Source organism: uncultured Brachyspira sp. (genome assembly GCF_944388875.1).
GTDB lineage: Bacteria > Spirochaetota > Brachyspiria > Brachyspirales > Brachyspiraceae > Brachyspira.
Window position 1 is genome coordinate 1 of record NZ_CALXKQ010000004.1, and the last position, 115343, is coordinate 115343.

Genomic DNA, 115343 nt, shown 5'->3' on the forward strand with positions numbered 1-115343 from the left:
TCTAATTAATTTTTCTGTTTAATAAAAAAAGCAAGCCCGCCCAAGTTATTATTAGATTTAAAATTCATTAACGCACGGTAAACAAAATTTTTTAATATAATAAAATTTGAATAGCATATAGATTTATATTTTTAATTTTACTCTGCGTGCGGTGAATAAAGACTCAAATTTAAAAATGCTTGGGTGGGTAGTGCTGTAACTGTTTGAAGCCAAAAAAATAATAATATAAAGATTACCAATGATATTAAAAACCTAAAGGGTGGGAAAATGTAAGTAAATTTTAAAAATTAATTACATACCCCGCCCTTATAAATTTACTGCTTTTATAAAAAAAGCATTCTAATTAATTTTTCTGTTTAATAAAAAAAGCAAGCCCGCCCAAGTTATTATTAGATTTAAAATTCATTAACGCACGGTAAACAAAATTTTTTAATATAATAAAATTTGAATAGCATATAGATTTATATTTTTAATTTTACTCTGCGTGCGGTGAATAAAGACTCAAATTTAAAAATGCTTGGGTGGGTAGTGCTGTAACTGTTTGAAGCCAAAAAAATAATAATATAAAGATTACCAATGATATTAAAAACCTAAAGGGTGGGAAAATGTAAGTAAATTTTAAAAATTAATTACATACCCCGCCCTTATAAATTTACTGCTTTTATAAAAAAAGCATTCTAATTAATTTTTCTGTTTAATAAAAAAAGCAAGCCCGCCCAAGTTATTATTAGATTTAAAATTCATTAACGCACGGTAAACAAAATTTTTTAATATAATAAAATTTGAATAGCATATAGATTTACATTTTTAATTTTATTCTGCGTGCGGTATTTCACAAAACTTGAAATTATCTATTTATTTTATAAAATAAAAATACTTTATAAAATATAAGGAAATAAAAAATGAAATTCGCTTATTTAATAATGGATAAAATTTTTGACAGTAAAAAAGATAGAGCTTTTATACATAATGGGGTTTCTCAAATTATAGGTGTATCAGATATTGAAGAAGCCTGTAAAATTGCAAAACAGCTGCAAAATGAAGGCATTAACTGTATAGAATTATGCGGAGGATTTAGAGAAGAAGGAGCGAGAAAAATAATAGAGGCTACAGAAAATAAAATAGCAGTTGGTTTCGTCATACATTTAGAAGAACAAAATGATATTTATGCTAAATTATTCGGTAAATAAAAATTTAAGAATTAGATTTATACATAAAACCAGCAACTATAACTATAATACCTATAAGCATAGTAAAAGGTGCCAAAAATCCCATAAATCCCTCAGGATGCTGTCCTACCATTGCTATAAATAGGAAACTTAAGGCAAATATTATAAGCCCTATTATTAATATAATTAAATTCTGTTTTGAAAGTTTATCGTGATTATTTACCATAGTTTATTATACAAAAAAAGTTCATAGCTTAATAGCCATAAACCTTATATCTCTCCATTTTAGTTTTTGCTCGGGGCCGGAATCGAACCGGCACGGTCACAAGGACCAGCAGATTTTAAATCTGCTATGTCTACCAATTCCATCACCCGAGCTGGTAGTTGCTGTATATGTTATCATAAACATTAAAAAAGTCAAGTATTTATAATAAAATATTTGTTTAGTAGTATGAGTTTTTAGACACTTTTTAATAAAATTAAAGACCTTTTCAAAAATGTTAAGTAAATATTTTCTAACGTAATTTTTATAATTTAGACTATATTTATAAATTTTTATTTTAACTCCCACCCTCTAAGATTTATTAATCTTATTTTTATATTAATAAATTTTATTTATATTTAAAATTCCAATTTATATTATTAGCACCCGCCCAAGTTTTATTTAAATTTGGAATATTATATAACGCACGCAAAATAAAATTAAAAATACATATTTTATTTGCAATTCTAATTTTACTATATTATAAAATTTTATTCTTCGTGCGGTAAGTTGATTATAAATTTAAACATCACTTGGGAGGGAGTGCTTTTTTTAATTAAGCCAAAAAGTTAATATAAACTTTATTTTCAGAAAAAATAAAAAAGCATAAAGGGCGGGGTATGTAATTAATTTTTTAAAACTTAAATTAAATTTGCCCACCCTATAGGCTTTCAATCTCATTTATCATTTATAATGTATTTTTATTTATAAAAAATTTACTATTATTTTAGCTGCCCGCCCAAGTTTTATTTAAATTTGGAATATTATATAACGCACGCAAAATAAAATTAAAAATATGTATTTTGTTTGCAATTCTAATTTTTATATATTATTATAATTTAGTTTACCGTGCGTTAAATATATTATCAATATAATTTGCACTTGTTTATTGCTATAATACATTAGCAGCAAGCTCAGCAAGTTTTGAACGCTCTCCTTTTTCAAGCGTAACAGTACCGCTTAATACTTCCGCTTTTGTTCTATCTATTAAATAAGTAAGCCCATTGTTCCTCTCATCCAAATACGGAGTATCTATCTGATGAATGTCGCCTGTAAAAACTATTTTTGTACCCTCACCTGCTCTAGTTATAATAGTTTTTATTTCATGCGGAGTTAGGTTCTGAGCTTCATCTACTATAAAATATATTTTGTTCAAACTTCTTCCTCTAATGTATGCCAAAGGAGAGATGACTATCTTTTCATTTTCAAGCATTTTTTTAATGTTTTTACTTTCATCGCTGTCATCAGAATGTACATGCTGTATAACTGAAAGATTATCAAATAAAGGCTGCATATAAGGGTCTAATTTGCTGTTAATATCCCCCGGAAGAAAACCCAAATCCTTATTAGAAAGAGCTACTACAGGACGAGCTAAAAGTATTTGCCTGTACTCTCTTCTCTTTGCCAAAGCAGCAGCAAGTGCTAGAAGCGTTTTACCAGTACCTGCCTTACCCATTATAGTAACTAAAGGTATATCATTGTCAAGTAAAACGTCCAAAGCCATAGCCTGCTCTTCATTTCTAGGCTTTATACCATAAGCATCTATATTAGTGTCAACATGAACTATTGTTTTTGTATCATCCTTATATTTACCTATTACTGCCTCATCTTCTTCTTTCACTCTATAGCAGAAATATGTATTAGGATATACAGAATGCTCTCCTTTTACAGCTATCTCTTTATTTTCATTAAGCTCTTTTATATAAATACTAGCATTATCCCCTGATATGCTTTCTATACCTGTAAAAAGTGATGATAATTTTTCTATTTTGTCAGTATTATAATCCTGAGTATCAATACCTAAACTTCTTGCCTTCATCCTCATATTAATATCTTTTGTTATAAGAATTACTCTATGACTCTCACATTTAATATTATAGGCACATGACAGTATCTTATGATCTGGAATATTACCTGAAAATATTTTTTTAAACTCTTCTCGCTCTTCATTATTAACATCAACAAATACTTTACTTTTATTATCAAGTAAAGCACCTTTTTTAAATATATCTTTAACTCCTTCAGTTTTTTCATTTTTTTCTACTATCACATCAAGTTCTCTTATGAACTCTCTTGCATTAAAATTGATTGTATCGCTTCCTTTTTTGAATTTATCAACTTCTTCCAAAACTGTAATAGGTATAACTATATTTGTTTCCTCAAAAGAAAATATTGATTTAAAGTCATGCAGTATTACATTGGTATCAAATACGAATACTTTTTTATTAGGTATGAAATTTTCTGTCATTTAAAATCCTTTTATTGATTTTTAAAGCATAATTCTTTAATGCTATATAATAAGTATTATACAAAAGAATAAAAAATGCAAATACTATAAAGCCTATTTTTTTGTTTTAATCTATTCAAACTTGACAATATAAGCAAATGTAGTATTATTTTTTGTGATAAATCCGCTTAAGGAGAACATATTTATGGATAAAAAATTCAAAGAACAATTTGATAAAGTTAAACACTTGCTTGTGCCTATTTTCGATTTGGATACAGCATTTAGAAATAAAGAGTTTAATAATATAAAATTAGATGTTCTTGAAATAGGTGAAGTTAATCTTACAAGCGGAAAAATAATAGCATGCGATCCTTTAGCTTATTTATATGAAGATGAAATATGTCCTTTCATTCAAACTGTAAAGCCTAATAAATATAATGTGTCGCTCCTTATTATAGAAGATGAAGAAAGAATTGCTATGGCAAAAATTTCTTTCACGAATAGAGAGCCTAAAAGATATGAGCTTGCTGTAACTGGAGAAGAAGATTTATCAGAAGTAGAAGAAAATGAGTTTTTTGGATATCCTGTAGATGCAGGTATGGGATGCGTATGTGATGAAGATGCTGCTAAAAAATATATTATTTATGAAAAAGAATTAGAAAAAGACAATGAAGATTTTGATAACAGATACGATGATTTATTTGCAGATTTACTAGAAGAGAATGCAAAGAAATATCCTAAATATCAGTCTGAATATGGAGATTGGCTTAATTGGAATATTCCAAATTCCGATTCAAATATAGTATTATTTTCAAGCGGATACGGAGATGGTTATTATCCTTCATATTTTGCATACGATGAAAATAATGATATATGTGCATTTTATACCATATTCATAGATTTGAATGATGATGAGGAATGATTATAAAGTTATAATCAAAGTTCCTGCTGTAATCATTATAATACCTATTATAACTTTTAGAGTTAAAGCTTCTTTTAAGAATATTGCAGCCATTATTATTGTAAATACTAAAGAAAGTTTATCTATTACCGCAACTTTATTAACCTCTCCTATCTGCAATGCTTTAAAATAAAACAGCCATGACAATCCAGTTGCTATACCAGAAAGTATTATAAATATAAGTGTTTTTCTATCAATGTTTTTCAATGATTCTATTGTATTAATAGAATTAACTGAATTAATATAAAAAACTACAATCCAAGACATGATTAGAATTACTATTGTTCTTATTGCTGTTGCTAAATTTGAATTGATATTTGAAAGCCCTATTTTTACAAGTATTGCAGTCATTGCGGCAAATATAGAAGATAAAAAAGCATATAACATATTTTAATCCTTTAATATAGTGAGATTTATATTATACAAAATACTTAAAAAAATTAAAATTATAATATTTTTCTTGATTTTTTAATGAAAATATTATAGCCTATTATATAGTTAAGAAAAGGAGTAATCCTTATGAATAAAAAGATTCCAATAATAATTGCTGCAGCTGCTGTTATCACTGTATCAAGTGCATTAATTGTATTTAAAAGAAAAAATAAAAAGATTCTTCATCTTAAAAGTTATGACGGCAGGTTTGTCATAGAGTTTCCTGATGAATGGAAAGCTTCTAAAGAACAAAATGAATTAAATGAAAATTCAAATCTAGAGGCTGTTAATAATAAAAAAGGAATATGCTTTATAATGTTTTCAAAACATAAAAATGAATTAAATAATATAAATTTGTATGAATATAATAAAACTATTTTTAATAGTATAAAAGAAGAAAATATCATATCAAGCAGAAAAATAAATATTAATAATAAAACTATGTATGCAACAGAATTTAATTCTTATTATGAGAATATGCTTATACATTATATTCTATATACATTAGAAACAGAGAATTATTTTCATCAGGTAATGGCTGCACTTATAAATAATAATTTAAAAATTAAAAAAGATAAAGTACAGTTTAATACAATAAATAATATTTTATCAACATTGAAAGAGATTTAAGAATTTAATGAGAAAAAATACTTTAATAATAATATTTCTGCTTTTATCGGTATCTATAATATACGGAGAGCAAAAAATATTTATATCCGCCAAATTAAAAGGAAATGATTTACGCAAAGAAATAATTAAATGGGTGAAAAATAAAGCTGGGAACAATAAATTTAACAGCTATGATAATGGACTTGTATATTTATTTTATGTATCAAATAACATTATAGATAATAATTCATTATGTTTTGATATAAACTTTCATATAGAATACGATAAATTTATAGTTGATTTTTCAAATATAAAATTATTAAATAATGAAACAGGCGATGCAGAAAAATTAAAATTCAGTATTTGGTCTACTCTTACAAACAGCGGATGGTTTAGAGAATATAATGATACTATAACTATGCTGGTAGAAGAGTTAGAAAATATTATAAAATTATAATAAGTGATGAGAATATATGCAAGAGTTAATTTTATTTCCAAATAATAAAGCTAAAAATAATTACTTAAAAGACAGATATAATTATTATACATTAGATATAAGCAATTATAAAACCCTTCATCAATTTTATAAAATACATTTTGATAATTTTCAATCAAATTATAATAGAGAAAATGGAAAAAAATATGCCGAGCCTTCAATAGCCGTTATAAATATGCATACAGCATTAAATGAATATGTGAAACAGAATAAAAAGTCTTTAATATCAAAACAGAATATTACTTATGAACTTGCTGATACTTTATACAAAACTATGGAAGAAATTGCATTTGCTGAGCTTATATCAGAAAATAAAAAATTATGCTGTGAATACAACAATTTAAAAGAAATAAAAGAAATAATAGATATATACAAAAATATAAATGATGAAAATAATTTGCTGGATCAGTTTGACACTTTTGAACTGTTTTTAAAAGCTATAGAAAATAAAGAAATAGACTCTCTTAATGATTACAGTAAAATAATAATATACAATTTTGAAAAGATACCTCCTATACATTCAGTTTTTCTTGATAGTATAATAAATCATTATAATATAAGCGTAGAAGTTATTATGCCTTATGATATGAGCAGGCATTTTAAGCATTATAAAATGTTTTTTCGTTCAATAGATAATTTAAAAGTAAATAAAATATCAAATTTTTCAAATGCTTTGATAGAAAAGAAGAGCTTAAATAATTACAAAAATAATATTAAATTCATATCAGGCTTCGGAGCAAAACAGGAGGCTGATACTGTTATTGATGAGGTAATTAAATTAATAAATAACGGTACACCTTTATACGATATAGGCATAATTTTTTCGAATATACAAAAATACAATGAAATAATTTCTAATAAATTAAAAGAATGCGGCATTAAGTTTAATGAAAGAAGAGCCAGCTTTTTATGGAAAGTTCCTATTATACCAGTATTAACTTCTATATTTTTAATATTAGACAGTTATGACGGTGAAATAGATGTGGACATTTTAATAAAAATATTATCATCATCATATATTCAAAATATAAAAGGAATAAATCCATATAATATAAGAGATTTAATATATGCTTCTAATTCTGAAGAAATATTTTCAAAGATGTCTTTATGTGAGTTTAAAATGAAGATATCAAAAAAATTCTCTTCTAATAAAGAAGCGGCAGATTCTATAATAGAGTTTCTAAATCTTTTAAATAAATTGGTATCAAAAAAAACTTATAAAGAAATAGGACTTGCTTATATTAATATATTAAAATTTCTGAATATTGATTCTATATTTATAGAAGATGAAAATGATTCTGAAAGATTTAATATATTCTACAAATCAAAGGATGATTACTGCTATAGAGATAATCAGGCATTATCATTATTTATAGATTTTGTATTGAGAACAGCATGTACTAACAATAAAGAGAATATAAGCCATTTGGATTTTTACACAGCTTTAAATGTTCTTCTTAGAGATAAATCGCTTATGCTTTCTGATAATAGAGAAACTTCCGTAACTGTAAGCAATATGTATGATGCCAGAGGACTTAGATTTAAGCATTTATTTATACTTGGAATGAATAATGATTTTTTAGTTAAAAGACCTAATACATTTTTTATAAGCAGTAAATTAAGAGAGTCTGTAAACAAAAAATACGGAAAATATATTTTTAATACTCAGCAATTATTATCAGACGGATCTTATGCTTTATTTTTGAATATAATATCATCATGCTTTGAAAACACTAATATTTATTTTTCATTTAGATTTAAAGATGAGGATGGAAACCCTGAACTTCCTTTTTATTATATAGAAGATTTATATGATGAACTTTATAATGAGGATTTCAAATTCGAAACTCTTAAGAAAAACGGACTTATTTATAGAAAAGATTATATACCTAGAGGAGAAAATATACATACAGATAAAGAAAATATTATGAGTGTATTCTTCTATAATGAAGCGGAGTATGACATTGATAATTTAGAGGATATAGTAAGAACTGTAGAACATAAAGCAAATAAAAACGGATATAATAATTTTGAAGATAAGCATGAAGAGATAAAGAAGTTTTTTAATAATATTTTTAAAGATAGTGTTTCTGTAACAACTTTGCAGTCTGTAATGGAATGCCCTGCTAAATTCTTTTATTCATATTTATTTGAAAAAGATTCTGTAGTATCCAATGTTCAGGGTATAAGCTATATGGAAAAAGGAATCACATATCATAAAATTTTTCAGAATTTCTATGAGAAAGTAAAAGAAAAAAATAATTCATTAGACTGTTCTCTTAAGGAAAGCGAGTTTAATAATTATAATAATATAGCAAGAGAGGCTATAGAAACTGAGATAGAAAGACTTAATACATTATATTCCAAAAAGGATTTAAATGATAAGTATTTTATAGAATATAAATTGGATCAGAGTGTAATAAGAGAAGAGGCTTTAAATGTTATGAATTCTTTTATAAAAAAAGAGATAAAAGAAAACATAATTAAAGATGAAAATATGGGATATCATTATATACCTTACAGCTTTGAAGAGAGTATAGGAGGTATAAAAGATGATAATTCAATTATATATTCAAAAGGAAACTTTACAATTAAAATAAAGGGAAGAATAGACAGGATAGATTTCAGTTATGAGGATAAAAACTTCAAAATTAAGAACGGTATTAGAATAGTAGATTATAAATCAAGCTATAAATCAGAAAATAGAAAGAAAATAGAAGATGATACGGAGAAAAGAATATATATAATAAATACATATTTTCAGCCTATATTATACTTAAAATATATACTCTCTAAATATATAAAGGATGATATAGAAAACAAAATAAAAAACTGCGAGGTTGTATTTACTGTGTATAAAGAAAAGGATGTTATTAATGAAGATACTGATATAAATAAAGTATATAATGATAGGGATATGCTCCTTTCTATATGCGGATATATTGACAATGGATATAATTTAAATAATTATTTTGATGAAGTTTTTGATGAAATATTAAACGGAAAACTAGTTTACAAGCCAAGCGATAATGCATGCTTACATTGTTTTAATAGTCAATATTGTGATTTTTATAACGGAATTACTGCAGAAGAAAATTTATATTAATTAGATATTTTCATTCTACTTAAAGATTCATATATTGTATAATCTTTGACTTTTTGATTTAAAATTATATACTATATAGTATATAAAAATAAAAACTAAAAAAGGAGTATAAAATATGAAAGGATTTGCTATGAAAAAAATTGGCGAAACAGGATGGGTTGAAAAAGAGATACCTGCCTGCGGACCTCTTGATGCTATCGTAAAGCCTTTAGCAGTAGCAATATGTACTTCTGACATACATACTATTGCAGGTGCAATAGGAGAAAGAAAAGACATGATTTTAGGTCATGAAGTATGTGCGGAAGTTCATGAAGTTGGAGCTTTAGTTAAAGACTTCAAGAAAGGCGACAGAGTATTAGTTACTGCTATAACTCCAGATTGGAGTACAGTTGAAGCTCAGGCTGGATATTCTATGCATTCTGGCGGTATGCTTAATGGCTGGAAGTTCTCCAATGTAAAAGACGGTGTATTTTCTGAATATTTCCATGTAAATGATGCCGACGGTAACCTTGCTTTGCTTCCTGAAGGCATGGATCCTATAGATGCTTGTATGATTTCTGATATGGTTCCTACTGGTTTTCATGGTGCTGAATTGGCTGATATACAATATGGGGACACTGTACTTGTTATAGGTATAGGACCTGTTGGACTTATGGGAGTTGCTGGTGCTTCTTTAAGAGGTGCTTCAAGAATTATTGCTGTAGGTACTAGACCTAAATGTGTGGAGGTTGCTAAAATTTATGGAGCTAATGAATTCATAAGCTATAAGAACGGACCTATAGATGAACAAGTATTGAAAATGACTAATGGAAAAGGCGTAGACAAAGTTATTATAGCAGGCGGCGGAGTTGAAACTTTCTCTGAAGCTGTTAAATCTTTAAAAGCTGGTGGAAAGATAGGTAATGTTAACTATTTAGGTTCTGGAGATAATGTATTAATACCTAGACTTGAATGGGGTGTTGGTATGGGTCATAAAGCTATATTTGGCGGACTTATGCCTGGCGGAAGATTAAGAGCAGAAAAATTAGGTTCTTTGGTTGCTTCTGGAAGATTGAATGTTAGACATTTAATTACTCATGTATATGAGGGATGGGATCAGCTTCCTGAGGCTGTTAGAATTATGGGTGAAAAACCTGCTGATTTGATTAAACCTGTAGTAAGAATTCAAAAATAATAATTATACATTTTGATTAGATGCCGACGTATAAAGTACGCCGGCATTTATTTTATAATATATATTTTGGAGTTTTGTATTTATGAAGTCATTGATTAGTCCTGAGAATTATTGGGGGCTGTGGGCGATAGTTGTGGGATTTGCAGCTTTAAGTATAGTATTAGAACAAAAATATAAATGGGCTTCTGTTTTATCTGGTGCTATAATAGCATTGATATGTGCCATGTTTTTAAGCAATTTGAATATAATTCCTATAAGTTCTCCTGTATATGATATTGTATGGGGATATGCAATACCCTTAGCAATACCTTTATTATTGATGAAATGTGATATTCGAAAGATTGCAAAAGAAAGCGGACGAATATTGATTATATTTTTAATAGGCTCATTTGCTACAGCAGCAGGCAGTATAACAGCTTATTTTCTTTTGAGAAATAATATTCCAGAACTTGAAGGAATAGCAGCAATGATAACAGGTACTTATATAGGAGGAACTATTAATTTTGTTGCATTATCCAGTGCTTTTAATGTATCAGGAAAAATGGTTTCATCGGCTACTGTTGCTGATAATCTTTTAATGGCTTTATATTTCTTTGTACTTATTTCAATACCGTCTGTTAAATTTTTTAGAAAACATTATGCACATCCTTATATTGATAAAATAGAAATGAATAAAATGAGTGATACGGAAAATGCATCAAAAAATTATTGGAAGCCTAAAGAAATATCATTAAAGGACATAGCATTATCAATGTCTTATGCATTCATAATAGCTGCTCTTGCAAATATAATATCACCTATATTTGCTAAAATAATACCTAAAACCAATTTTATATTTCAAATGCTGAATGGGTTATTAGGAAATCAGTATTTAATTATAACAACTATATCCATAATATCTACTGCATTATTTCCTAATGTATTTTCAAAGATAGGAGGTGCTGAAGAGATAGGTACTTTTTTAATTTATTTATTTTTCTTTGTAATAGGGGCTCCTGCTTCTTTAATAGAAATAATAAAAAACTCTCCTTTGCTTTTAGTTTTCTGTGCTTTGGTAGTTATGGTAAATATGATTGTATCTTTTATATTTGGAAAAGTGTTAAAATTTAATTTGGAAGAGATTATATTAGCCTCTAATGCCAATATCGGAGGTCCTACAACGGCGGCGGCTATGGCGGTATCTAAAGGATGGTTTGAACTTGTAGGTCCTATAATGCTTGTTGGAACTTTAGGGTATGTGCTTGGAACTTATTCTGGAGTATTCGTAGGAAATTTATTAATTAAATTATAGTTTATTACCGCTAATAAAAATTATTTGTAAAGTAAACTTTCCAGATGCAAATAATTTTTATATAAACTATCTAGTATAAAAAAGCTGGCAGCAATAAATTGTTACCAGCCCTCGTTTATTTCCATTATTAATAAAAATTGTTCACTTATAATCCTCCAGCAAATAAATTTGCTGGAAGCTCACAATTTTTATAATTTCTCTCTAGCATTCAAAACTATTATTTCATAACATTATAGAATGCTTTTTTATTATTGTTGCTATCGATAAACTCGTATAAAAAAGCTGGAAACAATAAATTGTTACCAGCTCTCGTTTATCGATTTAAAACTAAAATTATTTAATATCATTATTTCATAACATTATAAAATGCTTTTTTACCTAAGTAAATAGCTCTGCTGCCTAGTTCTTCTTCAATTCTTAATAATTGATTGTATTTTGCAATTCTATCACTTCTTGAAGCAGAACCTGTTTTAATCTGACCTGCATTAGTAGCTACTACTATATCAGCAATAGTAGAATCTTCTGTTTCACCAGAACGGTGAGAAACTACAGCAGTATAATTATGAGTTTTAGCAAGTTCTATAGAGTCTAAAGTTTCTGTTAAAGTACCAATTTGATTAACTTTAATCAAAATAGAGTTAGCAACACCTTTGTCTAAACCCATTTGAAGTCTTTTTACATTAGTAACAAATAAGTCATCACCTACTAATTGAACTTTACCGCCTAATTTTTCTGTTAATATTTTCCAACCATCCCAATCATCTTCAGCAACACCGTCTTCTATTGATATAATAGGATATTTACTGTATAAATCAGCATAGAAATCAACCATTTCAGCAGGAGTTAATTCTCTTTTATCTGATTTTTTAAATACATACATCTTTTTATCTTTATCATAAAACTCGCTTGAAGCAGGGTCCATAGCTATCATTACATCTTCGCCAGGTTTGTATCCTGCTTTTTCTATAGCCTGCATAATTACTTGAAGAGGCTCTTCATTATCTTTAAGTGTAGGTGCAAATCCGCCCTCATCACCAACAGTAGTGCTTAATCCTCTCTCATGAAGTATATTTTTTAAGTTATGGAATACTTCAGCTACATAGCGTAAGCCTTCTTTGAAAGTAGGAGCACCAACCGGCATTACCATATATTCTTGGAAGTCTATTGGAGCTGATGAGTGAGCACCGCCGTTTAAGATATTAGCCATAGGTACTGGCAAAGTTTTAGCATTAGTGCCTCCAATGTATCTGTATAAAGGCATACCTAACTCTTCAGCAGCTGCTTTTGCTACAGCAAGTGATACGCCAAGTATAGCATTAGCACCCAATTTACCTTTGTTTTCTGTTCCGTCAAGTTCTATCATAGTTCTGTCTATTTCAACTTGATCCAAAGCGTCCATATCAATAAGTTCATTGCAAATAATTTCATTAACGTTTTCTACAGCCTTTTGAACACCTTTACCCATATATCTTGATTTATCACCATCTCTTAATTCTACTGCTTCATGTTCTCCTGTAGAAGCTCCTGATGGCACAGCAGCTCTTCCCATAACTCCGCTGTCTAAGTAAACATCTACTTCTACTGTAGGGTTTCCTCTTGAATCTAATATTTCTCTAGCTACTATATTATCTATTAAAGACATATTAAAACTCCTTATAAATTCTTGTTGCATATATAATATAACATAACTTATAAATTTCAAGTGAAAAAAATGTACATTTAAAATTAATATGATTATTTTAGTATTGACTCTATATAAAAGACATAATAAATTATTCTATTTTTTTAGATATAATATATTCAGGTCTCTTTTTTACTTCATTAAATAGGTTAGACAGATATTCACTTATTACAGAAAGTGAAATTAATTGAGCTCCTCCCATAAAAAGTATAATAATAATAGTTGAAGCCCAGCCTTTAACTAAGACACTTGGATTAAAAAAATGTAAATAAAAAACTCTTAAAGAAAACATAACAGCAATAAATATTGATATTATTCCTAAATATAATGATATTTTTAAAGGCTTCACTGAAAATGATAATATACCTGTCATAGCTAATTTAACCATCTTTTTTAATGTATATTTTGTTTCTCCTGCTATTCTTGCATCTCTTTTATATTCAAAAGGTTTTTGCTCAAAACCTGTCCAACTAATCAATCCTCTTATATATTTGGGACTTTCGGAAAATTGTTTATATGCATCTATCACTTTTTTATCTATTAATCTGAAATCTCCTGTATCTACTGGAAATTTAATTTCAGATAATAGATTTATAATACGGTAAAATAATGCTGCTGTTACTTTTTTAAACAAATTTTCACCTTCTCTTGATATTCTCTTACCATATATTATTGGAGTTTTTGTTTTCTCATATAACTTTATCATATCTGGTATTATTTCAGGAGGGTCTTGTAAATCAGCATCTATGATTACTGCTAAATCAGAGCTACAATTATGTATTCCGCAGCTCACAGCTGCCTGATGTCCGAAATTTCTTGAAAAAGAATACAATTTTACTCTATTATCTTTTTTTGATAAATCTTCTATTATATTTTCTGTTTTATCTTTACTGCCATCATTTATAAAAATAAATGATATGTCATAATTATATACCAATTTAGATACAGCATTTAATCTTTCATATAAAGTTATTAATACTTCTTCTTCATTATAACATGGTATAATAAAACTTAGTTCTTTCATTTTAATTTATGCCTCAAATTTTATTTTATTAGCTGCTGATATAATAATAGAAGCTAACCCAATAATAGTCATTGGTATTACAGCAAATATATATCTATATCCGCTATGAGGTGAATATAAAATAGTAATAAAAATAGTTGATATGCTTGAAGATGATATTGATAAAACTAAAATATTTAAATTTACAGAACCCTTCTTCTTTATTAAAAATATTATTGATAAAATAAAACATATTAATGATATTATAAAAAAATATACAGGCTTTATAAATAAAATATCAAAAATATTTTTTTCAAGAAATATTAAAAATTGTTTTTCTTGTTCAGTATATTTAACTGCAAGTTCATTTTTAGGTATAAACTCTGCTATTTTAGAACCATATAGATTATTATTATCAGAATCACTTCTTATTCTTTCTATACCAGGAAAAAACAATAATCCCTTTGCAAATATTAATTTATGATATATATATTCTTTAGGATATTTAAATACAATTTTTAACCAATATAATTTAAAATTATCTAAATCAGGTTCTAATAGATTATATCTGTTATCAGAATTCCAAATTAAATTATCTATAGTGTAATGAGAAAAACTAGATTTTATAGTTTCGAAATTTACTTTTTCACCGTATGCTGATTCAGGCAAAAGATCTTTATCTATTAAATAGCTTATGGATAGTATATCATGCAATGGTATATGCCATGTCATTCCTTTGTTTCTTCCTTCTGGTATTAAAGAAGGATATGCCTTATACACAAATACTAAAAATATACAAATACATATAAAAGATTTTATAAAATTAAATATATATTGTTTAGATAAAAAATTATAATTGCACTTTAACAAATATACATGCACCCAATAAATTAAAAATGGTGTTAATGTAACTATTGCTGTATGCGACCATAGGAAAGCAAATATAAATAGAAAACTTGTAATTAATAAAAATAAATTTGGAGATCTATATGAACCCAATTCCATAAATAGTATTATATTTAAATAAACCCAAATAAACATACTATAAGTATAATCTTTATGTAAATCTGGCAAGAACCACCATATATTTGAAAGAAATGTTAAAAAAATTAATAGAATAGAAAATAAACTTTTAGTTGTATTATAAACTGACATTATTAAAAATAATAAACCAATATACCATAATATTAAATTAATGAGGAAAAAATACCATACATGATTTCCAAATACTATATTTAAAATCCTAAAGAAAACAGATATGAAAACAGGAAAAATATGTGAAAAGTTTATTATTCCCAAAGATTGAGGAAGTATATTTGAAGAGAAATCTCCAAAAATATAATTGCCAGGAAAAAATAGATTAAATCTAAATATTATTTCTATAATAGAAAAAACTAAACATGTAATAATTAATATTATATATTTTATATCTTTTTCTTTAAATAAAGAAAAAGTATTTTTTAATGCATAATTAAAATATTTTTTTAATGTGATTTTATTATCTAAAGAATATAAAATTAAAATAATTTTCTTTACGTTATGAAATACTTTAGCAAAATATAATATAGGAATAATAATAAAGATAATAATGAAAATTGATATTATATTGCTTTTTATTTTTAAAATATAATCAACATTATCTATCTTATCAAACTCTATTTTTTCAGAAGAAATTAAATTACCAAAAGGACTTCCTTTATAAATATTAATTTCTTCAATAAAATCATTGTCTTTCAAAACTTTATTTGTGTCTATATAAACATTATAAATATCGCTATGCCTAAATACTTTATCATAATACTGAACTTTAAATCCATAGCTGTAATTAGTTATACTTTCATTTGTAAATATATAGTTTTTAATACCTTCTTCATCTAAGTTCCCATCTGCATTTATGAACTGATCTTTTATATACGATAAATTATTCAATTCTAAAGTTCTATTTATATGAGAAATATCAAATTTGAATTCACTTAAATATCCAATTCTTGCTTTTCTGCCAAGTATAGAAAGTGCTATAATAGATACAGCAGATATTATTATTAAAGATAAATATATTTTAAATAAAAATTTATTATTTTTCATAAACTGCTCCATAAAATAAAGAGCTGTTTATAAAATAATTTTTTGCAATGAGTATAAATTTATTTAAATGAGTATAAATTTCTTTAGAAGAGTAAAACTTGAGGTTTGTTTGTTTGTTTGTTTGTTTGTTTGTTTGTTTGTTTGTTTGTTTGCATATAATTTCCGATATTATATTTACGGTTAGTAGTATACCATAATTATCAAAAACAGTCAATAAATAATAATAAAAATCTATTAAAGCACTTTATATTTTAACAAAGTTTATACAATCATAAAAATCAGTTATTATTTTTGTAATGAATATATTATTTGAATTGTATGTTAACACTATTTTACTATTTTACAAATTGCCAATAAACTAGACCCAAATGGTAAATTAATTTTATTTAATAAATATTTTTCTATATGAAATATTTTATATAAAAAATAATTAGTTAATCTTGAATTCCCATATTCAAATTTTTTTCTATTAAAAACTTTATCTGCTATCCTTACCAAAGCAAATAATGGAAATAAAAAACAATTCATATATGATAATTTTTGTATTTCTAATCCGTTATCTTCTAAAACCTTTCTTAATCTTTTAGAATTATATCTTCTATAATGACCATAAAATATATCAGAATTACTAAATAACCATTGATATGCCGGAACTGTAATTATAATAGTAGCATTCTCTTTTATCAATCTTTTTACCTCTTGTAAAAATCTATTTTCATCTTCTATATGTTCCATAACATCTAAAAAAGTAACTATATCAAAACTATTATCTTTAAAATTATTATCAAAAATATCTATATTTAAAATATTATTAAATAGTTTTTTTGGATAACTAAATTTTTCTATACCAACAGCGTTTTTAATATATTGAGAACTATCTTTTAATAAATGTCCATTACCGCATCCAATATCTAGTAAACTGCAATTATTATGATCGCTAATATTTTTTATTATATATCTATAACAATTTCCCTTCTAACTCTAAACCACCATAGATTATCTTCTAAATCGTCTATATCATTATATGCTTTATCTTCCATAGCATACCCCAAAGAAATATAGTGATAATAAATATTTAGAATAGTATAATATTGTACTTGGCATAATTTATTTTCCTTTATTTTATTATAGAACAAAAATTAAATTATTTCAATTATTTGGTTTTTAAATCATAATAACCAAATACTACTCTTATTAATTGCACCATTATTTGTATGTTTCCAAAGAAATTTATTTTTGTAGGGATCTTTCCATTTTTAGGATACACTCTTGTTTGAGGTATTTCTATAACTTTATATCCCAATTTTGGTATAATATTTGCTAAATACCATTGTGATTCCCAACTTGTAAATATATCTCTAAAAATAGCTATTCTATCATCATCTATTATCTTCATTGAAAAACCTCTAAATGCTGACATTGTTTCAGTGTATTTAAAGCCTGAAGATAAAGATAATAATGGATTAGATATTAACTTTATTGCTAAGATTCTTGATAATGGTGTATTTTTATGATATCCTCCTTTCATAAATCTTGAACCTTGTACAAAGTCATAACCTTTTTCTAACATCTCTACAAATTCCATAGTTTGTTCCACACTATCTTTATTGTTTCCGTCTACTGTAACTATTCCTTTATATTTTTCATCAGATACTTTAGAAAATCCTGCTTTATAGGCATTAGCCTGACCTTTCATTCTAATTGTAAGTACTGCTCTTACACCTATATCTTTTAAAAAATCATCTTCTATAGAACCATCTGTACTTCCTGCATCTAGTAAAAATATATCTATTTTTTTTGGTATATCTTTATTTTTTAAACGATTAAGCTCTATTTTTATTCGTTCACCTTCATTCCATGTAGGTATTAAAAGACAATATTCATTTATTTTCTTAAAATATTCTTTATATTCATAATGAGGTATTTGTCTTTCCATTTTTAAAGCCCTTTGGATAATCTATCATTAATTAATATAAATCCTGTGTTGAAATCTTCATTTTTTATAAAATTAAATTTCATACCAGAACTATCCATATTTAGTTTATATACAAAATACTTTTGATTGTTTATATAAAAATCATAATCTGTAAATTGTACTCTATTATCTGTATATAATTTTTTATACTCAATATCTGATATAAAGTAAAAATCATAATCCAATCTTAAATAAATTTTATTAACATTATCTTTAAGAGCTAATATTAACCCTCCATTTATATTATTATCTATATTTGAAATAATACTTTTAGAATCCTTACTAATTTTTGAATTATTGCAAGCTATAATTGTATCATTTAGTGAATTATTAGTAACTTCTATTTGTGCCAAAAGCTGCCTAACTTGTTTCACATTTCTAGACCAGTAAACTGCATAATTCCAAGATTCATCTGAATTATAATTTTTAAAAAACAAATTAACAAATCTAATACCATTATCTTTTCCGTATGAGAATGTTTTCCACATATCTATATCATATACATAGTCTGAATTTACAGGAGTATAATATTGTGAGTGTATATTAGTTATCAAGATTTTTATTGATATAATAAATAGAATTATAAATAATATATATTTTAATATTTTTATATTAGGCAAAATATTAAATATATATCTTATCAATAGAAATATAGAAAAAATAAACAAAGAAACAGTAATAAGTCTGTCAGCCCCTCCATTTCTTAATGCTATAATAAAAACCAATGAAAATATAATTAATATTATATTAAGCATAAAATTAATTGTAACTATATTTTTAAATAATACTTTCTTATTTTTTATAATATATGTAAACAAAAATGAAGATAATATTATTATCAAAATTACTCCAAATAATGCCTTCTTAGTATAAGACGAATATATACTGCTTCCGCCAACAAATGCCATAATTGATCCGCCTGCATAAGAAAATATATATGTTGTTAATAAAGAATTAAATGCCATTGGTAATAATAATGAGAATAAAATAGTAAGAAAACATGACAAAACATACAAAATAAAATTATTTAATAAAATTTTTTCAATGCCATTAGTTCTTATAATATTATGCTTTACCATAAAAGTAATTACAGATAAAATAATAAAAAATACAGGTGTTATAATTTGGCTGTAAATAAGTAAATTTTTACTAATAACATTAATAAAAGCAGAAGATAACAGCATATCATTTTTAATTGCTATAGGAATAAATATATTGATTAATATTACAAAAATTGTTATAAATATTAATATATTTGAAATATTACCTATATTTTTATCTTCATTATAATAAAAATATTTATCTAAATTAAGCAGTATATAAATTATAAAAATACCTATAATCCATCCAGCTATCATAATTTTTGAAAGTACAGCAGCACCTACAAAAATACCAGATAAAATTAATAAAAGTTTATGTTTATTATCACATAAATTATCGGTGTTAGATGAAGATATGACAAAATAAAGAGATATAGATGCTAATAGTAAGCCTATACCCTCATACCTTATTACTGTGTTTAGACCATTACCAGCATCAAAAACAAATTTAGACATTGATAAAATAATTAATAATGATAAGCTAAAAATAAATATAACAAATCTATTTTTTACAATATTTTGAATTTGCATTACTCTAATAATATTTATATACATTATTGTAATGAATAAAAAAAATGATGATCTGCATATCATTAAAATATATTCTGTAAATTCAACAAATGATAAATATGGATTTAGACTGTTTTCTAATTCTGTTATATTAGATGCTGATATTATTTTAAAAATATTCCCTATTGGAATAAATATATATTTATATAATACTAACGGAATCATATTAGGATGTAAAAGATGCTCTGGAAATAAATTACTAGAAACTAATAATATATCTTTTGCATATATTTGAGATGAATCCCAAGCTCTATAGTATGGAGCAGATGAATAAATAGATTCATAAAATATAAATATGAATGGAAAAAAAATTAAAAATGCAGCTATATATATATTATTAGACCCTAAATCTTTTACTGTATTAAATTTATGTACCTTAATATGCTTATCAAAAAAGTTATTAAAAAATTCAATAATATAATTCATTATTGGGAATATAAGTTTTATTATAAGCGGAAGTAATATATACAATATTAGAATAGAATATAATATTATTAATAGTATAATAATAGATGCTTTTAATTTTAAAGTGTATTTAACATTATCTATCTTATCAGACTCTATTTTTTCAGAAGAAATTAAATTACCGAAAGGATTTCCTTTATAAATATTAATTTCTTCAATAAAATCATTGTCTTTCAAAACTTTATTTGTGTCTATATAAACATTATAAATATCGCTATGCCTAAATACTTTATCATAATACTGAACTTTAAATCCATAGCTGTAATTAGTTATACTTTCATTTGTAAATATATAGTTTTTAATGCCTTCTTCATCTAATATTCTATCTTTAGTAAAGAGTTCTTTTATATATGATAAATTATTTAATTCTAAAGTTCTATTTATATGAGAAATATCAAATTTGAATTCACTTAAATATCCTATTCTAGGCTTGTTTCCAAGTACAGAAAATAATATAGCAGCAGAAGATATTATTATTAATAATGGTATATATATTTTGAAGAATAGTTTATTGTTTTTCATAAACTATATCCAAAAATAAATAAGTAGATATTTGAAAATAAGATTTTTCTGCAACGAAGATAAATTTATTTAGAAGAATAAAATTAATGTTTGTTTGTTTGTTTGTTTGTTTGTTTGTTTGTTTGTTTGTTTGTTTGTTTGTTTGTTTTCATATAATTTCCAATATTATATTTACGCCTAACAGTATACCATAATTATCAAAAACAGTCAAATAGATAATAATAACAAAATCTATTAAAAGCCCTTTATATTTTGACAAAGTTTTATTTGCATGTATAATATTGAGCATGAATACAATTATAAAAATTTTTCTAATAATATCTATACTTTTTATGAATGGATGTTTAAACTTTTTCACAAACTCTTCCAGCAATAATAATAATGATGGAATCGATAAAAAGTATATAGGAACTTATATTGGAACAATAACAACAATAGAAAATAATAATATTCAGTCCCAAAACCAAGCAACAGTAATAGTAGGAAGCGGCGGATTTGTTCAAATTAGGGTATCAGGTTCAACTATGAATATTATGATTAATATATATAAAGAAGATATAATAAAGATATCGGATAATGTATATAAAGCATCGGCTACTTCAAGCGGTTATATATATAACTTCACTTTTTCATTTAATAATAATTTGATGAATCTCTATTTTACAAGAAATGATAATACAGTAAGCGATGGTAATTTGCAAAAATAATATTAATTATACTTTATATCCTCTGATTTATTTTTATAGAAATACACCATTAATGCTGCAGTAATTGTAAGAAACATACCTATTATTGAATATATATCTATTATTTCATTTAGAATAAATACGCTTAATAAATATGAAAATATTACGCCCATATAATTATAAATACTTATTCTTGAAACAGGAGCTTTTTTGTATGCTATTGTCAAAAAGAACTGACCAAGACCTGCAAATATTCCTATAAGCAAAAGCATAATTACTTGATAAAAATTAGGTGCAATAAAACTGCCTATAAAAAACAGTGAGAAAACGGTTGAAAACAGAGAAAAATAAAATATTATCAAAGCATTGCTTTCCTTTCCTTTTAAAAAACCTATAACAGCATAGGCAATACCAGCGAAAATAGCCGATGCTAATGCTACCAAAGCAGGCAATATATCAGAGTTCATACTCGGCTTTATAACTAGAATAGAACCAAATATTGCTATAAGCAATGCTATACATTGTATTTTTGATATCTTCTCTTTAATAATAATAAAAGCAAAAAAACTAGACCAAAATGGAGAAGTTCTTTGAAGTATTGAAGCATCAGCAAGAAGCATATTATTAGTTGCATAAAAATATGAAACTACCCCTAAATAACCAAAAAATGCCCTGCAAAATAATGCAAAGATATTATTTTTATTAGGAAATAATTTCTCTTTATTTTTTATAATTACTAATGTGCTTATAATCAATGTTACAAAATTACGGGCAAAAACCTGCTCCATAATAGGTATATTTTCACCTGATATTTTAACAATCATCTGCATAATACTAAAAGCCAAAGCAGAAAATATTATATATAATGAGGCTATTTTTATATTATTCATAAATTAAGAATTATATTACATAAAGAATATTATTTTATAAATACTTTTCTATCTCAGAAAATGCAACTCCAGCCTTCTCTTGTATATAAATATCAACTATTGAATTTGTAAAACTTGAAGGTGCAGGATTAATTTCAATAATTTTAGCCCTAGAATTCTTAGCTATATGCGGAATCTGAGCAGCAGGCATAACTTCTCCTCCAGTTCCTATAATAATGAACAAATCACTTTTCTGAGCATCTTCTATGGAGTTATTGAAATCAACAGCAGGCAGCTGCTCCCCAAAGAAAACGAAAGCAGGCTTTAAAGTAGCCGAACATTTTTCACATGAAGGAGGATCCATAGCTAGTATTTCTTTATCTATTTTGTATCTAGTTTTGCATTTCATACATACTGCATATTTAGCAGTACCATGAAGTTCATAAACTATTTTACTTCCAGCCTCTTGATGAAGATTATCAATATTCTGAGTAATAACGGAACGCATTATACCCATTTTTTCTAAATTAGCTAATACTATATGAGCTTTATTAGGCTTAACATCCGTAATAGGATCATAAAAAACCTTTTTAAGAGAATGCCAAGACTCCTTCTGATGCTTGACAAAATAAGAAATTTCGGCAAACTGACTTCCATGCTTCTCCCAAAGACCATCAGGACCTCTAAATGGAGGAACACCGCTTTCTACACTTATACCTGCTCCTGTAAAGGCAACAGCATATTTTGAATCTTTAATTGTTTGTGCTATTAATTTATAATCTGTCATAATATTTTATTATATAAAAAAAATTATTTTTTTCCAGTGTATATTAATATTTATTTAAATAATGATGTATAAATTATCAGACAGCATTATTAATGTTCTAATATTGTATATAATTTCGCATTTTATTATAATATTTTTTGTTGACACATTACTTTATCATGTTATAATATAACCATATATTTTTATTATTAAAATCAAAAAAAGATGTTGAGGATATATTATGATTAGCAGAACACAAATTATGCGTTTATTAAAATACAAAAACGCTTTAAGACGCATGAAAAGTTTCGGATTTATAAAAGCCTATTCTAATAATTTAGGAGATGCAATAGGTATTACTTCAGTTCAAGTAAGGAAAGATTTTTCACTATTTAATATCTCTGGAAATAAAAAAGGCGGATACAATATAGATGATTTACTAGAACAAATTGACAGCATATTAGGAAAACAAATATCACATAATATAATATTAATAGGCTATGGTAAAATAGGAAAAGCATTAGTTAATTATAGAGGATTTGAAAGCGAATCTATAAAAATTATTGCCGCATTTGATCATAATCCTGATAAGATAGATAGAAATGCACCTACTCCTATACTTCCTATAGAAGAATTAAAAGATTTTATAATAAATAACAAAATAGAAATAGCCATATTAACAGTACCTGACTTAGAAGCTCAGAGAATGTTTGATGTTATATGTAATGCAGGTATAAAAGGCGTTCTTAATTTTGCTCCTATTAAACTATTAGAAAGACCTGACTGCATAATTAATGATGTTAATATTGCAGATGAAATCGAATCTTTATTTTACTTTATCAATGATGTAAAAGAAACATCTTCTTCTTCTGCTAAAAAACATAAAGATAAAAGCGAAAAATAATATTAAAAAATAAAAAGAGATACTTCTTATAAGTATCTCTTTTTTGTATGTATATAAAATGCATTATTTATTATAAGTTAAGCTAGCCCTTGTCAATAAATCTATTACTTCAGCATTTCCATTTTCCATAGCATACATCAAAGCAGTTTTTCTAAACTTATCCAAAGTATTAAGATGAGCTCCGGCATTAACTAAATACTCTACAGACATATAATCTCCATTTTCAGCAGCAAACATTAAAGCTGTTTTACCATCATTATCTGCAATATTTAAATCAGCTTTAGCATTAATCAAAGCATTAATAGACTCACTTTTTCCAGAAACAGCAGCCCATATTAAAGCAGTTCTTCCATCTCTCATTTTAAAGTTAATACTAGCTTTTCCTATTAAGAGCGAAGATACAACATCAGTTAATCCCAATGTAGAAGCTAAAGCCAAAGGAGTAATATTTCCATAAGGACCATAAGATGCTGCTATATTGGCATCAGCACCATGCTCTAATAATATTTTAGCAACCTCATTATTTCCCTTAGCTATAGCATAAAATAAAGCATTAGCACCATACTCATTTATATAATTAACCTCACTTCCTCTGTCTAAAAGCAGTCTTACTATTAAATCATGGTTATTATAGGAAGCAACCATTAAAGGAGTCATATTATAATTAACTCCGTCATCATTTCCGCTTCTGTATGTACCGCTTAATTTTAAATCGGCATTAGCATTAACTATCATCTCTGCTATACTGTAATATCCCTTTCCTGCAGCCTGCAAAAGAGCTGTTGTACCATTATTCAATTTTATATTAGGGTTAGCATTCTTTGCAAGCAAATAAGATACTATATCAACATATCCTGCATCAGCAGCATAAGTTAAAGCTGTTTTTCCATGCACGCATGTAAGGTTAACATTGGCATTTTGGGATAACAAAAGAAGTACTATATCCTTATATCCCTTTGAAGCAGCTATTATTAAAGCATTATGCCCCTGATTATCTCCATAATCTATAAAATTGGAAATAGAGCCTTGAGATATTAATCTTTTTATGCCGTTGGTATCTCCTGTATTGGCATAGTCTAATAATTGATCCAATCTCCCTGTATTAACATTGGCTGTCTGAGCAAAAACTGTAAAAAATGTATTTAAAAATATTAAAATAAAAACTAAATAACGCATATCTAATTCTTCCTTAAAGTATAGAATTTTAGCTGTTATAAAATTTCGGAAATATATATATTAATTTTTAATAACTTTACAATTTATTTTCATTTATAACAGCATTAAAAATTGTTAATATAATACCTATAAAGTTCTCTTTTGGTAGAATACAAACTCACACCTTTTATAGGACTTATTTTTAAAGTAATTGTAGATATTTTAATTTTTTTTCTATTATTATTATCAGATATACTATAGAATTTATCTTTATTATCTTTATATAAATAACGCTCTTTCAAAGAATTTATTATATCAATAGTTATACCCTTATCATTTATACCGTTATTATAATACCGACTAACTTCATCACTATACTCCAAACTATAATCAATGTTATTATTATTTAATATCTTAAAAAAATTATTTTCTGTAAAACGGCTTGTAAATATTATAGATTTTAAATATTTATAATTATCTTCATTATTTATGATATCAGCCAATATATTATTATATTCTAATATTATTAAATCAGTATCCCTAGCACTTTCAATATTCTTTCTTTTGCATTTTGAAAATACATCTGCTATGCCTATTTGTTTATCTTCAAAAAGTTTTTTCTTTTTAATTTTGTTAGTGAGAAAATCTTTATTATCTTTTTTATAATCAATATCAAAACTATCAGCTATTATTTTCCAAAACTCGCTTCTTTTACTTGAATAATACCAAGCATTTTCTTTTTCCAAATCAGATAATCTTTCAAACTTTTCTATATTAGAAAAATTAGGCACAGGAAAAGTACCAAGTATTAAAACTTTCATTTTCTTTGGAAAGAAATTAATATCATCAAATACATGTTCTTCTATTTTATCCATCATTTATTTTTTTATTATCCATAAAATTAGGCAGCTTATTATTATTATAAATCCTAAAATACATGTAAGTATTCTAACTCCCATTTCTCCAAACATACTGTATACAGAAGCCATAAAATTAGAGCTATTGGGATTTAAAAGCCAATTCCATTTAAAAACAGCGGCTAAAATAAATAAAAGTCCTGCCAATGTTCCGAAAAGATAAGGAAATTTATTCATATTAATAAAACCAATAATTATAAATATTATAAAATCACCAAGACATCTGCAGTCCGAATCCTATATAAATGTCATTGATAGTAGGATAATTGCCTATTATATTCTTGTCTAAACTTTTAGGAAGCCTCAAAGCTAATAATAAATAAGGCTCTCCTGTAACTACATTCTGATACCCTGATACTGGAATGCTTGCATTAAATCCAGCCTTTAAAGCAGCAGAATGCATATAGTCATTGCAGTAATAAGCATATCTGTATGAGAGAGATGCAAAGAAATTATCAAAATATATATGGCTTAAATTAAACTGCGAATCCAAATATCCCAAAAGCTCAAAATCACCTGCCAAAAAATAATTACTTTCATATCTTTTATTTTTTACATAAGAATAAAACTCTTCTGGAGCTTGAACATATCTGCTTCCGAATATAGTTGAAGCTCCGTCAAATGTGGCTATGCTGTCAAAAGCATAAGAACCATAAAAACTAGCTCTGATAGGAACATATCTAGTTTGAAACTTAGCACTGAAATCAATAGCAAATTTATTGTATTTAATAGAATAAGTAGGATAAACTGTAATATCAATTAAATCATCTCTATACGGCTTATCAGTTCTTACTCTAAATAATAGTGATGCCCTAAGAGAAGCATTGAATGTCCATGAAGAATATTTCCAAGTAAATGCACTTGAGGTATTAGTCTGAGGATTAACAAACTCTGAAAATAAAGCCCCTGATACAGTAGGCTCTAATAAAAAACTAAGTTTGTCGCTTTCTGTATTAATAAGAAACTGCATTGCTATATATGTATTAAGCCTCCAATAGTTGTAAGTAGAATACACAACATCGCTTTTGAATCCGAAGTATAAAGGATAAAGCAGATTATATGATGTAAGAGTTAATTCTGTCTGCAGAAAATTGGAAGGTATATCGTATCCAAGCCAAATCTGAGCTATATTATCCATAGAAGGAGAAGCTATAACAGAAAGTATTCCAAGTCCATTAACTATAAATGGAAATGTATCATTTACCTGAGGCAAAGGCACCCACATAGCCCAAGGCTTAATATATTTAAAAGGATTATAATTGCCTAGCTCCATTTCTGGAGTAAAATCATATTCATTTATAGTTTTAGCCGTATATGTAAAATTTTTATTTTCAGACTCTGCATCTCTGTACTTCATAAGCCTGTCATATTCAGAGAATCTGCCTTTATAATAAATATCATTGCCTGCATATACTGGATTAAATACTCCGCCTGAAAAATCTTTAGTATAGAGCTTCATTGTATTGTTATTTAAATCTATTTCTCCAAGTTTATAGAATCTGTCATTATCATTATAAGAAAAAAGAAGTTTATTATTTGAATATCTTAAATACCTTACATAATTTAAAGTGCTGTCTTTGGTATCAATATACTTTAAAGATTTTGTATTATAATTAAATATTGCTATATGCTTAATTCCGCTTTCTGTAACTATCAATGCTATATTATCATCATCAATAACTGTAGGAAAGCTGTATCCAAAATTATCATTTGCAGGAAGTAAAATTTCTTTTTTATTGTTTTCATCTATATAAATTAAAACAGAATTATGCAAATCTTTAGATATACCTATAATACCGTTCTTGAAATATCTTGCATACTGCATATCAAACCATTTTCTTTTGGTTCTTGTTTTTTTATTCATATCATATTCTTTAACTATATATTTATAAAGCCCCGCATTATACATATAAGAAACTATTAATGCATTTCTTCCGTCCTTTGATATATCCAAACTCTCAGAGCTTCTGTCTATTAAAAACTCTAATTTCAAATCTTTTTTATTATTTTCATTGTTTCTTTTGTCTTTATAAGAATATAATGCTCCAATATCTCCGTCTATATAATAAACAGTATCTTCATAAGAATAAACATCATTAATAAAAGTTTCTTTATCATTCAGTATCAGGCTTTCACTTGGGTTAACATTTTCAAGTGCCAATGAATTTTGAAAATCAGACCATGCTTCTATAAACTTTATTCCGTAAACATCTTTAAAAGCTCCGTAAACTCCAGAATTATAAACAAGAAAAGAAAAATAGAATCTAGTCTGCATCTTTTTCCAAAACTCATTATACTTTTCCATTCCAAATCTATTTTGCAAATATTGTGAAAACAATCCTCCGTATTCATAATAAACATTTCCATAAGGGCTTTTAGTCCAAATATAAGAAGTCTGAATAGGTGTTCTAAAATTTCCTTCAAATATATCCTGTCTTAATCTCTGTCTTACCAGAGGATCATTAGCTCTTCCAAATCCTGTAAAACTTTCCATACTCACAGGTGCCCCCTCTATCATAAAAGGCATAGCATTAATATGCACAAAAGAAGCCCAGTTTCCCATTACTTTAGTTGCCGTACCTGTATTTTCAGAAGCCATAGATAATAAATGTGTAAGTTCATGTATGAATACGCTTTCAAAATTATTGCTGAAGCTTGTAAAATTTTCATCTAAATTGGTGTCATAAAGTATAAGGCTTGAATAAGGTATTATCATTGCCGCAGAATTAAACAAATTAAAATCAGGGGTTATAGTTATTGGTATTTTGCCTCTTACTGTGCTGTTTAATATTTTGGAATATTTTTCGTATATTTTATCAGCTGATTTTGCAAGGTTTTCTGCTGTTCTTCTTGATTCTATTGGAAAAATTATTTCAAACTTTTCTGTTTGTATAGTATACAATTTTCTAAATGGTTTAAAAGTCTGCGTATAGACATTCGCATAAAGTATAAATATAATTGCTAAAAATAAACAAAGTTTTCTCATATATAAATAATTGCTGTTAGTATATTATAATTTAACTTTTTTGCAATATAAATCAAAAATCAGAAAATTAAAAAATGATGGCTTTTAACTTTTAAAAGTAAAAAGAAAATATAATACATGAATAAAAATAATTACATACCCCACCCTTATAGATTTACTGCTTTTATAATAATTGCATTTTAATTAATTTTTATATCTAATTAAAAAAGCACACCCGCCCAAGTTTTTATTAGATTTTGAATTTTGATTAACGCACGGTGAATAAAATTTTATATATAATAAAATTTGAACTTCAAATAAATTTATATTTTTAATTTTGTTCTGCGTGCGGTATATTGTTATTATATAAATCTTATGTCAAATTTACTTATATAATTTCTCTTTTCAAATAAATCATCTTCTGTTACATTATCTATAACATAAATTAAAGATGATATTTTTACCGTCTTTTTTACTATATTGTTTAAATCTTCATTTATCTTTGTTATGATTTTATTATACTTGCTGATATAATCTTTTATATCTTTGGTATTTTCTATATCATTAGCAGCTTTATCAAAAAAGTCATTTATTTCTTTTACTTTATTTTGAGCCTCTAATTTTATATAATCTTCTTTAAATGTATTGGCGACATCTTCAAATGATTTTAATTCTTTATTTTTTGATAATTGTATTTGATTAATAAACATCTCTTTTATGTATTTAATATTCAAAGCAATTTTTAAATAATTCTCATCAGCAGTATTATCAGTATTTTCTGACGGTTCTTCAGTAGTTTTTTCTGAAGTATTGGCATCTGCCTGCACTAAATTGCCTGAGCTGTTTTTTTCATTTTCAATACTTGTGTAAATTCTATCAAATTCTTCTATAAAAGAAATGACCATTTTTTTTCAATATTACTCTTTAATGTTGAAAAGCTGGTGTATTGATTATTTTCTTCTATTATATTATTAATTAAAGATGAAGGTAATTTCATTATGTTATTTTGAACTAACCATTCTGATAAATATGAAAAACTATCCATATTAATAACTAGAGAATTCTCATCAAATTCTATACGCAAACCTTTTTTATTAGAATAATTATTAAAATTTAAATAATAAAATCCCATTTTAAGCATTGTTTCATATACTATTTCATCGTTATATTTTTTCTTTAATTGAAATTTATAAATCATAATACTTTTATACTCTCTTTTATGTTGTTTTATCATTATTATAACATATTTACAATTTATTTGAATAAGATTTTATACTGTTTTATGTCATTACTATTTTCTGTACTTATGCAGAGTAAAGTTGTTAGGTAAATAAAAAATGGCGGGGTATGTAATCAATATTTTTATTTTTTAACAATGTAAATTCCAAAAGAAATAAATATTAATCCTAAAACAGTATTTAATATATAAAGAATGCCCTCAGAAAAAGGAATTTTTATATTTCTTGGCTCATTAGGATCATACCATAAAGCTAATTTATCTCCCACCTTTCTAAAGGGATAATAGCTTTTTAATGTTGTATATAATGTTCCGTATTTATCAGTTTCATAGCTTATTAACATTGTATTTTCATATATAGTTTTTTTAGCTCTGTATATTCTTTTACTATTGTACTGTTCAACCGTGCATACTGTATGAATATAATTTTTTGTACCAATGAAAGAATACAATCCTATTACTCCCCATAAAGTAAGAAATATTCCAACGAAAAACATCATTATTTTTAATATTAATTTAGTCATATATTAAATTTATTCTATCACACAGAAAAATAAAATCAATTTAAAAAAACTTGATAAAAAATTTTTTTTGTTTATAATATGAAAACATTTTATAAATACCTTTATTTATATAGGGGAATGTGGGTGTAAATCCCACGCTGGCACGCAACCGTAAAGAATAGATATCATTAATTTTCTATCGAAGTCGGAATACCTAAAAATAAATAATCAAGTCGAGTGCACTAGGTTATGTATGCACTCCTTTATAAAATCGTTAGAATTTTTAAAAGGAGTTTTTTTATTGTGAAAAATATAAAAACTAAACTATTTTTTCTTATTGCAGTACTTTCATTTGCAGTATCATGCTCTAATCAAACAACAAGACCAGAGTTAAGTACAGAAAGCACTTCCAAAGTTTACGGATATAAAACTGTATATTACGGAAATAAAACATTTACTGATAATATCACTCAGGAAAAAATCGAAAGCCTATGGAAAGATATGATTAAAGATAAAACAGTATACGCAAACAGCAGCTATTCATCGGTAACAGGCAATTTTAAAAGCGATGCTAATTATTATGAAACAAAATGGAATAGCGGCAATACAGCAAGAACAGAATTCAGAAAATGCACATTAATTGAATATAATAATAAAGAATATATAGCAGGAATATACTGGGATAATCAAACTGGTATTGGAATGCAGGAGAGATACAGACTTATTGTAATAGATGAAAATGGCACTGAGCATGCTTGGTACGGAGGCGGCGGTAATGCTGATATGCTTCCTGATGATAATACTAAATGGGTTAAATATAACTTTATATTCGGATATATTAAATTAGATTAAGGAAAAATTGAATGAGAAAGTTTTTATTATTTATTATATTTACATTTATAATTGCATCATGTTCAAAATCCCCCACAAATCCAGTATCAAGAAGAGGGGAATATAAATTTCTCACTGATAATGATATTTTATCTCTTTCTTGGAGCGATAAAAGAAAGCAGAATTATTTTTACACTAACTGGATGAATACTTTTACAAATCAAACTATACTTCCAGCAGGAGTAACCAAAACAACAAGAACAACTGATTCAAAAGCAGCTTATATTGAAGACGGTCAAATTCTAGGCAATTTTATGCTTGCATCAGCTTTCAGAACAGGAGCTACGGTTAATCCTCCTACTGAAGATGATTGGAAAGGAATATTCAATCAATGGGGACCTTCAAAAACAGGTATTATAAATATAAATTAATTTAGAAAAATCGTGATAAACCTCAACTATAAAAAGGGGAATGTATTAATAAAAAGCATTCCCCAAATATTTATTAATCTAATTATGAAAAATATAAAAATATTAATAATAATTTTAACATTGTCAGTAAATATATTATACTCTCAAACATATTTAATAAAAGAACTTAAAGGCGGTATTTGGGTTACTTCGCAAGTGGAATTAACTAATAATATTAATACAAATATTCAAAAAGAAAGTAATACCAAACAACCTATAAAAGTTAATAGCAGAGTTATAACATCAGAAGAGATAGAGAGAATGGGGTATAATAATGCTCAGGAAGTATTAGCCAATCAGCCTGGATTTGTAAATAAGGGCAATTACATGGGCAATGAAGTTATTGATCCTGCTGGTGCTAATGGAGATAATATAAAGATATATGTTAATGGCATTCTTATGAATACAGCTAAAGGAAATGCTGATGCAGGAGTAGATTTAAGAAGAATACCTGCAAACTTAATAGAATCCATTGAAATAATAGGAAACTCCATTTATATAACAACAAAAACTCCTAATGAAGATATAACTTTAATATCATTAGCTTACGGAGCATACAACACTATAAGACCTTCCATACTTTTTTCAAGAAAAATAGATGATAATCAAATTTTTACTTTTACAGCTGATTCATATTACAGCGATGCTAATTACTATTATGATTTTACAAATATAGCAGGAAAAAGAATAAAAGGAAACTTTATAGACAACAGACAATTTATTATAAACTCATCTGCAAATTATAAATATATACTTCCAAATGATGATTATATAAATGTTTTTGCAAATGTATCATATTCTGATTCTGCCGCACAGTATCAGATACCTCCTATAAGCTATACAGATTCTTGGTTTACATTCACAACTTTAGCTTCTTCAATATCATACAATGGATTTTCAGATATTTTAGACTATAATATAAATCTCAGTTATTTATTTGATTCATTTGTAGACAGACCATATTTACAAAATGGAAAATTTGTATCGGATTATAAATCTCATGCTGTAGCTTTAAATGCATCTCTTAAAAGAATGGATGAGCTTATACCTAATACAATAACATTATACAATCAATTAACACCAGAATATAGATACGATATTTTAACAGAAGATACAAATGCTATAGAAACAAATTTTTATTATTATCCTCAAAGACATTCCATTTCTATAAAATATGATATGCAGTTTTCTTTCGGATACTGGGATGATTATACTCCTATATTTTCATTATTGCCTAGTATTAAATATGAATATCAAAATGAACAGTTTACAAATCATAAAAATAATAATTATTTAGCATATAATGCAGCATTTAATTTAAACTTCTATAAAGGATATAGTTTATACTTCTCATATTCAAGCGATTATACTTCTCCTACTTTCAATGATCTCTATTACGGTACATTCAGCAATCCTAATTTAAAACCAGAAAGCTATAATCAAATACTCACAAAATTAACTTTAGAACCTATAACCAATTTAACCATAGAAGCATACTATGCATACACGGTATACACAAATAAAATAGTTTGGTATAATGCTGTACCTGAAAATGTTGATTCTGCTGTTTCTCATATATTTAATTCAAGTATAGGATATAATATTCCTTTTCTTCAATTTCATAAAATAACGGCAAAACTAGGATATTCTTATCAGATTGCATATATGGGTAAAAACAAAATGCCTAAAATAGGGCTTCCAGAAAATGTTATAAGTGCATTATTAGGATATGACTTCATACCTAATTATAAAGTACTAAGTTCATTTTCTATAAATTTCATATACACATATTCTGCTCCAAGACCATTAACAGAAAATAAACCAATATATTACAGCGATATTTTTCATGATTTCAATATATCATTATATTCGATATGGTTTAATCATCTAATAGTATCGATGAATTTTAAAAATATTTTTAACAGAACTCCTCAGCTTTCAGCTTATTCAGTTGCAAAGCCTTTTACTTGGGAAATAGAATTAGGCTATAATTTCTAAAAGTTAAACTACCGCACGCAAAATGAAATTAAAAATATAAATTTTTTTGTTATATAAAAAAATTTTGTTCACCGTGCGTCAATCAAAATTTAAAATCTAATCAAAACTTGGGCGGGTGTGCTTTTTTAATGAAACAGCAAAATTAATTAGCATGCAATTATTATAAAAGCAGTAAATTTATAAGGGCGGGGTATGTAATTAATTTTTTTATTTTTACTTACATTTTCCCACCCTTTAGGCTTTCAATCTTATTTGTAATTTTTATGTTATTTTTCTTTTTTATTTTATTCTCTTTTTTTAACTGCCCGCTAAAACTATAGCATATTCACTATACAATAATTTTTTTAAACAAGTCTTATATGCAGAGTGTTAAAGTTTATCATATTTTTTATAAACGGAAAATGTCTTAATATACCTATAAATCCCCATCTATTTTTAAAATAGTCAGCATAATTATAGCTGTTTATAAATCTTATATGACTGCTTAATTTTTCTATATCTGACGGTATATCTAATCCCCATCTAAACACTGCATTTGTTTCTTTTACTGTTTCATGGAGTTTTGTATTTTTAGTAAAAATTTTAGGTATGGTATCAAATATAAAATGGCAGTTAACAAAATTTTCAGATAGTTTTTCAATTAGCTCTTTTATGTAATTTTCTTCTATATACATTAATACACCCTCAGATATTATTATAACAGTGCCTTTTACTTTAATATTTTTTATCCACCTGTAATCTAGTATAGATGATGATATGCATTCATAATTTTTATTATTTTCAAGTTCTATAAAAAATTGTTTTCTTAACAAAATAACATCTTCAAAATCTATATCATACCAATAAATATTATCTTTTATAAGCCTGCTTACTCTTGTATCAAGACCTGCTCCTAAATTTATAATAGTAAAACTTTTTGTTGTGCTTTTTTCAAAAATATCTTTTATTATATCATCTATTATTTTTGTTCTTACACATGTACCTACTTGGGTTCCTTTAGAGTTTTTGAACTTTGAAAAATCGTAATTTATTTCTTTTAATATTTCTATAGATTTATAATCTTTTATAATTGAATCTTCTCTTTTACTTTCTTCTGCTTTTGCCCATAAAGTAATTAATAGAGTTTCAGAAACTCCGTTTAAATCAATATTCATAATTACATCTCCTTTAAATGTTAGAATATTCTAACATTTTTGATTATATATGTTTTATATGTTTTTGTCAAATTCTTGAAATGAGAAATATATTTATATTTATTAATCTTTTTAAAATTTTTAGGAATTATTTTTTATTTAGTAATATTTGAAATTAAATATAGTTTTTAATTTTATAATTTATCTGCCGCACGCAGAATGAAATTAAAAATATAAATTTATTTGAAATTTAAATTTTATTATGTTTTTAAATTTTGCTCACCGTGCGTTAATCAAAATTTAAAATCTAATCAAAACTTGGGAGGGTATGCTTTTTTAAATGAAACAGCAAAATTAATTAGAATGCAATTATTATAAAAGCAGTAAATTTATAAGGGCGGGGTATGTAATTAATTTTTTTATTTTTACTTACATTTTCCCACCCTTTAGGCTTTCAATCTCATTTGTAATTTTTATGTTATTTTTCTTTTTTATTTTATTCTCTTTTTTTAACTGCCCGCCCAGTGTTTTTTAATTTTATAATTTATCTGCCGCACGCAGAATGAAATTAAAAATATAAATTTATTTTCAATTCTGATTTTTGTTATATAAAAAATTTTGTTTACCGTGCGTTAATAAATATTTAAAATCTAATCATAACTTATTTACAAAAATATTGGTAAATTTAATATAAAAATTGCAATTTTTTTATATTAAAAATTTTACTAACAGACTTTAAATAAAAAAATAATTTACATCTGCTTATAAAATTCATGTTCAGTGAAAAAAATAGTTTAGAAATATATACTAGCAGTAAATATTATGTAAATACATGTTTTTTAAGAATTTTGCCTTTTTATATAAAAATATTATATTTAAGTCATATTAAATAAACATAAGGGATAAAAATGAAAACTAAATTATTTTTAATACTAACTATTTTAATTTTTGCATACTCATGCAATAGTCCGTCAAATCCAACAAAAGCTAGTAATAATCAAAGCAATATTTCTAATAGCATAGAAAATAATGCAATGCATGATATAGCAAAATTGAATAGTAATGCTACAAAAATTGATGAACCTAATATAGAAGATAATTACAAGCCTTTAGCTGTATATGAAGGAAATGGAAAATATAGAATAAATGGTGTTGATTTTCCTAATGATGAAAATTTAAAAATAGAAATATATGATGATGGTTCTATAGATGTTATTAGAACAAAAAAATATTTCAGATTTGAACGTATTGATAAAACTGAAAAGGATATATATAAAGGCGAAGAATATTATAATGGATATAAACATACATTAGATATGACAGTTACAGGAGATAAAGCAAAAGTTTTATATACTATACAAGGCGACAATGAAAATTATTCTTTTGAATCTGAAAGTTTGGTAAAAGTAATAGAGTAAAATAAAAAAGAGGTAAAATACAATGAAAATAAAATTATTTATAATATTAACTATTTTAATTTTTGCAGTATCATGCAGTAAAAATTCAGCCACTAATCCTACATCTAAAAGCTACTTAGATAATTCTGTTAGCAAAAAATTAGAAAATTATGGAGATTCCGTTGTTAAAAATAATATTCCAATAGATGACGGTTCTGTAGAATATCATGGAATTGGAAAATACGTAATTAAAAGTTTAGATGATGCTATAACAACTAATCCTGAGAATGCAGAAATATATGTTGACATCTATAAAGATAAAAAAGAAGCCGTAATTTATATACCAAATAGATTTATATTCAGCAATCTTATATCAGTAAGCGGTAAAATAGATTCTCAAATAAATGATGATAAAGGGACATATATATTATCTATGACTGTAGGAGATAATGCTATTACAGATTTTAGCTTTACAATAAGAGGAAACAATGAAAAATATTATATAACGGCTGTTAGATTAGATAAAACTAAATGATAATTTTTTATTCTTGATATTAAATAATAAACTTGTTTCAAAACTAATTTTATATACTATCTTGCCAGCACTTTGAAACAAGTCTAATATATATTTACTATACTTGTATTTTAATCAATATCTAGTATTATAATAATATTCATTATTATTTGTTTAAGAGGTTTTTATGCCGAAAGTTTCTGTTGTTCTTCCTATATACAATGTAGAAAAATATTTGCCAAAATGTATAGATAGTATTATCAATCAGACCTTAAAAGATATAGAAATAATATGCGTTAATGACTGCTCTACTGACGGCTCTGAGAATATTATTAAAGAATATATGGAAAAAGATAATAGAATAAAGCTTATTAATCATGAAGAAAATCAGGGCTTAGGCTATGCTAGAAACAGCGGATTCAATGACAGCAATTCTGATTATGTTGCATTTATTGATTCTGATGATTTCGTATCAAATGACTATATAGAATATTTATATAATACTGCATTAAAATATGATGCTGATATAGTTTTTACAGATAATATATACACTGTTAATGATGCTAAAGGATATATAAAACCTTATTATCACAATAGATTGGATAAATGGAATAGAATATACAAAGATAATTGTTTTGAAGGAATAAGCAGTTTTAATGTTAATAAACCTGAGAAAGAAAATACTCCTGAATATCCTCTTGCTGTTGCTTGGAATAAATTATACAAAAAAAAGTTTCTTAAAAATAATAAATTATTATATTCCAAAGTAAGACTTGCTGAAGATATAGATATGTTTTACAGAATTTTAGCTAATAACCCAAAAATGTACTATAATCATAATGCAAAGTATTATTATCTTCAAAGAAGTACATCTCTTGCAGGTAATATTTCTCATACTTCAAAAATTCCTATTGCTATATTAGAAGTATTTTCAAATGTATTTAATTACTATAAAGAAAACAAAAATGAATTATTAATTGACTGCAATTATTATAATTTTTTATCTTTAATGCATACATTCAATAATTATAAAGCAGATAACAAAAATGAATTCTATACCAAATGCCATTATCTTATGAAAGAACTTGATGTTGAAATAGATAGAGAAAAGCATGCTTTTTATGCTTATTCCTGCTATGTTATGAAAACTTACGATGACTATAATGTTTATTTAGAGAAGATTGAATCTATAAAGAAAAAAGTTTTTGATATAGCTTGGTGGATACCTTCTATAACATTAAGAGAGAAATATAAAAAAATTAATTTAGATAAACTTGCAAATAAAAACTGGAAATAAGTTTACAAACATATATAAAATTAATATACTATTATAGTATAAAATAATTATAGGATGAATATTTTCATGGAAAAACAAAAAAAAGATTATCTATTAATTAAACTTTTTATAGGTATAGTTATTGGTATTATACTTGGTACATATTCAAATGAGGGTATAATCAATGTAATACAGTCTATCAAATATGTACTTAATCAGGTAATATCGTTTATGGTTCCATTAATAGTATTAGGGTTTATTGCTCCTGCTATAACGAGAATGGGAAACAGTGCAAATAAAATGCTTGGTGTTATGCTTGTGCTTGCTTATGTATCATCTGTGGGTGCTGCTTTATTTTCAATGACTGCGGGGTATATTATAATACCGAATTTAAATATACCTTCAGCTGTTGAGGGAGGCAGAGAGCTGCCTGAAATTATATTTAAACTAGATATTAATCCTGTATTTCCAGTAATAACCGCTTTATTTCTAGCTATATGCGGAGGTGTTGCTGTTGTAAAAACTAAATCTAAATATTTTGAAGGCTTATTAGATGAGCTTAATAATATAATTTTATTTTTGGTAAATAAAGTAGTTGTACCTATACTTCCTTTTTATATAGGAAGTACATTTGCTACTTTAGCTTATGAAGGCACTATAATAAAAAGCGTACCTGTATTTATAATAGTAATATTAATAGCAATAGCAGGACATTTTATATGGCTTACTGTGTTATATACAATAGCAGGCATAATATCTAAAAAGAATCCAGTGAGAGTATTTAAGCATTACGGACCTGCTTATCTTACTGCGGTAGGTACAATGTCATCAGCAGCTACTTTGCCAGTGGCATTGAAATGTGCAGGAAAATCTGATGCTTTAGATAAAGATATTGTAAACTTTGCTATACCGATGGGCTCTACAATACATTTATGCGGTTCTGTATTAACAGAAACATTCTTTGTTATGACAATATCAAAAATATTATACGGCTCTATTCCAAGCATTGGAACTATGATTTTATTTGTTATACTTCTTGGTATATTTGCAGTAGGTGCACCTGGAGTACCAGGAGGAACAGTTGTTGCTTCTTTGGGTATTATAATTTCTGTATTGGGATTCAATAATGACGGTACAGCTTTAATACTTGCTGTATTTGCTTTACAGGACAGTTTCGGTACTGCATGCAATGTTACAGGAGATGGAGCTTTGGCTTTAATGCTTCAGGGAATATTCAAAAAGGAATGATTATTTATTTATTATGATGAATGATTTTTTTGAATCCTGTAAAAACGGCAGTTTAGAAATAGTTAAGAAGTACATTGAAAAAGATATTAGCAGCATAAATAAATTAGACAATGAGGGTTTTAGTGCATTAATGCTTGCTTGTATTTTTAATAAAATTAATATAGCTGAAGAGTTAATAAAAAACGGAGCGGATGTAAATTTTAAAAGCGATGAAAATTGGACTGCCTTAATGTTTGCTTCTTTTTACGGACATTATAATATAGCTGATTTTTTATTAAAAAATAATTCTGATACAAGCATAAAAAATAATCAAGGATTTGATGCATTGCTTATAGCTTTATTTTACAAAAGAGAAGATATAGCAAAACTTCTTATAGAACATAAAGCAGATGTTAATACAAAAAATAATGATGGAATGTTCCCATTAATATACGCATGTAATTATGATAATTCCGAAATATTAAAACTTTTATTATATAATGGTGCGTATATTAATAACAAAAATAATAATGGCACAACGGCTTTAATGTATGCTTCATTGATGCTCAAAGAATATATTGTTGCTGAACTTATAAATAATAATGCTGATATTACTGAAACAGATAATAATGGAGATGATGTTTATGTTTATTTAAACAGTAATGAAGATGAGGCAGATAAACTAAATATTATAGAGGCTCTATTAAAAAATAGAGGCTAACTATAATTTTATAATAGCTAGCCCTTACATTGGTTGATATCTATAATTATTAAAACATTTATATATTCTAAATGTAAAATAATAAATAATTAATCGTTTATAAATTATCACTAAAAAATTGAACTAATTTATCAAATGGTATTTTTTCCATATTATCATATAAATCAACATGATCAGCATTTTCTACTATCACAAGTTCTTTAGGTTCTTTAGCTTCTTTATAAACATCTTCCGAATAATATCTTGAATGTGCTTTATCTCCTGCTATTAATAATATAGGAGTAGGAGAAACATCCTGAAGATTATCCATCAAATTAAAATTCCAGTAAGAAAAAGGCATAGTAGCCGTCCAAGAAGTAACAAAGTTTATTGCACGAGGATGATAGGCTCTTTTGGCATAATAATTATAAAATGCCGCAAATACAGTATCCGCATTTTCGGGAAGCTCTTCAGGTACAATCATGGCAGAAGCTACTATATCATTATTTTCATCAAAATACGGCTCATGATTTCCTAATGCATAGCTTTTATTTTCTGCATCCTTCCAACGCTGTTCGCTCAAATATTCTCTTATTTTTCTTCTCTGTTCTGGCATATAATAATCCTGATGTCCTCTGCTCATATCCCTTGACATATCATACATAGAGGCAACAGCAACAGCTTTTATTCTGGTATCAGTACCAGCGGCAGTTATAGCCATACCAGAAAGTCCGCAAATACCTATTGCACCAATGCGGTTTCTATCTACATAATCAAGCAATCCTAAATAATCTACAGCAGCACTATAATCTTCAGTAAATATATCAGGAGAAGATGTGTTTCTTACATTTCCTCCGCTTTCACCTGTAAAAGAAGGATCAAAAGCTAAAGCTACAAAACCATTCGATGCCATCTCCTGAGCATATAGTCCTGAAGCCTGTTCCTTAACAGCACCGAATGGTCCTGATACAACTAATGCTGGATTTTTCTTATTGCTGTAATCAGCAGGCAAATATAAATGCCCTGCTATTTCTATACCGAAACGGTTTGTAAATTTAACCTGCTTCATTTCAATATTTGTATAAATTTTAAATACTCTTGTATCCATATTATTATCTCCTTTTGTTTGATTATTTGCTGACTGACTGCAGCTCAATGAAATAAAAATAATAAAAGAAAAAATTGATATAAATATTTTTTTCATAAATTTGAAAGCCTCCTAATTTAAGATTTTTTTTATTATTATAGGAGTTTTTCTGTATATATCAAATACTTATGTATTATATATTATTATGCTTAAAAAGTATTAAATATATTATGCAAATAAAAAGGCTTAAACTCTTTATAAAGAATTCAAGCCTCTCAATAAATCATCATTATAAATTATTTTTTGGAAGCATATTTCATGTCATACTTATCCAAATTCTTTTTCATATCTTCAAGTTTATCTTTAAAAGTTACAGATATGCATTTAAAATCTTTCATAGCATCTTCCAAATCCTTAGTTTCCATTTTTTTGCAGTCTTCAATAAAACATCTCTCTATTGAATGCTGAATAATAGATTCAATATCCGCACCAGAATAACCTTCTGTTTTATCAAGAAGACTAATAATATCTAATTTTGAAATATCCTGATTTCTTTTCTTTAGATGAAGCTCAAAAATCTCTTTTCTTTCTTTGGCATTAGGAAGCTCTATTCTAAATAGTTCATCAAATCTTCCCTTTCTAAAAAATTCAGCAGGAAGTTTAGTAATATCATTTGAAGTAGCAACCACATAAACAGTAGAATCTTTTTCCTGAAGCCAAGTAAGTATATAGCCCAAAAGCCTAGTAGTAATATCGCTTGCCCCTCCTGTTCCTCCAATACCAGCAAAAGCCTTTTCAATCTCATCAATCCATAAAACACAAGGAGTAACTGCCTCAGCTATTTTTATTGCCTTTCTTAAATTCAAAGATATAAAACCCTTTTGCTGATAGGCTAAATTTAATATCTGCTTAATTTCAAATTCGCTTAATCCTCTAAGTGAAGCAGTTATCTCATCTCTAACTTCTTTTTCAAGAGTAATATTATAATTTGCTATATACTCATCTAATATTTTAGAAATATCATCATCTTTAGGATAAGGTATATCAAGAATAGTAGTGTATTTTTCTATTTCATTTGGTATATAAAGAGAAGAAGAAATTATAAATATAGTAACATTATAATCATTGTCTTTCATGTTTTTATGAGCTATATCTGTAAGCCATGATAAAACTTCATTATCCTTCAAATAGCCATTAATATTTTTTAAAACTATAAAATGATTATTATCATATTCATGTTCTAATTTTAAAAATCCTATTATATCTTTGGAAGCAGAAGTTTTTTTGATTAACTCTCCTGTTTCTCCATCTTTCTCCCATTTATAAGTAATATTATTATTAACCCATTCATAAACTTTATATCCGCTTGAAACATCAAATATAATTTTATCAATCTTTTCAAAATCAAAATGATTAATATAAATTATTGGTCTTAAAGCATATATATACGAAGCTAATTTTTCTTTTATATCATTATTTTCCATATTATATCTCCATATATACTAATTGTGCAGACTCGCTTGCACCCATATAAGTAATTCCGTCTAATATTAAAAACTTATTATTAATATCTTCATAGCTGTATTCTTTGCTCTTATCTTTAAAACTAGTTACATTGCATCCGCTGTCTATATGAAGTATTAAACATTTTTTATCTTCAACAACTGTAGAAAAATGTCTTTTAGTATTTTGAGAATAAATTTTTAATTTATTAGTTAAATAATGATTATCTTCTAATTTTGCTTTATATAAACCAAACCTAGATTTTATAGCATTAGAAGTACCATAGGTATGTGAAAACATTTCGTTCAATTCTTTCATTATATCTCCATCATCCATAAAATAATTTCTGATTTTTTTATTTGATAATATTGAAAGAATAGAAAAATAATTATCTTCTTTATGAAGTTTTAAAAATAAATTGTAATAATCATATTTAAATGCGTTCATAAAATTGTCGCTGATATTTTTTACAGATGATTTTATAAATTCATAATCCTCTTTTTTCTCTATTATCAGATTAATTATATCCTCATAGTTTTTAAAATAATTATCAATAACTTCTTTTTCTTTGAAATCATTTTTGCTGAAAACTTCTAAATCATCTTTCCTCTTGTTTTCAAACCCTATCATATATGTAGCTTCTTTTGACATCTCTTTTATAGTGTTTTCATCTTCATCTTCATAAAATATTTCCATTAGGCTATTAACTTTTTTATAAATATCTGCATTCTTATCAATAGCTGATACCTTTTCATTAACATCATTTAAATTCTGTGCTGTAAGCCATTTCTCCAAAATACCCTTATCAAAATAATCTAATATGTCATGAATATTAAAATTATTTTTTACATCTTCAAGATTTTTACAGTACTTGTTTCCAAGTAAAAGATTAAATTTAATTCTTTTCAACATTTAAGAAACTCCTTAATTTTAATTTAAATATTTCTTTTCTAAACTCTCAACCATTTCTATATATAATTTCTTACATTCTTCATATTCTTTATTTTCTATCATTTTTAAACAGTTTTTCAAATATTTATTATTAATTTCATCATATATTAAACTGCTGTCATTTTTTAAATCAATATTTTTTACTATTTGAGGAGCTATTTTATAATATCTTTCTATCAATGCATTTCCATCTTTTTGATACATTAACCAATTATCTCTGAAATCCCTAAACATATTTAATTCATAACAATCATCTTCTTTATTATCCTTACGGCATACTGCAGTTGTTATATAACATCCTCCTGTAACAAAATCTACAGCACTGCTTACAAAATTTCCTACAGCTCTAACTGCACCGCCTATAGCACGTCCTACTGCTTTTACTGCACCACCTACTATCTCAATTCCTTTCTTAACAACTCCGCCTACAGCTTTTCCTACAGCACTTCCAGCTACTGCCCCCACAACTGCACCAGCTGCAGCTCCTATAGGTCCTAAAACACTTCCTATTGAAGCTCCTATTGCACTGCCTGCATATTTTCCTACAGTAGTACCAACAAATGTACCTACAGCTGTTCCTGCTGCAGTTCCTACAACTGTTCCTGTGGCTGTTGTTGCCTCTTCTATTTTTGTGCTTACTATCTCGCCAACTTGTGCTGTGGTTCTATCAACTGCATAATCAACCACCTCTTCTGCATCCATTTCTCCCGCAGCAACTTTATATGCAGCCTTTGTAGTAGTTAAAGAATTATCAACTATACGTGCAACATCATCAGGATTTTTATCTTTCATCTTATCGCCTAAATAACCTTTTTGAGAAGCTATATATGTGGCTGTAGTTACCATCTTTTTTATATCTTCATCTTTCTCATCATCTATATCTGATGTTATATATTCTTTTAAAGCCTTTACTTCTTTATGATCTGTATTTATTTCCACTTTGTCATAACCTTCTGAAAACTCTATAGCCCCTATCAAAGAATTATCTCTTATCTCATCAGATGTATCCTGTATTAATGCTTTTCTTCCTTCCTCTGTGGTTAAATCATATTCATTATTTTTTATTTCTTCTGACATAGTAATCCCCCAATTTAATTATTGTTTTCTTCTTTCATTTTTTCAGCTTTTTCAAGTATTTTTAAATGTTCATTTTTAGTTTCTTTTAAAGCTTTATTTACACTTCCAAGTATTATAGTTTTATCATCTTCTTCTAAACCTTCCATACTTTTTTCTAAATCCTGATAAAGCCATTGGGTATTTGATTTTCCTTTTTTCTTAAAATTAATAAGGCTTTTAAATTTATCTGCAATGCCTTTTAATGTAGTGCCGAATTTAGATATTATAGATTTTCTCTCTTCTTCGCTTTGTCCTACTTCATACTCTTTTAGTTTTTCTTGTAAATAAGTATCTAAATCCTGTTTATTTTCTAGCTTATCATAGCCCTCTAGTATATCAGCCATGATTTTTTGAAACTCTTCAGCGTTTATTTTTTCTGACATAAAAAATTCCTTTATAATGATGATTATATTTAAGTATATATTAAAAAATGCTAAAACCCAAGTTGTAATGTATTTTAAAATAAAAAATCCCCCAAGCATTATATAATATAACACTTGGGGATTAAAATAAGTTTAATATATTAATATTTATTTTTTAATTAATAAAAAATACAGCATTTAATTTGTTGACTTTATATTGTTACATGTTAAATTATTTTATATTACAAAATATAAAAGGATAGTACTATGAAAAAAATTATAGTTTTTTTATCAATTATGGCATTTATCTATAGCTGTAATTCAAACAAAACAGATAATGCATCTGATTCAGGTTTTAAAGCAGAAATTTCTTTTGACGGCTCTTCCTCTTTAGCTCCTGTGATGGCTTCTATAGGAAATAAATTTATGGAAGAGTATATTACTTGGGATAAGGTATCTTCAAATCTCCCAAGCGAAAATATATCTATATATGTTTCATCTGCAGGTTCAGGTGCAGGAGTTAAAAGTATATTAGATAATACTGCAAGTTTTGGAATGTTAGCTAGAAAAATAAGAGATACTGAAAAATCACAAATGAATAATTATAAAGAATTTTTAGTAGCTTCTGATGCTTTAACTGTATCAGTTAATACTAAAAACCCAATAGTAAAAATAAAAGATGATTTAGATTCTGATACTATTAGAAAAATATTTTCAGGAGAATATAAATACTGGAGTGATGTTGATCCTTCTTTGCCTCAAAAAGAAATAGTAGTTATAATTAGAGATTTAAGCGGAGGAGCTTATGAAGTTTTTCAAGAATCTATAATGGGTGAAACTCAAATATCTCCTAATGCTATACAATCTCCTTCTATGGGAGCATTAGGAACAAAAATAGTAGAAAATGAAAATGCTATAGGATATGCTTCTTACGGAGTTTATAATCAAAATAAAGATAATTTATTTGCTTTCAAAGTTGATGGCGTTGAACCTACTAAAGAAAATATTTTAAATGGACAGTATAAAATACAAAGACCTTTAATGTTTATAAAAAACTCAGAACTTTCTGAAGCTGAAAATGCTTTTGTTAATTATGTATTCAGCGATATAGGAAAACAAATAGTAGAAGAAAACGGATATATTCCTGTAGAATAATAATTATAACAATGCTGGGATACTTCATTAAGCAAGTATCTCAGCATTAATTTTATCTAGTATACATCTGACTATTTCTTGACTTATAGCTATTCATAAGTTTATAAACCTCATCAGGATTTAAAGCCTGTTCTACATTAATAGTAACATTCCAAATATCGCCTTTAGAAAAACCTTGTTCTTGTAACTGAGCATTACTTTGAACTTGTATTTTACCAGATTTATTTGTTACAATTTCAGCACCCATTTCACCTACTATTGCAGAACCTCCGTCTGGAATAATGTATCCTGTTGTACCAAAAGCAAACTGCGGAGCCTGAGGAGGATTAGATTTTACAGTATCTAAAGCATTGGCTGATGATACTATACCAGAAGCAGCAGCAAGTGCAGATGATATTGCAGTGGCAGATATTACAAGCCCAGCTGCAAAACCAACAGGTCCTCCCTGAGCAAATGAAGCAGCAACTCCCAATGCCGCCTGAGCAATAGCAAGAGAAGGTATTAAAACTGCATCCGCTATTGCTTTAGCCTTCTCCATTTCTGCTAATTTTACCTGATTATCCCACTCAGCATAAGCTTTATTATACTCTGCCTGTGCAAGCTGTTTTTCGAGTAATTCTCTCTGATTTTGTATATCTTTCTCTTTTTGTAAATCTTCTTTTTCCTTTTCCTGTTTCTTCTTTAACTCTTCCTGCTTTATACGTATAGCTTCAGTACTCATAGCATCTTTATTTTCAATTGCAAGTTCAAGCTCTTCATCAAGCCTTGACAAATAGTTTTCATAATCCTCATCATCCTGAGATTTTTGATTTTCTTTTAACTCTTTTTGATAATCATCAAACTCCTGTAATTTATTTTTAGCTTCTTCTATTGCCGCATCATAAGAGCTTAAATCATAATGAAAAAAATCTGAAAAACTGGCACTTAAATCTTTATATATACTTGATATGCTTGAAAGCGAATCTTTTATTTCACTAGAAAAACTTTTTATATCTATTTTATTTATACTATTATCAATTGAGTTTATAGAAGTTTCTATATTATCTATAGAAGTTTTTGCCTCTGCTGCTGAACTTGAAAACTCATTAAAAGAATTTTCTGAACCATTAAAAAATGAAGAACTTTCATAAGCTAAATTTATTTTCTTTATACTTTCTTCTATATTCTGTAATTCTTTATTTGTACTTGAGAAATTATTACTCATACTTTTTTACCTTTATATAAAAACTCAATAATATAAAAAATTAATTAGAAACTTTCAAAGCCTTATCTATCAAAATCTTAAACCTAAAAACAGCATAATTAAGACCTAACCTCAAATAATCATCTTCATCATAACGGCAATATACAAATCTTCCGCTTATTATCTGATACCAAGCCTCAAGTATTATCTTATTCCAAAACAAAGAAGCAGTATACAAACTTATAAGACAGTCATTAAAATAACAAAAGTCATCATATTTAACTTCTTTATTATTAAAAGCATAACTTACAAGATTATCAATTTCTGTCTGCTCTATTATAGAAAAATTAGATAAATTACTCGCTACATAATTCTTCTCTCTAGCAAAAAACTTTTTATCACCTGTGCAAACTCATTAATATCTTTAGTACTCCATTCATCGAGAAGACTTACAGCAAGAGTCCCATTTATTCTAACATCAAGCCATTTAAAAATATCATCATCAATAATCTTCTCTTCTTTCTCTCTTACATATTTAATATTTTCATTGAAGCTTGGACGATTAATACTTATAATATCATCGCTTTTAAACTTACTTCCTAAAGTAGAGCGGCTGAATACTTTAACAGGTACAATATTTTCTCCGTCATCTTTATAAACAATTTCTTCTACAATATATCTATTAAAAAAATCAACGCATTTAAATTCTAACTTTTCCATTTGAAATTCTCCTTAATTTTTTCACTGATAGGCTATGACAATTACATTGTCATAGGTTCAAAAATATAAGGAGTTTTTTTAAATTCTCCTTAATTTTTTCACTCATAGGCTATGACAATTATATTTTTATACATTCAAAATAATTATTAAAAAATTTAAAATAAAAAAGCCCTATACAGAAGTATAAGGCTTATCAAATATAAATAATTTACTATTTTCTAAACTTTTCAATATCATTCATATCTTTATCATTAATATCCAAACGTATTGATGATATACGTAAATTTTGTTCTCTTATTAAATGCTCTCCATTAGTTACCGTAATCTCAAATACAGTCAAACCTTTAAGTCCATTAGGTCTTTCAAATGAAACATTATATTTTTGTTTATTATTATCTTTCCAATCTTTATAAACAATATATTTATGTTTTGATAAGAAATCTATAACTTTATCTGCATCATAAAATAAAGACATAATATATAAATCCTTAATAACTATTTTATTGAACTTCTTTTAAGTCTATCTCATCAATCTTATATTTAGGTTCTATTGTAGCATTAACCTGATTAAGTTTATTTCGTATATCCACATATTTTTTTAGAAAATCATTAAAAGTATTTTTATACCTCTCTTCTACTTCATCTATTATTTGCTTTTCTAAAGTATTATTTATATCTTTACCAAATTTTGCTAATTCTCCATCTATTTTTCTATAATGTTTCCAATAGTTGTCCATAGCATTAGTGTCTACACAAATTATGTATTTATCTAAATCATCAGCAGAATTTATATTGTTATCAAAATATTCCAAAATATTTGTAACTAAATTTGTTATAGATGATTTTATATCTTCTCCACTATTAAAAAACATAAGTTCCAAACAAACAGCTTCAAATATACCGTCATCAGCTTTATTTACCATAAAATGCAAATGAGGTATATTCCATGACTCAGTATTTTTTAAAACAAGCTTACCTATAGCTTTAAAATCTAAATCTGAAACAGAAAGAACTTTTATATTTTCATATTTAGACATTATACAATCTCCTTAAAAAACTTATATAATAGTAGTATATCAAAAAATATTTAAGCTGTCAAATCAAAACAAATCCTCTCTGTCTGTAAATGCTATCAAATAATTACTGTTCATATCATTTGACTGCTCTGCTGCCTTAAAATTATTTAAAGATATTGAAAGCTCTTTAGGCTCTATTGCTGGAAATGAAGGACTTCCTCCTACATCTGAACTTACAAACACAAATGGGTAATCTTTATTTTTAAATCTTGTTTTTGATGATATTATAAATGACTGCCTATTTCCATTTAAAACTCTGTCATAAAAAATCTCTTTTGACTGAGCATTAAAAACTGCATTGCCTGAAAAACTAAGTGTAAACTTTGAATTTGGAAAGCCGTATCTTTTTGCTGAAATATTAAACTTCTCTTCTTTAGTCCATTCAAATGATAAAGAAACATCACTTACAGAAGTAGCCTCCGTTCCGTTAATAAAAAGTTTGGTAGGATATTTTGAAGTCTGTGCCATTACAACATCTCTTTCTTCTGCTCTCTCTTCATATAAAACCGAATCTTTATCTATTTTTTCTTCATCTAAAGCCCATAATGAAGAACTTATTTCTGTCATAGTCTTATTTGCAAAATTAAAATTAATAGATTTACTCTCACATCCTATATATTGATTTCCGTCCATATTTTTTGAACTGTCATACAAAGCTATATTATAATACTGTGCCTCTCCGAATCTTGGGGCTATTATACTTTGATATTTTGGATATTTCTTTTTACTCTCTTCTGTAAATACCCCACTCTCTATAAGACCCACTCTTTTAAAACTAAGTAAATATTCTGTTTTGTTATTTTCTGTATTATACTCTTTTAATTCATCTATTATATTAGTAAAATCAATATCATCTTCTTCGCTTCCTGTTATTAAAAATGCTTTTATATTTGTTATTTTATTTAAAGCATTAATCAAATCTTTCTGCTTCATAGAAGTATAAATATCAATAAAATTACTGCTGTAGCCATCATCTTCTTCTATTATAATTTCAAGCATATTAATACTTTCATCTTCTGAAGACTTATTAAATCTAACAGCAAAATTATTAAAAGAGTTAATACATAGTAAATTGCCAGATGTTTCTTTTGTATGCACATTAGCCCATATTAAGCTCGCATAATATGCATTAGAATTAGGAAAAGCCCCGTAGGAAATATCTCCTGCATAAGTGGTAGCTCCTGCATAACTTTCAGAAGAAGGAGAGCCTATATACTCCTTACTCATTGATTCTGTAGTTGGAGTAAGCCCAACTTGAGAAGGATATATTAAATATTTTCCTTTAACATCATCAGAAGAGAAATCTATTTTTTCATCTCTATTTTTTGTTTTTGCTATTCTTACTTTATAACTAGAACCGCTTACAACTTTTAAGCCGTCCTCATCATTCATTAAATTACCTTTTAAATCAAAAATGCTCATTATTATACACTCACAATTTTAAAAATCATTTTACGCAAAAAATATTTTATACATTCCCGCCCACCCGCCCCAAAATCTTATCTACGCAAAATGTATAAATTAACACGCGTTAAACTTAGCCCATACAATATAAATAAAATAATAATTCTAATACCATCTATATATAAAATTCCGTTCAACGCGTGGATAAAAAATTTTATTAATAATATTAAATGCTTTCCAAAACTACATTCTCTAAAACATCGCTGTTATTAACTGTTATGCTTCCCTCTTTTGTAGTATAGCCTTCAAGACTAACCTGATAATTTATCACTTCAGCATTTTTATAAGCACCGAAATATTTTTCTTCTTCATTCATTATTATTTTGGCATTCTCCGGAGAAGAAGTGATTTTTACTTTATAAAGTTTATCTCTATTTTGAACATAATCATAAACTTTTTTATTAAATGAATTATTAATTAAATTAGTAAAGAACTTCATTTAAATAACTCCCTGTCATAATCTTAAAATTAATATCAAGAGAAAAATTAACGCCCCTTATAGACGAAAAATCATTAAACTGTCTTTTGCTGTTTTCACTGTCAAATGAAGGAGCTTCCCACTTAATTATAGGAGATAATGCTATACGCTCGCCCTCATCATTGAGTTTTGATATCCAATAACGTGCCGCCTGATTGAGTGCCAAAGGTATAATATTATAAGCTAAAAATGATTCTCCAGCTTTAAGCTCTTTATATACTGTTGCTTTTAAACATATATCATCAGCAAAACCTGCAGAGTCCCCTATATATGAATTGCTTCCCCTGCTCTCGCCTTCTGCTATTGAAGCCCAAAGGAATGATTTGCTCATAGAACTCAAAGCTCCTAAACTAAAATATTCTATTTTTAATTTATCATCTAAAAGTTTATTTAATTGATTATCGCCTTCAACTTTATTTCCTGATAAATCAATATATTCATCAGCCATAAAGTTCATAAAATTATCTAAAACATATATAACGCTGTTTTTAAAATGTATCATAATAAACCTTTTGATTTTTTTATTTATTTTTTAGTACGATTTAAGGCTTTTTTATATCACCTTCTAAACGCACACTCTCATAACTATTTTCACCAACTACAATGCTTGATAAATCTTTTATAGCAAGTTCTTTTAATCTAAGACTTTCTGTACGAATAAAGTTTATCAAATCGCTGTTTGAAACAAAATTTACAGTTAAAAGCCTTGCCGCCTCATAGCATATATAATTTTTTATAGATATATACGGAAGTCCGTTTTCTTCTGTAGGCTCTGTATAATTCATATTCAAAATCATTCTTCTAAACTGAATAGTATAACTTTTAAGCTGTTCTTCTAAAAAGTCTGTATCAATATCATCATAGTTAAACATTTTAAATATGCTTTTAAAATAATTTATATCAGGCTCGTAAATATATTCCTGCATATTAATTTCCTTTTTTAGTTTTAATGTACTGCCTAAAAATATAATTTAAGACAGCACATAAAAAATAAATTAAGCCTCAAGCTCTTTTATCTTTTCTTTTAACTTTTTATTCTCTTCTTTAAGATAATTGATAACATCATCAGGCTTCATCTTCTCTCTTATAAGCTCCTCTGCTTCATTTTTACTTATAATCAAAAATGAATCGCTTAAAGATATATTTAAATCGCTTTCAACTATTACCTTGCATCTTCTTTCATGCACATCTCTAAAGAAATATCCCACTCTTGATACCACATAATCATTAGCTTTTATTTCTTTATTAGTAATACTATTTTCTAAAAAAAATAATAAAGATTTCTTTGACATAACGCCTCTTTTTATTTATTAATTATATGAATATTAAATTTTGGATTTGTGGGGACTAGCCCCCACACCCCCAGTTCTTTTATTGGTATAAAAGAACCAAAAGAACTGCATTTGACAAAGTCCGCACCGCTGTGAGTCCCTTTGGAAAGGAGCAGTTTAAATTTCAGGTATTACTATAATTAATACATATATTTAAAATATAAATTTCTAGAAATTAATTATATTAAGACAAGCTCAAGTCTATTTTACAGAAGCCGTAAGGGTTGGAAGCTACTGTGCATCTCTTTGTTCTTGTTCTCCACAAATTATTGCCTAATATATCAACTTCTCTTATATCATGATTTAAATATACCACCTCTTTTATTGAAGCCATATCAAGTATATTAGATGAAGTTGTAAACATATAAATTGATGAGCCTGTCCATATATCTGTAAGATTTTCTAACTGATATATTTGATCCACTTCATGATCATCTGCAACTCTAAATGCTGTACCTACAACTGTTATTCCGCTTGTTACAGCATTAAAAATATCTGGTCTGAATGCTTTATATTTTCCGTTAGCATCATTTCCAATCATTGATATATAATTAGAAAATAATCTGAATAAACCTTGAAGTTTAATATATACATCTATTGGAATAACTATATAAAGTTTCTGTCCGTTATTTTGAAGCTCCATTCTGTCATTAAAGAGATTTCCTCCAACAGCATAATTTAAATATTTAGCCAAATCTATAAATGAAGAAAAGAAATTATCAATATCAGCCTCTGTCCAAGTGCTTATAGGTTTTGCAGTTAAATCAACAGTGTTTGTACTTCCGTAAAGACTAGCATCTGTAACTTTTGCAGCTAGGTTTCTTTCTCTTAAAAGCCCTAGTCTTGATACAAGTTTCTGAGCTATATAATTTAAAATCTCTTCACCTGCTTTTTTCTCATCTCTTGAATAAAGTTCATTAATCTCTTCTATTCTGTTAATATCTATTCCGATATAATATTCTTCAGGCTCCATTTTAAAAACTCTAGCCTCATGTTTAGGATACTCATTGAAAATATTTAAATCTCCTAAAGAAGTACCGCCGTACATGTTTTTGAGATTAAATGCGGTATTGTCTAAATCGCCTCCTATAGCTCCCTGAGAAACACCTACAAAAATCTCTGGTATATATTTGCTCACAAAATTAGTCTGCCCCATATATCTAGGCATTTCTTTATTGATTATTGGAAAAAGTTTATTTTGTATATTTTGTAAATTAGGTATGCTCATCTTGATTAACTCCGTTGTAAGTTGAAAGAATAAATAGACATTCATAAAGATATATAAAAATTATTTTATAATTAAATAATTATATCTTATAATTTTTTATATCTTTATGAATATATTATCAACTTTTTTGACGCACAAAAAAGTTGCAAAAAACGCAAATAATATAGTCTAATATTTTGACAATATATATTAGAATAGGATAATAACTAAAAATACCAACTTTTTACTATATAATATACATCATACAGATTTCAAAAGTATCTCTGCATAATTGCTCCCGCCTCTTATAACTACTCCTACTCCATGACCATCTAATGATTTTTTGAATCCTTTATCTGATGCCGTTACAATATCACCTGCAACAACACTTTCTGCTACAACTGCATTTACTATTCCGTCATAGCAAACCGATATTGTATTTGCCTTTAATCCAAACTCCTGATAGGAAAAAGCCTCTTCCAAAGCAACGCCTACAAATACACTTCCATCACTGTAGAGTGAGAAAACGCCTTTTCCATTATCATTTTTTATTGTTACAGGAAAACCTTTTTTAGGTAAATTAGCTTCATCACTATGAATACCAGCTTTTATTATAGAACCTTGTGCCACTATGAAACTCCGTATTATATAAAAAATTAAATTTGTTCAACTTTTTCCCGCCGCAAAAAGTTGCAAAAAATGCAAGTAAAAAACATACTAACTTTATTTTTATATATGAAGTAAAAATGCAATATCTTACGACAGTCAAATTGAAAATATAAATTTATTGTTACAAACTTAAAACTATTTAACATAAATATTATTTAAATAGTTTTGCTATCTCGCTGTATTTGTTTTCTTCGCTTAATGCTGATAAATTAATCTTCTCTGTGCCTCCTACTCCTATAGGTACTAAATCATTTCTAACTATTGACATTATCTCTTCTTTGCTTAGTCCAGCTTTAAAAAGTTTTCTTGCCTTTAAGTATGTAGAGCTTTCTGATTTTGAAGAGCATCTTACAGCATTCTGACTTTCTGCATATTCATTGCACCAATCTCCGTAAGTTATAGCTGAAAGATTTAATTCTTTATTATTTGCAGTATTATTAGATAAGTTAGATAAATTATTTAATTCTTTATTGTAGTCTTTGTTATTTTCTCTACTTTCTTTATTGTCTTTTAAATTGTCTTCTCTCAATTTTTCTGCCACAATACCAATAATAATATTTTGAATCTCTTCATCATTTTTAAATAAATAAACAAACTCTTCTCTAGCTTGCTTTTCTATTTCTTTCTCTTCACTTAATAATTTTTCTAATACACTTTTTAATTTTTTCATGTATCCTCCGTTAATATTATCTTCACTGTTTATAATGGCACTAGCACAAAGTAAATCTACATTACGGCTTGCAGGATATTCCACTGCAGCAACAGCTTTTATCCCGCAATTCTCCCAATAAATAAAATCTTCATCTTCATAAGATTTTTTACCCACCATCTCAATAGAAGGATAAAAAGATTTCTTATCTGTTATACTATCATCAAACCATTCTATAACAGCATAAAGTCCTATAGCCTCATTATCTTTTTCTAAACCCACAACCTTTCCAATAGCCTCTCTTTCTTCATCTTCTTTATGCCCCTTATAAACAAATATTTCTATATTGCTTTTTTCAAATGAGTTTATAAGCTCATCAATATTTTTTTCTGTAATTTTATTAGTTTTAGTTTCAGCAAAAGTATTTTTTGAAAGCGGTATATACTGCTTGAAACTATCTCCTAAAATTTTGTATTTCTTTTTAATCATTTTATCTCCTTAAATTATAAATATTAATCTATGTTGAAATGATTTTTTATTATCTATATATATAGCAAAAAATATTAGTGATTATAAGTCATATTTATTTTGTCAATTTTTATATTTTTATAAATCTATTATCAACTTTTTTGCCGCACAACGCCAAAGTTTTTATCTTTCAGATACGCTTCGCGAAAAACGCAAGTACTATTTTTAAATATATTATTTCTGATAATATTATAATTAAACATTATCTGTTTAGTCTATTTATTATTCCTATATCTATGTCAAAAAATATAAGTGATTATAAGTTCATCAAAATAAAAAAGGCTTAGTAAATTAATACCAAGCCTTTTATTTTAATTTTATTTAATAAAATTTATTTTCTATATTTTTTTAATATACTATCTCTTAGTTCTTTTAAATCTAAAACATCTATAATGACATAATCTTCAAATTGGGCATTTTTATAAAAGAATGATTTATCCAAAAGAATATAACACATCAATATATTTGCTAATTCTTCCTCATTAAGATTATCAAAATCCATATTAGGAATGATATCTATATTCTCCTTTAATATTCTGTCTATAATTATATGTGCCAGTTCATGAGCAACTACACATCTTTTTTCTTTAATGCTCATTTCCTCATTTATAACAATAACATCAACCCAATTATATTTATCTTTTAAAGTATATCCATATTCAAAAAGCTTTTTCTCTTTTATAAATATTTTATAAAGTGCCACATTCATTATTTTTATAACTTTTGGGTTTGTATATGAAATCTCTTTACAATGATTTTTAAATTTATATTGCCTTGTTTGTAAAACTATATTTTCTACAGCACTTTTCCAATGTGATAATAAAGATTTTTCTATATATTTGAGAATTAAATTATCCATTATATTAGATTCTAAATCATCTAATAATTTACGCTGTTTTGCAATTTCAGTATATCCGCATCTGGCAGCTATTTCTTGTAATTTTAATTTATGCATATAAAATTAAAATCCTCTGTACATTCTAACTTCATCATCTAAAAACATTACCAATATATCATTATATTTTTTTTCTAATGATATATTACCAAAATATTTTATAGATTTAGAATTGCAGGCTTTTGTAATAGCATCTATTTTTGTTTCATAATCATCTTCTTTTATACCCAAAGAATCAAAGTATGCTTCTACTTCTTCTTTTGTAGTGCATTTCTGCAATTCTTCTTTACTAAAAAGTTTAACCGCCATAAATGCCTCCTTAAATGTATTTTATAAATATCGTAAAATTTTGAAAATTTGAAAGAAATTTATATATAAATATAGTATATAAATTTAAATAATTAACAACTGTATATACATATAAAAATTTAATATTTAAGGATATCATTACATATTAATAAAACAATCAAAAATTTGATAATCTACTCTGATTTGCTAATTACAGAATGAGAAACTCTAAAATAATCACATTCACCTGAAAGCCTTAAACTTTTAAAATTCAAATCAAAATATCTTTTTATAAAACTGTTATTAATATAATTGATTATACCAGAAACTATATCGCTTGCCATAAGAATAGCATTGTCCTGAGTAAGTTCTGCTAAAGATTTGGTAGCTCCTTTGTTTAGACCAAGTGCTTTAATATCTACGCCTTTATTTTTAAATAAAGCTGAAAGCATGCTATCTCTAAAATTATACCATTCATTAGCATCAATACTTTCTATCTTTTCTATCTTACCATATTTGGAGATGAAAACTCCGCCTCCGTTATTTACGAAATTTCTTATCTCACGCTCTGCCTCCTTACGCTTTGAATCATTAAGCTCAGTATTTGCTATAAAATTAAAACTATGCTCGCCTATATTTTTTAAATTGCGGTTAAAACTATTATCCATAGATTCTAAAATCTGCCAAAGTGAATATGCACTGTATAAAAATGGCTTTCCTATAATGTCGCCTTCTATGCTTCCATAACTTGCATAACCTGCTAAAGCTAAATCAAAATCTATATTTATAATGCTTGCTTCATTATCATTATACAAACTATTAAAAATTTCTTTGCGGCTTTTTATAATGCTTATGCTTTTTATCTCATCACTGTCATTTTCATCAAAATTGAATCTGTATATTGAAGAAGGATCATAATATTTAAATCCTCTTAAACCGTCAAGTCTTCCTTTAAATCCATAAGCCTTTGCAGATACTACTTCAAGTTTCGGAGTAAAAAAACAAAATCCGTAAACCAAAGCATTATAAGTAACATTAACTATTAAGTTTTTAAGTCCTCCCGACCTTTCAAACTGATTTACAAAAAAATTGTAGGCATTATTTACTCTTTCATTATCTTCGCATTCTTTGGGCTTTTCTACAAAATAATCAAAAGAATTAAGAACTCCTCTGTAAAACTGAAGTATAGGCTCAAGATAAATAGAACTCTCCATTCTTTTGCAAGTCAAAGCCCATTTATGAGGAAATGAAAAATCATCGCTTTCATCTCCCCTATTTGATATTACATTCGGAATGCCTGAATTATAACTGCTTGTGGATATTCTATTTAATTCATCATTTAATTTTTCTATCTCTCTGTTTTTATCTTTTAATTTATTATCATATTCTTCAATAATTTTTTCTATTTGTGATTGTTTATTTTCTATATTTTGCATAAATGAAAACCTATTAAAAATTAATCTTTATACTAATAATAAAAAATATAAGTGATTATAAGTTTTATTGTATCAAAAATATAAAATATTAGATAAAAATATTTTGAAAAGAAATTAAAAGAATTGCTGCTTTTATATTTAAAAAGTAAAATGCCCGAAAAGTCATGCCATTCTTATATGAAGGGGCTGGAATATTTACAAAATTCCATGCGGTTACACCTCCATACAAATCATGAACTTCTTTCTTATAATCTGGAATTAATTTTATTTCAGGGTCATCTATATTGATATTTATGATATTAATATAGTTTTCATATATGTTCTGAATTATTTTATTAGCTTCTTTACTACAAAATTTAATATTGTTATTTATTACTTCATTAATAAACTCTTCCATAGCTTTATCAAACTCATCGCAGCTGAAATAACTTAAAAAGTCTGTATATGTATAATAATCATCAATGCTGACATCAGGCATTACAAAATAAAGTAAAAATAAATTTGATATTTCATTTAATTTAAACTAAAAAATAAAATTATTAATCGTGCGTTAATAAAAATTCAAAGTATAATAAAAACTTGGGCGGGTGCTGGAATTTCTAAATAGGTTATAAAGATAGTTAATATTGAAATTCAAAAGTTAGCTATAAAGAATAAAGGGCGGGGAATGTAAATTAAGTTTTAAAATTTAATTACACTCCACACCCTATAAATTTTATGCTCTAATTTGAATTGTAATATTCATTTATTTTTTATTTCATTAGAGTTTATAAAAAACTACATTGAAAAAATTTTTTATTCATATTTACTTATAATTTTTAATATGATAATTTCTTACATAAACTTAAATAGGAGTAAATATGTATCATTCAAGATTTACAAAAAGCCATTATGAAGCAGGATTAAAATACGGAAAAATACTTGCTAAAAACAATATAAACTTACCAAACAAAATAAAAATATCAAAAGAAAGAGAAAATTTCGCAAAAAAATGCATTCCAATATATAAAAAAATTTTTCCAGAAATAATTGAAGAAATAAAAGGAATATCTGAAGCACTCAATATCGATTATAAAAGTATATGCTATTTTTTATTTAGCATGTATGCCTTTACTTTTGAAAATAAATGTTCGGCTTTAGCTTTTAAAACTGATAATGAAATAATACTTGCAAAAAACAGCGATTTTTTAATAGATATAGAAAAATATTCAGACAGTACTTATTATAAATTAAACAATTCTTATTCATTTATAGGAAATACAACAGCTTTCATAGAAATGGAAGATGGAATAAATGATAAAGGACTTTCATGTGCCTTAACATTTGTATACCCTACAAAAATTAATTATGGATTAAATGCTGGAATGATAATAAGATATATTTTAGAAAAGTGCAGCACTCTAAAAGAAGCATTAATATTCTTAAAAGAAATACCTATATCATCATCTCAAAATATTATAATAGCAGACAAAAACGGCTCTATTGCATTGATAGAGTCAAATTGCGATAAATTAGAAATAATAGAAAATGAATATGTATTTACTTCTAATCATTTTGAAAGCGAAACTATGAAAAAATATAATACTAATTTAAATGATGATATTTATTCTCATGAAAGATATAATACATTAAAAGAAGCATTAAAAAATTATAAACATGATTTAGAATTTATTAAAAATCTCATGTCTGGAAAATATGGTTTTTTATGTCAGTATAATAGAAAAACTTCAGATATTGATACAATATGGTCAAGCATCTATTCATTAAAAGAAAAAAGTATATATAGATCAGAAGGAAATCCATCAAGAAAAAAATATATTAAAGATAATAGACTTATATTTGATTACTGATAATTTATAAAGCCGCCGAACTTCAATTTCAAATCATATATAATAAATTATTGTATTGATAAATATATACTTAAATTATATAATTATATAAAAATTAATGGATAACATTTCATGACTTATAATTACGATATAAGATGGAAACAGAGATTTAATAATTTCAGTAAGGCTTATAATCTATTGAAAAGTGTTTTTGAAGAGAAAAAAATAGAAGATTTATCATTATTAGAACGAGAAGGAGTTGTACAAAGATTTGAATACACTTATGAATTGGCATGGAAAACTTTAAAAGATTATTTAGAATATAATGGCAATTTGAATAATATAGATATTTCACCTAGAAACATTTTTAAAGAAGCTTACTCAGCAAAAATTATTAAAAATCAGGAGAGCTTTATTGATATGATGCTAAGCAGAAATTTGCTTTCTCATACTTATGATTTTATAAAATTTACAGAAATTATAGAAAAAATAGAAAATGAATACTTAAAAATACTAAATGAACTGCATAATTTCTTTTTAGAGAGGATAAATGATTAATGCTTGATGATAAATTAATTAATGGAATTAAAGATATATGCAGTTTGTATAGCAATATAGAAAAGGTTATACTATTTGGTTCTAGGGCTGTAAATAAAGAAAAGTATAATTCTGATATAGATTTAGCTTTAATAGGTGAGTTTGATATATTGTTTTGTGAAAGATTAAAACTGGAATTATCTAATTTACCTACTCTCTTAAAATTTGATGTTATATCATATAATGATATTGAAAATAAAGAATTAAAAGACAGTATAGATACATACGGTAAAATTATATATATAAAACAAAACTAATTTTTAATCAAAAAATTTATTTCAAATCCGCATTCCAATTAGCAGCTTGTATCATAACATCAATATCACTATAAGCCTTTGAAATCTTATCAGCTTCATTCTGTATATCTTTTACGTTAACTAATACTTTCATTTTGATTTCATTTTTAGCATTTCTATATTCTTTGCTGTTAAGCTCTTTTAAAACAGTTTTATAAATTTCAAGCTCTCTATAAAGCTTATCCCTAATATTAACAGCCTCAGAAATAGATATACCTATATCAAGTTTAATTTCATGCTCTTTATTTTCAATCTTCATAATTAAATCTGAAAGCTCATTATTAATATCTATATACTCTTTTATTAAATCATTAGGATTTTCATTATTTTCATTATCATCTCTAAGAACCACATTGCTTTTTATTCTTTTTTTAATATCATCCTGTCTTTTTATATATTCATCTCTTTTTAATAAAGCTTCTCCAAGTTTCATAAATAATCCCCTATTTATTATTATTATAATAGTATAATAAAAAAGAAATTTCAGTCAATGATAAAATTTTTAAAATTGTAAATATTAATAAAATAAATTATTAAAATCTAAATTTATACGATAAATAATAAAATGCAGATTGTTTATGAATATGCAAATAAAATTAACGGATTAATTATGATATTAAATGTAGAATCAAAACAAAAAATATTAAATTATTTTAAAAATCAAAAAATAGCTGTACTGTATGGCGGAACCAGTGAGGAAAGAGAAGTTTCTCTTAGAAGCGGCAGGAATATCTATAAAGCATTGACAAGTTTTAATGAACTTAAAGATAACTGCATATTAATAGATGTTACTGATTATTTTGATTTGGTAAATACTCTGAAAAAAGAAAGAATAAAATATTGCTATAATATACTTCATGGAACTTTTGGAGAGGATGGTGCTATACAGGGACTTTTAGAAACACTTAATATCAAATATACAGGAGAAAATATTTTAGTAAGTGCTGTTTGCATGAATAAAGTATATACTAAAAGAATATGGAAATCATCTGATGTAGCAACTTCAGAATTTTGTCTTCTTGAAGATGTTAATTCTGTTGATGATGATTGTATAAAAGCTGATGATAAAATATTTAATTTCCCTATTATACTAAAACCAATATCCAGCGGTTCAAGTGTTGGAGTATCATTAGTAAAAACAAAAAATGAATTTGAGAGTATAGTTGATAAATTAGAAAATGTAAGTAATTATTTTATAGAACCTTATATAAAAGGAAAGGAAATAACTGTAGGACTAGTAAAAGATTGCGATGACATTTATGTATTTCCTATATTAGGTATCAATTCAAAAAATGAAATATATGATTATGATGCTAAATATACTCCTGGAAAAACAGAATTAGAAATACCAGCCAAAATATCTAAAGAAATAGAGAACAAAGTCATAGAAAATTGTAAAAAGGCATATACTGTACTTGGATGTTCAGGACTTTGCAGAATAGATGCAATATTAGGAGAAGATGGAAATGTTTATTTAATGGAAGTAAATACTCAAAGCGGAATGACAGATACATCAGATATACCAGCAATGGCTAAATATGAAGGGATGAATTTTGAAGATATAGCTTTATATGTTTTAGGGCTTCTTCAATAACAAGAGAATAATAAAAATCCTCCAAATAAAAAGATTATTTGGAGGATAATATAAGAATTAAACAATAGTCAATAAATTAGAATAATCATTTTTATAACCCATTTGATCCAATAGTACTGAAATCTCTCCTCTATGATGAGTATTATGATTAAGTTCATGCATTATCAAATGGTATCTTGATTTTTTTACTTCTAAATCAGGAAGCATAACTTTTCCTGTTATATTGAAATCGTCTATAGAATTAATTATAGCTATTATAACATCATCAAGTTTAGTTCTTATATCTATTAATGTTTGAAAATCTTTTTCTATGTCTTTATTAAATGTAAAATCATCATTTAAATAAGTTAATAGCTCTTCATTTAAAATAGTTTTTTTATTTGAATATTTTCTATACATATTAAAGAAATACATATCGCATTGTATAATATGCACAAATATTCCATATATTGATTTGAAATAAGCTCCTGTATCTTTTTTCATATCTTCTTCTTTAACGTTTTTCAAAATTTCAATGAGATTTAGATTGGCATTTTTATTATATAAAGCCATCATATTCATAATTTTTTTTGCTGTTTTATCTATAGGCTTTTTATCTGTAGCTGCTTTTTTACTTATTTCTATTTTTTTATTAACTCTATTTGAAGCTGTTTCTTTTTTAGCATTTATGAGATTATTTTTCATTTCTTTAACTTTGTCTGTAATATTCTTCTTTTCTTCCTGAAGTTTTTTTAATTGTTTTGTTTTTAATTCTTTAACATTTTTTTTCAAATCTTTTGTTATACTAGATTTTATTTTTTCTATATCCTTAATCTTCTTATCCAGTTTTTTAGATTCCATTTCTATTTTTTTGGTTAATTCTTTTACTTTAGATTCTATCATAATAATAACCCTTAATTTTAATTTTTATGTATTATAATATTTTTATTTTTATAATTCAATATAAATAACAAAATATTTTTATTTAAATATATAATTTCTGTAACAAAAAACTAAACTTTCCAAATTAAAACTAAATGGAATACTTCTTAATAATCTAATAACTTCTTTTAATGTTGCTCCTGAAGCATAAACATCATCTATTAAAAGCACATTTTTATTTTCTAATTTTTCCAATTCTAATATTTCAAAAGCATTTTTAATATTTTCACTTCTATCTTTCAAACTTTCTAGAAACTTCTGCTCTTTTATTTCTCTTTTTATTCTTATACAATCTAACTTTTTTATATTTAATTCGCTATCAAAATAATCAGCAAAAAAATTCATAACACCATTATTTTTATTTGAAGGTATATAAATAAAAATATCAAATTTATTATAATATAAATATTCTTTTATTTTATTTATAATTTTAATAGGAAAATCAATTTTTTTATTTTTAAAATCCCTAAGTTCATCACCAAGTTCTTTATCTAAATCTCCAAGTGCAGTTACTTTTATATTATCAATAAAAAAAATCTTATAAGGCATTATTCTTTAATATTAAGTACATAATACTGGCAAGTAAAAAATTTACTATTATTCCCTTATATCCATTAATAATGCCGTTAAACCAATCATTAATATTTATATCAAATATAAAAACTAAAATAACAGATGATAATCTTGCCAAAATAAAAGCTAATAATACAATCAAAATAAATGATATATTTTTCTTTCTTAATAAACATACAGCTGAAGAAAATATAATGCCTTCAAATATTAAAAAATATAAAACAGGAGGCATAGGCATTTTAGTAAACAAATAATTTAAAACAGGAGATATTACAGATAGAAGTATTAGAAGCAAAGGATTTAATATATATGATCCCAATGATAATGTAAAAAATATGGGTAAAAATTCTGTCCCTTTAAATCCTAAATGATGAGTTATAATAGGACAAGCTAAACTAAATGCTGAAAGAATAAAGAAAATTAATATATTAATATTTGATTTTCTTAATGATAAAGTATTCATATCAATTATCCTGATTATTATCTATACATTATACTTAAAATATAAATATTTGTCAAATTAAATTTATATTTGTTAATAAAATGTTAATAATAAATAAAAAACTATTAACATTATAAACAAATTTTAATTTTATAAAAATTATAAATTCTATTATTAAATTCTTTATTTAAAAAAAATATATAGTTATTAATTATAAAGAAAGTTATAAACATCATATACAATAAAAATTTATATTCTCTTCTTATATGCAAAATATATAAACATATAAACATCTTAATAATAATAAAAAATATATATTTAAAAATTTAATATATAATATTATTATAATACTATAAATAAATAATACTTCATATTTTGAATTCAAATAAAGATAAAATATATAAATTCATTTAATTTATAAATGTTGATAACTTGTTTATAATGTTAATAAATTTTAATTAATAATTACTGTATAAATTCATAATAAAAATTCTTATTATAAATTTAAATATAAAATTCATTATATAAATTCAAAATTTGAATTTATATAATTATGTAATTAGCTTTTTTAATTATTATATGTTATAATTATAAAAATATATTATGTTTATTTATTTAATACTATGAAGCAGAATTTTTATATTAATGATAAATTAAAAGATTTAATATCCAATCTTATATATGAAATACAAAACTATAATTGTATAATATCTAAATATACTAATTTAGAAAGATGTACTGAAGAATATAAAAATATAGTTTCAAGACAGTCTTTTTTTATAGAAAGAACTATGGAAGCATTTAATGATTTTAATGATATAAACTCTAAATCATTTATACTCAATATGAATTTTGAAGATGTTAATAATATAATTGATATTGTAACAGATGATTTTTCTGATATATTTAAATCTAAAAGAGTCAAATACTCAATATACAATAATATGAATAATAATAGTACTGTTTTTATGGACAGAAGTAAATTAATGAGCAGTTTATATAATATATTTACTTTTATTTATAATATAGTAAAAGTTAACTCTAGTATTAATATATTATGTGATTTTTTATATTATGATAACGAAGATTTTTTGATGATGAATAATGGCAATAATAATAATGAATATGATTATTCAAGAAAATATATTGATATATCTGTAATATTTGAATGCGATAAAATACCTAAGGAAGTAAAAAGAAAGTTTTTTAAGACACCTTTAATATCCTATGAAAATATTACTTTTAATAATTTATATTTATACACTGCTTATAATATTATAAAGATGCATTCAGGAAATATGTGGTTTGAATCTTTGGAAAATAAGGAAAGGATTAATATAATTTTTCCAGCTAAGAATAAATTATGAATTATATATTAGGCTATATACTTTTATTGGGATATCTATTTGGTTTTATAATAGGCTTTTCTGTTATACTTTATTCTATTATATATTATGTAATAGAGAGAGTGGCATGGCTTAAATATTATATAATATTTTTATTAAGTTTTGCTTTTCTTCTTCTAATAAGGGCTGTTAAGCTTTTAAGTTTTTTAACAGTGCCGTCTTTTATGTCAAGCAATATATTTAATATACTTTATTTCTTTACATTTAGTATAGCCATGTCTCTTATGCTATATTTTATCCCAGCATTTTTATATAGATTTTTGAATTTGAAATGGGGTATTAAAGAGAATATTACATATATACTTTTGTCTGTTATACATTTTGTTTTAAGTATATTAGGTATATTAATTAAATTTAATATATATATTTTTAGCAGTATAATATTTTATGCTTCTATTACCTATTTATTCGTTATAGGATTTATAAATTATAAGAATATAAAAGATAAAACAATGAAGCTTATAGTAAAGATATTAGGCATTATAACTATAATAATATATCCAGTTTTAATATATCAGCTTATATTATACAGAAGAGATGCTGCTGATATTGGATCTATGGATATAACTTTAGTTTTATTCTATATATGGTGGAATTTAGTTATGCTTGGATATTTATCTTGGTATTTTATAAATATAGTTAAGAATAAAAATATATTTACTAAAGATATTTCAAAAGAATATAAAGAAGATACTGAAAATGAAAAAAAGGAAAGAATAGAAGATAAAATAAATCTTACTAGGAGAGAAAAAGAAATACTTTCATATTTGCTTGACGGAAAAACAAATAAAGAAGTATCATTAATACTAGATATATCTTTGAATACAGTAAATAATCATGTTGCTAATATATATGAGAAGTCTGGTGTAAAAAATAGGGTAGAGTTAGTTAATAAATTTTCTAAATAGAATTAAATTCATTATTTACTTGTTTATGATAACTTTAAAATAAAAAATAGTAAGCTAATAATACTTACTATTTTTAAGAATACAAATCTATTACAAAGATTCAGAAGCTTTATAATATTAATCTAAAGGCATAGAATCTATAATAGAGTTGGCAAGAGAGTTTAGCACTTCTTCTCTCAAAGCTCCGTCTTTCATATATAATTCAAGTCTTTGTTTAGCTTCTGCTATTTTTTCTTCTCTAACATCCGGGGCTTCTTTAATGATATTAATGAGTTTTTCATTTTGCAAAGCTAACCTTGATTCATTAGAAATTTCTATTCTATCAGAACCAGTTTTAGAAACTTTATCATTATATTTAACATTTGATTTTTGCTGTATATTTGATGTGCCGCCTATTTTATCAATTGTCATAATCTGACTCCTTACATAAATTATTTTCGGCATTAGCTTCGCATACTTTAGATTTTCTATTATCAATAATGATGCAAAATTCACCTTTAGTAAGTATACTACCATCTGTAAAAAAATCAAGGATATTTTTAGCTTCTGAACGTATAATTTGCTCAAATTGTTTAGTAAGTTCTCTTCCGATAACAATATCCGTTTTTTCTCCAAATATGTTAACAATATCCTCTATACATTCTTTTACTCTATATACTGATTCATATATTACTATTATAGTTTTTTGATTATTATATAATTCTTTTAACTGATTTTTTCTTTTACCAGATTTATTTGAAAGAAACCCAGCAAATAAAGTATTGCCAGATAGTCCTGAAACTGAAAGCAGGGAAGTAAAAGCGGATATTCCTCCTACAGGTACAATTTTTATATTTTTTTCTATAGCTATTTTTATTATACTTACACCCGGATCACTTATGCATGGAGTCCCTGCATCGCTTATAATAGCAGCAGATTTTCCATTTGCTATGTTTTCAATATATTCATTTATTTTATATTCAGATGAGTGGCTATGATAAGAAAATAAAGTATTTTTTATATTATAGAAGTTTAATAATTTGATAGCTACTCTTGTATCTTCAGCTAATATAAAATCAACATTTTTAAGTATTTTTAAAGCTCTTATAGTTATATCTTCTATATTGCCTATTGGAGTAGCGACAACATATATAACTCCATTTTCAATTTCATTTTTATTATTGCTGCTGTTTATAATTTCATCTATGAATTCAGAATCATTTTTAATATTATGAATTTTTTCTTTATTATCCTTTTTTATAATAATACTCCTTAATTTATATTTTTAATTATATATTAAAGTTTTCATTAATACAATAAAAAATATTTGATATCAAGTAGTAGCGTGTATTAAAAGTTTTCACGTGAAACATTTTATATTATTTAGTTTTAACTGTTTTAATATGCTGAGGCTTGTAAAATATAATAATTAATATAAAATATTTATTATGAAAGAAAAAATATGTAAATTAAAAAATAGAATAATAAAAAGAAAAGATATAATATTCTCTGTTATAGTTTCTTTTATACTTCATATATTTTTATTTAGCTTTATAAATACTTCTATAATGCAGGATGTATTTGCTTATGAGAAATTAAAAAAAGCTGAAGAAGAACAAAATAATAAAAAAGATGATTATATGTTTTTGGTAGAAACTCCAGAAATTGAAGAGGAAGAAAGCAAAGAGGATACGCCTTTTGCATCTGATAAAACTTTGAGATCCAAAGGTCAAACTGATGTGAAACCTTCTAAAACTTTTTCTGATACATCTGTATTCTCTTTTTTGGGAGATGGAGCTAATAGTCATATAGTTGAAAGACGTCCTACAGAAAATATAAAACCAAATAATAATGATATGCCTAAAGAACAAAAAAAAGATTTAGGACGAGATATAAGCAGAGATAATATTGAAACTTATAAACCTAAAAACCCAGGACTTAAGGGTGATACCAAAATACCTGCCTCTTTTGAAGAAGGAGCAGACAGGGCAGTTGTATTTTCTAGTGAAACAGGAAGCATACAGTTAGGTACAAAAGCTCAGGAATATTTTTGGTATTTTTATGCACTTGTAGGTTCTATAAGAGATTCTTGGTATTTAACCATTCCAAATCAGGCACATTATCTTGGGCTTATAAGAACTGATGAGGTAGAAGTTTTGATTTCTATTGATGATGAGGGAAATATTAATTTTGAAAAGTTTTTAAAGACATCAGAAAAAGGGCAAACAAGTTTAGACAATTCATGTTCAAAGGCCATTGAATATGCTAAAAAATTGAAACCTCCTCCTCAAGGTTTATGGAATGATTATGCTGAAAATGGAAAGATTTATATACCTTTTAAATTTATATATCAGAATTTTTCAAGGGAATAATTATAAAAATATTTAGCTTAAAAAATAAAATAAACTTTTCTTTATAATATAGAAATTATTTTAATATATTATTTAAATTTGATTATACATTTTTAATATATTATCTATTTCTAAAGATATCTTTTCTTCATTACCCAGTTTTGAATTTCTTATTATATTTTGAAAGTCTTCATCCTGAGCAACTATAGCAATTGAAGTTAGAGTATCTATAAACTCATCATTAGCATTCAATGGAGATAATATAGAATATACTAAATCTATATTATCATCAGGATTATAAGAAATGGGATTTTTTAATGATATCAATATAACTTTCAAATTTTTAACTGACTCAATTCTTGCATGGGGCATAGCTATCATATCAGCTATGACAGTATTTCCCTCTTTCTCCCTGTCATATAGACCTTCTATAACATCTTTAATATCATCAGATATATTTAACTCTTTAGCTTTTCCAGACAAAAATTCAAATAGTTCTTCTTTTGTTGAACATTCATTTTCTAAAAATATATTACTTTTATCAATAAAACTCATAATAATAATTACATATATTTAAAAATTTTTAGTATAAATAATTTATTTTTTAGTAATATTATATACCTTGTTTAAATTTGTTCAATATTAATTTATCATATTTTAATAATAAGTATTATAAGTATTATTAGAATGTAATAACTATTAAAATTATAATAAATAAGTTTTAAATATTAAAATTGTTTAAAAATGTATATATTTAATAATAATATTATTGACACATCATTTATAAATGTTATAATTAAGAACAATAAAAAGATTTTTCGGGAGATAAAATATGTCAGGATTTACTATTCCTAGAGATTTATACTATGGCGATAACGCTATGGAAGAATTAAAAAATTTACAAGGTCATAAAAAAGCAATAATTGTTAAAGGCGGCTCTTCTATGAAAAGAGGAGGCTTCCTTGATAAATGTGAAAAGATATTAAAAGAGGCTGGTTTGGAAGTAGATATTTTTGAAAAAAGCTATATTTGCAGTATTAGAAGCAGATTATTATGGAAACGATGTTAACTTTTAATTAATATATTCTAATCATAGTTTTCCCCAAGTATTATTTATATAATGCTTGGGGTTTTTTATATTAAAATAAATATACTTGTTTCAAAGTACTTTACAAGATTATATAAAATTTTTGTAATTTGTTAATAGTGTCAAAAAGAATTTGGGTTGACGTTAACTATAATAAAAAAAATATTAAATCAAAAACTATAAGGCATTAACAACAAGTATAATATTTTTTAAATAAGCTGCATTTTAATAAATAGAATTATTTTTTGCGTTTAAATATTCCATTAATACCATATTTTTTTTTATGTATTGAACCTGCTTCTAATAATATCAAAGTATTTTCATCTACAATGTTAATATAAAGTTTATAATTGGTACCATCAGAACTATAATAAAAAATAATTCTATCAAATAATGAATATCTTTCACTATTATAGTTATTATATTTTGAGCAGGAAACATAAGGTCCTCCCCATTCAGGGTTTTCATATTCACTATATCCGCCTTCCTTAGTCTTAGTTTCCACATCATTTTCCATCATAATATGATAATCAATTTCATTATTTAATTCTGTTACAGAAGATCTAAAATTATAATCATCATTTTTTCTGATTGGATTGGATAGTGTAATACTAAATCTTTTATCTATTGACTCAAATGTACCATAAATATTTTCAGCAATATCGTCAATTTTCTTTATATTTTGTATATATTGTCTGTCTACAAGAGTAAATAATGTTTCCATATTATTTTTATACTCAATATAATTGCTATAAGCCTCTTCATGATTCTTTGAAATTACAGGAGGAATATAGTCTGGTTCAACAGATAAATTATAAGGGGTCATCATTAAAACGTTATTAGTGAATAAAAAAACACAATAGTTTGTAATTTTTTCGTAATCATCTTTTTCAGGATTATATATTTTAACAGTATAGTAAAAATAAAACTCATTATCGCTTATAATATCATCTAGCTGATAAAGTATTTTATTAAACAATATATCACCTGTTCTCTCATCTATAAGAAACTCATCATCAGGAGTACCAATATAAGATTTATTTTTAAAAAATTCAGCAAATTTTTCTATTCCTATATTTTTAGCATTTAAATTAGTATTAAAGAAAATAAAGAAAGCTAAAAAAATAATTGAAAATTTTTTCATAATTCATCCTTTTTATATTAATAAAATTATTTATAAACTATATAATAATTAAGCACCATATTTTTCTAGCACTTCAATAATATCTTCTCTGCCTTCAGAAGCAGCAGTCATTAAAGCATTTTTGCCATAATAATTTTTTGCATTATAATCTGCCCCTGCTTCCAAAAGAGCATCAATTACTTTAGCATCTACTTTATAATTATAGCTATAATTAAAACCTTCATGATTCTTTATAGCCCAAGTTAATATTGTTTCATTTTTAATTTCTTGTTTTAATAAACTTTTATCTTTTTTTAGTATCTCTCTTACTATATCAGCATTATTACTTATTACTGCCGCCATTAGCACCGTTTGATTTCTTGAATTTGTTCCTTCAAGTTTTACACCTTTATCTAAAAAAGCCTTAACAATATTATAATTTTTGGTTTGTATAGCATAAAAGAATATTGGTACTTGGATATATCTTGAATAGTTGTCTGTTTCTGATATATCTATACTTAGTGTCATATTAATATCAGCACCTCTTTTTATCAATTCAATTATAGCTTCACTATTATCAATTTCTTGATAAATATATTCAAATATAGCCCTTCTCAAAGAATTATTAAAATCTTTTGCCCCTGATTTTATAAGTTCCTGCATTATAATAACATTACCTCTTTCAGATGCATAAGGGAGATAATAATCAGCATCGGCTCCTTCTTTTATAAATTCTTTTACTCTGTTAATATCATTTTTGTATATGGCAAAAAATAAAAAATCATTAGGATTAGCTCCCTTACTTAATAAATATTCAATAATATCATTATTACCGTTTTCAATAGCAAAGAAGGCAATATCAATATTAACATTTTTACCTCTGTCATCATAAGAAGCATAATAATAGTCTATATCTGCACCAAATCTTACTAATTCTTTTATTAAATCTAGATTGCCGCTCTTTACAGCATACATTAATGCACTTACTTTTTCACTATCTTTAGTATTTACATCAGTGCCTGTTCTTATTAATTTTTTAGCAGACTCTAAATCACCATTTTTACAAGCCTCTATTAATTGTTTTTCATTATTGTTATATTGAGTGAAAGCCAATGAATTAAATAAAGCTGATGAAAGTATTATAATCATTAATATTTTTTTAATTTTCATAAATTCTCCTTTAAAAATCATATATACTTTATAATACATAAATATACATAAAAAGTCAACTATTAAATAATTTAAAACATAAAAAACGCATTTATAATTACTTTATTTTATAATTATATAATTGAGTTTTCATATAAAAATAAAAAATTAATAATAATAGAGTATTTAAACTATTAGTATAAAAAATATTTTGTGTAAATTTATAATAACAGTAATATGAAATTATTATTTCAAACCTATTCTTTGATTATAATTCCTTATATTTTTTATAATAGTATAGGAGTTTTATTATGTCTTTTAATTTTAAATTAGCAGTAAGAGATAAATATACTGAAGAGATTTTTGATATTATAAATACAGCACAAAATATAAAAACGGATGACATAAAAACCGACTACAAGGTTGTAGAAAGTAATATGAAAACTGGTATAGGAAGCATATCTTCAGGAAGAGCTTTTAATATAGGAATTCCCATTTACGAATATAAAAATGATTTAGGCACTTGGGTTAAAATAGAAGAGCAGTATTCAAAATATACAAGCATGATTTTATCAAGCAATATAAAAAGTTATTTTATAAGAACTGAATTTAATGGAGAAATTTATGAGGCAGAATATATTATAAAATCAGTAGGCGGCTACAATATAAAATATATAAATAATTTAGGCGTTATAGATATTTCTCTTGAAGCATTAGATAAAACTTTTCTAAGACAGAGAGAAGAGGAATACAAATTATCAATAACTGAGGATTCTAAACAGGATATAAATTATAAATCATTGAGTTTAGTTCCTGTACCAATTAATTTTAGTTTAGAGTTTTTAGTTGTAGGCGGAGTATTAGAGTTTCTATTTGCAAACAGACAAAATTTTGGTATACAATGCACTGCTGAATTAAGGAATGGCGTTTATATTATTGATTTTAACGGAGAAGCTTTAACTATAAATGGGGTATCATATAATTATAAAGGTATACAGCCTGAATTAAATGTGGGAAATAATATTTTTTATTTGGAGAGCAATCAAACTTGTCTTAATGCTTCTATAAGATACAGAAGAGGTATTCTAATATGATAATGCCTTATCATTTTCTTAGGGACAAAATATATAAACTTCCGCCTGCTCCGTATATAAGTTTTGAAGAAAGAGGAGATTATATAAAAATAAATGATAATATTTATATAAAAAATTATTCTTCTTATGAGTTTAAAATTAATAAGAGAGGAGGAGATACAGGATATTTAAGTTTTAATATTCCAGTAAATTATTTTAATATTAATGATAAAGTAGAATATTATCTTAAAGGGGAAAAAAGATTTTCAGGATATGTAGAGAGTATAGATAATGCAGGACTTAATTTAACAATTATACCTATTTGGGGAAGATTAATTCATCAATATATACAAGGTGATTTAATACTGGAATCCACAATGGGAGCTTTGGATATAGTATTATCTCTTAAAGAAAAAATAGAAGAGATGGGAATAATATTTGATGAAAAAAATATAGAGTTTAATAATGATAAAAAAATAACAATGTCTTTTAGCGGAAGAAACATATCGGATATATTAGACGAGGTTGAAGAAAATCTGTCTGGTACTTGGTGCTGGGGCGTAGATTTTGACAGTAATTTTTATTTTAAAGAGTTTTCAGATATACCAAATAAAAAATTGAATTGGCATGCTAATCATTTTGCAGAAAGCGAATATGAAGAAGATTCTGCAGATTTGGTAAGCCGATATATTATAAAGATGAAAGATACAGTTACAGATGACGAAGGAAATGAAGAAGAAGTATATAGAACTCTTCCAAAGATAGTAGGAGCAGATGAATTATATCCTGCAATACCATTAGAGAGAGAAATAGGAATAAAAACAGAAATCTTTGAACTTGGATATAAATTAGAAACTTATGATTTGGCTTATGAGTTTGCTTATCAATTTTTAACTAATCAGGTAAAAAAAGAAACTGTAAAAATAAAAAGTCTTAATACTCAAAAGAATGATATTTATATAAATGAATGTATAGAATGCATATTAAAACCTAGCAGCAATTTTTATCAAATAATAGATTTTAATGAGTTTACAGTTTCAGAAAGTTTGTTAAATGAACTTTACTCTTCGGATATTATTGATATAGATAATGAAATAGAATATAGAAAATATCCAAGTTATAAACAGCAGTATTCAGTGGCACTTACAGATATAGATAGATATTATAAAGAGGTATGCAATCAGTCATATAATATAACAAAGATAGTAATATTCTTTTCTGACGGAGAAGGAAGCAGTGAAATATCATCCATATTTCAAATAGAAGACAGAGAACATGTTCAAAGAAAATACTGTACTAATGGTTTTGGTATATTTGATGTTCAGGGATATGATAAAAGAGATATTATAATAACCTCAGACAGAGGAAATATTTTATATGAAAAGTTTATATGTTTTTTTGATATAGGTTCGAGAATAGTCAATATGAATGTACGCACTATAGATTATAAATTTGAGAATAATGCTTTAAATATAGATTTAGAGCTTGCTAAGATGAATGTCAAACTTACCAATTATTTATATAAACAGGAAGAGAGAAGAAAAACTTTAGAGCAATTATTAGGAGATTAAAATATATGAGTAATATTATAGTATCAAGCGATAAAGGTACAATACTAAATTATTTTGGGCTTTCAAATACATATAATCCTTTTACAGATGAAAATGCTTTGCAAATAGTTCAGGATTTAGATTTTGAAATACCAGCATCAGAACCTTTTATTAATGCAGGATATGTTGCTGTGAGTACTGGACTTTTAACTACTTCATTATCTTTTTTAAATGACTGCATATTTGCTGTAATTGATACTGACAGCGATAAAAAAATAATGGATTTGCAAAACGTTATAGGAGAACTTGGAAATGATAAATATATGCCTAAAGAAAATCAGGTATTTTGGTTTAATAAAGACGGACTTAGAGGAACATATTTTCTGCATTCTTCTTATGCTGGTAAAAAGTTTAGAATAGTAAGCGGACGCTATATAACAACTTCTATAACAAGCGGAGTATTAAATGAAATGTTTAAAAGAACTGTAGGAGTACCTTCATATATAGAACAGATAAATACTTCTATAGAGGATATATATAATAAAATAGGGGATGGCAGCGATTTAGGCGAATCTAATATATCAAACAGAAACGAAGCTGTAAAAATGCCTTATACATATAATAATAAGCAGGTATACAGACGTTTTTTTTCAGGCTCTTATAGAAGAACAGGAGGAATAAGCTCAAAGAATATTATAAATATAAGCACTCCAAATCAAAATAACATATTTATAACGGATATATTTTTATCAATAGAAGATATGTCATTAGATTTCTATCTATATAAGTTTACTCCTAAAAATGGAAGTATAACAATAGAGGTTGCTTTAAGAGAAGCTAATTCTCCTACTATAACTTACAGCTTTTTTACAGAATATACCATTTCTTAGTATATTTAACTCCATCTATCATTATGTTATTGGCATCTATATATACTAAATTAAATAATTGCCAGCTTTCATTTGCATTAAATAATCTACGATAATATTTTTCCCCGTCTTTTTTCCATTTATATCAGGATTTGGGGAAGGACTCACAATTGGGTTATATGTGCCGCTTGATGACTCAGCACATGATATTAATATAAAAGACAATATGATTAAAACAATTTTTTTCATCAGCATACACCATTTTTATAATTATAATACATTTACAAAAAAATAAAACCTCTTATAGTTTGCTTTTTTGATTTCTATAATTAAAAAAAACTCATAAAAGAAGCAAAAATATATAAATATTTTTAAAAGGAAAGATAATAATATGTTAAATGAGAATAATATACAAGCACCTTTTCAATATAAAATAAGTGAAAATAGTTTCGAATTATTAACTAGAAACGGAGAGATATATCTTAATACTAATAATGTTCAGGTAAAAGTTTTTGAAGGACAGAGAGTTTTTTGTGCTGATATTGGATATGCTGTTGATGGGGCATTGGAAGAAATGGAGTTTTTAATTGATGATATAAAGGTATATCCTGTTTTGCTTGAAGAGTTAAAAGATTTACAAAGTATGGAAGTTAAAGAAAATGAAATATATTTAATTAAAAATGATATTAATTTTAAGAGTATAATTTTCTTTCCGCCTATTGATTTAAATAAAAATTTTAAATATACAATTACAACCTATAGTTCTACTTTTTCTTCATTTATGTTTGATGAGATTGCCAAAAAGTTAAATATAATTGATATGAATATACCTATAAAAAACTATTATGAAGATACTGATTATAAAATTAATGACGTAATAAAATATAACGGATATCTTTACAGAGTTTTTAGGGAGTTTACAAGCGATGGTACAGATTATTATTTGCATTCAAATTGTAATTTAATAACTCCTTTCAAAAAATTAGAATTAGGCATTCAATATAAAATAAATGATTTAGCAGAATATAATAATAATTTTTTTACAGTGCAAAAAGGTTTTACTTATGAAGCATCTTCTAATTTAAATGAATTGTTAAAGCCTATTGAGGACTTTATAGAATGGAATGATGAAATAAAAAAGGTTTATAAAAATCAGATTATATTAAAAGATAATTTCTGTTATTTAGTTCTGCAGACATCAGAAAATTATTTATTTGATGAATTAATACAATTTAAAAGAATAGACTATCTGAATAAAGCTTCAAATACTTTTTATGATGATGAGAATTCAAATTTAGGAAATGAAACAAATACAGTACAAAAAGCAATAGAAAAATTAAATAATACAAAACAAAATAATTTAATATCAGGAAGCAATATAAATATAGATGGTAATACTATAAATGTAAACGGCGGAGTTTCTAAAGACTATTCTATAGGAAGCGGGTATTTAACTAATGACTTAATTATATATGATAACAGACTTTATATAGTAAATGAAAACTTTATATCTTCGGATTGGCAGACAGATAAAAATAAATTAACTTTATTAACTTCAAGCGGATCATTATCAACAGCTTCTCAAGTAGCTTATGATAATAATAAAACTAATTTGGAATATGCATCAGGATACAGCTTTCCAAAGTTTAAATATACAATTCCTGATACTATTAATTTAGTATTAACAGAAGCAAGCAGTACAACAGATTATACAGCTGCAATTACAAAACAGTCAGATGGAAGCTATGTATTGAATGCTAATATTACTAATTTTAATAGCCTTTATACTCAAAAATCAATAGCAATACAAATAAAAAGTATAGAAAATAAAACAGCAAGTTTAGAAATATTAAGTATAATGAATATATTTTGGAATACAAACAATACGGAATGGATTGCTAACAATGGAGATGTAAGTATAGAAGGAATAGAAGCCTCTCTTCAATTTAGTTTTTCAGGAGTTGGGATATTAATTTCAAAAACAGATTTAAGTGATTTTACTGAAGAGCCTTATAATATTACATTAAGTATAAAAAACAGACAGCTTCATAATTTAGACGCTTATTTTCTAGGAATAGGAAGCGATGCAAACTATCTATCATATTTAAATCTTAAAAATAATAATTACTCAGTAAAATTAGCAGGAACTATAAATGGAACTGGTTCTAGTTCTTCTGCAACTACATCATCATATAGTTTTTTAAGTACTTTTTTATCTAATTATTTTAATTTGGCTTCATCTGGAAGCTATACAAATACAACAGAAATTACATCAAGTACTGGCAAGGCTGTGAAATATTATTTTATGCAAAACGCTTCTGATACTAATGCTGTAGATTTAGTTATAGCATATCAGGACGGCAGTACAATAAGTAATGATGATATATTTACTTTAAATCTAACTCCTGATTTGAATGCGACAGTAGATCCTATTTATTCTTCAGTTGAAAATGTACAGTAATTAGGTGAAGCATTAAGTGAAAAGATAGACAGTAATTTTAATAATTTAAATATTATAGCAGATGAAGAGGAACATTTCAGCGGAAAATATTATGAGAACGCAGATGGGGGGAGAAAGCCTATCTATTACCGAGCTTTTAATGGTTCATTTGCTAATGGATATACATGGAACTCTAATAACACATGGAATGTAGATACACCTGTTGATATTTTAGCTACTAATTGGATGGTAAATTATTCTAGTACAAAAGAAATATCTACAGAGATAACTAAGAATGATGGAACTTGGGATTACCCTTATATAGGATTAATATCATTTGAATATACAAAAACAACTGATAGTTATGAATATTAAAAATGGAGGTTATAAATGAAAAAAGAATACGTATTAATAGATGAAAATAATATCATAATAGATATGATAAAAATAGATGATAAAGAGAAAATAAAAAAATTAAGTATTTATAAAGAAAACTATAGCATTGAAGATAAAAAAGATTACATGTTTAAAGGACTTAATTTAAATCGTGTAGTTAATGATGTTGTAATTTCAAATAAAGAAGCTATAGAAAAAGGCTTGATAATATTAAAAGAAAATGAAGTTTTAATTGATGATGTTATTCATGTATTAGATAAAACTCAAAAAGTTGTAAATAACTAAATAGTAGAAAAAACAGCAGAAGAAAAATTAAATTACGGACTTATCACTAAAGAAGAATATAACAATATACAGAATGAAAAAAGACAAATATTATACAAAAATGAAACTGATAATTTATTGCTTGACTTTATGAGCACGTATTTTGAAAATCATAGAAATGAGATGTCTGAAAGTGAATTAGAAATATGGAAAACTATAGAAACTAAAAAGCAGGCTATAAAAGAAGAGTATCCAAAGCAAAATTAAATAAGTATAGCGAAAACGAGCCAGCTAGATAATTTATTATCTAGCTTCTTAAAGGCGAGTTTGAGCATAGCAATAATTAAGAATATCCAAAACAAAGTTAAGGAGTTAGTATGTTAAATAAAAATCAATTAACAAAAATTGGAATATCTGAAAAATGGCTGGAGCCTTTGAACAATGCTTTTACAAAATATTTTATTACTGACGCCGAAGGCGGACAGGCGTCCATTAATGAAAAAGCAATGTTTTTAGCACAGACTACGCATGAAAGCAATGATTATAAAAGGCTTGAAGAGAGTTTTAATTATAGGCCTGAAAGACTTTTTCAAGTTTTCAAAAAAAGAGTTGGAACTTTAGATAAAGCCAAAAAATTATGTTCTGAAGGTGCTGAGGCAATAGCTAATTTTGTTTACGGCGGACGTTTGGGAAATAATCAAGATGAAGGCTATAAATACAGAGGAAGAGGAATTATTCAGCTTACAGGAAAAAATAATTATAAGTATTACGGAGAAAAATTAAATATTGATTTAGTGGAAAGTCCAGAGCTGGCAAAAGAGCCTAATACGGCAATAGAAATAGCCTTGCTTTTTTGGAATGAAAAAGAATGCGGTTTATTTGCTAAAATGGGAGATGTGAAAACTGTAACGAAGCTCATAAACGGCGGATATAACGGACTTGAAGACAGACAAAAAAGATTTGAGAGAATAGTAAAAATATTGGGGGAATAGTAATAATATGAGCGACTTTGCTATTATAGTTATTTGTATTTCTTCTATAATAATATCATATTTCGTTTTTAATATCATTAAGAGCGGAAGATATGCTAATATGAAAGCGAATGTCAAAGATGGTACTATAGAGTTTGGAAATAATACTAATAATGAAAAAGTTAATGAAAAAATTAAAGAAGAAAACTATATTCAAAAACAAAATAATATAGTACATAATGCTTTTGATAATGCTAAAGAATTACAAACACTTCAAAATAAAAATAATGATGAGATATTAAATTATTATAATAACGATAAGTTTATATATGATGATAAAATTACTTCTTTGACAGTTTATAAAGAATACAGCAATATTATCAGTCAAAGCACTTTAGAAGTTCAAAGTAAGATTATGGGTTATATAGCAAGAAATCATATAATTAATAAAGACAAAGTAGAGTTTGAAGCGTATGTAAAAGAAAAAAGAATAGAAATTATAGATATATATGATACAGCTTTATTTAATAGTAATATAGAGAGTATAAAAAAATTAAGATTAGAAAATATTTGTAATTTCTATTATATGATAATACTAGATAATATAAAAGATACTTATAAATCTATTTATAATAATCATAAAGTACAGTATATAAAGCGTAAAGAGTTTCTAAATAATTTAAAAAATATTAAGCAAGAAGATAGATTAAAAAGCTACGATGTTTTTATACATAATAATTTTACAGAAACAGCTATAAGAGACAGTGAAATAGTTTTAGATAATTTAAAACATTTACAGAAATTCTTACTAGGCATTTTTCATGATAATTTAAAATATAATGGAGTTAAAAAATGAATTGGATAGATAAGCATAATGCGAATAAAAAACTTTCTATATATACAAGCATAATAAGTTTTTTTCTAGGATGTATTTGGGTATTTGTTAATCTTATTTGGAGAGGCAGAACTGTTACAAAAGAAGAGGCTATTGCCGTTGTAATAATTCTTCTTGGGCTTAATGCTGTTAGCTTTGGTTCTGATTTGAGGGGCTTTTTGAAGATATTAAAAAATGATAATAATAAAAAAGAGGTAAAAGAAAATAATGACAATTAGAGAGTGTATATATAAAAATAGGTGATGTAAAATGTCAATAGCTATAACTTTTATAATAAACTTCATTAAAAATAAATTATTAGATTTTTTAAAGTCTAAATATTTCTATATATTTTTAGCTGTAAGTATTGTTATGGCAATTATAATTTTTACTATCTTTCAATTAAAAAGCAAAGATAAAAAAATTGATAATCTTAATAAAAAAATTGTTTCTTTAGAATCTAAAAATATTTTTTTAGAAAAAGATTTAACTTTTAAGAAAGCTCAAATATATATAAAACAAATATTTACAAACAGTGATGAAATAATAGAAAAACAATCAGAAGATAAATTATCATCCAATACAATAAAGGCATTAAAATCCATTATTTATGATTATAATAAGTCTATGGAGATAAGATGAAATATATTATATTAATAATTGTTTACAGTATTTTTATAATCTCATGCAAAACAACAGAATATGTAACCGTTCCTCTTACAGAGCCTCCAATTATTTACAAACCTAGCAATAATATTACAACACAAAAAGAATTATTAAAGGAATATCAAAGAAGTTTAATAAAAATATCAGAGTGGCAGAAATGGTATAATATACAAATTTTTTCAAATTATTATTGATTTTTACACAATATTATTTATAATATATCTGCAATAATAAAAATATTTGGAAATATACCAATGAAAAATTTAAATATTCCCTTTCTTAAATCATTAAATCTAAACAGTATAGCAGTAAAAATGCCGTTAATGGTTACATTTATGATAATTATATTATCAGCAGTTATCATAACAGCATCCATAACATTAGCAACAAGAGAAATAAATAATATAACAGCATCAGGTTTTGAAACTTCTGTAAACGGTTTCTCATCTTTAATAGACAGTATACTATCTTATCAGTCAATACTCATAGAATCTTATGCTAATATTCCTACAATAAGAGAATATATGTCAAGCCATAATGAGGAAGTTCAAAATAGAGCAATACAAACAATGACGGTATTATTTGATAACAACAATCATATTGTAGACTTATTTATGCTTAGCTTGGATGGAAAAATAATAGAATCTTACAATGGAAGCAAAGCGGAAGCAGGTGAAGATATAAAATCAATGTATCCAGAATTATGGCAGGCTTTTGTATCTAAAAATTATAAAACAACATTATCATACAATATATATCAGCATGATAATTATATTATACTTCCTGTTTTGCAAGGGGTAAAAGATTCTAATAATAATGTAGTAGGATCATTTATTGCTTATGTAAATTGGGGTAAAATCATAGATGAAAGTTTGAAAGATTCTAAAGATCAGTTTTCAGATGAAAAAACACTTTTTGTTATTAATAATGAAATGGATATAGTTTATCATAATGATAAAAATAGATTATTTTCCAAAGCTACAGAATCTCTTGTAATACCTAATAATGAACAGTCTGGTCTTCTCAGTTATGTAAGGGAAGGAGAGGCGATATCAGCTTTCTTCAAGAAATTATCTTCTATAGAATGGGTAATGGTTGAAAGAACAACAGACAGATTATTATATGCTCCAGGAAGAAAGATGAGATTTATAGGTATTATCATAGGAATTATAGGAGTTGCTGTATCTACAGTAATAACTATATGGTATATAAATGGTACTATCAAACCTATGCGTTTTATAGTTGAAGAGGCAAGAGAGATGTCTGAGGGTAATTTTGCCATAGATGCTGCTATAAAAGATAGAAATGATGAAATAGGAGAGCTTTCACATTCTTTTCAGGTAATGCGTGAAAAAATAGTAACAGTTATAACAGATGTGTTAGCCGCTTCTTCAGAGATAGCAAATGCTGCTAATGAAGTTTATCAGGGTACAGAAGATTTGGCACAAAGAACAGAATATCAGGCATCAAGTTTGGAAGAGACAGCTTCTTCTATGGAGGAGATGGCTTCTACTATAAAGTCATCAGCACAAAACTCAGTAGATGGTAATAAAGTTATGATTGATTCTAAAAATGCTGTTGAAGAGGGAGGTGTAGTTATATCAGATACTGCTAAAATGATAGAAGAGGTTTATGAGGCAAGTGCTAAAATAAGAGATATTACTAAAGTTATAGAAGGTATAGCTTTTCAAACTAATATATTAGCTTTGAATGCTTCGGTTGAGGCTGCACGTGCTGGTGATCAGGGAAGAGGTTTTGCTGTAGTAGCGAGTGAGGTAAGGAATTTAGCACAGAACTCTCAGGCTTCTGCTAAAAATATAACTTTGCTTATAGAAGATATATACGAAAAAATAAATAAATCTGCTGAAATGGCTAGACATTCTAAAGAGATATTTAATAATATAGAGATGAAAATAGAAGAAACTTCTAAAATTATGAATGATATTAGTCAAACTGCTGTTGAACAGGAGGCTGGTGTTGATCAGGTTAATACTGCTGTTACTAAAATGGATAGTATAACTCAGCAGAATGCTGCTTTAGTAGAAGAGTCCACTGCTGCTTCTAAATCTTTGCTTGATCAGGCTAAGCATTTGGAGAATTTAATGTCTTTCTTTAAAGTTAAATAATGAAACAAATTGGGGTTTCTATATTAAATTTATCTTTATAAGAGATAATTAGTGAATAACAAAAATGTACTGGAATATAAAATTATTACATCTGCATATTTTTTGTTTATGTTTAAATAAATATATTTTGCCCTTTAAAAATGTAAGAAAATTACTATAATATATAATGATTGATTAATATAATAGATATTTAGGAAGTAAATATGAGTAATAGATATATAAAATGGGAAGATAAGTATAACACTGGTTATAAAAGAATAGATGATCAGCATGTAGAATTAATAGAAATAGCTAATGATTTGTATGATTATTTAGAACATAAGGATTCAAAAGATGATGAGTTAAAAAATGCTTTTAAAAATGCATTAAAAAAGACTGTTGATTATATTGACTATCATCTGCATTACGAAGAAAAAATAATGCATGCTATAAAGTATGATAAACTTCTTGATCATTCAAGGTATCATAGGGAGTTTACTAATGAAATATATAACTATGTTAAACTTTATGAAAATGGTTCCTCAGATTCTATTAATAGTTTATTAAAATATTTAAAGGAATGGTTTTTAAATCATATATTAAAGACTGACAAAGAGTTTGTAAGAGAAATGAAAAATATTTTGAAAAATTTAGAAAACTCTTAAAGATATATTGTAGGAGTTAATTTTATGGGAACAGAAAATAAAGCTAGATGGATAAGATGGGAAAGTAAATATAAAACTGGCTACAAAAGAATTGATGAACAGCATAAAGAACTTGTAAATATTATTAATGATTTATACAGTATAGGTGTTGAAAGTAATATTGAAGATGAAAATGTAAAAAAGTCATTGAGCGACATTTTGAAGCGTGCTATTGATTACGCTACATATCATTTTTCTTATGAAGAGAAGATTATGAGTGCTATAGATTATTCTATATCAAAGGATCATATTACAAAACATAGAGGGTTTTCAGTTAAGGTTGTGGATGAAGTTAATATGTATGAGAACGGAAATAGTATTGTTATAGAGGATTTTATTAAGTTTTTGAGAGATTGGCTTATTAATCATATAATGGTTGATGACAAAAAATTTGTAGAAGAATTGAAAATCAAACTTTCTAAGATGTCTGAGAATGATATGCAGTAGATATTGATTTTTATAATTAAAAGCATTTTATTATTTAAATAAAATAAATTGGAGATATTATGAAAGCTGCACAGATTAAAAGTTATTCAAAAGAAATTAATTTAAATATTTGCAATATTCCAATTCCTTCCATTTCAGATGACGAAGTACTAGTTAAAGTAAAAGCAGCGGCAGTAAATCCTCTCGAATTACTTATATTAACAGGAAGTGTTAGGCTTATACAGGATTATAAAATGCCTCTTACTCTAGGCAATGAATTTTCTGTCATAGTTGAAGAAACTGGTAAAAATGTAACCGATTTCAAAATAGGCGATAAAGTCTATGCACGTCTTCCTATATATAAAATAGGGGCTTTTGCTGAATATGTTTCAATAGAAAGTAAGTTTTTATCCATTATGCCCAATAATTGTAGTTTTGAAACGGCAGCGGCAATACCTCTTACAGCACTTACAGCTTATCAGGCATTTACAGAGGAATTAGAGGCGAAGTCAGGTCAGACTGTTTTAATAACAGGAGGCTCTGGAAGTTTTGGAGAGCTTGCTGTTCCTATTGCAAAACATTTAGGGCTTAATATAATTGTATCTGGAAATGAAAGATCAAAAGATCATTTCATTAATTTAGGAGTAAGTAAGTATATTGATTACAGTAAAGAAAATTATTGGGAATTAGTTTCTGATGCTGATTATGTTATTGATACATTAGGGGCAAAAGAATTTGATAGAGAATTATCCGTACTTAAAAAAGGAGGACGTCTATTAAGTTTGAGAACAAGCCCAAATAAAAGATTTGCAGAAGATAATAAATTTTCTTTCCTGAAAAAATTGTTATTTTCTGCTGCTGGTTCTAAATATGATAAAAAAGCTATGAAAGAAGGAAAAGAATACCGTTTTATGTTTGTTAGAGCTGACGTAGAAGAGCTTCGTAAAATTACAAAAATTACAGAAGAGCAAAATATAAAGCCTAAAATATTTTCTACAGTATTCAATCTTGAAAATGCTAATGAGGCCGTAAAAACTATGGCAAAAGGACATATAGAAGGTAAGATAATTATATCTTTATAATAATTATTTATATTAGTTTAATTGTCATACTATTATATTTTGTGATTATTATATTGATGTATTGATTTTTTATTAAAATATAATACAATATAGCTTTATACTATAAATAATTATCTATGTGTATTTTATGCTTTATAGAAGAAAATTGATTTTAGCTTTATTAGAAGAATTTGAAAATAAGTTATTAAGAACAGATTTTGAAAAATATTTATTTCTTGTATCTCAAGAGCAAATAAAAATGAATAATAAATCCAGCTATTCATTTATCCCATATAAATATGGATGTTTTTCAATATTATCTTATTCTGATATAGATTTTTTAAAAAAAAATAATATCATTTCTGATGATGTATATTTTAGAAAAATGGACAATATATCATATTCCAAAGAATTAAAAAAAGATGATATTTATATAATAAAAGAAGTGTATAAAAAACATCATAATAAGGATACTAATTCACTATTAGCTTTTATATACAAAAATTATCCATTTTATTCAATAAATAGTGAAATAATTGATAAGTATTTATCTAATGATGAAATTTATGCAGTGAAAAATCCAATAGAAAGTAAAAAAAATCCAGTTTTATTTACTATTGGATATGAAGGTATAGCATTAGAAGAATATATTAATAAACTATTAAAAAATAATATAAAATTAGTTATTGATGTTAGAAAAAATGCAGTCAGTATGAAATATGGTTTTTCAAAATATATGATGAAGAAGTGGCTGAATAATGTCAATATAGAATATGAACATATACCTCAGCTAGGGATAGAGGCTGAAAAAAGAGAATATCTGCATACACAAAAAGATTATGATATACTTTTTGAAAATTATAAAAATACAACTCTCATAGATAATTTTAAATATGTAGAATATGTATTTTTAAAATTTTTAGAATATAAAAGAATAGCACTTACATGTTTTGAAGCATTGCCAATGCAATGTCATAGAAGTGTCATTAGAAATGAAATAACTAATTTAGAATATTGGAATATATTAGAATATGGAGTAAAAGATATTTGAGAAAAAAGATATTTATAACAGTAAAAACATACCCTACTATATCATACAAATATGGGGAATTAGTATGTACTGCTGGATTTACAGAAGATGGAAATTTATAAGAATATATCCTATACCATTTAGAAAATTGGAAAATGAATTTAAATACCAAAAATACCAATGGGTTGAAATGGATATAAAAAGGAATTTATCTGATTTTAGACCAGAAAATTATTATTTGAATGATATTGATACAATAAATATGTTAGATAAAATTTCTCCAAATAACAATTGGAAAGAAAGAAAAGATATTATTTTTAGAAATAAAAATCATTTATATAAAGATTTAAAATATTTAATAGAATGCTCTAGAAAAAAAGGAAATGAATGTGTATCATTAGCTATTTTTAAACCTTCTAAAATAATTGATCTTGTAGTAAAGGAAGAAAAAGAAAAAAATTGGGATAATAAAAAAATAGATGCTATATACAGTCAATATGATTTATTCAATGATAATTATTTTAAATTGGTAAAGAAACTACCATATAGATTTTCCTATATATTTCAGGATATTAATGGAATAGAGAGTAAACTTTTTATTGAAGATTGGGAAATAGGTGCTTTATTTTGGAATTGTTTAAAGAATAATAATGAGAAATATGCATGTGATTTAGTAAAAAATAAATATTTAGATATAGCAAAAAACAAAGATATATATCTGTTTTTAGGCACTACTAAAGAGCACCATTATACATCAAGAAACCCATTTATTATAATAGGGGTCTTCTATCCAAATAAGGAAGAACAATATTTTTTAGATATATAGTTTTCAGCTGTCCATAAGCCTTATATAATTTTTTATTACAGGGTTTTCATTGTTATTAAAAATATCTTCTAATTTTCCGCTTGAAAGTACTTTGCCTTCATACATAAATACGGCATTATCCGATATTCTTTTTGCCTGTGCTATATTATGAGTTACTATAATTATTGTGTATTTTTCTTTCAGAGTTAATAAGGTATCTTCTATTTTGTTAGAGTTTATAATATCTAAAGAGGAGCAAGGCTCATCAAGAAGCAGTATATCAGGCTCTACGCTTAAACTTCTTGCTATACAAAGCCTTTGTTTTTGTCCTCCGCTTAATTTTAAAGCCGAAGAGTTTAGCTTATCTTTCACTTCATCATAAAGACTTGTCATCTTCAATATTTCCTGAACTTTTTCATCTATTTTCTTTTTGTTCAGTCCGTAGTATTTTAAAGCATAGCTTATATTTTTATATATTGACATTGGAAATGGAGTTGGGGTTTGAAATACTATACCTATATTTTTTCTTAATGTTTCTAAAGGCATATCATTTGTATTTATATCATTAAAATAAATATTTCCTTTTATTATAGCATCATTTTCTTCTAATATTATTTTATTTATAGTTTTTAAAAGTGTACTTTTTCCGCATCCGCTTGGACCTATTATAGAAGTTATTTTATTTCTTTCAAAATCAATATTTATATTATCAAGAATATTTTTTTCTCCATAGCATACAGATATATCTTTTAATTTTAAAATAATATTATTCATGTTTTATACCCTTAATTTTTAAGAATCTTAAAAGCACAGCGAAAAAGTTTAATATTAAAACTATAGAAAGAAGTACAAAAGCTGTAGCATAAGCATTTTCTGTTGATATTCCCTGAGTAAGAAGAATATATAAATGATAAGGAAGCACCATAGAAGGTTTAAATATTGAATCTGCTAAAGGGGCATTTATTACAGCACCAGTAAACATTAAAGGAGCAGCCGCACCTATAGCTAAAGCATTAGCAAGCATTATTATAGATAATGCTTTTACGCCTATCTCTTTTAAAACTATATGAATTATAGTGTATGATTTGCTTATTCCTAAAGCGTAAGAACTGTTTATTATATCATTATCCAATTCTTTTAATACTTTTTTTATTCTTATGGCTATAAAAGGAAGAATCATAATAGACTGAGTTATTGACATTGAGAGTATAGATTTTCCAAATCCTAAATACAGCACCAGCATGGCATATCCGAATAGTCCTAAAACTACAGAAGGTATCCCTGCTATGCATTGAAATATTATATCAAAAAAGGAATTAATTAATTTATTTTTATTATAAAATACCAAGTATATGCCAGATGATATTCCAAGTATAGATGATATTAAAGATGAAAGTATGGAAGTATATAAACTTCCAGCTATTGCAGGAAATATCCCTCCTTCTTTTCCCAATATAATACCTTCAGGTTTTCCAAAAATGAAATTTATATTAATAGCATTTCTCCCTTTATAGAATATAAATATAAATATAAATGCTATTATAAAAATAATTACAGCAAAACTTATTATAGACCATATTTTAATTAAATTTTTCATAATTCCAATTTAAGTAAGTATTTCCTCAAAAAATGCACAGCTATATTTATAATAGATAAAGTAAGCATAAGTATAGCCCCGCTTGCAAATAAAGCACTGTAATGTAAACTTCTTACCTCAGACATTCCTATCTCTAATGCAATTAAAGAAGCTATTGTTTCAGCTTTTCCAAGCAATGTAGGAAATACTAATGAGTTTCCTATAACCATCATAACAGCCATAGTTTCTCCTAAAGCTCTTGATATAGCCAAAATAAATCCTACTAAAACTGCATTTTTAGAGTTCGGCAAAATAAGTTCAGATACCATATACCATTTATCTATTCCAAGAGAAATAGAAACATCATTATAGTTCTTTTTTAATATCATCATGCTTTCTGTAATAGTTGATATTATAAAAGGAAGTATCATAAAAGATAAAAGTATGCTTGCAGCAAGTACGGATTCTCCTGCAGACATATTTAATATTGGCAGATGTTCAAAAAATTTTACTATTATAACTAAACCTATAAACCCATATACAACAGAAGGAACGGCAACTATTAAATCCATTAAAGAAAGAGAAAAAGAACGTAAAAAATCATTGGCTATAAAAACTAAAAATATACTAAATCCTATACCTATAAATAAACTTATAAATGTGGCAAGAAATGCAGTGTATATTGTTGCTAATATAATATAAAAAATCCCATAGCTTTCAGAAACTCCTAATGCCAAAGGACGCCATACTTTTCCAAATACAAAATCATATATTCCAGTATGTTTTAATATTGGAATACTCTCTTTGACTATAAAAAATATAATGAAAGCCAATACCATAATGCATAAAAACGAAATTAATTTTATAAATATAGAAAAAATAATTTCTTTTAAATTAAGATTGGGCTTCTTATTTTTTAAGATATTAGAGTATTCCAACATTCAATTATTTTACAGGAATATATCCGTTTTCTTCTATAATTTTTTTACCAGCATCACTGAATATATAATTTATAAAAGCATTTTCGCTTTCTGATACATCAGAATTTTTAATAAGCATCAATGGTCTTTGTATTTTATATTTTCCATTTAAGATATTTTCTTTGCTTGCTTCTATTCCGTCTACTTTAAGAGCGAATAATTTATCTTTATTTTGATTATAAAGTCCGTAAGAAGCATATCCTATAGCATTTTCATTCTCTGATATTTTAGAGCATAATTCCTTCATAGATGAAGTTTTAATAGCAGATGAAGATATTTTACTGTCTGACATTACAGCTTCCTGAAAAACATCATAAGCTCCGCTCTCAGAATCTCTTACTATAACTGCTATTTCTTTTTGAGGTAAAGAAGAATCTACATCGCTCCAATATTTGTATTCTCCTGAGAAGATTTTTTTAATAGTATTTATATCCAAATTGTCTTTTACTTTTACTATTGGATTTTTAGCATTAACTGATATTGTTAAAGCATCTGAAACTACTATATATTCTTTGTAATTTGACATTTTAGATTTTTCGCTGTCTTTTATTTTTCTTGAAAGCATACCGAAATTTGCTTTATTATCCAATACGCTTTTTAAACCTGCTCCAGAACCTGAAGCTGAAACTGATATAGATATTTTTTCACTTGCTTCTCCCATAAACTTATTACCTATAGAAGATATTATAGGAGCTAAAGAAGATGAACCTTCAAAAGATATTATGTTTGACATGATACCATCCTTAATAAATATTTGCAATCATAAATAATTTAACATTTTCAAATATAAAGTCAATGAATTAATTTTAATTTATTCTTATATAATTAAAATAGTAAGACAAATTGAGCATTTTTATTATATTTTATATATAAAAAATAATAATAGGATAGAAAATGAGAACAATATTAACAATTTTTATGATAATTTTTTTGGCATCATGTTCTAAAGAGAAATTTGAATTTAACAGTAAATATTCTGGAACTTATGAGGGTAATGTAACTATACAAACAGCATCTTCTGGACAATTATACTGTCAGGGAAAATTTACAGTTAGTTCTGATGGTACAGTTAAAGGAGAGGTTTATAATATTGATAAAACCTATAAAAAAACATACAGCATATCATCAGGATATATGAAAAAGGTATCTAATATTAAATACACTGCCAATGTAAATGAGTTTGGATTTAAAATAGATTTTATTTTTATTTTTGCTGATAATACTATGAATTTAGAAATAAAAGACTATACAGAAGGCAGTATAACAAAAGGAAACATGCCCAAGAAATAAATTATAATTTGTACTTTAAAATATTTTTATATTAGCTTTTTTGAAATACCGCACGCTAAAATAAACAAAAAATATAAAATAGTTAAATAATACAATTTTTATTATATTAGAAAATACATTAATCGTGCGTTAATAAAATTTCAAATTTAATCAAAACTTGGGTGGGTATGTTTTTTTTAATGAAACAGTAAAATTAATTAAAAATGCTGTTTTTATAAAAGCAGTAAATTATAGGGGTGGGGTATGTAATTAATTTTTTAAAATTTATTTACACTCTCCCGCCCTATAGACTTTCAATCTAATTTGTAATTTTCATGTTATATTTCTTTTTTATTTTACTTCTGTATTTTAACTGCCCACCCAAACGTTTTTAAATTCTGAAATTTATTTACCGCACCAGAATAAAATTAAAGATATAGTTTTATTTGCAATTCAAATTTTGTTATATTAAACAATTTGTTTACCGTGCGTTAATCAAAACTTTTTATTTAATTATGTAAAGTTCATAATTTGATCTATTTTCAATAAAAAAATGATATTTTTTACATAAAATTGTAAATTTATTTATATTTTTTTGTAAAAAAAATTGACATTATATAATAAATATATTATAATGTAAATATAGCTAATAAATGCTTTACATTATATTTACAAAAAGGAGTATTTATGAAGAACTCAATTTTAAAAGCGATACCTGTTTTAGCAATATCTGGAAGTATTTTATTTGCTCAGTACGGCGGATATAATTATCAAAATACTGAGGCTCAAAATAATTATAATTATACAGCTGAGCAAAATAATAATACAGCAGCAAATAATAATAGTTACTATAATTATTATAATGAATTTATGAAAACTTTAGCTCAGCAGGCAAAAGACCCTAATAGTATTTATTACAGCCCTACTTTCTCTCAGCAATACGACAGCTACTCTCAAAATCAGGGCAATAATAATAATCCTTATCAAGAGGCTATGAATGCTATGAATGCTGCTTCTGATAATTATAATAATCAAAACAATAATGATTATTACGGCAGCGGACAAAATACTTTTGTTAATCCTTATGAAGAATTAATAAAAATGCTTCAAACAGAATCTCAAAATCCTAGCAGTCCTTATTATAATAATCCTAATGGAAATCAAAATACTTATGCAGCTGATAATAACTATAATAATAATAGTTATAATAATGATATGTATTATGGTCAGAACAATAACTCTTCACAAAATCCTTATGAATTGGCAGCACAAGAATTGATAAAAGCAGCTGAAGAGCTAAGTAAAAAAGCAAATAATAACAATAATGATAATAATTTAGGCAATCAGAATAATAATGCCCAATATGGTTATGATGCTAATAATACAGGTGCTATGAATAACTATAATGCGGCAAATCAGCAGAATTTCTATGCTCCGTTTACGGTTCCTCAGGCTGTTTTAGATACTGCTAAAAGAACTTATCCTAATGCTGAAATATGGGCAGTAGATATGGAATATATAGATATTTATGAAATTAAAATGAGCAATATGATGGAGCTTTATATAGATAAAACTGGAAAGCTATTATATCAAAAATTTGATGATTAATTAATATCATATTTTCCTTAAGAACTACAAAAAAGAGTCTTTATAAAAAGGCTCTTTTTTTTTGTAAAATATTTGATTTAAATTGAAAGATTTATATACTAATAAAAAATAAATAAAACAGAGAGTTAATTATGTCATCAAAAATACCTTATGAAAGTATAGTAAATGAGGATTATATAGGCAAGGAAATAAATCCTATTAATCAGCAGGATATATGCAAACTGGCAGCTCAATATGATAACAAAAATTCTATTGGGGATATTAATTTACTTATAGTAGATCCGCAGAGAGATTTTATAGATGCAGAAAAAGGTGCATTAGCTGTTAATGGAGCTTATGATGATATAAAAAGGATAATCAAATTTATATATAATAATATGGATAGAATATCTAATATATATGTTACATTGGATACTCATAGATACGATTCTATTTTTCATCCTATAATGTGGAAAGATTCAAGTGGCAATATAGTGCCTCCTTTTACAGAGATTACATTAGAAAAAATAGAAAATAATGAGATAATACCAGCATATAATAAAGATATGCAGATAAATTATGTCAAAGCATTGAAAGAGCAGGGCAGTCAGAATTTAATTATTTGGCCTTATCATTGTCTTAATTCTACAGACGGATGGCTTATAGAAAAGCAGCTTTCAAATATGCTTTTATTTTTTGAAATTGCAAAGAGAGTGTCTGTAATAAAAATATTAAAAGGAGAGGATTCTTATACAGAAATGTACGGTGTAATAAGGGCTGAAGTAATCACAGAATCAAGCAAAAAATATGACAATTCTTGGGTTTATGATATAAGGAATGCTGAGAATATATATGTATGCGGAGAGGCTAAGGATTACTGCGTTTATGAAAGCGTAAAACAGTTCTGCGAATTTTATAATAATGATAGAAATACAACAGAAAAAGTTAATGTAATGATGAACTGCTGCAGTGCTATAGGTGATAATAATGCATGCGAACAAAAATATAATGAGCTTTCAAATATATATGGCATAAAATTATTGAATGTATAATATAGTTTTAAATCATTGATTTTTATGCTTATTTATAATATAATTATTATGTTATTTAAACTACAAAAAAAAATTTATTATTAGAATTTATTTTTAAAGAAGGAAATTAATATGCGTTTTAAAAGTGCTTACAATGGAGTATTAACAAAAAACGATATCGGCAAAGAAGTTAAATTAGCTGGTTGGGTTTTAAGAAGAAGAGATCATGGCGGAGTAATATTCGTAGATTTAAGAGATAAAACTGGTTTTGTACAAATAGTATTTAACCCAGAAGTGAATAAAGAAGCACATAATGACGCCCAAAATTTAAGAAGTGAATATGTTATTAGTGTAGAAGGAAAGGTAAGGGCTAGAAGTGCTGAAATGGTTAATCCTAAAATACCTACAGGTGAAATTGAAGTGATGGTTGAAAAATTAGAACTACTCAATACATCTGAAACTCCTCCTTTCTTATTAGAAGATGATATTGATACAGGAGAAGATATAAGACTTAAATACAGATATTTAGATTTAAGAAGACCTAAAGTATTCAATAACTTATATAAAAGATTTCAAATTACTAATGCTTTTAGAAAACATTTAGCTGACAATGGTTTTATAGATGTAGAAACTCCTATATTAAATAAAAGTACTCCTGAAGGGGCAAGAGATTTTTTAGTTCCTTCAAGACTTAATGCTGGTGATTTTTATGCTCTTCCTCAGTCGCCTCAAATATTTAAGCAAATACTTATGATAGGCGGTTTTGACAGATACTATCAAATAGCTAAATGTTTCCGTGATGAAGATTTAAGAGCAGACAGACAGCCTGAGTTTACTCAAGTGGATATTGAAACTTCTTTCCTTAATACTGATGAGTTTTTATCTATTATGGAAAAAGTTACTGCTAATATAGTTAAAGATGTTTATGATATTGATTTGCCTACACCTTTCCCTAGATTAAATTATTATGATGCTATGGAGATGTACGGAAGCGATAAGCCTGATACTAGATTTGAGTTAAAACTTGTTAATGTTGAAGATGCTGTAAGAGGATGCGATTTTGCTGTATTTAAAAATGCTTTAGACAACAAATTTATAATAAGATGTTTGAATGCTAAAGGCGGCGTTAATAAATTAAGCAGAAAGGATATTGATGACTTTACAAAATATGTAGGCATATTTGGAGCTAAAGGTCTTGCTTGGATGAGAGTTACTGAAAACGGACTTGAATCTAATATAGTAAAATTCTTCTCTGAAGACAATCAGAAAAAAATATTAGAAGTTACAAAAGCAGAAAAAGGCGATTTACTTTTCTTTGTTGCTGATACTCCAAAAGTTACTTATGATGCTTTGGGTAATTTAAGATTAAGAGTTGCTGAAAAATTAAACTTAATAGATAAAGATAAATTAAATTTCTTATGGGTAGTAGAGTTCCCATTATTTGAATATGATCATAAAGAAAAAAGAATATCCGCTACTCACCACCCATTTACAGCACCTGTACCTGAAGATGTTCCTCTATTAGATACTGATGTATTAAAAGTGAGAAGCGATACTTATGACTTAGTATTAAACGGTAATGAAATAGGCGGCGGCGGTCAGCGTATATATGACAGCAAAGTACAGGCTAAAATATTCAGCTTGTTAGGAATATCAGATGAGAAGGCAAAAATAAGATTCGGCTTCTTACTTGATGCTTTGAAATATGGGGCTCCTCCTATGTGCGGTATGGCTTATGGTATAGACAGAGTTGTTATGCTTCTACAAAAACAGGACAGCATAAGAGAGGTTATAGCATTCCCTAAAACTCAAAAAGGTCAGTGCTTGATGAGCGGATGTCCTTCCACTGTTGATGATGATCAATTAGAAGAGCTTCATTTGAAAGTTGAAGAATAATTTTAATATAAAATAAAGCCCCTTAATAATAAGGGGCTTTTATTTTTTTAATTTATTCTCATTGCCCGCCCTCTATGATTTTTTAATTTTATCTATTATTTCTATTTTTTATTTTTTTATTGCTTCATTAGAAATTAAAGCACCACCCAAGCGTTTTTTTAATTTTAAATATACCACAACGCACGGTTAGCTAAATTAAAAATATAAATAGATTAATAATCCAACTTTTATTATATTTTGAATCTGCTCACCGTGCGTTAAATAGATTTTAAATCTAATTAAAACTTGGGCGGGGGTGCTTTTTTAATGAAACAGCAAAATTAATTAGAATGCAATCTTTATTAAGATAATAAATTTATAAGGGCGGGGTATGTAATTAATTTTTTTTAATTTTATTTACATTTTTCCAGCCTATAGGCTTTTAATATAATTAAAAAAATCTCATCATTATAGAATAAAAATATAATAGCAATATATTAAAAACTATGGTATTATTTCAATTCATACATAATTATAGTATAAGGTTTTAATAAATGAAAAATATTGCCATACTCGGAAGACCTAATGTTGGTAAATCTACTCTCTTTAATAGATTTGCAGGAAGGAGAAAATCTATAGTTGATCCTATGGCAGGTGTTACCAGAGATATAAGTATGGCATGCACTTATATTGATGACATAGCATTCAATGTATTTGATACTGGAGGACTTCTTGATATAAGTGATGATGTATTAAATGAGAAGGTAAGAGAGAAAGCTTTAAAAACTGCTATGGAAGAAGCTGACATACTTTTATTTTTAGTAGATGCCCATCAGTATCATCCAGATGACAGACATTTTATAAATACTATAAGAAAATCTGGAAAACCTATTATACTTGTAGTTAATAAGGTGGATGCGGATTCTCATAATAGTTTAATAAATGAATTTTACTCTCTAGGTATAAAAGATATAGTACCAATTAGTGCCGAGCATAATAATGGTATTGATGATTTGAGAGAGAAGATACTTGAATTGTTGGAAAGCGTAGGGGTTGATTTAGATGCTGAGAGAGGATCAAGCATAGATATTAAAGATGAAGAAAATTTAGAAGAGTATGATAATAATAATGAAGAAGAATATGATAATGAAATAACAACAGAAGAAGAAAACAAAATTATTAATATAGCAATAGTAGGTAAGCCCAATGCGGGTAAATCCACTTTGCTTAATACTTTAATAGGTAAAGATAGAAGCATAGTTTCAGATATTGCAGGAACTACAAGAGATGCCATAGATGAAACTTTTAATTTTAAAGGCGATGATATATGCCTAGTTGATACGGCTGGAATAAGAAAGAAAAAAAATGTTAATACTGATGTTGAATACTACAGCGTAAACAGAGCAATAAAAGCTATAGAAGCATCGGATGTATGCATACTTATGCTTGATGTTTTTGAGGGACTTACGGATCAGGATAAAACAATAGCTAATCTTATAATAGAGAGAAGAAAAGGAATTGTAATAGCTGCAAATAAATGGGATATAAGAGAGGAAGGCATCACTTGGAATGATTATGAGGCTTATATGAAAGAAACTTTTCCTGTTTTAAATTATGCCTTTTATGCTAGAGTTTGTGCTACTAGAAAAAATGATGCAGAAAAACTTTTATCCCTTGCAGTTAGGGTTGCCAAAACAAGACTTCAAAGATTTGAAACTCATGCACTTACAGAAACTATGGTTAGAGCTACTAGAGAATATACTATATCTGCAGGAGGAAACCCTTTTAAGATTTACTATGTTACTCAGACTGGAGTAAATCCTCCAGCTTTTGCTGTTTTTTGCAATCACCCACATAAATTAAATTCACATTATAAGAGATATTTAGAAAATAGATTCAGAGAGATGTTTGACTTCAGAGGAACACCTATAATACTTAATTTCAGAAAGAGGGGAAAAAAATATGGAGATTAAAAATATGATAATTAAAATTATAATAAGCATATTAATATCCTATATAATCGGAGCTATACCATTTTCTTTTATAATAGGAAAGATAAACGGACATGATGTAAGAAAGGAAGGCAGCTGCAATCCCGGTGCCAGCAATGTACTTAGGGTATGCGGTAAAAAGGCTGGAATTGCTGCTTATATATGCGATATAGGAAAAGGGATGATAGCTGTTGTTATTCCTTCTTTTATTCTTTCTGGAATAATTTCAACTCATAGCTATATTTTAGTAGCATGTGCTGTTGCTTCAATACTTGGTCATGCGTTTTCTATATTTTTGGGATTTAAAGGAGGTAAGGGTGTTGCAACAAGTGCAGGATCAATGTTTATGCTTGCACCTATTAGTTTAATTATTACTATGGTGTTTTTCTTTATAGGCTTATTTGCTTCAAGAAAAACTGTTGCTATAGGCTCTACATTTGGAGCTGTTGCTTTTCCTATTGTTTTAAGTTTATTATACTTCAAAGTTAATTTTTTATACAGAATATTTTTTAATATAAACTTTATAGTTCTCCTTCCAATAGCTATACTTCTTGATATATTCATTATAATAAAGCATATACCAAATTATAAAAGAATGCTTAAAGGAGAAGAGAATAGTTTTTCTAAAAAATAGATTTACTATATTTATGTGGCAATTATGAAAAATTTTATTAAAATTATAACTTTATCTATTTATATAGTTTTTGTTTTCAGCTGCGGCAATAATGTAACAAAAACTACAAGCAGATATGAAGGAGCAGTAAGCACTTCTTCAAATACTAAAGACCTTATAGCAAATAAATGCATTTTAATTTATGATGAATACGGTTCTATAGAAATTACTATAGAAGGCGGAACACAATATGACAGTTATATAAAAATAGAAAACAGTGAATTAATACAGACTTCAAATGATTCATATCATGCAAGCAAAAACAACAAAAGATATTCATTTACTTTTTATAATACATACATGAAATTAACAATAGAAAATAATGATAATACTACAACAGAAGGTACTCTGTCAAAAGTAAATTAGTTTTTATTTTTCTTCTGTTACTAACTTTTCCTCACTTCCATTAACTTTTCCGTCTTTATCCACTTTTACAGTAAATATTTTGGACACGCCCTTTTCTTCCGCTGTTATTCCATAATATGCATCCGCAATAGTGGCTGAAACTTCATCATGCGTAATGATTAAGAACTGTGTTTTATCGGAGAGATTTTTTACCATGTTTTTGTATCTGATAATATTAGCTCCGTCAAGTGCGGCATCTACCTCATCAAGTATGCAGAAAGGACTAGGTCTGTATAAGAATATGGCAAATACTAATGCAAGCCCTGTCATAGTAAGTTCTCCGCCTGAATACGAAACTATATTTTCCATTTTTTTTCCCGGCGGCTGAGCGAATATATCAATAGGACTATTTAATAGATCTTCTTCATTTTGTATTTTTAATCCTGCATTACCGCCGCCAAATAATATTTTAAAAGTTTCAGAGAATTTTTTATTTATTTCATTAAACGTTTTTAAGAAATCCTCTCCCGCTTTTTTATTGGCATCAGCTATTATCTTTAATATCTCTTCTTTGGATTTTTCTAAATCTTCTTTCTGCTTACTCAAAAAATCAAATCTGTTTTTAGCCTCCTGATATTCATCCAAAGCCATTTCATTAATATGTCCAAGATTTTTTATTTTTTCATTAACAGTATTTAATTTATTTTTAAATGTTTCTTCATCTATTAAGTTTTGAGTATTCTCTTCAAACTCTTTCAAATTAAGAGCATAATTCTCATAGAAATGAGTATATATATCATTAATCTTATCTTTACTCTGATTGATTCTCTCACTTACTCTTGTAATATTTTCATTTATCTCATTTAATCTCTTTACACGCTTAGCTAAACTTGTTTCAAAATTTGATAATGCAGATTCAGCCTTTTTTATTTCATTTGCCTTATGTCTTGATTCGCTTTCTGTTTTAGATTTTTTCTTTTCTAATTCTTTATAAGTAATTGAGTTTTCTTTATACTCTTCATTAAGATTTTTATAATCCTCTTCAAGTCTATTTATTTTTTCATTTAGAGAAACAAATTCATCTTCAACTATTTTCATGCTTTTTAATATCATGTCTTTTCTCTCTTCAGATGCCTTTCTGTTTGTTTCATATTTTGCTCTTTCTATAGTTAGAGTGGTAAGGGCAGAATTTGATTTATTTATATTCTCTGTTGAAATTCTTATATCATTATTAATCTCTTCTATTTTTTCTATATTGGCTTTAATAAATGCTTCAAGGTCTGATATTTCTTTATCTATTGCTTCTTTTTGCATATAAGTACCCTCTTTATCAAAGAGCAAATCTACAAAAGGGTCTTTTATCTTAGTATACTCTTTAAATATGCCCTGCAGAAATAAAGCATCTTTTTTCTCAGTTTCTAAACTCTCAGCTAAATTCTTGATAAAACTTGAAATGGAATTAAAATTAAGTTCATTTAAATTTAATAATACTCCGTCCTCCTCAAAATCTTTTATAGTATTCATCTTTGTATTAATTGAATTAAGGAGATTATTAAAACCTATATCAATGTCAGATTCATGCTTTCCTATATTCTGATAAAAGCTGTTTCCCATGACATCTTTTTTCTTTTCATCTATCTCTGTTATAATTTTATTTATAACCTCTAATTGTCTTTCTCTGGCATCTGCAATTTTTAATGCTGCATTTTGATTTTCCTGAGTTATTATAGATATTTGATCATTTAAAGCGGCTATTTTATTCTGCTCATTTGCAATATTACCTTCTTCTATTTCCTGCTCTTTTAAAGACCTTTCTATATTTTCAGCTATTGTTTTTACATCCTCTTCAAGTTCTGCTATTTTATTTTTATCTTCTTCTATTCTTTTTAATAAAATATTTTTTCTGTTTATAGTTTCTTCTTTTTCTTTACTGGCATTATCAAGCTGATTTTTAAGCTGATTAGACATTTTTTCTATATGCGTAAGTTCTGTAATAATCAATGATACCTGTTTATCGAGTTCTATAGACAAACTTCTAGTTTCTTCAAATTTCAATAGCTCCTGCTGTTTTTGATTGTCTAAATCATCAAGCTCTTTCTCTAATTCCTGTTTTTTATTATTATGCTCTTCTAAACTCTTTGTCTGCTCTTCTAATGTAATTCTTAATTTTTTAACCTGATTAACATTCAAACTTATATTTATTTTTTTTTGCTCATCTTTTAAGGAATAATATTTTTCTGTTCTAGCTGCCTGTTCTTTTAAAGATTTATAATATTTCTCAGCATTCTTTATTTCTATTTTTACATTATCAAGATTTCTCTCAGACTCTTCAAGTTTTTTTGCCGCCTCTCTTCTTCTCTCTAGATACTTACTTATTCCAGCGGCATTTTCAATAATACTCCTTCTCTCTTCTGGTTTTTGCTTTGCAATCTCAGAAACAGTACCCTGCTTAATTACAGAGTAGGCATTCTTACCCAAACCCGTATCAAGAAACATATCAACAATATCTTTTAATCTCACCTGCTCATCATTGATATAATACTCTGATAATCCTTTCCTATAATATTTACGTGTTACTATAACCTCATCAATATCATACTTCTTTATCCATCTTGATTTATTATCTAATGTAAGAGCAACCTGAGCCAAAGAAGACGGCTTTCTAGTATCAGTGCCATGGAATATAACACTTTCAAGCCCTTTGGCACTGTCTATTCTTAATCTGCTTGCGGACTGCTCTCCCATAACCCATAAAAACGCCTCTACTATATTGCTTTTTCCTATACCATTAGGTCCAAGAACCACAGTAACACCTTCATTAAACTCTATATTTGTTTCTATGGCAAATGATTTGAATCCGTGCAAATTAAGATTCTTTATATACATCTTATTTCCTATCTTTTCAATACTTAAATATTATATATTCTAATTATTATCGTCATTTACAATAATTAATTACAGTAATTATACAATCGTATGGAAAAAAATCAATCTTAATAAATAATACTGAATCATAGATTCATTATAGGTTATATATTTACTAAAATCTTAATTTTATTTAATTATTTAATAAGGTATGATACTAATGCCAAATTTATAATCGTCAATACATATTTAAAATTAGAACAATACCCATATTGTTTAAATAAATAATAATAATCTGCATAATTGACTTTTTTAATTATATAAACTATACTATACAGTCATAGTGTTAGTTTTTTTATTATTTAAGTTCTATTATTAAATAATAAGTATTTTAATATTAATTATCATTTTACTTTAAGGTGATGTTTATATGAAAAAGTTTGATAGTATAGTAGTAAAAATTCCTTTAATAGTTAATATAGTTATTGTAATATTATCTTTTACAATAATTTTCACTTCAATAAGAATAGCTAATAAAGCTATAAATAATGCAACATATTCTGGATTTGAAACTTCAGTTAATGGTTATTCTACATTATTAGATACCATACTTAATGACCAATTAATAATTATGGATGCATATTCAAGAATATCTGCAGTAATAGAATATATGCAGACTAGAAATGAAGATACGAAAGAAAGAGCCATTCAAACTATGATCAATTTATTTGATAACAATGATTATATAGTAACATTAGATTTGATAGGCTTAGATGGAAAAATAATAGAAGCGTATAATGGAGATACTAAAAATTCAGGTCTTGATATGGCTAATACATATCCTCAATTATGGAAAGAATTTGTAGATTCTGGTTATGATCATGCTACAAGCGATAATATATACAAATCAGATATAAATAAAGGATATGTACTTCCTATATTGCATTCAATTTATAGTTTGGATGGAAAACTTATAGGAAGTTTTATAGCATTTGTTGATTGGTCAAGGATTATAAATGAAACTTTAGCAGATGCTAGAAATGAACTTTCAGAAGCGAGAAGTATATTTGTTTTAAATGAAGATGATTTGCAGTGTGTATACCATAATATAAATGAAACCATAGGCGTTATTCCAAATGCTTCTTTAATGCCTCCTGCAGGAAAGGCTTCTGGTATATTTACATACGATTTTAACAATTCTCCTAGAACAGCATTTTTTAAAAAAATGAAAAGTCAGCCTTGGTTTATGATGGCAGGTATTACACATGATCTATTATATGCAGAAAGTAAGAAAATGACTATTATAGGAATATTATTAGGCGTATCAGGTATTATAATATCTTCTTTAGTATCTGGTTTTTATATAGGAAAAACTATCAGACCTATAAAAAATATAGTAGATGAAGCTCATCAAATGGCAAGCGGAAATTTTGTATTCAAATCTCAAATCATTAACAGACATGATGAAATAGGAGAATTATCTCATTCATTTGATACTATGAGAAATAGATTTATAGAGGTAATCTCTGAAGTATTAAGTGCTTCATCAGAAATAGCAAATGCAGCTGAGGAACTTCATAAAGGAAGCGAGGACTTAGCTCAAAGAACAGAGTATCAGGCTTCTAGTTTGGAGGAAACTGCTTCTTCTATGGAAGAGATGGCTTCTACTATAAAATCATCAGCACAAAACTCAGTAGATGGAAATAATGTTATGATAGCTTCAAGAAATGCAGTTGTAGAAGGTGGAAGTGTTATAGCTAATACAACAAAAATGATAGAAGATGTTTATGAGGCTAGTGCTAAAATAAAAGATATTACTAAAGTTATAGAAGGTATAGCTTTTCAAACTAATATATTAGCTTTAAATGCTTCAGTAGAGGCTGCACGTGCTGGTGATCAGGGAAGAGGTTTTGCTGTAGTAGCAAGTGAGGTAAGAAACTTAGCACAGAACTCTCAGGCTTCTGCTAAAAATATAACTTTGCTTATAGAAGATATATATGAAAAAATAAATAAATCTGCTGAAATGGCTAGACATTCTCAGGAAATATTTACAGATATAGAAATGAAAATAGAAGAAACTTCTAAAATTATGAGTGATATCAGTCAAACTGCTGTTGAACAGGAGGCTGGTGTTGATCAGGTTAATACTGCTGTTACTAAAATGGATAATATAACTCAGCAGAATGCTGCTTTAGTAGAAGAGTCCACTGCTGCTTCTAAATCTTTGCTTGATCAGGCGAATCATTTGGAAGAGCTTATGGGATTTTTTAAAGTAAAATAACTTATATAAAAAGTCTGATATATGAAATATGTATTATTTTTTCTTACAGTTTTGATTATATCATGCAGTAGTAATACTAATAATTATTCTAATAATATTATAAGCAGAGATGAAATAGAGCCTAATGATACTTTAGAGTATTCTCAATTTATAGATACGGATACTCATATCAATGGCAGTTTTAATGATTCAAATGATATAGATTATTATCATATAAGTCCTACTAATGGATTTGCTATGGATTTTGCTGTTTCTGTTTATAATAGAAATGCAAATATTCAGTTAGAATTATTAGGCAGCAATAGTATTTTATTTAAGTTAAATAGTAAGGATATATTAGATTATAATTCAGCTATTAATTTAGATGATGTTTTCTTTAATGAAAATGATTATTTTTTAAAACTTGAATCTGATACTGAAGCAAAATATGAATTAAAGTTTATATTTAAAAACAATATTATAGTAAATAATGAAACTGAACCTAATGATATATTAAGCAATGCTGATGATATAGACTCCCCTAATGAATTAATATATGGATATTTTATAAAAAATTCTCCTGCAATAACTATAGACAGCTATATAAAACCATATATAAAGACATATAATATAGTAGATATAGATTGCTATAAAATAGAAAATTCAACAGATATAGATACTTCTATAAATATAATTTTAAATGATGCTGAGGATATTGATATAGTTTTATTCGATGAAAACTTTAATTATATAAAATCATCAAAGGATAGAGCATCATTAAATTTCTTACATAATCAGACTTATTATGCAGTATTAATATGCTATGGGGATAAATATACAGCCAAAAGATATAGTATTCATTATGAGTTTAATTAATATAATAATTGCTGTATTGACAAAGCATTACTTTTAATATAAAATAACTTTACTATTAAAAGTAAAGGTTAATTATATATGTCTAATTTCTTTTTTTATAAAAAGTTTAAAAAAAGCTTCTTTTCTTGGGAGTGTTAAATTATTAATTTATGCATATATAAAATATAATTAATATAGCTCCCTAGTTAAGGGGGTTTTTTTTATTTAAAGGATTTAGAACTATATAAAATTATTATCTTAGGAGTAAACATATGGAACATTATGGTCTATTGGGTATTATACCGCCGTTACTTGCAATTATACTTGCTTTAGTAACCAAAGAAGTTATTATTTCTCTAACACTCGGCATACTCTCAGGTACTTTGATAATAGCACACGGCAATCTATTTACAGCTATTACTATATTTACAGATAAAGTAGCAGAGATGAGCGGAGATGCTTGGAATATACGTATACTTTTATTCTGTGCATTGCTTGGTGCTTTTGTGAGTATGCTTTCAAAAACAGGTGCTACTAAAGCTTTCGGATTATGGGCCAGCAAATATTTAAAAACAAAAAAAAGCATATTGATATTTACTTGGTTTTTCGGACTTATTATATTTATAGATGATTATTTTAACAGTTTATCAGTTGGTACAGTTATGCGTCCTGCATTTGATCAAAATAAAATTTCTAGGGCAAAACTGGCATATATATTAGATTCAACGGCAGCACCCGTATGTATACTTGCTCCTATATCAACTTGGGTTGTAACTGTTATGAGTTATATTAGAGATTCTGAAGGTTTTGAATCTTTAAATATAAGCGAATTTGTTTTCTTTATAAAAATGATACCATATTCTGTTTATCCTCTTCTTGCTTTGGCTTTTGTAGTTCTTATGTCTTTAGTATTTAAAGATTTCGGACCTATGAAAAGGAGTGAAGATGATGCTCAAAATGGAAAACTTTTTAATGAGGAATTATATGGAGCATGCCCTGGAAATATGGAAACTTCATCTAATAACAAAGCCAAATGGTATGATATGGTTATTGCTATAGTTATTCTTATAATAGTATGTATAGCTATGTTTCCTATTACCACATATATGGGGTTAGTTGGAAATGACGGAATAGAAACTTTTTCTCAGGCTATGTCAAGTATATCTTTAAATCAGGCATTTTTAGATACTGATGCTTCTAAAGCATTATTTTATGGGGCAGTAATTTCTCTTATGATAATGTATATATACTATGTAGTAAGAAAATTATTAAGCATACGTTCTGCTGGAAACTCTATAATGGAAGGTATAAAATCAATGGTTCCTGCCTTGGTAGTTCTTTCTCTTGCTTGGTCTATAGGAAGCGTAATAAAATCAAGTCCTGAAGACGGAGGTCTTGGGCTTGCTGCTTTTCTTTCTGAGGCTGTGAGAGGAGGAGGTTTTCCTCTTTGGATACTTCCTGCTATAGGATATTTGCTAGGATGTGTTATTGCTTTTTCTACTGGTACAAGCTGGGGAACTTTTGCAATACTTATACCTATAGTTATACCTATAGCTAATGGGCTTGCTATGGGAAACGGATATACTGGAGATGCTTTGCTTAATGTACTTTTAATAAGTGTAGGTTCTGTAGTTTCTGGTGCTGTATTTGGGGATCATTGCTCTCCTATATCTGATACTACAATACTTTCTTCTACTGGAAGCAACTGTCCTTTACTTGAGCATGTAGCAACACAGATTCCTTATGCTGGTTTGGTAGCTGTATCAGCATTTATAGGTGTTGTTGTAGGAGGTATTACTTTAAGCCCTATAGCTGCATTGTTAGTAGGATTTATAGTAATGTGTGTACTTGCTATACTTGCTTCTAATTTTTATGATAGAATATCAAAAATAAAATTATCATCTTCTAAATAATTTTTTATAAAATAAAAACCTCTGATATGATTAATTTTATATCGGAGGTTTTTTATCATTATATAAATTTTCTTTCGCAAGCGTATACGAGTTTTTAAAAAAACATTAATTGAGTAATCGGTTTAAAATTAAAATCCCAATCACTATTTACTGGTATTGTATGTACGTAACTGTTTTTAAAATAAAATGTTATATGGTTTTTATAATCTATGCTTATAGATGTTAAACTTATTGATTTTATGAATTCTTCTTTTTCTATATTATTAGGCTTAAATATACTTTCTGCCGCACACTCTTTTAATTTCCTATCAATATCTTTTTTATTAGCAAATATTTTTTTGATTATATCAATGCTTTTTTTATTAAACTCTTCATTGATATTGTCAAAGAAGATTAAAATATTATTGTTAGTCCAAGGCATATCTTTCTTAAAACTGTTTATATCCTTATTAAGTTCAAAATCTCCTAACTCTTCATCTTTATAATAAATAATCTTTGAATATTTTTCTAATATGATATTTAAATCGTCATCTTTATAATCATTGTCAACTATATCTTCAAGTAAAAAATTAATATAGAAGTCATCAGTATCTTTTTCTTTTCTCACCTTTAATCTTACTATGCTTTCATCTTTTAGTATTTTAAAATATTTTTCAGGCTCTTTAACTTTTTTATGAATTATAATATGAGTATTTTCTAAAACTACATTAGCGGCAATATTTTTTAAAGCAATAGCAGAAACAAATAAAGTATAATATTTTTCCCAAGGTATTTTACCGTATTTGCAGCATGATCTTTTAAGTATGAATGCTATGTCAAAAATTTCATCATCAAAATCTTTATTAAAATCTTCAATTTCTTTGTCCATTTTTATATCCTATCAATATAGTAATATGCTATGGAAAAATATCAATAATAAATTTTTAAACTTTTATTAATACACACCATTTATTCTATAAAACTATATTTCAAAAATTTGAACTTCAAATAAATACATATTTCTAATTTTATTCTGCATGCGGTAATAATTATATTAAAAATTATAATTATTTATTTTTATAAAATTCAATACCTGTACTGTCATTTTCCTTTTCAAGTTTCATAAGATATTTTTTAATTTTTTCTTTTAGTTCATCATCAGCAAATTTATATGCTTTTTCAAAATAAGATAAAGATTCAGCTTTTAATTTTTTATATTCTTCTTATTAGAATAAAAATATTATAAATATATAATTGACGGTATTTTATTTTTAAACAGATAATAAATATATTTATACAATATAGATAATGATAAATATTTGCAGATAGGTATATCAACTGCAATAAATTTTTCAGATTATAATTAAAAAATAACTATTTCAACATTAAGAAATATTCAATTTATAAATTAAAATCAAAAGGAAAGTAAATATGATGCTAATAGAATTGAATGTATAAAAATAAGATAGGATTTATACCTCCAATTATATAAATTACTCTATATGAAGTTATTCATCAAAGTACAAATCCTCCCTAATCAATATTATATAAAAAAGTTCTAAAAAATCAATAAATAATATCCTTTTACTGTTTATGATTGTTTATTGCTTTGATTTATCAATTTTTTATTGTAAAATAACTAATATATATATTATTTATTTGGAGTAAAAATGAAAGAAGAATTAAATAATGAGCAGTTAGAAAAAATATATGATGTAATGGAAAAAATGTACAATGGTGATATAAGCAGAAGTAAAGGTATTAAAGAGTGTTTGGATATAGATAATAAAAAAATATATGGAGGTAGTTCATTTGATTTATTATATGCAATGTATCAATGTATGAGAGGTGGTAAAAGATTTACAAGAAATTTCAAACACACAGTTATGAAATTTTTTATTGAAAAAATAGGAAATGTACATGGAATTGAAGAATTAAAAAAAGCATTAATATCTACAAAACAATATATGGAATATTCTTACGAAGTAACTAATAATAAGTCTAAAGGATTAGTAGAAATATGTGGAAAAATAATTGAAAAAAATAATATTAAAGATATATCATTTGATAATTTGTTTGAAGACGAAAAAACAGATGATGAAGAAAATCAATACATACAAACTAATGATAAATCGGATAATTCATATAGTAAAGAAAATTTCCTTAATGAAGTTTTTATATCCGAAGAAAAATACAATACTATCGCTAATTTATTAAAAAGAAAGAAGAATATTATTTTTCAAGGCTCGCCAGGAGTAGGTAAAACTTTTCTTGCCAAAAAATTAGCTTACTCAATCATTAAAGAATCTGATGACAGTAAAATAAAAATGGTGCAGTTTCATGAAAGCTATTCTTATGAAGATTTTATTATAGGTTATAAGCCTGCGGATAAAAACTTTGAATTAAAAAACGGTGTATTTTATGATTTTTGTCAGAAAGCCTCTTCTGATATGGATAATGATTATTTTTTTATAATAGATGAAATTAATCGAGGAAATATATCTAAAATATTCGGTGAGCTTTTAATGCTTATAGAACATGACAACAGAGATGCTGAAATTATACTTCCTTATAATAATGAGAGTTTCAGCGTGCCTAATAATTTGTATATTATAGGTATGATGAATACTGCAGACAGAAGCATCGCTGTTATTGATTATGCACTACGAAGAAGATTTTGCTTTGTAGATATTGAGCCTGCTTTCGGAAATGAAAAGTTTATAAACTATTTGAAAGAAAAGAGTATAAATGATAATCTTATAAATAAAATAAATACAAAGTTTATTGATTTAAATAATATTATAAAAAATGATAAAACCCTGGGCAGAGGCTGTACTATAGGGCATAGTTATTTCTGCAGTAAAATAGATGAGGCAGAATACAAAAATATTATAGAATATGAAATAGCTCCTACATTAAGAGAGTATTGGTTTGATAATGAGGAGAAAGCAGAGAAGGAAATAAAAAAGTTATTGGATATATAATAATATTGTTATTTTTAAATCATAATTATAATTTTTTATATATTAATAACTCATAATTTTAGATTTGTAAAATTGCAGTCTTTTTGGTTCTCGCCGTAGGCGGGCTTCGCCTGTGCCGCAAAAAGAACTGGGGTGCGGGGCAAAGCCCTGCAAATAAAAAATTACTTTTTGATAAATGAATAATAATATAAAAATACCTATTAAAAATATATACTATATGCTCTCTTATGCTTGGAATATTTGGAATATCATTGATGAAGATAATAATAAAGAAATCTTCGGCGATGAAAAGTTTGATAATATTTATAATGTTATGGGATATATTCTTAATATATTTTTAGAGAAATTAATTAAAAGAGGTTTTTATAGAGGATATATCATTTTGGAAGAAGATTTATCAGTATTAAAAGGAAAAATTAACTTCTCAGAATCTATAAAAAGAAATACTCTTAATTATAAAAAGCTAGTATGCAGTTATAATATACTTTCTAATGATATTCTCTTTAACCAAATAATAAAATACACTTTAAATAAACTTATTAATTACAAAAATATAGATAATGATATTAAAGAAAAATTAATAAAATTAAATCATTACTTTATAAAGATAAAAAATATAAATGTTAATAGCAGAAATTTCAAATCATTAAAATATAATAAAAACAATATGCATTACAAAATTATAATCAATATATGCAAATTCATACATAAAAATTTATTAATTAATAAAAATAGCAGTGAATATTCTTTTATAGACTTTAATGAAGAGAAAAGAATGCATATTCTATATGAGAAATTTGTTTTAAACTTTTATAAAATATATTTTTTTAATAATAAAAATATAAAAGTAAAAAACAAAACCATAAAATGGAATATAAATGATAATAAATATATACCTATAATGAAAACAGATATTATGATTTATAATAAAGAAAAATGTTTAATAATAGATACAAAGTTTTATAAAAATATATTAATAAAAAATAATGATAAAGTTTCTTTAAGAAGCAGCCATTTATATCAAATGTTTTCTTATATGTCTAATGTTAATAATTTTAATAAAAGATTTAAAACTATCAAAGGTGTTTTGCTTTATCCGTTGTGCGATGATAATATTAATAAAGAATACAAAATAGATGATAAATGTTTTGCCGTTAATACAATAGATTTAAACTCTGATTTTAAATTGATAAAACAGAAGTTAATTAATATTATAAATGATTTTTATTAAGGGCGGCATACTTTACAGGCTTCATATCCCATTGATACAGCTTTACTGAGTGATATTGCTGTTGTATTTGAATTTTTTGTTGTTCTGCAATATTCTCTATGATATTTTTTGCCTTTTTTTGTAATATAAACTGTTTTATCCTGAGAATATGATAAAGATGAAATTAATAACAGCAATAATAAAAATTTTAGAGTTTTCATATAATTATTGCTTTTAATATACAAAAAATATTTTTTTTATAAACATTATATAAAATGTTTTTATTAATTTATATCAATATATATTTCCCCAGTTTTGTTTTTTATTTTCTCCAGTATAAAGCTAGTTTTATTATGCATCTTCACGCAGTCAAATATTACAGTATTTCCTTTATGGTCAATAATATCTTCTTTTTTGCATTTAGAGCATCCAACAGCCATACTTTTTGGACAGAATGCAAAGTTCATAGCAGGTATAAAACCTTCTTTGATGCTTATAGTGTGTTTTAAAGTTTTACCTGCCTCAACAGCTGATATTACAGTATTAATACCTAATTTATATAAAAAGTTCACACTGTAATTATTAATAGCATTAAGTCCTATTCCAGCCCATAATACAGCTTTATCTTTTAATGCTTCAATATGTCCTAAATTATTGCATATTACTATCATACCCTCTGTTTTTTCTACTATATTTTTTATTACTTTAATATCTTTATCAAATGTTACATGAGGAAGTATTATACCGTCTATTTTTTTATTTTCAAAAAGTGTTATTATATTTTCATCATAAACTCTTGGAAATAATATCTTTTTATCATAATTAATATCAGAATATAGTTTTAATTTCTCTTCGCTATTTACAATCAAAACTTTTATATCAGTATTAGGATAATTAATATTATTAAAAATATTTTTATCATAATGAATTTCTTTAGACTTCATTAATATATTTTCTAATTTTTCTATTAATCCTCTTCTAGCTTCATTTAAAACTTTTACAGGTATAAAAGGATTTTTAAAATTCTCTTCTATAATAATATTTTCAAATTCAAATACAGTACCTCCTGTTTTTGAAAGAGAATTGAAAATATCTTCTTTAGCTGCTGATTTTGTTTTAGCCTCTTGAATAGTATAATCGCTTATATATTCTATATTGTTTAATCTCTCATCATATTTGCTATGAACTTCCAATTTTATTTTATCATTATCAAATCCGATTATGCATTTTAAATCAAGAATATGTTTAAAACTATCATTTTCAATTATTTTGTTCGCCTCATCAATCTGCAGTTTATCGGTAGTTCTATATACTTTATCTCCGACATTAACATTTTTTATAACAGCAGAAAAACTTAACTTTCCTTTGGCTCTTTTTACCCTCTCATTATCTTTATACAAATCAGAAATCTGCATTCCAACCGTTCCGCTCTCTCCGAATGAAAGTCCGTCATAAACATTTAATTCTTTATCTGCGTGTATATATATTTTATTTTTCTTGTATGCAGTAACCTCTCCTATATATTCTCCGTCATGGCTAGGCTTATAATTTTCAAAAATGTCCTTTGAATTATAATAATATCCTTGAGAAAATCCGCCTCTATTAAAAATCTTCATCAAACTTTCTCTATACTTCTCTATAGGTATATCCTTATTTTCCAAAGCCAAATCAATAGCATGCCTATATATAGAAGTTGTAATTGCGGCATATTCGCTTCTTTTAGCACGTCCTTCAATTTTAAAAGATGTTATTCCGCTTTTAAGTAGATTAGGAATTATATCAATAGTCATCAAATCTTTTGTGCTTAAAGGATAATTAGTTTTACCTCCTGTGTATTCCATTCTGCAAGGCTGAGCACATGCTCCTCTGTTGGCACTTCTTCCACCATGCAAATATGAATAGGCACATTGACCCGAAAAACTTACACATAAAGCCCCATGCACAAAAGTTTCAAGTTCTATATCAGTATTATCTCTAATATATTTTATATTATCCAAACTCATTTCACGGGCTAAAACTACTCTATCAAGTCCAATACTTTTTAAAAGTTTTACGCTATCTAAATTATTACAAGACATCTGCGTACTTGCATGCATAGCAATATTTAAATTATTTCTTACTATATCAATAATACCCAAGTCCTGCACTATAATAGCATCAGCTCCCATATTATAAACGCTTTTTATAAGAGGAAGAACCTTATCAATTTCATCATTATAAACTAAAGTATTAACCGTTATATAAACATTAACATCTCTTAATTTAGCAAATCTGATATTCTCTTCAAGTGCCTTTTCATCAAAGTTTTCAGCAGCACCAACTCTGGCATTAAAACTTTTAGTACCAAAATACACCGCATCAGCCCCAGCATTAACAGCAGCCTTCAAAGCTCTTTCATCTCCCACAGGGGCGAGTAATTCTATTTTTTTGTTTTGAGTTTTTATATTCAAATTATTTCCCATTATTTTTTAGTTTATTATTTTATGATTTAAACTATAGCATATAAGAGCATGAATTCAAGTGCTGAATAAATTTTTGATAATCTATATTTAAAATATATTTTAGACTTTATTTGATTTTTCCAACCGTAAAAGTTGAATAAAGTGAATTAAATATATTGTTTATAATTTTATTTACTGAAAATATATTGAGTATATTTATACCTTAATTAAACATTATGTTTTAGATTTATCATATAACTCCCATACAGTAATATTTATAATTACCAACATCTATACAATTTTGTTGTAAATTTATAATTTTATCTTTGTGAAAATTATCTATAAATACTTTATTTGAACAATATACATATATACTATCTTTTATATCTAATATAATATTTCCTGCTTGATTATTGGTTATATATAATAATTTTTTATTTTTCCAGTCATAATAATTTAAATCTTTTGATTTTGCATTACCAAATAGTGTAAGTTTAGGATTTAATAAGTATAAAAAATCATCATTACCACCTGATTTTCTACCATGATGTGGTGCTATTAAAACATCAATATTTTGAATTTCTTTTCTTAATTTTTGATTACTCATTAATATGTTCCAAGATTTTTCTTCAGAATCTCCAGCAAATAATATTTTTTTATTTTTATTCTTATATAAAATAATATAAGATAAATCATTGTAATTGTTGCTATTATCTTTATTAACTTTATATATTAATTCTTTTGTTGGAGAAAGAATATAAAGTTCATCTCCATTAATGTTGGGATAGTCATTTTTATTATAAAATTTACCACATTCTCCTTCATAAATGTTTAATACTTTAGGATTTTTAGATTTTTTACGTATTTCTTGATAGTAATCCCAATCTTCTTTATTATACTGTCCAAAATTTCCGTCTTCTATAACTTTATTATTAGCAGTATCCCAAAAATTTAAAACGTTAAAGTTTTCAAATAATTCTTTTAATCCATCCATATGATCCATATCAGGATGTGTTAATATAAATCTAAATATGTATTTTATACCCATTGATTTGATATATTGTATTGGGTTTGTTGGATATTCTTTTTGATTATAATTTCCTTTTGGAATTTTTGATGAAAAATAAACACTTTCGTATGATTTATCTTCTCCATTACCATTACATATATCCATAATACTTATATTATTAGAGTCATGTTGAATTATAGAACAATCACCTTCTAAAACATTTAAAAAATGAATTCT

The 115343-nt window shown here is 26.0% G+C and carries 114 protein-coding genes, 1 tRNA gene, 1 pseudogene and 1 riboswitch (1 of these 117 running past the window's edge); of the genes and pseudogenes, 56 read left to right on the forward strand and 60 right to left on the reverse strand.

What is annotated here, in order from left to right; genetic code table 11:
* The first annotated feature begins 902 nt into the window (after positions 1 to 902).
* A complete protein-coding gene (locus tag Q0J69_RS04595; RefSeq protein WP_297204731.1) occupies positions 903 to 1190 on the forward strand; it encodes a DUF6506 family protein in 288 nt (95 codons plus the stop codon).
* 4 nt (positions 1191 to 1194) lie between these two features.
* On the opposite strand, the gene Q0J69_RS04600 is transcribed toward Q0J69_RS04595, so the two are convergent.
* The 3 genes from Q0J69_RS04600 to Q0J69_RS04610 all read right to left on the reverse strand — a co-directional run bounded on the left by Q0J69_RS04600 (position 1195) and on the right by Q0J69_RS04610 (position 3679).
* Positions 1195 to 1395: a hypothetical protein gene (locus Q0J69_RS04600; RefSeq protein ID WP_297204732.1), complete on the reverse strand. Its 201-nt coding sequence runs from the start codon at positions 1393 to 1395 to the stop codon at positions 1195 to 1197.
* Between the two features lie 67 nt (positions 1396 to 1462).
* Positions 1463 to 1547, reverse strand: a tRNA-Leu gene (locus tag Q0J69_RS04605).
* Between the two features lie 776 nt (positions 1548 to 2323).
* On the reverse strand, positions 2324 to 3679 hold the full coding sequence (locus Q0J69_RS04610) for a PhoH family protein (RefSeq protein ID WP_297204734.1): 1356 nt from the start codon (positions 3677 to 3679) through the stop codon (positions 2324 to 2326).
* A gap of 184 nt (positions 3680 to 3863) precedes the next feature.
* On the opposite strand from Q0J69_RS04610, the gene Q0J69_RS04615 reads away from it, so the two are divergent.
* Entirely contained in the window at positions 3864 to 4580 is a 717-nt protein-coding gene (locus tag Q0J69_RS04615) for a DUF4241 domain-containing protein (RefSeq protein ID WP_297204736.1), read from the forward strand.
* On the opposite strand, the gene Q0J69_RS04620 is transcribed toward Q0J69_RS04615, so the two are convergent.
* Positions 4581 to 5006, reverse strand: coding sequence for an EamA family transporter (locus tag Q0J69_RS04620; protein WP_297204737.1), 426 nt, complete (start codon positions 5004 to 5006; stop codon positions 4581 to 4583).
* Positions 5007 to 5138: 132 nt separating this feature from the next.
* Here Q0J69_RS04620 and Q0J69_RS04625 point away from each other — a divergent pair, with 132 nt between their 5' ends.
* From Q0J69_RS04625 to Q0J69_RS04645, 5 genes are all read left to right on the forward strand, one after another.
* Positions 5139 to 5681: a hypothetical protein gene (locus Q0J69_RS04625; protein ID WP_297204739.1), complete on the forward strand. Its 543-nt coding sequence runs from the start codon at positions 5139 to 5141 to the stop codon at positions 5679 to 5681.
* Positions 5682 to 5688: 7 nt separating this feature from the next.
* Complete coding sequence (locus tag Q0J69_RS04630; RefSeq protein ID WP_297204741.1) at positions 5689 to 6117, forward strand: hypothetical protein; 429 nt, start codon at positions 5689 to 5691, stop codon at positions 6115 to 6117.
* 16 nt (positions 6118 to 6133) lie between these two features.
* Positions 6134 to 9262: a PD-(D/E)XK nuclease family protein gene (locus Q0J69_RS04635; RefSeq protein ID WP_297204743.1), complete on the forward strand. Its 3129-nt coding sequence runs from the start codon at positions 6134 to 6136 to the stop codon at positions 9260 to 9262.
* A 115-nt stretch (positions 9263 to 9377) separates the two neighbouring features.
* The gene (locus Q0J69_RS04640) at positions 9378 to 10436 is read left to right on the forward strand and encodes an NAD(P)-dependent alcohol dehydrogenase (RefSeq protein ID WP_297204745.1); all 1059 of its coding nucleotides are present in this window, start codon (positions 9378 to 9380) and stop codon (positions 10434 to 10436) included.
* Between the two features lie 82 nt (positions 10437 to 10518).
* Positions 10519 to 11727 carry a DUF819 family protein gene (locus Q0J69_RS04645; protein ID WP_297204747.1) on the forward strand — a complete coding sequence of 403 codons (1209 nt, stop codon included), beginning with the start codon at positions 10519 to 10521 and terminating at the stop codon, positions 11725 to 11727.
* Positions 11728 to 12073: 346 nt separating this feature from the next.
* Here Q0J69_RS04645 and eno read toward each other — a convergent pair whose 3' ends face one another.
* The 6 genes from eno to Q0J69_RS04675 form a co-directional block, all read right to left on the reverse strand.
* Positions 12074 to 13369 carry a phosphopyruvate hydratase gene (gene eno / locus Q0J69_RS04650; protein ID WP_297204749.1) on the reverse strand — a complete coding sequence of 432 codons (1296 nt, stop codon included), beginning with the start codon at positions 13367 to 13369 and terminating at the stop codon, positions 12074 to 12076.
* Positions 13370 to 13499: 130 nt separating this feature from the next.
* Positions 13500 to 14432: a glycosyltransferase family 2 protein gene (locus tag Q0J69_RS04655; protein WP_297204750.1), complete on the reverse strand. Its 933-nt coding sequence runs from the start codon at positions 14430 to 14432 to the stop codon at positions 13500 to 13502.
* A 6-nt stretch (positions 14433 to 14438) separates the two neighbouring features.
* Positions 14439 to 16496 (reverse strand): hypothetical protein, encoded by a 2058-nt coding sequence (locus Q0J69_RS04660; RefSeq protein ID WP_297204751.1) that lies wholly within the window; start codon positions 16494 to 16496, stop codon positions 14439 to 14441.
* A 327-nt stretch (positions 16497 to 16823) separates the two neighbouring features.
* Positions 16824 to 17450, reverse strand: a complete 627-nt coding sequence (locus tag Q0J69_RS04665) for a class I SAM-dependent methyltransferase (RefSeq protein WP_366030261.1) — start codon at positions 17448 to 17450, stop codon at positions 16824 to 16826.
* A gap of 199 nt (positions 17451 to 17649) precedes the next feature.
* Positions 17650 to 18432: a glycosyltransferase family 2 protein gene (locus tag Q0J69_RS04670; protein ID WP_297204753.1), complete on the reverse strand. Its 783-nt coding sequence runs from the start codon at positions 18430 to 18432 to the stop codon at positions 17650 to 17652.
* A gap of 2 nt (positions 18433 to 18434) precedes the next feature.
* Positions 18435 to 21128: a hypothetical protein gene (locus Q0J69_RS04675; protein ID WP_297204755.1), complete on the reverse strand. Its 2694-nt coding sequence runs from the start codon at positions 21126 to 21128 to the stop codon at positions 18435 to 18437.
* A 287-nt stretch (positions 21129 to 21415) separates the two neighbouring features.
* Between Q0J69_RS04675 and Q0J69_RS04680 the strand changes: the two genes are divergently transcribed.
* Positions 21416 to 21835, forward strand: a complete 420-nt coding sequence (locus tag Q0J69_RS04680) for a hypothetical protein (protein ID WP_297204757.1) — start codon at positions 21416 to 21418, stop codon at positions 21833 to 21835.
* Between the two features lie 2 nt (positions 21836 to 21837).
* On the opposite strand, the gene Q0J69_RS04685 is transcribed toward Q0J69_RS04680, so the two are convergent.
* Entirely contained in the window at positions 21838 to 22704 is an 867-nt protein-coding gene (locus tag Q0J69_RS04685; RefSeq protein ID WP_297204758.1) for a DMT family transporter, read from the reverse strand.
* Between the two features lie 34 nt (positions 22705 to 22738).
* Positions 22739 to 23470: an NAD-dependent deacylase gene (locus Q0J69_RS04690; RefSeq protein ID WP_297204760.1), complete on the reverse strand. Its 732-nt coding sequence runs from the start codon at positions 23468 to 23470 to the stop codon at positions 22739 to 22741.
* Between the two features lie 220 nt (positions 23471 to 23690).
* Between Q0J69_RS04690 and Q0J69_RS04695 the strand changes: the two genes are divergently transcribed.
* A complete protein-coding gene (locus Q0J69_RS04695; protein ID WP_297204761.1) occupies positions 23691 to 24353 on the forward strand; it encodes a redox-sensing transcriptional repressor Rex in 663 nt (220 codons plus the stop codon).
* 63 nt (positions 24354 to 24416) lie between these two features.
* Here Q0J69_RS04695 and Q0J69_RS04700 read toward each other — a convergent pair whose 3' ends face one another.
* The 7 genes from Q0J69_RS04700 to Q0J69_RS04730 all read right to left on the reverse strand — a co-directional run bounded on the left by Q0J69_RS04700 (position 24417) and on the right by Q0J69_RS04730 (position 31151).
* Positions 24417 to 25529 (reverse strand): ankyrin repeat domain-containing protein, encoded by a 1113-nt coding sequence (locus Q0J69_RS04700; protein WP_297204762.1) that lies wholly within the window; start codon positions 25527 to 25529, stop codon positions 24417 to 24419.
* A 104-nt stretch (positions 25530 to 25633) separates the two neighbouring features.
* Positions 25634 to 26383 (reverse strand): uracil-DNA glycosylase family protein, encoded by a 750-nt coding sequence (locus Q0J69_RS04705; RefSeq protein WP_297204902.1) that lies wholly within the window; start codon positions 26381 to 26383, stop codon positions 25634 to 25636.
* Positions 26384 to 26386: 3 nt separating this feature from the next.
* A complete protein-coding gene (locus tag Q0J69_RS04710) occupies positions 26387 to 26602 on the reverse strand; it encodes an immunity 17 family protein (RefSeq protein ID WP_297204763.1) in 216 nt (71 codons plus the stop codon).
* A gap of 34 nt (positions 26603 to 26636) precedes the next feature.
* On the reverse strand, positions 26637 to 29411 hold the full coding sequence (locus Q0J69_RS04715; protein ID WP_297204764.1) for a TreP protein: 2775 nt from the start codon (positions 29409 to 29411) through the stop codon (positions 26637 to 26639).
* A gap of 341 nt (positions 29412 to 29752) precedes the next feature.
* Positions 29753 to 30295 carry a hypothetical protein gene (locus tag Q0J69_RS04720; protein ID WP_297204765.1) on the reverse strand — a complete coding sequence of 181 codons (543 nt, stop codon included), beginning with the start codon at positions 30293 to 30295 and terminating at the stop codon, positions 29753 to 29755.
* Entirely contained in the window at positions 30277 to 30588 is a 312-nt protein-coding gene (locus Q0J69_RS04725; RefSeq protein WP_297204766.1) for a hypothetical protein, read from the reverse strand. Before Q0J69_RS04725 ends, Q0J69_RS04720 begins: the two co-directional genes overlap by 19 nt.
* Before the next feature lie 164 nt (positions 30589 to 30752).
* Positions 30753 to 31151 (reverse strand): hypothetical protein, encoded by a 399-nt coding sequence (locus Q0J69_RS04730; protein WP_297204767.1) that lies wholly within the window; start codon positions 31149 to 31151, stop codon positions 30753 to 30755.
* 71 nt (positions 31152 to 31222) lie between these two features.
* Positions 31223 to 31367: riboswitch (cobalamin riboswitch) on the forward strand.
* Between the two features lie 66 nt (positions 31368 to 31433).
* Between Q0J69_RS04730 and Q0J69_RS04735 the strand changes: the two genes are divergently transcribed.
* The 3 genes from Q0J69_RS04735 to Q0J69_RS04745 all read left to right on the forward strand — a co-directional run bounded on the left by Q0J69_RS04735 (position 31434) and on the right by Q0J69_RS04745 (position 34429).
* Positions 31434 to 31982: a hypothetical protein gene (locus tag Q0J69_RS04735; protein ID WP_297204768.1), complete on the forward strand. Its 549-nt coding sequence runs from the start codon at positions 31434 to 31436 to the stop codon at positions 31980 to 31982.
* An 11-nt stretch (positions 31983 to 31993) separates the two neighbouring features.
* Positions 31994 to 32392 (forward strand): hypothetical protein, encoded by a 399-nt coding sequence (locus tag Q0J69_RS04740; RefSeq protein ID WP_297204770.1) that lies wholly within the window; start codon positions 31994 to 31996, stop codon positions 32390 to 32392.
* 84 nt (positions 32393 to 32476) lie between these two features.
* Positions 32477 to 34429 (forward strand): TonB-dependent receptor, encoded by a 1953-nt coding sequence (locus Q0J69_RS04745; RefSeq protein ID WP_297204772.1) that lies wholly within the window; start codon positions 32477 to 32479, stop codon positions 34427 to 34429.
* A 344-nt stretch (positions 34430 to 34773) separates the two neighbouring features.
* Here Q0J69_RS04745 and Q0J69_RS04750 read toward each other — a convergent pair whose 3' ends face one another.
* Positions 34774 to 35583 carry a class I SAM-dependent methyltransferase gene (locus Q0J69_RS04750; RefSeq protein ID WP_297204773.1) on the reverse strand — a complete coding sequence of 270 codons (810 nt, stop codon included), beginning with the start codon at positions 35581 to 35583 and terminating at the stop codon, positions 34774 to 34776.
* An 887-nt stretch (positions 35584 to 36470) separates the two neighbouring features.
* Between Q0J69_RS04750 and Q0J69_RS04755 the strand changes: the two genes are divergently transcribed.
* From Q0J69_RS04755 to Q0J69_RS04775, 5 genes are all read left to right on the forward strand, one after another.
* The gene (locus Q0J69_RS04755) at positions 36471 to 36980 is read left to right on the forward strand and encodes a hypothetical protein (protein ID WP_297204775.1); all 510 of its coding nucleotides are present in this window, start codon (positions 36471 to 36473) and stop codon (positions 36978 to 36980) included.
* Between the two features lie 22 nt (positions 36981 to 37002).
* Positions 37003 to 37494: a hypothetical protein gene (locus Q0J69_RS04760; RefSeq protein WP_297204777.1), complete on the forward strand. Its 492-nt coding sequence runs from the start codon at positions 37003 to 37005 to the stop codon at positions 37492 to 37494.
* Positions 37495 to 37660: 166 nt separating this feature from the next.
* A complete protein-coding gene (locus Q0J69_RS04765; RefSeq protein ID WP_297204779.1) occupies positions 37661 to 38770 on the forward strand; it encodes a glycosyltransferase family 2 protein in 1110 nt (369 codons plus the stop codon).
* Between the two features lie 54 nt (positions 38771 to 38824).
* Positions 38825 to 39997 carry a dicarboxylate/amino acid:cation symporter gene (locus tag Q0J69_RS04770; RefSeq protein WP_297204781.1) on the forward strand — a complete coding sequence of 391 codons (1173 nt, stop codon included), beginning with the start codon at positions 38825 to 38827 and terminating at the stop codon, positions 39995 to 39997.
* A 13-nt stretch (positions 39998 to 40010) separates the two neighbouring features.
* On the forward strand, positions 40011 to 40697 hold the full coding sequence (locus tag Q0J69_RS04775; protein ID WP_366030232.1) for an ankyrin repeat domain-containing protein: 687 nt from the start codon (positions 40011 to 40013) through the stop codon (positions 40695 to 40697).
* 97 nt (positions 40698 to 40794) lie between these two features.
* Here Q0J69_RS04775 and Q0J69_RS04780 read toward each other — a convergent pair whose 3' ends face one another.
* The 5 genes from Q0J69_RS04780 to Q0J69_RS04800 all read right to left on the reverse strand — a co-directional run bounded on the left by Q0J69_RS04780 (position 40795) and on the right by Q0J69_RS04800 (position 45716).
* Positions 40795 to 41880 (reverse strand): alpha/beta hydrolase, encoded by a 1086-nt coding sequence (locus Q0J69_RS04780; protein ID WP_297204782.1) that lies wholly within the window; start codon positions 41878 to 41880, stop codon positions 40795 to 40797.
* 179 nt (positions 41881 to 42059) lie between these two features.
* Positions 42060 to 43247: an AAA family ATPase gene (locus tag Q0J69_RS04785; protein WP_297204783.1), complete on the reverse strand. Its 1188-nt coding sequence runs from the start codon at positions 43245 to 43247 to the stop codon at positions 42060 to 42062.
* Between the two features lies 1 nt (position 43248).
* Complete coding sequence (locus Q0J69_RS04790; protein ID WP_297204785.1) at positions 43249 to 44178, reverse strand: hypothetical protein; 930 nt, start codon at positions 44176 to 44178, stop codon at positions 43249 to 43251.
* An 18-nt stretch (positions 44179 to 44196) separates the two neighbouring features.
* Positions 44197 to 45294: a CFI-box-CTERM domain-containing protein gene (locus Q0J69_RS04795; protein WP_297204786.1), complete on the reverse strand. Its 1098-nt coding sequence runs from the start codon at positions 45292 to 45294 to the stop codon at positions 44197 to 44199.
* A gap of 14 nt (positions 45295 to 45308) precedes the next feature.
* On the reverse strand, positions 45309 to 45716 hold the full coding sequence (locus Q0J69_RS04800; protein ID WP_297204788.1) for a hypothetical protein: 408 nt from the start codon (positions 45714 to 45716) through the stop codon (positions 45309 to 45311).
* 246 nt (positions 45717 to 45962) lie between these two features.
* Between Q0J69_RS04800 and Q0J69_RS04805 the strand changes: the two genes are divergently transcribed.
* Positions 45963 to 46850 (forward strand): phosphate ABC transporter substrate-binding protein, encoded by an 888-nt coding sequence (locus Q0J69_RS04805; protein WP_297204790.1) that lies wholly within the window; start codon positions 45963 to 45965, stop codon positions 46848 to 46850.
* 52 nt (positions 46851 to 46902) lie between these two features.
* Here Q0J69_RS04805 and Q0J69_RS04810 read toward each other — a convergent pair whose 3' ends face one another.
* The 17 genes from Q0J69_RS04810 to Q0J69_RS04890 form a co-directional block, all read right to left on the reverse strand.
* Positions 46903 to 48054 (reverse strand): hypothetical protein, encoded by a 1152-nt coding sequence (locus Q0J69_RS04810; protein WP_297204791.1) that lies wholly within the window; start codon positions 48052 to 48054, stop codon positions 46903 to 46905.
* 40 nt (positions 48055 to 48094) lie between these two features.
* Entirely contained in the window at positions 48095 to 48256 is a 162-nt protein-coding gene (locus tag Q0J69_RS04815; RefSeq protein ID WP_297204792.1) for a hypothetical protein, read from the reverse strand.
* Between the two features lie 140 nt (positions 48257 to 48396).
* A complete protein-coding gene (locus Q0J69_RS04820) occupies positions 48397 to 48753 on the reverse strand; it encodes a hypothetical protein (protein ID WP_297204793.1) in 357 nt (118 codons plus the stop codon).
* Between the two features lie 211 nt (positions 48754 to 48964).
* The gene (locus tag Q0J69_RS04825) at positions 48965 to 49228 is read right to left on the reverse strand and encodes a hypothetical protein (protein ID WP_297204795.1); all 264 of its coding nucleotides are present in this window, start codon (positions 49226 to 49228) and stop codon (positions 48965 to 48967) included.
* Between the two features lie 25 nt (positions 49229 to 49253).
* Positions 49254 to 49790 (reverse strand): hypothetical protein, encoded by a 537-nt coding sequence (locus tag Q0J69_RS04830; protein ID WP_297204797.1) that lies wholly within the window; start codon positions 49788 to 49790, stop codon positions 49254 to 49256.
* Between the two features lie 63 nt (positions 49791 to 49853).
* Entirely contained in the window at positions 49854 to 51251 is a 1398-nt protein-coding gene (locus tag Q0J69_RS04835; RefSeq protein ID WP_297204798.1) for a phage tail protein, read from the reverse strand.
* A 208-nt stretch (positions 51252 to 51459) separates the two neighbouring features.
* Positions 51460 to 51732 (reverse strand): hypothetical protein, encoded by a 273-nt coding sequence (locus Q0J69_RS04840; RefSeq protein WP_297204799.1) that lies wholly within the window; start codon positions 51730 to 51732, stop codon positions 51460 to 51462.
* Positions 51716 to 52273: a phage capsid protein gene (locus Q0J69_RS04845; protein ID WP_297204800.1), complete on the reverse strand. Its 558-nt coding sequence runs from the start codon at positions 52271 to 52273 to the stop codon at positions 51716 to 51718. Before Q0J69_RS04845 ends, Q0J69_RS04840 begins: the two co-directional genes overlap by 17 nt.
* A gap of 40 nt (positions 52274 to 52313) precedes the next feature.
* Entirely contained in the window at positions 52314 to 52697 is a 384-nt protein-coding gene (locus Q0J69_RS04850; RefSeq protein ID WP_297204801.1) for a hypothetical protein, read from the reverse strand.
* Between the two features lie 69 nt (positions 52698 to 52766).
* Positions 52767 to 53063, reverse strand: a complete 297-nt coding sequence (locus tag Q0J69_RS04855) for a hypothetical protein (protein ID WP_297204802.1) — start codon at positions 53061 to 53063, stop codon at positions 52767 to 52769.
* Between the two features lie 223 nt (positions 53064 to 53286).
* The gene (locus Q0J69_RS04860; RefSeq protein WP_008721534.1) at positions 53287 to 54330 is read right to left on the reverse strand and encodes a hypothetical protein; all 1044 of its coding nucleotides are present in this window, start codon (positions 54328 to 54330) and stop codon (positions 53287 to 53289) included.
* Between the two features lie 240 nt (positions 54331 to 54570).
* A complete protein-coding gene (locus Q0J69_RS04865; protein WP_297204804.1) occupies positions 54571 to 54939 on the reverse strand; it encodes a phage capsid protein in 369 nt (122 codons plus the stop codon).
* 190 nt (positions 54940 to 55129) lie between these two features.
* Positions 55130 to 56116 carry a phage capsid protein gene (locus Q0J69_RS04870; protein WP_297204805.1) on the reverse strand — a complete coding sequence of 329 codons (987 nt, stop codon included), beginning with the start codon at positions 56114 to 56116 and terminating at the stop codon, positions 55130 to 55132.
* Positions 56117 to 56486: 370 nt separating this feature from the next.
* The gene (locus tag Q0J69_RS04875; protein WP_297204806.1) at positions 56487 to 57110 is read right to left on the reverse strand and encodes an ImmA/IrrE family metallo-endopeptidase; all 624 of its coding nucleotides are present in this window, start codon (positions 57108 to 57110) and stop codon (positions 56487 to 56489) included.
* Positions 57111 to 57116: 6 nt separating this feature from the next.
* Positions 57117 to 57359, reverse strand: a complete 243-nt coding sequence (locus Q0J69_RS04880) for a hypothetical protein (protein ID WP_297204807.1) — start codon at positions 57357 to 57359, stop codon at positions 57117 to 57119.
* Positions 57360 to 57532: 173 nt separating this feature from the next.
* Positions 57533 to 58774 (reverse strand): phage capsid protein, encoded by a 1242-nt coding sequence (locus Q0J69_RS04885; RefSeq protein WP_297204808.1) that lies wholly within the window; start codon positions 58772 to 58774, stop codon positions 57533 to 57535.
* Between the two features lie 88 nt (positions 58775 to 58862).
* Entirely contained in the window at positions 58863 to 59252 is a 390-nt protein-coding gene (locus Q0J69_RS04890; RefSeq protein ID WP_297204809.1) for a hypothetical protein, read from the reverse strand.
* Between the two features lie 382 nt (positions 59253 to 59634).
* Between Q0J69_RS04890 and Q0J69_RS04895 the strand changes: the two genes are divergently transcribed.
* The 3 genes from Q0J69_RS04895 to Q0J69_RS04905 all read left to right on the forward strand — a co-directional run bounded on the left by Q0J69_RS04895 (position 59635) and on the right by Q0J69_RS04905 (position 61457).
* Positions 59635 to 60624, forward strand: a complete 990-nt coding sequence (locus tag Q0J69_RS04895; protein WP_297204811.1) for a C45 family autoproteolytic acyltransferase/hydolase — start codon at positions 59635 to 59637, stop codon at positions 60622 to 60624.
* 111 nt (positions 60625 to 60735) lie between these two features.
* Positions 60736 to 61161 (forward strand): nucleotidyltransferase substrate binding protein, encoded by a 426-nt coding sequence (locus tag Q0J69_RS04900; protein ID WP_297204812.1) that lies wholly within the window; start codon positions 60736 to 60738, stop codon positions 61159 to 61161.
* On the forward strand, positions 61161 to 61457 hold the full coding sequence (locus Q0J69_RS04905; RefSeq protein WP_297204813.1) for a nucleotidyltransferase domain-containing protein: 297 nt from the start codon (positions 61161 to 61163) through the stop codon (positions 61455 to 61457). The genes Q0J69_RS04900 and Q0J69_RS04905 overlap by 1 nt, the downstream gene beginning before the upstream one ends.
* Positions 61458 to 61473: 16 nt before the next feature.
* On the opposite strand, the gene Q0J69_RS04910 is transcribed toward Q0J69_RS04905, so the two are convergent.
* Entirely contained in the window at positions 61474 to 61929 is a 456-nt protein-coding gene (locus Q0J69_RS04910; RefSeq protein ID WP_297204814.1) for a DIP1984 family protein, read from the reverse strand.
* Between the two features lie 177 nt (positions 61930 to 62106).
* Between Q0J69_RS04910 and Q0J69_RS04915 the strand changes: the two genes are divergently transcribed.
* Positions 62107 to 63090, forward strand: coding sequence for a D-alanine--D-alanine ligase (locus Q0J69_RS04915; protein ID WP_297204815.1), 984 nt, complete (start codon positions 62107 to 62109; stop codon positions 63088 to 63090).
* A gap of 57 nt (positions 63091 to 63147) precedes the next feature.
* Here Q0J69_RS04915 and Q0J69_RS04920 read toward each other — a convergent pair whose 3' ends face one another.
* From Q0J69_RS04920 to Q0J69_RS04930, 3 genes are all read right to left on the reverse strand, one after another.
* The gene (locus Q0J69_RS04920) at positions 63148 to 63972 is read right to left on the reverse strand and encodes a DinB family protein (protein WP_297204816.1); all 825 of its coding nucleotides are present in this window, start codon (positions 63970 to 63972) and stop codon (positions 63148 to 63150) included.
* Between the two features lie 78 nt (positions 63973 to 64050).
* The gene (locus Q0J69_RS04925) at positions 64051 to 64560 is read right to left on the reverse strand and encodes a phosphoribosyltransferase family protein (protein ID WP_297204817.1); all 510 of its coding nucleotides are present in this window, start codon (positions 64558 to 64560) and stop codon (positions 64051 to 64053) included.
* Positions 64550 to 65047: a hypothetical protein gene (locus Q0J69_RS04930; RefSeq protein ID WP_297204818.1), complete on the reverse strand. Its 498-nt coding sequence runs from the start codon at positions 65045 to 65047 to the stop codon at positions 64550 to 64552. The genes Q0J69_RS04925 and Q0J69_RS04930 overlap by 11 nt, the downstream gene beginning before the upstream one ends.
* Positions 65048 to 65649: 602 nt before the next feature.
* On the opposite strand from Q0J69_RS04930, the gene Q0J69_RS04935 reads away from it, so the two are divergent.
* Positions 65650 to 66393: a sensor histidine kinase gene (locus Q0J69_RS04935; protein WP_297204819.1), complete on the forward strand. Its 744-nt coding sequence runs from the start codon at positions 65650 to 65652 to the stop codon at positions 66391 to 66393.
* Positions 66390 to 67340 carry a helix-turn-helix transcriptional regulator gene (locus Q0J69_RS04940; protein ID WP_297204821.1) on the forward strand — a complete coding sequence of 317 codons (951 nt, stop codon included), beginning with the start codon at positions 66390 to 66392 and terminating at the stop codon, positions 67338 to 67340. Before Q0J69_RS04935 ends, Q0J69_RS04940 begins: the two co-directional genes overlap by 4 nt.
* Positions 67341 to 67457: 117 nt before the next feature.
* On the opposite strand, the gene Q0J69_RS04945 is transcribed toward Q0J69_RS04940, so the two are convergent.
* Together Q0J69_RS04945 and rsmI are read right to left on the reverse strand one after the other, a co-directional pair.
* Positions 67458 to 67751 (reverse strand): flagellar biosynthesis anti-sigma factor FlgM, encoded by a 294-nt coding sequence (locus Q0J69_RS04945; protein WP_297204823.1) that lies wholly within the window; start codon positions 67749 to 67751, stop codon positions 67458 to 67460.
* Positions 67741 to 68442, reverse strand: a complete 702-nt coding sequence (rsmI, locus tag Q0J69_RS04950; protein ID WP_366030263.1) for a 16S rRNA (cytidine(1402)-2'-O)-methyltransferase — start codon at positions 68440 to 68442, stop codon at positions 67741 to 67743. The genes Q0J69_RS04945 and rsmI overlap by 11 nt, the downstream gene beginning before the upstream one ends.
* Between rsmI and Q0J69_RS04955 the strand changes: the two genes are divergently transcribed.
* Complete coding sequence (locus Q0J69_RS04955; RefSeq protein ID WP_297204825.1) at positions 68360 to 68554, forward strand: hypothetical protein; 195 nt, start codon at positions 68360 to 68362, stop codon at positions 68552 to 68554. The two genes, rsmI and Q0J69_RS04955, sit on opposite strands and share 83 nt — an antisense overlap.
* A gap of 213 nt (positions 68555 to 68767) precedes the next feature.
* Positions 68768 to 69691: an energy transducer TonB gene (locus Q0J69_RS04960; protein ID WP_297204827.1), complete on the forward strand. Its 924-nt coding sequence runs from the start codon at positions 68768 to 68770 to the stop codon at positions 69689 to 69691.
* Between the two features lie 72 nt (positions 69692 to 69763).
* On the opposite strand, the gene Q0J69_RS04965 is transcribed toward Q0J69_RS04960, so the two are convergent.
* Positions 69764 to 70225 carry a PTS sugar transporter subunit IIA gene (locus Q0J69_RS04965; RefSeq protein WP_297204829.1) on the reverse strand — a complete coding sequence of 154 codons (462 nt, stop codon included), beginning with the start codon at positions 70223 to 70225 and terminating at the stop codon, positions 69764 to 69766.
* A 277-nt stretch (positions 70226 to 70502) separates the two neighbouring features.
* Between Q0J69_RS04965 and Q0J69_RS04970 the strand changes: the two are divergent.
* A pseudogene (locus Q0J69_RS04970) lies at positions 70503 to 70685 on the forward strand (iron-containing alcohol dehydrogenase); the annotation flags it as partial.
* 310 nt (positions 70686 to 70995) lie between these two features.
* Here the strand turns inward: Q0J69_RS04970 and Q0J69_RS04975 are convergent.
* A complete protein-coding gene (locus Q0J69_RS04975) occupies positions 70996 to 71901 on the reverse strand; it encodes a hypothetical protein (RefSeq protein ID WP_297204832.1) in 906 nt (301 codons plus the stop codon).
* 48 nt (positions 71902 to 71949) lie between these two features.
* Positions 71950 to 73050: an ankyrin repeat domain-containing protein gene (locus Q0J69_RS04980; protein WP_297204834.1), complete on the reverse strand. Its 1101-nt coding sequence runs from the start codon at positions 73048 to 73050 to the stop codon at positions 71950 to 71952.
* 290 nt (positions 73051 to 73340) lie between these two features.
* Between Q0J69_RS04980 and Q0J69_RS04985 the strand changes: the two genes are divergently transcribed.
* The 17 genes from Q0J69_RS04985 to Q0J69_RS05065 all read left to right on the forward strand — a co-directional run bounded on the left by Q0J69_RS04985 (position 73341) and on the right by Q0J69_RS05065 (position 88284).
* Positions 73341 to 74123 (forward strand): hypothetical protein, encoded by a 783-nt coding sequence (locus tag Q0J69_RS04985; protein WP_297204835.1) that lies wholly within the window; start codon positions 73341 to 73343, stop codon positions 74121 to 74123.
* Positions 74120 to 75673 carry a hypothetical protein gene (locus tag Q0J69_RS04990; protein ID WP_297204836.1) on the forward strand — a complete coding sequence of 518 codons (1554 nt, stop codon included), beginning with the start codon at positions 74120 to 74122 and terminating at the stop codon, positions 75671 to 75673. Before Q0J69_RS04985 ends, Q0J69_RS04990 begins: the two co-directional genes overlap by 4 nt.
* Before the next feature lie 17 nt (positions 75674 to 75690).
* The gene (locus tag Q0J69_RS04995; RefSeq protein WP_297204905.1) at positions 75691 to 76542 is read left to right on the forward strand and encodes a hypothetical protein; all 852 of its coding nucleotides are present in this window, start codon (positions 75691 to 75693) and stop codon (positions 76540 to 76542) included.
* A 370-nt stretch (positions 76543 to 76912) separates the two neighbouring features.
* On the forward strand, positions 76913 to 78982 hold the full coding sequence (locus Q0J69_RS05000) for a phage tail protein (RefSeq protein WP_297204837.1): 2070 nt from the start codon (positions 76913 to 76915) through the stop codon (positions 78980 to 78982).
* A 225-nt stretch (positions 78983 to 79207) separates the two neighbouring features.
* On the forward strand, positions 79208 to 79336 hold the full coding sequence (locus Q0J69_RS05005) for a hypothetical protein (RefSeq protein ID WP_297204838.1): 129 nt from the start codon (positions 79208 to 79210) through the stop codon (positions 79334 to 79336).
* A gap of 15 nt (positions 79337 to 79351) precedes the next feature.
* Positions 79352 to 79642 (forward strand): hypothetical protein, encoded by a 291-nt coding sequence (locus Q0J69_RS05010; RefSeq protein ID WP_297204840.1) that lies wholly within the window; start codon positions 79352 to 79354, stop codon positions 79640 to 79642.
* 356 nt (positions 79643 to 79998) lie between these two features.
* Positions 79999 to 80613 (forward strand): glycoside hydrolase family 19 protein, encoded by a 615-nt coding sequence (locus Q0J69_RS05015; RefSeq protein ID WP_297204841.1) that lies wholly within the window; start codon positions 79999 to 80001, stop codon positions 80611 to 80613.
* A 7-nt stretch (positions 80614 to 80620) separates the two neighbouring features.
* Complete coding sequence (locus Q0J69_RS05020) at positions 80621 to 81448, forward strand: hypothetical protein (protein ID WP_297204842.1); 828 nt, start codon at positions 80621 to 80623, stop codon at positions 81446 to 81448.
* On the forward strand, positions 81445 to 81705 hold the full coding sequence (locus Q0J69_RS05025) for an endonuclease (RefSeq protein WP_297204843.1): 261 nt from the start codon (positions 81445 to 81447) through the stop codon (positions 81703 to 81705). Before Q0J69_RS05020 ends, Q0J69_RS05025 begins: the two co-directional genes overlap by 4 nt.
* Positions 81706 to 81736: 31 nt before the next feature.
* Positions 81737 to 82108: a hypothetical protein gene (locus Q0J69_RS05030; RefSeq protein ID WP_297204844.1), complete on the forward strand. Its 372-nt coding sequence runs from the start codon at positions 81737 to 81739 to the stop codon at positions 82106 to 82108.
* On the forward strand, positions 82105 to 82326 hold the full coding sequence (locus tag Q0J69_RS05035; protein WP_297204845.1) for a hypothetical protein: 222 nt from the start codon (positions 82105 to 82107) through the stop codon (positions 82324 to 82326). The genes Q0J69_RS05030 and Q0J69_RS05035 overlap by 4 nt, the downstream gene beginning before the upstream one ends.
* Positions 82327 to 82386: 60 nt before the next feature.
* Positions 82387 to 84258 carry a methyl-accepting chemotaxis protein gene (locus Q0J69_RS05040; protein WP_297204846.1) on the forward strand — a complete coding sequence of 624 codons (1872 nt, stop codon included), beginning with the start codon at positions 82387 to 82389 and terminating at the stop codon, positions 84256 to 84258.
* 203 nt (positions 84259 to 84461) lie between these two features.
* The gene (locus Q0J69_RS05045; protein WP_297204847.1) at positions 84462 to 84902 is read left to right on the forward strand and encodes a hemerythrin family protein; all 441 of its coding nucleotides are present in this window, start codon (positions 84462 to 84464) and stop codon (positions 84900 to 84902) included.
* A gap of 24 nt (positions 84903 to 84926) precedes the next feature.
* Complete coding sequence (locus Q0J69_RS05050; protein WP_297204848.1) at positions 84927 to 85388, forward strand: bacteriohemerythrin; 462 nt, start codon at positions 84927 to 84929, stop codon at positions 85386 to 85388.
* A 59-nt stretch (positions 85389 to 85447) separates the two neighbouring features.
* Complete coding sequence (locus Q0J69_RS05055; RefSeq protein ID WP_297204849.1) at positions 85448 to 86449, forward strand: NADP-dependent oxidoreductase; 1002 nt, start codon at positions 85448 to 85450, stop codon at positions 86447 to 86449.
* Positions 86450 to 86576: 127 nt separating this feature from the next.
* Positions 86577 to 87479, forward strand: coding sequence for a DUF488 domain-containing protein (locus Q0J69_RS05060; protein ID WP_297204851.1), 903 nt, complete (start codon positions 86577 to 86579; stop codon positions 87477 to 87479).
* A 64-nt stretch (positions 87480 to 87543) separates the two neighbouring features.
* A complete protein-coding gene (locus Q0J69_RS05065; protein ID WP_297204852.1) occupies positions 87544 to 88284 on the forward strand; it encodes a hypothetical protein in 741 nt (246 codons plus the stop codon).
* 3 nt (positions 88285 to 88287) lie between these two features.
* Here the strand turns inward: Q0J69_RS05065 and Q0J69_RS05070 are convergent, their stop codons facing one another.
* The 4 genes from Q0J69_RS05070 to Q0J69_RS05085 are packed head-to-tail and all read right to left on the reverse strand — an operon-like array spanning position 88288 to position 91552.
* Positions 88288 to 89037 carry a phosphate ABC transporter ATP-binding protein gene (locus Q0J69_RS05070; RefSeq protein ID WP_297204853.1) on the reverse strand — a complete coding sequence of 250 codons (750 nt, stop codon included), beginning with the start codon at positions 89035 to 89037 and terminating at the stop codon, positions 88288 to 88290.
* Positions 89030 to 89860 (reverse strand): ABC transporter permease subunit, encoded by an 831-nt coding sequence (locus Q0J69_RS05075; RefSeq protein ID WP_297204854.1) that lies wholly within the window; start codon positions 89858 to 89860, stop codon positions 89030 to 89032. Before Q0J69_RS05075 ends, Q0J69_RS05070 begins: the two co-directional genes overlap by 8 nt.
* Positions 89857 to 90780, reverse strand: a complete 924-nt coding sequence (pstC, locus tag Q0J69_RS05080) for a phosphate ABC transporter permease subunit PstC (RefSeq protein ID WP_297204855.1) — start codon at positions 90778 to 90780, stop codon at positions 89857 to 89859. Before pstC ends, Q0J69_RS05075 begins: the two co-directional genes overlap by 4 nt.
* 4 nt (positions 90781 to 90784) lie before the next feature.
* Positions 90785 to 91552 (reverse strand): phosphate ABC transporter substrate-binding protein, encoded by a 768-nt coding sequence (locus tag Q0J69_RS05085; RefSeq protein WP_297204856.1) that lies wholly within the window; start codon positions 91550 to 91552, stop codon positions 90785 to 90787.
* Between the two features lie 161 nt (positions 91553 to 91713).
* Here Q0J69_RS05085 and Q0J69_RS05090 point away from each other — a divergent pair, with 161 nt between their 5' ends.
* The 7 genes from Q0J69_RS05090 to Q0J69_RS05120 all read left to right on the forward strand — a co-directional run bounded on the left by Q0J69_RS05090 (position 91714) and on the right by Q0J69_RS05120 (position 99611).
* Positions 91714 to 92109: a hypothetical protein gene (locus Q0J69_RS05090; protein ID WP_297204857.1), complete on the forward strand. Its 396-nt coding sequence runs from the start codon at positions 91714 to 91716 to the stop codon at positions 92107 to 92109.
* Positions 92110 to 92775: 666 nt separating this feature from the next.
* Positions 92776 to 93696, forward strand: coding sequence for a PepSY-like domain-containing protein (locus Q0J69_RS05095; RefSeq protein ID WP_297204858.1), 921 nt, complete (start codon positions 92776 to 92778; stop codon positions 93694 to 93696).
* 131 nt (positions 93697 to 93827) lie between these two features.
* Positions 93828 to 94727, forward strand: coding sequence for a nicotinamidase (locus Q0J69_RS05100; RefSeq protein ID WP_297204859.1), 900 nt, complete (start codon positions 93828 to 93830; stop codon positions 94725 to 94727).
* Positions 94728 to 94838: 111 nt separating this feature from the next.
* Positions 94839 to 96602: an aspartate--tRNA ligase gene (aspS, locus tag Q0J69_RS05105; protein ID WP_297204861.1), complete on the forward strand. Its 1764-nt coding sequence runs from the start codon at positions 94839 to 94841 to the stop codon at positions 96600 to 96602.
* Between the two features lie 533 nt (positions 96603 to 97135).
* Positions 97136 to 98554 carry a ribosome biogenesis GTPase Der gene (gene der / locus Q0J69_RS05110; RefSeq protein ID WP_297204862.1) on the forward strand — a complete coding sequence of 473 codons (1419 nt, stop codon included), beginning with the start codon at positions 97136 to 97138 and terminating at the stop codon, positions 98552 to 98554.
* 4 nt (positions 98555 to 98558) lie between these two features.
* A complete protein-coding gene (plsY, locus tag Q0J69_RS05115) occupies positions 98559 to 99206 on the forward strand; it encodes a glycerol-3-phosphate 1-O-acyltransferase PlsY (protein WP_366030265.1) in 648 nt (215 codons plus the stop codon).
* A 24-nt stretch (positions 99207 to 99230) separates the two neighbouring features.
* Entirely contained in the window at positions 99231 to 99611 is a 381-nt protein-coding gene (locus Q0J69_RS05120) for a hypothetical protein (protein ID WP_297204866.1), read from the forward strand.
* A gap of 3 nt (positions 99612 to 99614) precedes the next feature.
* Here Q0J69_RS05120 and Q0J69_RS05125 read toward each other — a convergent pair whose 3' ends face one another.
* Entirely contained in the window at positions 99615 to 102476 is a 2862-nt protein-coding gene (locus Q0J69_RS05125; RefSeq protein WP_297204868.1) for an AAA family ATPase, read from the reverse strand.
* 409 nt (positions 102477 to 102885) lie between these two features.
* On the opposite strand from Q0J69_RS05125, the gene Q0J69_RS05130 reads away from it, so the two are divergent.
* The 3 genes from Q0J69_RS05130 to Q0J69_RS05140 all read left to right on the forward strand — a co-directional run bounded on the left by Q0J69_RS05130 (position 102886) and on the right by Q0J69_RS05140 (position 107483).
* A complete protein-coding gene (locus Q0J69_RS05130; RefSeq protein WP_297204869.1) occupies positions 102886 to 104736 on the forward strand; it encodes a methyl-accepting chemotaxis protein in 1851 nt (616 codons plus the stop codon).
* Between the two features lie 21 nt (positions 104737 to 104757).
* Positions 104758 to 105591 carry a hypothetical protein gene (locus Q0J69_RS05135; protein WP_297204870.1) on the forward strand — a complete coding sequence of 278 codons (834 nt, stop codon included), beginning with the start codon at positions 104758 to 104760 and terminating at the stop codon, positions 105589 to 105591.
* A 251-nt stretch (positions 105592 to 105842) separates the two neighbouring features.
* Positions 105843 to 107483, forward strand: coding sequence for a Na+/H+ antiporter NhaC family protein (locus Q0J69_RS05140; protein ID WP_297204871.1), 1641 nt, complete (start codon positions 105843 to 105845; stop codon positions 107481 to 107483).
* 94 nt (positions 107484 to 107577) lie between these two features.
* Here the strand turns inward: Q0J69_RS05140 and Q0J69_RS05145 are convergent, their stop codons facing one another.
* On the reverse strand, positions 107578 to 108351 hold the full coding sequence (locus Q0J69_RS05145; protein ID WP_297204872.1) for a DUF2262 domain-containing protein: 774 nt from the start codon (positions 108349 to 108351) through the stop codon (positions 107578 to 107580).
* A 781-nt stretch (positions 108352 to 109132) separates the two neighbouring features.
* Here Q0J69_RS05145 and Q0J69_RS05150 point away from each other — a divergent pair.
* Entirely contained in the window at positions 109133 to 110446 is a 1314-nt protein-coding gene (locus Q0J69_RS05150) for an AAA family ATPase (protein WP_297204874.1), read from the forward strand.
* Positions 110447 to 110621: 175 nt separating this feature from the next.
* The gene (mcrC, locus tag Q0J69_RS05155) at positions 110622 to 111677 is read left to right on the forward strand and encodes a 5-methylcytosine-specific restriction endonuclease system specificity protein McrC (RefSeq protein WP_297204875.1); all 1056 of its coding nucleotides are present in this window, start codon (positions 110622 to 110624) and stop codon (positions 111675 to 111677) included.
* On the opposite strand, the gene Q0J69_RS05160 is transcribed toward mcrC, so the two are convergent.
* From Q0J69_RS05160 to Q0J69_RS05170, 3 genes are all read right to left on the reverse strand, one after another.
* A complete protein-coding gene (locus Q0J69_RS05160) occupies positions 111674 to 111877 on the reverse strand; it encodes a hypothetical protein (RefSeq protein WP_297204876.1) in 204 nt (67 codons plus the stop codon). The two genes, mcrC and Q0J69_RS05160, sit on opposite strands and share 4 nt — an antisense overlap.
* A 63-nt stretch (positions 111878 to 111940) precedes the next feature.
* Positions 111941 to 114118 carry a U32 family peptidase gene (locus tag Q0J69_RS05165; protein ID WP_297204877.1) on the reverse strand — a complete coding sequence of 726 codons (2178 nt, stop codon included), beginning with the start codon at positions 114116 to 114118 and terminating at the stop codon, positions 111941 to 111943.
* A gap of 229 nt (positions 114119 to 114347) precedes the next feature.
* A protein-coding gene (locus Q0J69_RS05170; RefSeq protein WP_297204879.1) for a hypothetical protein crosses the window boundary here: on the reverse strand, positions 114348 to 115343 show its 3' portion. Its footprint extends 6 nt past the window's final position; the window shows 996 of its 1002 coding nt (coding positions 7-1002); its start codon lies beyond the right edge, outside the window; the stop codon is at positions 114348 to 114350.

Coding starts and splice junctions, on each gene's coding strand:
- Q0J69_RS04595 (WP_297204731.1), top strand. CDS start 903: ATGAAATTCGCTTATTTAATAATGGATAAAATTTTTGACAGTAAAAAA.
- Q0J69_RS04600 (WP_297204732.1), bottom strand. CDS start 1,395: ATGGTAAATAATCACGATAAACTTTCAAAACAGAATTTAATTATATTA.
- Q0J69_RS04610 (WP_297204734.1), bottom strand. CDS start 3,679: ATGACAGAAAATTTCATACCTAATAAAAAAGTATTCGTATTTGATACC.
- Q0J69_RS04615 (WP_297204736.1), top strand. CDS start 3,864: ATGGATAAAAAATTCAAAGAACAATTTGATAAAGTTAAACACTTGCTT.
- Q0J69_RS04620 (WP_297204737.1), bottom strand. CDS start 5,006: ATGTTATATGCTTTTTTATCTTCTATATTTGCCGCAATGACTGCAATA.
- Q0J69_RS04625 (WP_297204739.1), top strand. CDS start 5,139: ATGAATAAAAAGATTCCAATAATAATTGCTGCAGCTGCTGTTATCACT.
- Q0J69_RS04630 (WP_297204741.1), top strand. CDS start 5,689: ATGAGAAAAAATACTTTAATAATAATATTTCTGCTTTTATCGGTATCT.
- Q0J69_RS04635 (WP_297204743.1), top strand. CDS start 6,134: ATGCAAGAGTTAATTTTATTTCCAAATAATAAAGCTAAAAATAATTAC.
- Q0J69_RS04640 (WP_297204745.1), top strand. CDS start 9,378: ATGAAAGGATTTGCTATGAAAAAAATTGGCGAAACAGGATGGGTTGAA.
- Q0J69_RS04645 (WP_297204747.1), top strand. CDS start 10,519: ATGAAGTCATTGATTAGTCCTGAGAATTATTGGGGGCTGTGGGCGATA.
- eno (WP_297204749.1), bottom strand. CDS start 13,369: ATGTCTTTAATAGATAATATAGTAGCTAGAGAAATATTAGATTCAAGA.
- Q0J69_RS04655 (WP_297204750.1), bottom strand. CDS start 14,432: ATGAAAGAACTAAGTTTTATTATACCATGTTATAATGAAGAAGAAGTA.
- Q0J69_RS04660 (WP_297204751.1), bottom strand. CDS start 16,496: ATGAAAAATAATAAATTTTTATTTAAAATATATTTATCTTTAATAATA.
- Q0J69_RS04670 (WP_297204753.1), bottom strand. CDS start 18,432: ATGGAAAGACAAATACCTCATTATGAATATAAAGAATATTTTAAGAAA.
- Q0J69_RS04675 (WP_297204755.1), bottom strand. CDS start 21,128: ATGAAAAACAATAAACTATTCTTCAAAATATATATACCATTATTAATA.
- Q0J69_RS04680 (WP_297204757.1), top strand. CDS start 21,416: ATGAATACAATTATAAAAATTTTTCTAATAATATCTATACTTTTTATG.
- Q0J69_RS04685 (WP_297204758.1), bottom strand. CDS start 22,704: ATGAATAATATAAAAATAGCCTCATTATATATAATATTTTCTGCTTTG.
- Q0J69_RS04690 (WP_297204760.1), bottom strand. CDS start 23,470: ATGACAGATTATAAATTAATAGCACAAACAATTAAAGATTCAAAATAT.
- Q0J69_RS04695 (WP_297204761.1), top strand. CDS start 23,691: ATGATTAGCAGAACACAAATTATGCGTTTATTAAAATACAAAAACGCT.
- Q0J69_RS04700 (WP_297204762.1), bottom strand. CDS start 25,529: ATGCGTTATTTAGTTTTTATTTTAATATTTTTAAATACATTTTTTACA.
- Q0J69_RS04705 (WP_297204902.1), bottom strand. CDS start 26,383: ATGGATAAAATAGAAGAACATGTATTTGATGATATTAATTTCTTTCCA.
- Q0J69_RS04710 (WP_297204763.1), bottom strand. CDS start 26,602: ATGAATAAATTTCCTTATCTTTTCGGAACATTGGCAGGACTTTTATTT.
- Q0J69_RS04715 (WP_297204764.1), bottom strand. CDS start 29,411: ATGAGAAAACTTTGTTTATTTTTAGCAATTATATTTATACTTTATGCG.
- Q0J69_RS04720 (WP_297204765.1), bottom strand. CDS start 30,295: ATGGTCATTTCTTTTATAGAAGAATTTGATAGAATTTACACAAGTATT.
- Q0J69_RS04725 (WP_297204766.1), bottom strand. CDS start 30,588: ATGATTTATAAATTTCAATTAAAGAAAAAATATAACGATGAAATAGTA.
- Q0J69_RS04730 (WP_297204767.1), bottom strand. CDS start 31,151: ATGACTAAATTAATATTAAAAATAATGATGTTTTTCGTTGGAATATTT.
- Q0J69_RS04740 (WP_297204770.1), top strand. CDS start 31,994: ATGAGAAAGTTTTTATTATTTATTATATTTACATTTATAATTGCATCA.
- Q0J69_RS04745 (WP_297204772.1), top strand. CDS start 32,477: ATGAAAAATATAAAAATATTAATAATAATTTTAACATTGTCAGTAAAT.
- Q0J69_RS04750 (WP_297204773.1), bottom strand. CDS start 35,583: ATGAATATTGATTTAAACGGAGTTTCTGAAACTCTATTAATTACTTTA.
- Q0J69_RS04755 (WP_297204775.1), top strand. CDS start 36,471: ATGAAAACTAAATTATTTTTAATACTAACTATTTTAATTTTTGCATAC.
- Q0J69_RS04760 (WP_297204777.1), top strand. CDS start 37,003: ATGAAAATAAAATTATTTATAATATTAACTATTTTAATTTTTGCAGTA.
- Q0J69_RS04765 (WP_297204779.1), top strand. CDS start 37,661: ATGCCGAAAGTTTCTGTTGTTCTTCCTATATACAATGTAGAAAAATAT.
- Q0J69_RS04770 (WP_297204781.1), top strand. CDS start 38,825: ATGAATATTTTCATGGAAAAACAAAAAAAAGATTATCTATTAATTAAA.
- Q0J69_RS04775 (WP_366030232.1), top strand. CDS start 40,011: ATGATGAATGATTTTTTTGAATCCTGTAAAAACGGCAGTTTAGAAATA.
- Q0J69_RS04780 (WP_297204782.1), bottom strand. CDS start 41,880: ATGAAAAAAATATTTATATCAATTTTTTCTTTTATTATTTTTATTTCA.
- Q0J69_RS04785 (WP_297204783.1), bottom strand. CDS start 43,247: ATGGAAAATAATGATATAAAAGAAAAATTAGCTTCGTATATATATGCT.
- Q0J69_RS04790 (WP_297204785.1), bottom strand. CDS start 44,178: ATGTTGAAAAGAATTAAATTTAATCTTTTACTTGGAAACAAGTACTGT.
- Q0J69_RS04795 (WP_297204786.1), bottom strand. CDS start 45,294: ATGTCAGAAGAAATAAAAAATAATGAATATGATTTAACCACAGAGGAA.
- Q0J69_RS04800 (WP_297204788.1), bottom strand. CDS start 45,716: ATGTCAGAAAAAATAAACGCTGAAGAGTTTCAAAAAATCATGGCTGAT.
- Q0J69_RS04805 (WP_297204790.1), top strand. CDS start 45,963: ATGAAAAAAATTATAGTTTTTTTATCAATTATGGCATTTATCTATAGC.
- Q0J69_RS04810 (WP_297204791.1), bottom strand. CDS start 48,054: ATGAGTAATAATTTCTCAAGTACAAATAAAGAATTACAGAATATAGAA.
- Q0J69_RS04820 (WP_297204793.1), bottom strand. CDS start 48,753: ATGGAAAAGTTAGAATTTAAATGCGTTGATTTTTTTAATAGATATATT.
- Q0J69_RS04825 (WP_297204795.1), bottom strand. CDS start 49,228: ATGTCTTTATTTTATGATGCAGATAAAGTTATAGATTTCTTATCAAAA.
- Q0J69_RS04830 (WP_297204797.1), bottom strand. CDS start 49,790: ATGTCTAAATATGAAAATATAAAAGTTCTTTCTGTTTCAGATTTAGAT.
- Q0J69_RS04835 (WP_297204798.1), bottom strand. CDS start 51,251: ATGAGCATTTTTGATTTAAAAGGTAATTTAATGAATGATGAGGACGGC.
- Q0J69_RS04840 (WP_297204799.1), bottom strand. CDS start 51,732: ATGAAGTTCTTTACTAATTTAATTAATAATTCATTTAATAAAAAAGTT.
- Q0J69_RS04845 (WP_297204800.1), bottom strand. CDS start 52,273: ATGATACATTTTAAAAACAGCGTTATATATGTTTTAGATAATTTTATG.
- Q0J69_RS04850 (WP_297204801.1), bottom strand. CDS start 52,697: ATGCAGGAATATATTTACGAGCCTGATATAAATTATTTTAAAAGCATA.
- Q0J69_RS04855 (WP_297204802.1), bottom strand. CDS start 53,063: ATGTCAAAGAAATCTTTATTATTTTTTTTAGAAAATAGTATTACTAAT.
- Q0J69_RS04860 (WP_008721534.1), bottom strand. CDS start 54,330: ATGAGCATACCTAATTTACAAAATATACAAAATAAACTTTTTCCAATA.
- Q0J69_RS04870 (WP_297204805.1), bottom strand. CDS start 56,116: ATGATTAAAAAGAAATACAAAATTTTAGGAGATAGTTTCAAGCAGTAT.
- Q0J69_RS04875 (WP_297204806.1), bottom strand. CDS start 57,110: ATGCATAAATTAAAATTACAAGAAATAGCTGCCAGATGCGGATATACT.
- Q0J69_RS04880 (WP_297204807.1), bottom strand. CDS start 57,359: ATGGCGGTTAAACTTTTTAGTAAAGAAGAATTGCAGAAATGCACTACA.
- Q0J69_RS04885 (WP_297204808.1), bottom strand. CDS start 58,774: ATGCAAAATATAGAAAATAAACAATCACAAATAGAAAAAATTATTGAA.
- Q0J69_RS04890 (WP_297204809.1), bottom strand. CDS start 59,252: ATGCCTGATGTCAGCATTGATGATTATTATACATATACAGACTTTTTA.
- Q0J69_RS04895 (WP_297204811.1), top strand. CDS start 59,635: ATGTATCATTCAAGATTTACAAAAAGCCATTATGAAGCAGGATTAAAA.
- Q0J69_RS04900 (WP_297204812.1), top strand. CDS start 60,736: ATGACTTATAATTACGATATAAGATGGAAACAGAGATTTAATAATTTC.
- Q0J69_RS04905 (WP_297204813.1), top strand. CDS start 61,161: ATGCTTGATGATAAATTAATTAATGGAATTAAAGATATATGCAGTTTG.
- Q0J69_RS04910 (WP_297204814.1), bottom strand. CDS start 61,929: ATGAAACTTGGAGAAGCTTTATTAAAAAGAGATGAATATATAAAAAGA.
- Q0J69_RS04915 (WP_297204815.1), top strand. CDS start 62,107: ATGATATTAAATGTAGAATCAAAACAAAAAATATTAAATTATTTTAAA.
- Q0J69_RS04920 (WP_297204816.1), bottom strand. CDS start 63,972: ATGATAGAATCTAAAGTAAAAGAATTAACCAAAAAAATAGAAATGGAA.
- Q0J69_RS04925 (WP_297204817.1), bottom strand. CDS start 64,560: ATGCCTTATAAGATTTTTTTTATTGATAATATAAAAGTAACTGCACTT.
- Q0J69_RS04930 (WP_297204818.1), bottom strand. CDS start 65,047: ATGAATACTTTATCATTAAGAAAATCAAATATTAATATATTAATTTTC.
- Q0J69_RS04935 (WP_297204819.1), top strand. CDS start 65,650: ATGAAGCAGAATTTTTATATTAATGATAAATTAAAAGATTTAATATCC.
- Q0J69_RS04940 (WP_297204821.1), top strand. CDS start 66,390: ATGAATTATATATTAGGCTATATACTTTTATTGGGATATCTATTTGGT.
- Q0J69_RS04945 (WP_297204823.1), bottom strand. CDS start 67,751: ATGACAATTGATAAAATAGGCGGCACATCAAATATACAGCAAAAATCA.
- Q0J69_RS04960 (WP_297204827.1), top strand. CDS start 68,768: ATGAAAGAAAAAATATGTAAATTAAAAAATAGAATAATAAAAAGAAAA.
- Q0J69_RS04965 (WP_297204829.1), bottom strand. CDS start 70,225: ATGAGTTTTATTGATAAAAGTAATATATTTTTAGAAAATGAATGTTCA.
- Q0J69_RS04975 (WP_297204832.1), bottom strand. CDS start 71,901: ATGAAAAAATTTTCAATTATTTTTTTAGCTTTCTTTATTTTCTTTAAT.
- Q0J69_RS04980 (WP_297204834.1), bottom strand. CDS start 73,050: ATGAAAATTAAAAAAATATTAATGATTATAATACTTTCATCAGCTTTA.
- Q0J69_RS04985 (WP_297204835.1), top strand. CDS start 73,341: ATGTCTTTTAATTTTAAATTAGCAGTAAGAGATAAATATACTGAAGAG.
- Q0J69_RS04990 (WP_297204836.1), top strand. CDS start 74,120: ATGATAATGCCTTATCATTTTCTTAGGGACAAAATATATAAACTTCCG.
- Q0J69_RS05000 (WP_297204837.1), top strand. CDS start 76,913: ATGTTAAATGAGAATAATATACAAGCACCTTTTCAATATAAAATAAGT.
- Q0J69_RS05005 (WP_297204838.1), top strand. CDS start 79,208: ATGGTAAATTATTCTAGTACAAAAGAAATATCTACAGAGATAACTAAG.
- Q0J69_RS05010 (WP_297204840.1), top strand. CDS start 79,352: ATGAAAAAAGAATACGTATTAATAGATGAAAATAATATCATAATAGAT.
- Q0J69_RS05015 (WP_297204841.1), top strand. CDS start 79,999: ATGTTAAATAAAAATCAATTAACAAAAATTGGAATATCTGAAAAATGG.
- Q0J69_RS05020 (WP_297204842.1), top strand. CDS start 80,621: ATGAGCGACTTTGCTATTATAGTTATTTGTATTTCTTCTATAATAATA.
- Q0J69_RS05025 (WP_297204843.1), top strand. CDS start 81,445: ATGAATTGGATAGATAAGCATAATGCGAATAAAAAACTTTCTATATAT.
- Q0J69_RS05030 (WP_297204844.1), top strand. CDS start 81,737: ATGTCAATAGCTATAACTTTTATAATAAACTTCATTAAAAATAAATTA.
- Q0J69_RS05035 (WP_297204845.1), top strand. CDS start 82,105: ATGAAATATATTATATTAATAATTGTTTACAGTATTTTTATAATCTCA.
- Q0J69_RS05040 (WP_297204846.1), top strand. CDS start 82,387: ATGAAAAATTTAAATATTCCCTTTCTTAAATCATTAAATCTAAACAGT.
- Q0J69_RS05045 (WP_297204847.1), top strand. CDS start 84,462: ATGAGTAATAGATATATAAAATGGGAAGATAAGTATAACACTGGTTAT.
- Q0J69_RS05050 (WP_297204848.1), top strand. CDS start 84,927: ATGGGAACAGAAAATAAAGCTAGATGGATAAGATGGGAAAGTAAATAT.
- Q0J69_RS05055 (WP_297204849.1), top strand. CDS start 85,448: ATGAAAGCTGCACAGATTAAAAGTTATTCAAAAGAAATTAATTTAAAT.
- Q0J69_RS05060 (WP_297204851.1), top strand. CDS start 86,577: ATGCTTTATAGAAGAAAATTGATTTTAGCTTTATTAGAAGAATTTGAA.
- Q0J69_RS05065 (WP_297204852.1), top strand. CDS start 87,544: ATGTACTGCTGGATTTACAGAAGATGGAAATTTATAAGAATATATCCT.
- Q0J69_RS05070 (WP_297204853.1), bottom strand. CDS start 89,037: ATGAATAATATTATTTTAAAATTAAAAGATATATCTGTATGCTATGGA.
- Q0J69_RS05075 (WP_297204854.1), bottom strand. CDS start 89,860: ATGAAAAATTTAATTAAAATATGGTCTATAATAAGTTTTGCTGTAATT.
- pstC (WP_297204855.1), bottom strand. CDS start 90,780: ATGTTGGAATACTCTAATATCTTAAAAAATAAGAAGCCCAATCTTAAT.
- Q0J69_RS05085 (WP_297204856.1), bottom strand. CDS start 91,552: ATGTCAAACATAATATCTTTTGAAGGTTCATCTTCTTTAGCTCCTATA.
- Q0J69_RS05090 (WP_297204857.1), top strand. CDS start 91,714: ATGAGAACAATATTAACAATTTTTATGATAATTTTTTTGGCATCATGT.
- Q0J69_RS05095 (WP_297204858.1), top strand. CDS start 92,776: ATGAAGAACTCAATTTTAAAAGCGATACCTGTTTTAGCAATATCTGGA.
- Q0J69_RS05100 (WP_297204859.1), top strand. CDS start 93,828: ATGTCATCAAAAATACCTTATGAAAGTATAGTAAATGAGGATTATATA.
- aspS (WP_297204861.1), top strand. CDS start 94,839: ATGCGTTTTAAAAGTGCTTACAATGGAGTATTAACAAAAAACGATATC.
- der (WP_297204862.1), top strand. CDS start 97,136: ATGAAAAATATTGCCATACTCGGAAGACCTAATGTTGGTAAATCTACT.
- plsY (WP_366030265.1), top strand. CDS start 98,559: ATGATAATTAAAATTATAATAAGCATATTAATATCCTATATAATCGGA.
- Q0J69_RS05120 (WP_297204866.1), top strand. CDS start 99,231: ATGAAAAATTTTATTAAAATTATAACTTTATCTATTTATATAGTTTTT.
- Q0J69_RS05125 (WP_297204868.1), bottom strand. CDS start 102,476: ATGTATATAAAGAATCTTAATTTGCACGGATTCAAATCATTTGCCATA.
- Q0J69_RS05130 (WP_297204869.1), top strand. CDS start 102,886: ATGAAAAAGTTTGATAGTATAGTAGTAAAAATTCCTTTAATAGTTAAT.
- Q0J69_RS05135 (WP_297204870.1), top strand. CDS start 104,758: ATGAAATATGTATTATTTTTTCTTACAGTTTTGATTATATCATGCAGT.
- Q0J69_RS05140 (WP_297204871.1), top strand. CDS start 105,843: ATGGAACATTATGGTCTATTGGGTATTATACCGCCGTTACTTGCAATT.
- Q0J69_RS05145 (WP_297204872.1), bottom strand. CDS start 108,351: ATGGACAAAGAAATTGAAGATTTTAATAAAGATTTTGATGATGAAATT.
- Q0J69_RS05150 (WP_297204874.1), top strand. CDS start 109,133: ATGAAAGAAGAATTAAATAATGAGCAGTTAGAAAAAATATATGATGTA.
- mcrC (WP_297204875.1), top strand. CDS start 110,622: ATGAATAATAATATAAAAATACCTATTAAAAATATATACTATATGCTC.
- Q0J69_RS05160 (WP_297204876.1), bottom strand. CDS start 111,877: ATGAAAACTCTAAAATTTTTATTATTGCTGTTATTAATTTCATCTTTA.
- Q0J69_RS05165 (WP_297204877.1), bottom strand. CDS start 114,118: ATGGGAAATAATTTGAATATAAAAACTCAAAACAAAAAAATAGAATTA.